Raw genomic sequence first — 112,430 nt, 5'->3', positions numbered from 1 at the left:
TCACAAAGGCGATCAGCCGGCCGTTGCCGACGTCCTGGGCGTCCTGCAACAGCTCCGCGCCCGCCGCGACCAGCGCCGCGAGCCGCTCGCGCAGGTCCGTGACGTGCCAGTACGGAACCGGCCCGGTCATGCCCTTGGCGTGGCCGTTCGGGTCGAGGCCGACGTCCTGCCCGGCAGCCCTGAAGCCGACGTAGTAGGGCTCGTCGGCGTACGGCTCGACCTCCAGCAGCGCGCTGAACAGGGCCTTCGCCCGATCGAGGTCCTTGACGGGGTAGATGATCGTCTGCAGGCCGGCGGTGGTCATGGCGTCCTCCTGGGTGACATGCGATGCGCGGAACGCGTCCGTGTTCCCGCACTTCTCACGCTAGGCCGACGGGCCGCGAGACGGCTTCTCCGATCCTGACCGGTTCCCGGATCCCGGACCAGGACCACCGTCCCCGCTCCCCTCTACGTCGACTGCCGCTCCACCAGTTCCGTGGGCAGGATCACCGCCGCCGGATCCTCGCCGCCGATCTGCGCGAGCAGCACCCGGACCATCTCGGCGCTGATCCGGTCGTACGGCTGCCGGATGGTCGTCAGCTGGGGGCGGGCGGCCAGGGCGGCCGAGGAGTCGTCGAAGCCGCCGACGGACACGTCCTGGGGGACGCTTCGCCCCGCTCGCTCCAGTGCGGTCAGCACACCCTGTGCCATCAGGTCGGACGCGACGAACACGGCGTCCAGGTCCGGGCGCCGGTCCAGCAGCCGCTCCGCGCCCGCCTCGCCGCTGGCCCGGCTGTAGTCGCCGGAGACGACGAGGCGCTCGTCGTACTCGATGCCCGCCTCGGTGAGGATCTCGCGGTAGCCCGCCAGACGCTCCACACCGCCCGGGGTGTCGAGCGGGCCGGTGACCATGCCGATACGGCGGCGGCCCAGCGACAGGAGATGGCGGACCATGTCCCGGGCGCCGTCGCGGTCGGCCGCCGCCACATAGCTCACCTTGGAGCCGAGGCCGATCGGCTTGCCGCACGCGACGAGCGGGACGCCCGCCTCGCACAGCTCCTGCGCGACCGGGTCCCCGGAGTGACTGGAGACCAGCAGCACCCCGTCCACGTGCCCCGCGGTGATGTACCGCGTGATGCGGCGCCGCTCGTCCTCCGTGCCGGCCAGCATCAGCAGCAGCGGGATGTCGTGCGCGGCCAGCGCCTGGGTGCAACCGCGCAGCAGGACGTTGAAGTTGGGGTCCTCGAAGAACCGCTCCTGAGGCTCCGTGAGCAGGAAGCCCACCGAGTCGGAACGGCCGGTGATCAGCGAGCGGGCGTGCCGGTTGACGACGTAACCCGTCCTGCGGATGGCGGCGTTGACCGCCTCCGCCGCGGCCGGGCTGACGTAGTGCCCCCCGTTGAGCACGCGCGAGACGGTGCCCCGTGAGACTCCCGCCTCCCGCGCCACGTCGTGGATGGTCGGTGGTTTGCGTCGGCCACCCGCACCATTGTTCATGGTCATGACTTTACGGCTCCGGACAGCAGGTCCAGGCTCCAGAACCGCTGAACGACCAGGAACAGCGCCACGAGCGGGATCACCGCGAGGAACGCGCCGGTGATCACCAGCGTGTACAGGGCCGGCTGGTTGGAGCCCTGCTCCAGCAAGGTGAACAGACCCAGGGTGATCGGGAACTTCTCGTCGTCGCTGAGCATGATGTACGGCAGCAGGAAGTTGTTCCAGACCGCCACGAACTGGAACAGGAACACCGTGACCAGCCCGGGGATCATCATCGGCAGCGCGATCCGGGTGAAGATCCGCCACTCGCTCGCCCCGTCCATCCGGCCGGCCTCCACCACGTCGGCGGGCACGGCCGCGGCCGCGTAGATGCGCGCGAGGTAGACGCCGTACGGGGAGAGGATCTGCGGCAGCAGCACGGACCAGTAGGAGTCCGTGAGGTCGGCGTTCGCCATCAGCAGGTACTGCGGGACGGCGAGGATGATCGGCGGCATCAGTACGCCCGCGAGCAGGATGTTGAACATCGTCTCGCGGCCGCGGAAGCGGTAGATCGCCAGCGCGTACCCGCTGACCGCGGACACGCACGTCGACAGCAGCGCCCCGAGACCGGCGTAGAGGGCGGAGTTGCCCATCCACGTCCAGTACACGCCGTCGCGGTAGGCGTTGAGATCCTTGAGGTTGTCGGCGAAGCCCGTGCCGGGCAGGAACGTGAACGTCGAGAACAGCTCACGCCCGGACTTGGTGGACGCGATCACCACCCACGCCACCGGGAGGAGACAGTAGAGGGCCCCCAGCAGCAGCGTGATCGTGGGGACCAGCGAGATCCTGCTGCGCAGCGGCGGGCGGCTACGGGCCGCGCCCGAGGTGCCGGCCGCCGACGGCGCCTTCTGTACGGCAAGAGAACTCATTGCGCTGCCTCCTGCTTGTTACGACGGTTCGCGGCCCGCAGGAAGCCGAACGACAGCACCAGCGTGGCGAGCGCGATGATCACGGCCTCGGCGGCCGCCTGGTAGATGTCACCGGTGCCGAACGCGTCCCGGTACACCTTCATCAGCGGACTCCAGGTGGTGGACACGGAGTTGGTGAGCGGCTTCAGGGTGGTCGGCTCGTTGAACACCTGGAGCGTGGCGATGATCGAGAAGAAGAAGGTCAGCACCAGCGAGGGCGCCACCATCGGGATCTTGATCCTCAGCGCGATCTGCAGCGGGGTGGCGCCGTCCAGCTTCGCCGCCTCGTACACCTCGGCCGGGATGGCCTGCAACGAGGTGTAGATGACGATCATGTTGAAGCCGGTGCCGCCCCAGATCGCGATGTTGGAGAGGGCGAGATAGAGGGGACCGCCGTCCAGCAGGTCCGGCTGCGGCAGGCCCAGCTTCTCCAGCACGAAGTAGAAGGGGCTGACGTCCGGCAGATACAGGAAGCCCCACAGCAGCGCCGCCACCACGCCGGGGATGGCGTACGGCAGGAAGATCGCGAGCCGGGTGAACGGGGCGAGCCGCACCTTCTCGGAGTCGAGCATCAGCGCGAACAGCAGCGCCAGGCCCAGCATCAGCGGGACGACGATGCAGCCGTACCCGAGGACGCGCAGCGCGCCGTCGACCAGCTCGCTGTCGGTGAGGGCGTCGGTGTAGTTCTCGACGCCGGCCCAGACCTCGCTGCGGGCTCCGGCGCCCAGGCCGAGTCCGGAGACCTTCACCTTGTGGAAGCTGAGCCAGACCGCGTACCCGATGGGCAGCGCGAAGAACAGGGCGAAGAGTATCGTCGCGGGGATGAGGAAGGCGTACGGGGCCCCCTTGACCCCGTACGACTTCCGGCGTGCGGTGGTCACTCGGAGACCTCGAAGCCCTGCTTCTTCATGTCGGCGACGGTGGCCGACTGCATCTTGGCCAGGGCGGCGGAGAAGTCCGACTTGTCCTTGGCGGCGGCGCCGAACGCGTCCTTGAAGGTCGTGTAGGCGACGTTCACGTTCGGGCCCCAGGCCGAGGGCGCCGTGGTCTTCGCGATCTTGGCGGCCAGGGTGTAGAAGTCCGCCTGCGTCGAGAAGTAGTCCGGCGGGGTGGTGAAGGCGCCGCTGAGCTGGGCGGAGGTGGACGCCGGGTAGATGCCGCCCTCCTTGGCCAGCGCGGTGAGCGCGTCGCCGTCGGTGTTCAGCCAGGCGGCGAACTTCGCGGCGGCCTCCTTGTGCTTGGAGTCCGTCGTCACGGCCGTGGAGGATCCGCCCCAACTGCCGGTGACGTTCTCGCTGTTCGACCACTGGGGGAGCGGGGCCATGGCCCACTTGCCCTTGGTGTCGGGCGCGGCGGTGGTCAGGGTGCCCGGGGCCCAGACGGCGGAGACCCAGGCGATCTGCTTGCCGGTGTTGAGCGCCTTGTTCCAGGCCGGGGTGTACATCGGCTGGTTGTCGATGGCGCCCTCCTTGACGAGGCCGCCCCAGAAGTCGGCGACCTTCTTGGTGGCCGCGTCGTCGATGCCGACCTTCCACTTGTCGCCGGAGGTGGTCCACCACTTGGCGCCGGCCTGCTGGGCGAGGCCCGCGAAGAGACCGGAGTCGTTGGCGGAGAACGTGGTGAGGTCGGTGTCCGGGGCCTTCTTCTTCAGCGCGCGGGCGGTCTCGGCGAACTGCTCCCAGGTGGTGGGGACCGTCAGGCCGTACTGCTTGAAGAGGTCGGCGCGGTAGTAGAACATCATCGGGCCGATGTCCTGCGGCACCGCGTAGACGGCGTCCGTGCCCAGCGTGGTCTGCTGCCAGACGCCGTCGGCGAACTTGGCCTTGGCGTCGCCGACGTTCTTCGCTATGTCCGCCAGCGCGTCATTGCTGACCAGCGTCGGCAGCGCCTGGTACTCGGCCTGGACCAGGTCCGGGGCCTTGCCGGCGGTGTGCGCGGTGAGGATCTTGGTGACCAGCGTGTCGCCGGACGCCTGCTTCTTCACGGTGACCGTGATCTGGTCCTTCTTGCCCTGGCCCTTGTTCCACAGGTCCACGACCTTGTCCATGCCGGGCGTCCACGTCCAGTACGTGAGCGAGACCGGACCGGACTCGGCGCCGCCGTCGTCGTCGGACGAGCCGCAGGCTGCGAGGGCGGTGGCGCCGAGCGTGACGGCGATGGCGGATGCCGCGAATCTGCGGAGCCGGCGGCGCTTCGTGTTGGGCATGGATCTCTCCCCTGACCTGGGTCCTGGTGTCTGTGAGCGTTCACAGTAGAGAAACATCCCGGACACTTGTCAATGGTTGTTGCTGTGCGGTTATGTTGGGCCCGCACCGCCCGCAGCTGTGTGTGCACGTTCCCAAATGATCGATTAAACGGGAGAAATCCATGCCGGCGACCAACCCCAGGGGCCTCACCGGGCTCGCCTTCGGTGGGGACTACAACCCCGAGCAATGGCCGGAAAGCGTCTGGCAGGACGACGTCCGGCTGATGCGCGAGGCCGGCGTCACCATGGTGAGCGTCGGGATCTTCTCCTGGGCCCTGCTGGAGCCCGCTCCCGGGGAGTACGACTTCGGCTGGCTCGACCGCATCATCGGACTGCTGCACGAGAACGGCATCCGCGTCGACCTGGGCACGCCCACCGTGGCCCCGCCGGTCTGGTTCTACCGACGCCACCCCGAGGCGCTTCCGGTGACTCCCGAGGGCGTGCGCTACGAGTTCGGCTCCCGCGCCGCGATCTGCCACAGCAACGCGGACTACCGCGCCGCCGCGGCGAACATCACCACCCAGCTCGCGCAGCGCTACGGCGACCACCCGGCGCTGGCGATGTGGCACGTGCACAACGAGTACGGCGTCCCCGTCTCGGCCTGCTACTGCGACTCCTGCGCCGCCCACTTCCGCCGCTGGCTGGAGACGACGTACGGCACGATCGACGCGGTCAACGCGGCCTGGGGCACCGCCTTCTGGGGCCAGCGGTACGCGAGCTTCGAGGACGTCAACCCGCCGCGCGCCACCCCGACCGTCGGCAACCCGGGCCAGGCCCTCGACTACAAGCGGTTCGCCGACGCCACCATGCGCGAGAACTTCGTGGCGGAGCGGGACATCCTGCACCGCCTCGCGCCCGGCCTCCCGGTGACGACCAACTTCATGACCGCCCTCAGCCAGTGCGACTCGGTCGACTACTGGGCCTGGGGCCGCGAGGTCGACATCGTCACCAACGACCACTACCTGATCACCGACGGCCGGCGCACCCACGTCAACCTCGCGATGGCCGCCGACCTCACCCGCTCCGTCGGCGCCGGCGCCCCCTGGATCCTGCTGGAGCACTCCACCTCGGGCATCAACTGGCAGCCGCGCAACCCGGCCAAGGCCCCCGGCCAGATGGCCCGCAACTCCCTGGCGCACGTGGCCCGCGGCTCGGAGGGCGCCATGTTCTTCCAGTGGCGGCAGTCCCGGCGCGGCGCCGAGAAGTTCCACTCGGCGATGGTCCCGCACGGCGGCACCGACACCCGCGTGTGGCGCGAGGTCGTCGAGCTCGGCGCCTCGCTCGACTCCCTCGCCCCGATCCGCGGCACCCGCACCGAGGCCGATGCGGCGGTGCTCTGGGACTGGCACTCCTGGTGGGCGCAGAACCTCGCCTGGCGCCCCAGCGAGGACGCCGACCCGCGCGAGCGCGCCGACGCCTTCTACGAGGCCCTCTACGACCGCCACCTCACCGTCGACTTCGCCCACCCCGAGTCCGACCTCTCGACGTACCCGCTGGTCGTGGTGCCCGCCCTCTACCTGATGACGGAGGCGGCCGGGCACAACCTCAAGGAGTACGTCGAGAACGGCGGCACCCTCGTCGTGTCGTACTTCTCCGGCATCGTCGACGAGCACGACGCCGTCCACGAGGGCGCCTACCCGGGCGCGCTCCGGGACGTCCTGGGCCTCACCGTCGAGGAGTTCTCACCGCTGCTGCAGGGCGAGAACATCCGGCTCACCGGCCCGGACGGCTCCGAGCTGGCCGGCGACGTATGGACCGAGTTCGTCGTCCCGCGCGGCGCCGAGACCGTCTGGACCTACGCCGACGGCCTCACCGCGGGCCACCCCGCCGTCACCCGGCACCGCCTCGGCGAGGGCACCGCCTGGTACGTCTCCACCCGCCTCGGCCCCGACGGCCTGGACGCGCTGCTCGGCTGCGCAGCCGAGGACGCGAGCATCGCCCCGCGCGCCGATCTGCCCCACGACGTCGAGGTCGTGCGCCGCTCCGGAGAGACGGGCAGCTACCTCTTCGCCGTCAACCACACCGCCACCGACGCCAAGGTGCCGCTGGACACCACCGGCACCGAACTGCTGACGGGCGAACGCGCCGCCGGCCGCCTCGCGGTCCCGGCGGGAGCCGTCCGGGTCGTACGACTCGACGGCTGAGCCGACTCCCCCTTCGCCCGTGGAGCCGCGAGCCGCGGGCGGAGGGGGTCCCTCACCGCACCACCGGCACCACCGAGGGAACCCCATCCCCATCACGTCGAAGGGACGACGGACGACGATGTTCCATCCCAGACGCACCTTGAGAGCCCTGCTGCTGCCGCTCGCCGCGGGACTCTCCTTCATCGCCCTGCCTGCGCAGACCGCCCAGGCGGCCTCCACCCTCACCAACGCCGGCTTCGAGACGGACGGCGCCGGCACCGCGACGCCGACCGGCTGGTCCACGTACTCGGCGGCCGGCCAGAACTCCGCCTCCTTCGCCGAGGCCGGCGGACACAGCGGCGGCTACCGGCTGACCCACTGGGCGTCCACCGCCTACAAGGTGGAGACCTACCAGTACCTGTCGGGGCTGACCAACGGCGCCTACAAGCTCTCCGCCTGGGTCCGCTCCGGCGGCGGCCAGAACTCCGCCTACATAGCCCTGAAGAACTGCGGCAGTTCGGAACAGCGCACCGATCTCCCCGTCTCTTCGAGCGGGTGGATCCACATCGTCACGCCGATCAACGTGACCAACAACCAGTGCACCGTCAGCATCAACAGCGACGCCAACGCCGGCAACTGGATCAACGTCGACGACCTGACCTTCACCTCCGGCACGACCGGACTGTCGATCAAGGGCTCCGACATCTCCTCCCTCGCCAAGAGCGAGGCCAAGGGCGGTGTCTACAGGACGAGTTCGGGCACGGCCGGCGACGCGGTCACCATCCTGAAGAACGCCGGCATGAACTACGCGCGCCTGAAGGTCTGGGTCGACCCGGCCGACGGCTACAACAACAAGACGCGCGTCCTCGCCGTCGCCAAGCGCGTCAAGGCCGCCGGCATGAAGCTCCTGGTCGACTTCCACTACTCGGACACCTGGGCCGACCCGGGCACCCAGACCAAGCCCGCCGCGTGGTCCGGCCACTCGTACAGCCAGCTCAAGACGGACGTGTACAACCACACCTACGACGTGCTGAACGCGCTGAAGGCGCAGGGCACCACCGCCGACATGGTCCAGGTGGGCAACGAGATCAACGGCGGCATGATGTGGTCCGAGGGGTCCACCGACAACTGGGGTCAGCTGGCCGGTCTGCTCAACTCCGGCTACGACGCCGTCAAGGCCGTCAACTCGTCCACTGCCGTCGCCCTTCACCTCGCCAAGGGCGGTGACCTGAGCGGCACCCGCTGGTGGTTCGACAGCGCCGTCTCCAACGGCGTGAAGTTCGACGCCATCGGTCTGTCGTACTACGGGTACTGGCACGGCACGCTCGCCGACTTCCAGACCACCCTGGACGACGCCGCGTCCCGCTACGCCAAGCCGGTGTTCCTCGCCGAGACGGCCTACCCCTTCCGGCTCGACAGCGACGACTCGCTCACCAACCAGATCGACCTGTCCTCCGAACTGGTCACCGGCTACCCGGCGACCCCGGCCGGCCAGCTGGCGTGGATGAACGCCGTCGCGAACATCGTGGAGGCCGTCCCGAACGGCCGCGGCCTCGGCGTCTTCTACTGGGAGGCGACCTGGACGGCCGTCACCGGCAACGGCTGGGACCCGGCCGACGCCGCCTCCGGCAACGGCTGGGAGAACCAGGCCCTGTTCGGCTACGACGACAAGGCCCTGTCCTCCATGTCGTGGTTCAGCCACCGCTGATCCCCACAAGCCCGTGCAGCAGGGGCCCGGCCGCACCGCGCGGCCCGGGCCCCTGCCCGTTTCCCGGCGATGTTCCGAACACCCTTGTGAGGCAAGGCTGTTCGATCCCAGCCAAGGCTCGCGGAGTACGGGACACGGCGGCCCCGACTGCGGAAGAGTGGGAAGACGCGGTACGAGGAGGCCCGGACGGAGGGGGACGACGATGCTGAGGACTCCCGTAAGTGAGAGGCGACGGGACATCCTGGAGTGGCTGAAGGACCCGGCCCGGCACTTCCCGCCACAACGGCACGGCGACCTCGTCGAGGACGGCGTCACCGCGGACCTCGTCGCGGCGAAACTGGGTGTGCCCCGCCAGGTGGCCGACACCCACCTCGCCCTGCTCGCGGGCATCGGCCTGCTGCGCGCCAAGCGGCTCAGGCGCCGTACGTACTACCGACGCGACGAGATGCGCATCGCCCAAGTGGCGCGCATGTTCGAGAAGGGGTGGTAGAGAACGTCGGGAAGGGGCCGTAGAGGACAGCGGGATCGCTTTCCGGAAAGGCCCGGCAAAGGACCATGGCGACGACCTGTCGGTGACATGCCCGCCTGCGAGGATGGCCGCCTCCTGAAGGAAGGGCGGACCCCCTATGGACCGTCGGACGCCACTCGTCCCCCTCCGGTACCTCACTCTCCCCGGGCGCGGCCCGGAGGACGTCGTCGCCGATCCGAGAGGGCGTGTGCTGACCGGGGTGTCGGACGGGCGGATCCTGCGCGTCGACGGTCTGGACGACCCGCCCACGGCCCGCGTCGAGCACGTCGGTGAGATCGGCGGCCGTCCGCTCGGCCTCGAACTCCTTCCGGACGGCGACCTGTTGGTGTGCTGCGCCGACGGCGCGCTGCTGCGCGTCGACCCCGACGGCGGCACCGGCAACGTCCGGGTGCTGACCGAGTCGGCGGCGGGGGAGCGGCTGCGCTTCTGCAGCAACGTCGTCGCCCTGCCCGACGGCACCGTCTACTTCACCGTCTCCAGCCGGGTCCACCCCTTGGCGGACTGGATGGGCGAGATCGTCGAACACACCGGCACCGGACGCCTGTTGCGACTCGCCCCGGGCGCCCGCGAGGCCGAAGTCGCCCTGGAGGGACTCCAGTTCGCCAACGGCCTCGCCCGCAGCGCCGACGACTCCTTCCTCATCGTCGCCGAGACCGGCGCCCGCCGCCTCACCCGCTATCAGCTCACCGGTCCCCGGGCCGGACAGGCCGAGCCCCTCGTCGAGGACCTGCCGGGCTTCCCCGACAACCTGTGGCGCGGCGCGCCCGACGGCCCCGTCTGGGTCGCGCTGGCCGGCCCGCCCGTCCCGCCGCTCGACCTCCTGCACCGCGCCGCCCCCGCTGTCCGCCGCCGCGCCGCCCGGCTCGCCGCGAGCACGCCCTACCGGCCCTCGGGCGGCGCCGGTGTGCTGGCGATCGACGACGACGGCCGGATCCTGCACCACCTCACCCGCCGCCGCTCCGGCTTCCGCATGGTCACCAGCGTCTGCGAGACCGGCGGCCGGTTGGTCCTGGGCAGCCTCTGGGAGCGGGGCATCGCGGTCTGTGAGGCGCCCGTGACCAAGTGAGACGGCGCTACCCTGGTGCCCTTCCGTGATCACCCCGGCCAGGGGGCAGTCCCGGACCGGGCAGGAGACGTACGACATGACAGCCCCGGAGGCCGAGAGCCTTCGCAGCAGCGCTCCACGGAGGACCACCGGGACGGGCCGGCTCCCGGTGGTCGCCGTCGTGGCCGTGGGCGGCGGCCTCGGCGCCGTCGCCCGGTACGCGGCCGCGCTGTGGTGGCCCACCGAGGCCGGCGGATTCCCCTGGACGACCTTCTGGGTGAACATCGTCGGCTGCGCGGTGATCGGCGTGTTCCTGGTGCTGATCACCGAGGCCGTGACGGCCCACCCGCTGGTGCGGCCGTTCTTCGGCACCGGCGTGCTCGGCGGCTTCACCACCTTCTCGACGTACGCCGTCGACATCCAGCGGCTCTTCGACCAGGGTCGTCCCGGCACGGCGCTGGCCTACCTCGCCGCGACCCTGCTCGCGGCGCTCTCGGCGGTGTGGCTCGCGGCCACCGCGACCCGCCGTGTTCTGCGGTGGAGGCAGTCATGACCAGGCTGACCGGCAGCGCCCTGCGGCTGACCGTGTTCGTCGGCGAGAGCGACACCTGGCGCCGCAAGCCGCTCTACGCGGAGATCGTGCACCGCGCGCACGCGGCCGGTCTGGCCGGCGCCAGCGTCTTCCGCGGCATCGAGGGCTTCGGCGCGTCCTCGATCGTGCACACCTCCCGGCTGCTCTCGCTCAGCGAGGACCTGCCGGTGGCCGTCGTCGTCGTGGACACCGAGGAGCGGGTGCGGGCCTTTCTGCCCGAGCTCGACGAGCTGGTCACGGAGGGGATGGTGACCCTCGACCCGTGCGAGGTGATCAGGTATGTCGGCCGCGGAGAGAACCAGGGCGATTCGGACACGAAGGGTAAGAACTCGTTGTGAACTGGCTGGTGGTCGTCGCCGGCGGCATGATCGGCGCCCCGCTGCGCTATCTGACCGACCGGGCGGTGCAGTTCCGGCACGACTCGGTCTTCCCCTGGGGCACCTTCGTCGTCAACATCGTCGGCTGTCTCGTCCTCGGCACGCTGACCGGCGCTGCCGCCGGGCCTGACCTGCGACTTTTCCTGGGCACGGGGTTCTGTGGAGCGCTGACGACGTACTCGACCTTCGGGTACGAGACCCTGCGGCTGACCGAGACGGGCGCGGGGCTGTATGCCGTCGCCAATGTCATGGGGAGTGTGGTGGCGGGCCTCGGGGCCGCGTTCGCCGGGGTGGCGATAGGCCAGGCGGTGTGGCCGTAGCCGGCCGGTCGCACCCGCGCCTGGTAGGACTGGCCCCCGCACTGTCGACCACCGACCACCGACCTCCTCAGAACTGGATTCCATGAGCGCCATCTCCGTCGGCCAAGCCGTCGTCCTCGGAGCCGTCGAGGGAGTGACCGAGTTCCTCCCCGTCTCCTCCACCGGCCATCTGAAGATCGCCGAAGGCCTGATGAGCATCCCGGTCGACGACGACGCCGTCGTCGGGTTCTCCGCCGTCATCCAGGTCGGGGCGATCGCCGCCGTGCTCGTGTACTTCCGCAAGGACATCGTGCGGATCGTGTCCGCCTGGTTCCGGGGTCTCAGGAGCCGCGAGGAGCGTCACCACCACGACTACAAGTTCGCCTGGTGGGTGATCTACGCGACGATCCCCATCGTCGTCGTGGGGCTCGCCGCCAAGCCGCTCATCGAAGGGCCGCTGGCCTCGCTGTGGGTGGTCGCCGGCTCGCTGATCGCCGGCAGCGGCGTGATGTGGGCGGCCGACCAGATGGGCCGGCACAAGCGCGGCGAGGACGACACCTCGTTCAAGGACGCGATGCTGGTCGGCAGCTCCCAGATCCTCGCGCTGCTCTTCCCCGGCTTCTCCCGTTCGGGCGCCACCATGTCCACCGCGCTCATGCTCGACCTGGACCGGGTCGCCGCCACCCGACTGTCGTTCTTCCTCGGCATCCCCGCCCTGACCGGCGCCGGGATCTACGAGCTGAAGGACGCGCTCGGCACCGGCGCGGGCGCGGCGCCCCTGGTCGTCGGCACGGCCGTGTCCTTCGTGGTCGCCTACGCCTCCATCGCCTGGCTGCTGAAATTCGTCGCCAAGCACTCGTTCAACGCGTTCGTGATCTACCGGATCGTCATCGGCCTGACACTGTTCGGACTGCTGGCCACCGGGGTCCTGGACAGCTGACCGACGGACGACGAGCGAAGTCCCCGCAGGGGGCGGGAAGTTGCCATTCAGGCCGCCCGCCCCCTGAATTTTTGTTTTCGGGCGTCTTGACAGCGACCTTCGGCCACCGGAGTATCACTCCCGTGAACCTGTCAGACAGCCAGACAGGTGGCGGGGTACCGCGGCGCGTCAGCGCGATGGAAGCGGTACTCACCCACCTCCGTGGCGCCATCGAGCGCGGCGAGTACGCCATCGGCGACAAGCTCCCTTCCGAGGCCGAGCTCTGCCGCACCCTCGAGGTGTCCCGGCCCGTGCTGCGCGAGGCCCTGCGCGCCCTGCAGACCATGGGCCTGACGGTCGCCAAGACCGGCAAGGGCACCTTCGTGATCGCGAACACCGTCGAGGACCCCACCTTCGGCGACTACGCGGCCAGCGACCTGCTCGAGGTCCGCCGGCACGTCGAGATCCCGGTCGCCGGGTACGCGGCCCTGCGCCGCACCCCGGAGAACCTGGACCACCTCGCCCATCTGCTCGACCGCATGGAACGGGAGACGGACACCACCGCCTGGGTCGCGATGGACACCCTCTTCCACCTGGCCGTCGCCGAAGCCGCCCAGAACCCGGTCTTCCGCCGGGTCATCGAGGAGATCCGGGACGCGCTGGCGCGTCAGTCGGCCTTCCTCAACGAACTGGGCGGCCGGCGCGAGCAGTCCAACCGCGAGCACCGGGCGATCGTCGAGGCCCTGATCGACGGTTCCGAACCCGACGCGGTGGAGGCCATGAGCCATCACCTCGACCGCGTCGAGACGACCCTCACCGACATCGTGCGTGCCCCGCGCACCAACCCTCACCTGGAAGGCGGACCCGCGGCGTGAGCGACCAGCACCTCAAAGACGAGACGCAGACCTCCCCCCGTCACGTCGACGCCGGAGACGAGGGCTACAGCAAGTCGCTGAAGTCCCGGCACGTCAACATGATCGCCATCGGCGGAGCCATCGGCACCGGCCTCTTCCTCGGCGCGGGCGGCCGTCTCGCCGACGCCGGCCCGTCCCTGTTCGTCGCGTACGCCGTCTGCGGCCTCTTCGCGTTCCTGGTCGTGCGCGCCCTGGGCGAGCTCGTCCTGTACCGGCCCTCGTCCGGCGCCTTCGTGTCGTACGCCCGCGAGTTCCTCGGCGAGAAGGGCGCGTACGTCGCGGGCTGGATGTACTTCCTGAACTGGGCCACCACCGGCATCGCCGACATCACCGCGGTGGCCGTCTACACCCACTACTGGGGCATGTTCTCCGACATCCCGCAGTGGGTGATCGCCCTGATCGCCCTGGCCGTGGTCCTCACCGTGAACCTGATCTCGGTGAAGCTGTTCGGCGAACTGGAGTTCTGGTTCGCGATCATCAAGGTCAGCGCCCTCGTCGTCTTCATGCTCATCGGCATCTTCCTGCTGGTCACCCAGCACCCCGTCGACGGCAGCACGCCCGGCCCCTCCCTGATCACCGACAACGGCGGCGTCTTCCCCAACGGCCTGCTGCCCATGCTGCTGATCATCCAGGGCGTCGTCTTCGCCTACGCGTCGGTCGAACTGGTCGGCGTCGCCGCGGGCGAGACCGAGAACCCCGAGAAGATCATGCCCAAGGCGATCAACTCGATCATGTGGCGGGTGGGCCTGTTCTACGTCGGCTCGGTCGTCCTGCTGTCGATGCTGCTGCCGTGGAACAAGTACACGTCCGGCGAGAGCCCCTTCGTGACGGTCCTGTCCAACATCGGCATCCCGGCGGCCGGCGGCGTGATGAACCTCGTCGTCCTCACCGCGGCCATGTCCTCGCTCAACTCCGGCCTGTACTCCACCGGCCGCATCCTGCGCTCCATGGCGATGTCCGGCTCCGCGCCGAAGTTCACCGGCGTGATGAGCCGCAGCCAGGTCCCGTACGGCGGCATTCTGCTCACCAGCGGTATCTGTGTCCTGGGCGTCGGTCTGAACTTCGTGGTCCCGGCGGACGCCTTCGAGATCGTCCTGAACTTCGCGGCGATCGGCATCCTCTCCACCTGGGGCATGATCATGATCTGTCACCTCCTCTTCTGGCAGAAGACCCAGAAGGGCGAGCTGACCCGCCCGAGCTACCGGCTCCCGGGCTCCCCCTGGACCGAACTCGTGACGCTGTTCTTCCTCGCCTCGGTCCTGGTCCTCATGTACGCCGACGGCGGCGCCGGACGCACCACCGTGCTGTGCCTGCCGCTGATCGTCGCAGCGCTCGTGGCCGGCTGGTACGCCATCCGCCGCAACCTCGCGCGCACCGCGGCCAAGGCCGACAAGGCCGGCGCATGACCCCGGCGCCGCCCCACGACAACCCACGAGCGATCCAGGCAGTGATGTACAGCAGTTCCCTCGCCGACGCCCCCGCGATCCGCGAACCCCTGCACGCACCCGTCGCCCACCTCGTCCGCGGCGGGGTGACCGAGGGCGTCCACTACGGCTCCGTCGTCGTCCTCTGCGCCGACGGTGAGGTCGAGCTCCAGCTCGGCGACATCGAGGCAGCCTTCTACCCGCGCTCGGCGCTCAAGCCCGTCCAGGCCGTCGCCATGGTCCGGGCCGGGCTGCCGCTCGACGGCGAGCTGCTCTCGCTCGCCGCCGCCAGCCACTCCGGCGAGGAACGGCATCTCGCCGGGACCCGCCGGATCCTGGAGCTGGCCGGTCTCACCGAGGACGACCTGCGCAACGTCACGGACCTGCCGTATGACCCGGCGGTCCGCGACGCGTGGATCCGGGACGGCCGCGAGCCCTCCCGGCTCGCGCAGAACTGCTCCGGCAAGCACGCGGCGATGCTGTACACCTGCAAGCTCAACGGCTGGTCCCTCGACGACCACCTCGCCCCGGAGCACCCGCTCCAGCAGGCGATCGCCGAGATCGTCGAGGACCTCACCGGCCAGCGGATCGCCCGGGTCACCGTCGACGGGTGCGGCGCCCCCCTCTTCTCCGTCTCCCTGCACGGCCTCGCCCGGTCCGCCGCCCGCATCACCACGGCGGCCCCGGGCACCCCCGAGGCCCGGGTCGCGGACGCCATGCGCGACCACGCCGAGATGGCCTCCGGCGCCGGCCGGGACGTGGCCGCCCTGATGCGGGCCGTCCCCGGCCTGCTCGCCAAGGACGGCTTCGAGGGCGTCGAGGTCGCCGCCCTCCCGGACGGCCGGGCCGTCGCCGTCAAGATCTCCGACGGCGCGAACCGGGCACGCGTCCCGGTCACCGCGGCCGCGCTCGCCCGGGCCGGCGTCGACCCCGCGCTCCTCACCGAATTCGCGGGCGAGCCGCTCCTCGGCGGCGGCCGACCGGTCGGCTCCGTCCGCCCGGTCCGTGCCCTGGACCCGGTCACGGTACGGGCCTGCGCGTAGCGCTCCGCGGGCCGGGCCGTTGTTCGTCCGCGGCCCGGCCGTGGCCGGTCGCGCCCCGCGGCGCAGCCGGATATGTCACAGCCCCGCGCCCCTGGCAGGGGTCCCGGTCGGGCCCTCGTGCCCGGCCCCTGAACCGCCGGTCCGGTCACCACCGGGCCGGGGCCCGACCGGCTCGGGCGGGCGTCATCCCGTACCGCCCGAGCCGGCCGCCACCACGCCAGATGTCACCCGCACGCCTCACCCTCCCCCTCAGAAAGAGGCCGCACCCTCATGACCGCCGCCGTCACCCGCAGCGAACACGATCTGCTCGGAGACCGGGACGTCCCGGCCGACGCGTACTGGGGCGTCCACACCCTGCGCGCCACGGAGAACTTCCCCATCACCGGCACGCCGATCTCCGCCTACCCGCACCTCATCGACGCCCTCGCCGCCGTCAAGGAGGCCGCCGCCCTGGCCAACGAGGAGCTCGGCCTGCTGGCGCCGGACAAGGCGGCCGCCATCGTCGCCGCCTGCCGGGAGATCCGCGCGGGCAAGCTGCACGACCAGTTCGTGGTGGACGTCATCCAGGGCGGCGCCGGCACCTCGACCAACATGAACGCCAACGAGGTCGTCGCCAACCGGGCCCTCGAGCTGCTGGGGCACGAGAAGGGGCAGTACGGGTACCTGCACCCCAACGAGGACGTCAACCTGGGGCAGTCCACCAACGACGTCTACCCGACCGCCGTCAAGATAGCGACGGTCCTCGCGGTGCGTGGACTGCTCAAGGCGATGGCCGTCCTGCAGGACGCGTTCGCCCGTAAGGCCGTCGAGTTCCGCAACGTGCTCAAGATGGGCCGTACACAGTTGCAGGACGCGGTGCCCATGACGCTCGGTCAGGAGTTCTCCGCCTATGCCGTCATGATCGACGAGGACCGCAACCGTCTCGACGAGGCCGTCCAGTTGATCCATGAGATCAACCTCGGCGCCACGGCGATCGGGACCGCGCTCAACGCGCCCGCCGGATACGCCGAGTCGGCCCGCCGCCACCTCGCCGAGATCACCGGGCTGCCGCTCGTCACCGCCGCCAACCTCGTCGAAGCCACCCAGGACTGCGGTGCGTTCGTCCAGATGTCCGGGGTGCTCAAGCGCGTCGCCGTCAAGCTCAGCAAGAGCTGCAACGACCTGCGGCTGCTGTCGTCCGGTCCGCGGGCCGGCCTCGGCGAGATCAACCTGCCGCCCGTGCAGGCCGGTTCGTCCATCATGCCCGGCAAGGTCAACCCGGTGATCCCCGAGGTCGTCAACCAGGTCGCCTTCGAGGTGATCGGCAACGACGTCACCATCACCATGGCCGCCGAGGCCGGACAGCTCCAGCTCAACGCCTTCGAGCCGATCATCCTGCACTCCCTCTCGGAGAGCATCACCCATCTGCGCGCCGCCTGTCTGACCCTCGCCGAGCGCTGTGTGGACGGCATCACCGCCAACACCGAGGCGCTGCGCGCGACGGTCGAGAACTCCATCGGCCTGGTCACCGCCCTCAACCCGCACATCGGGTACACGGCGGCCACCGACATCGCCAAGGAGGCCCTCGCCACCGGGCGCGGCGTCGCCGAACTCGTCCTGGAGAAGGGCCTGTTGCCCGCCGAGCGACTCGCCGACCTGCTGCGTCCCGAGGTCCTCGCGGGCAGCGGATCCGGCATCGCCTGAGCCACGGCCGCGCACCAGGACCGGCCCGGAGGCAGAATGGTGATCATGACAACGACGTCGTCCCTCGCCTTCCAGCCGGTCCTGGAACGCATCGCCGAGGAGATCGAGCGCACCCCCGGCCGCGGCCGTGCCGCCGACTACATCCCGGCGCTCGCCGCCTGCGACCCGCGTCGCTTCGGCATGGCCGTCGCGGAACTGGACGGCACGGTGTACGGCGTGGGGGACTGGCGGGAGCCGTTCTCCACGCAGTCCCTCACCAAGGTGTTCACCCTCGCCCTCGACCTGGCCCGCGAGGGCGACGTCCTCTGGGAGCACGTGGGCCGCGAGCCCTCCGGCAACCCCTTCAACTCCCTGGTCCAGCTGGAGTACGAGGCGGGCATCCCGCGCAACCCCTTCATCAACGCGGGCGCCCTCGTCGTCACCGACCGCCTCCATACCCGTACCGGAGACGCGGCCGGCGAGCTGCTCGCCTTCCTGCGCACCGAGAGCGGCAACCCCGGGCTCGACTTCGACGAGGAGGTCGCCGCCTCCGAGTCCGCGCACGGCGACCGCAACGCCGCACTCGCCCATTTCATGGCGTCCTACGGCAACATCGACAACGAGGTGCCGGTCCTTCTCGACCAGTACTTCCGGCAGTGCTCCCTCACCGCCTCCTGCGCCGACCTCGCCCTGGCCACCGGCTTCCTGGCCCGGCCCGGCATCCGCGCCGACGGCAGCCGGCTGCTCACCGGCAGCCAGGCCAAGCAGGTCAACGCGGTGATGCTGACCTGCGGCACCTACGACGCGGCCGGCGAGTTCGCCTACCGGGTCGGGCTGCCCGGCAAGAGCGGGGTCGGCGGCGGCATCATCGCCGTCGTACCGGGCCGCTGCACGCTGTGCGTATGGAGCCCGGGGCTGGACGAGCGCGGCAACTCGGTGGCGGGAGTGGCCGCGCTGGAACGGTTCACCACGCTCACGGGGCTCTCGGTGTTCTGAGCCCGCCCGGCACCCGGCCGGGCGCTCACGCGGCGGTCACACACAGGCTGCCGCCCGGAGGCCGGGACGTCGCTCTGCGGCCACACTGCGTTGACACCCTGTCGGAGTGTTGGCCAAGGCGTTTCCCATCGATCTCCGTCGCTGTCAGGTACTGGGCCTGGCCGGCACGGCCGCTCTCGCGCTCGGCGGCGAGACGGCCGGTGCGCTGCCCGCCCGTGAGCTCCTGGCCCCGTCCTCGGTGCATGCCGTGCTCGGCCTGGTCGGCGTGTACTTCGGGCTGGTGCTGCTGACCGTCGCCTGGATCCTCCTGGGCCGTCTGGTGCGCAGTCTGGATCCGCCGACCCCGCGCGCCCTCGTCCTGGTCCTCGTCGTCTGGGCGGCGCCGCTGCTGATCGCGCCGCCCCTGTTCAGCCGGGACGTGTACAGCTACCTGGCCCAGGGCGCCATGGTCGACGCGCACCTCGACGTGTACGCGCACGGCCCGGCCATGCTCGGCGGTCCGCTCGCCGCCGAGGTCGCCCCGCTGTGGCAGCACACCGGAGCCCCCTACGGCCCGGTCTTCCTCGCCCTGGCCGCCGCGCTGTCCGCGCTGACCCGGGGCGCGCTCTCCGCCGGGCTCGTCGGCATGCGGTGCGTGGCGCTGATCGGGGTGGCGCTGATGACCGCGGCGCTGCCCCGGCTGGCCCGGCACAGCGGGGCCGACCCGGGCGCCGCGCTCTGGCTCGGCGTCCTCAATCCCCTGGTGCTGCTGCACCTGGTGGCCGGCGCCCACAACGACGCGATCATGCTGGGCCTGCTCGGCGTCGGCCTGGTAGCGGCGCTCGGCCGCCGTCCGCTGCTGGGGGCCGTGCTGGTCACCCTCGCCGCCCTGGTCAAGGCGCCGGCCGCGCTGGGTCTCGTCGCGATCGTGGTGCTGCAACTGCGCGCGGGCCGACGGCCGCTGCCCGCCCTGCTGAGGACCGGGGGCGCGTCCGCCGTGACCACGGTCGCCGCGACCGCCGTCGCGGGCACCGGGTACGGCTGGATAGCGGCCCTGGACACCCCGGTCTCCGCGCACAACTGGGCGCTGACCAGCCTGCTCGGCCGCGCCACCCGCGCCCTCCTGGAGGAGCTCGGCAGCGATCTGGCGCCGCTGGCGGTCCCCGTCTGGCACATCCTGGGGCTCGTGGTCACGGCCGTCGCCCTGGTCGCCATATGGTGGCGGCTGCGCCCCCGCCCGGTGTACGCGCTGGGTCTGAGTCTCGCCGCGGTGGCGGCGTTCGGCCCGGCGATCCGCCCCTGGTACGCGCTGTGGGGTCTGTTCCTGATAGCCGCGGCGGCCCCCGACACCTTGATACGGCACCGGACGGCGGCCGTGGCGGGTGTCCTCGCCCTGGCCGTCCTGCCCGACGGGGGCCCGGTGGACGGAGGCCGGCTGCTGCTGGCCGTCTCCGGCGGGGCCCTCGCCGTGGTCGTCCTGTGGCAGGCCCACCTCGCGGCACAGACGCCGACAGCTCTGGGGCGTACCGCATGAGATCCATGGTCCTCCGGGGCGTGCGGCCGCCCCGCACCGATCGCGGCCGCCTGCTGCTGGTGGTCGCGCTGGCCGTCGTCGTCACGGTCTTCACCGCGACCGTGCCCCTGCTCCGCGACTGGTTCGATCTGCGCGTCTACTACGGCACCGTCAACAGCTGGACGCACGACGGCGGCCGGGTCTACGACTACCGGGTGCCGGGCACGCAGTACGGCTTCACCTACCCCCCGTTCGCGGCCGTCGTCATGCTGCCGATGGCGCTCGTCGGCCTGCGCACCGCGATCGTGACCGCCCTGCTGCTCAACCTGGCGGCGCTGGCCGCCGTCGTGCGGGTGGTGGTCGGTCCGCGGTGGCGGCGGTACGGCTGGTACGGCGTCGGCCTCGCCGCCTGCGCGCTCGCGCTGTTCGAACCGCTGCGCGACACCTTCAGCTTCGGCCAGGTCAACGTGCTGCTGCTGGCCCTCGTGCTGACCGACGCCTGGCTGCTGGCGACCGGCCGGACCCGCTGGGCCGGGATCGGCATCGGCCTGGCGGCGGCGATCAAGCTCACGCCCGCACTCTTCATCGGCCTGCTGCTGGTCACCCGCCGTCGGCGAGCGGCCGCCGTGGCCACGGTCGTGGCGGGCGCCGCCACCGGGCTCGCGGCCGTGGTCGCCCCGGACGCCTCCCGCTTCTACTGGACGCAGGCCATGTGGGACACCACCCGCGTGGGCCGGCTCGACTACGTCTCGAACCAGTCGCTCCAGGGCGTCCTGGCCCGGCTGGGCGTCGAGAGCCGGGCCGTCTGGGCGGTGCTGGTCCTGGTGGTGCTGGGCTGGTGGGCGTGGCGGGCCCGGCGGGCGGTGGCCGCGGGGGAGTGGCTCACCGCCTTCGCCCTCACCGGCCTCACCGCCTGCCTGGTCAGCCCGGTCACCTGGGTGCACCACCTGGTCTGGCTGCTGCCGGCCTTCGGCGTGCTGATCCGCGCGGGGCGCCCACGGGTCGCGGGCGCCCTGTACGCGCTGCTGTGCACCAGCGTGGTGTGGCTGTGGTTCGACGACTCGTCGGGCGTCGACGGCTTCCTCGGCAGCAACATCTACACCTGGGTCACGCTGGGCCTGCTGGTGTGGCTGCCGGTCGGTCAGCTTTCCGAGGGCCGGCGGACCACGAGCCTCAGCACCAGCGCCACGGCTGCCCCGCCCAGTGCTGCGGCGCCCACGACGAGCGCCGCCTCCGACCAGCCGGGAGCGTCGCCGACGGCGACCGCGGCGGCCTTGGCGGGCACCGGTGCGGAGCCCGTACCCGGCTCCGCACCGGTGCCCGCCGCCGCACCTGTCTCCGGTCCCGGCTGGGGACGAGGGCGCGGGCGGGCCCGCAGCGCGTCCAGCGAGCCCACCGGATCGACCCGCCCGGCGGCCGCGAACCCCCAGTCCAGCAGCTCGCGCGCCTCCTCGTAGACGGCGTGGCCGCCGCCCGCCTGAGGGTTCATCACCGTCACGACGAGGGTGCGCCCGTCCTGGCGGGCGGCGGCGACCAGGGTGTTGCCGGCGTTGCTGGTGTAGCCGTTCTTGATCCCGATCAGCCCCGGATACGGCTCGACGCCGTCCGCCCCGGTCAACAGCCGGTTGGTGTTCGCGATCTCGTACGACCCGCGCCCGTCGCCCGGGAACCAGGACTCCACGGTGGCGCAGTAGTGCGCGAAGTCCGCGTTGCGCAGTCCGGCCCGCCCGAACACCGCGAGGTCGTAGGCCGAGGACACCTGGCCCGGGGTGTCGTAGCCGTCCGGCGACAGCACATGGGTGTCGAGGGCGCCCAGCGACCGGGCCTTGGCCTGCATCCGGCCGGCCGCGGCGTCCCAGCCGCCGCTGAGCGCGGCCAGGACGTGCACGGCGTCGTTGCCGGAGTTGAGGAACACACCGCGCCACAGGTCGGCGACCTCGTACGTGCGGCCCTCGGCGACCCCGACGAGGCTGCTGCCGGGACCGATGCCCATCAGCTCCTCCTCGCTCACCGTGTGCCGGATCCCGCCCGGCAGGATCGGCAGCACCGTCAGGGCGAACAGGGTCTTGAGCGTGCTGGCCGGGGGCAGTCTGCGGTGCGCGTTGGACGCGGCGAGCACCTCGCCGGTGTGCGCGTCGGCCACCAGCCAGGACAGTGCGGAGACGTCCGGGACCTCGGGCGCGTCCCGGTGGGACCGGACCAGGGTGCCGGAGCGGTACAGCAGGGACGGCCGCGGCACGGTCACCTGTGGCTGCGCGGTCTGCCGCCCGCCGGTTCCGCCGGTTCCGCCCGGCGCTCCGGGGTCCGCGCCGGCCGGGGCCACGGCAGCGGCCGGACCGAGGGCGAGGGCCCCCGCCACACAGAACGCGCAGGCCGTCACAGCGACCCGGGAAGAGAATCCGATCGTCATACGATCAACGTAGGAATGAACCGGGTGTTCCCCCCGCTGCCCGTGCCGGACGCGCTCCACCGAGCACCCGGATGCCGCACGTTCCGGACCCGCTCCGGACCCGCTGCGGACCCGCTCCGGACTAGGCCGTCGGCAGCGTCGGCTGGATGCGGCGCAGGAAGGTCGCGTTGTCCGGGGTCTCGCGCATCCGCTGCAGGAGCGTGTCCAGGTTCGCCTGGCCGTCCCGGGTCTGCAGCGCCCGGCGCAGTCCGTGCACGGGCGTCAACTCGCCGGGAGAGAGCAGGAGTTCCTCGCGGCGGGTGCCGGAGCCGTTGATGTCGACGGCCGGGAAGACCCGACGGGAGGCCGTTTCGCGGTCGAGGCGGAGCTCCATGTTGCCGGTGCTCTTCAGCTCCTCGAAGTAGAAGTCGTCGGCTCGGGAGCCCGTTTCGACCAGGGCGGTGGCGAGGACGGTGAGCGAGCCGCCCTCCTCGGCCGCACGCGCCGCGCCGAAGAACCGCTTGGGGCCGATCAGCGCGGTCGCGTCGACACCGCCGCTCAGGGTGCGGCCCCCGGCGGCGGCCGCGTTGTTGTGGGCCCGGCACAGCCGGGTCAGTGAATCGAGGAGGATCACGACGTCCTCCCCCGCCTCGACGAGCCGCTTGGCCCGCTCGATGACGAGTTCGGCGAGGGCGATGTGCTGCTTGGGCGCCTGGTCGAACGTCGAGGCGTACACCTCGCCGCGCACCGAGCGCCGCATGTCGGTGACCTCCTCGGGCCGCTCGTCGAGCAGCACGACCATCAGCCGTGCCTCGGGATGGTTGCCGGCGACGGCGGCGGCGATCTGCTGGAGCAGCACGGTCTTGCCGGTCTTGGGCGGGGCGACGATCAGCCCGCGCTGGCCCTTGCCGACGGGGGAGATCAGGTCGGCGACCCGACCGGTCAGTCCGGCCGCCGGGTGCTCCAGCCGCAGCCGCTCGTGCGGGTACACGGGTGTCAGGTCACGGAAGTCCCGGCGGCCCCGCAGGGCTTCGGGCGTACGGCCGTTGACGCGTGCGACCTCGGTCAGGGCGCGCTGGGTACCGCGCACCCCTTCCACGAGGTCGCCCTTGCGCAGGCCGTGACGGCGGATCAGCGCGGCCGGGACCTGGAGGTCGGCGGGCGTGGGCAGACAGTCCGCGGAGCGCAGCTGCCCCTTCCCGCTCGTGTCGATGTCGAGGACACCGGCGGCGACCCGGGCCGGAGGCTGCTGCTGTACATGGGGGTGTTCGAGAGTGGTGGTCATGATGGCCGGTCCTTTCACGGACGGAAGGCATGAGGCATGCGAAGAGGGGGAGAGCAGCCGCGAAGGGAGGGCGCACGGCGCGCCTCGGGCGGCGGGAACAGCACCTCGGCCACGGCAGAAACGAACGCCGGTCGAGATGGTGCGGGAAAGCCGCTGCACCGGCCGGAGACGGCGGGTGACACGGCGGAAGGAGAATGAACTGGCACCGGAGCCCGGAACGGGGCGTACACAAGTGCTGATCGCACTGTAGCACAACCTCGGTACTCCGGTCGGTCTCACCACGTTCAACACGACCGGGACGCCGCTTGTTCCCGGCCGCGGCTCCGTCGCCGCCGCATACCAGCCATACGAACCCCCGATGCCCCCGGAGCGACGCATTTCTTGTTCCGGCGAAAGGCCCTCCCTACGCTGCCACCACCGCACTTGGGCGGCATGAACAAGGGACTTGGGCAATCATGGGTCGACTGGCGGGGAAAATCGCCTTCATCAGCGGCACGGGAGCCGGAATAGGACGTGCGGCGGCACTGGTATTCGCGGCGGAAGGGGCGAGTGTATTCGGCTGCGACATCGACGTCGACGGTGACGCGGAAACCGTCGAACTCGTGGCGAAGGCCGGGGGAGTCATGCGCTCCCACGCCCCCGTCGACCTGTCCGCCGAGGCGGGTGCCAAGGAGTGGATCGAGGCCGGCATATCGGCCTACGGCGGAATCGACATCCTCTACAACAACGCCTCGGCGCTGCGGAACGGGCCGTTCGACACCCAGCCCGTCGAGGACTGGTACTTCACTCTCCGCAACGAACTCGACATCCCGTACTTCTGCACCCGCGTCGCCTGGCCGCACCTGATCGCGCGCGGCGGCGGGGCCGTGCTCAACGTCGCGTCGGTGGCCGCCGTGCGCGGCGCACCGTTCCTGCCGATGGTGCCGCACGGCGCCGCGAAGGGCGGGGTGCTGGCCATGAGCAAGCACCTGTGCGCGGCCGGCGCCCCGCACCGCATCCGGGTCAACACCGTCGCCCCCGGCATGACCCGCACCTCGGCCACGGCCCCCTTCCTGGACGATCCCGAGGGCCCGAGGGGCCGGCTGGAGGCCCGGATCCCCGTCGGCCGGATCGCCGAGCCGGAGGACATCGCCCGGGTCGCCGCCTTCCTCTGCAGCGACGAGGCCGCCTTCGTCAACGGCGCCAACCTCATGGTGGACGGCGGCGACAGCGCCATGGCGGGCTGAGCGCACATGGCCACCCGACTCGACCACGTGGGCGTCAACGTGCGTGATCTGGACGCCCAGACCACCTGGTACAAGGCCGCGTTCGGCCTGAAGACCGTCTTCGAGTTCCGACTCGAAGGGCCCGGCCTCAGCGGCGTCGTCCTTGAACACCCGTACGGCTGGCGCATCGAACTGCTCGCCCGCACCGGCTCCGCCCCCGGTCTGCGGGCACCGGATCCGCTGACCGCGGCCCTCACCGAAGGCTATGGGCACTTCGCGGTCACCACCCCCGAACTCGAGCCCGTCCACGCGGCCCTGCTGGCCCACGGAGCGGGCGAGGCCCTCGCACCCGGACCGTCCCCCGAACCCGGAGTGCGCATGGCCTGGGTCACCGACCCAGAGGGAAATCTCATCGAACTCATAGAGCGACTAGAGCGACGGAGTACGGAATGACGAGCGTGCTGAAAAGACTCGACAGGGGAACACTCATAGCCTGCTGTCTGGCCGTTGCCGCCGCGCAGCTGTGCATTACTGTCCCCTCGCCCATCAACGGAGAAATACAGGCGGCATTCGGGGCCTCCGGTTCCCAGGTCGCCTGGGTCACCTCCGCCTTCATTCTGCCCACCGCCATTCTCGAGCTGAATTTCGGTGTGGTCGGCGATCTCTTCGGCCGCAAACGCCTGCTGGTGCTCGGCGGGCTGGTGCTGGCGCTCGGCGAACTCCTCAACGCCACCGCGCAGAGCATCACCATGCTCTGGGTCGGCCAGGCCCTCGCGGGCATCGGCGCGGCCGCGCTCTTCCCCAGCTCCCTCGCGGTGATCGCGGCCGCCACCCCCGACGAGAAGGACCGGGCCAAGGCCGTCTCCACCTGGGCGCTCAGCATTTCCCTCGCCTCGGCCGCGGGCCCGCTGTCCTCCGGGGTGCTCGCCACGGTCGCCGACTTCCGGTGGGCGTTCGTGCCCCCGGTGCTCCTCGGCCTCGTCGTCGCCGTCACCAGCCACCTCATGGTCACCGACTCCAAGGCGCCCGAGGGCCGCGCCCTGGACTGGCCCGGCCAGATCACCGTCGCCGTCGGCCTCACCGCGCTGCTCTGGGGCATCATCGAGGGCGGTGAACGAGGCTGGAGCAGTCCGGCCATCGTCGGCTCCCTCACCCTGGCCGCGGTGTCGCTCGTCGCGTTCGTCGTCGCGGAGAAGCGGGCCGCCTCGCCGATGTTCAACCTCGACCTGTTGAAGATCCCGTCGTTCGCGGCCGCCGCCGTGGTCGCGCTGGCCGGCATGTTCGGCTTCATCGGCACCGCCTACTGCGTCTCCATCCGCCTCGGCGCCGTCATGCACCTCAGCGCGCTGCGGGCCGGCCTGCCGTTCGTGATCCTCCAACTCGTCCCGCTGCTCCTCGCGCCCGTCCTGAGCCGGATGCTCACCCGCGTCGAACCCCGCTGGCTCCTCATGGGCGGTCTGCTGCCGATGGCCGCCGGCCAGTTCTGGATCGCCGCCCTGCCCATCACCACCACCTCCCTGGCCGCCTTCATCGGCCCGGTGCTGCTGCTGGGCGTCGGCTTCATCTGCGTGGTCTCCTCGCTCACCTCCGCCGCCGTGAACGCCGTACCGCTCAACATGACCGGCATGGCCAGCGGCGCGACCAGCCTGGTTCGCGAGTTCGGGCAGGGTCTCGGCCCCGCCGTCATCAGCACCGTCGCCATGAGCGCCGCGTCCGCCGCGCTGGTGGGCAAGTTGAGCGGCGCCGACGCCGGGATGGAGGCGGCCGCGGGACCCCTCGCGGTCGTCAACGCCGGCAGCGACAGCGCCCGCGCGGCCGCTCAGACCGCTCTCGGTCACGGCATGGCCGTCGGTGTGGTGATCTGCGGCTGCGCCTCCCTGCTGGGCGCGTTGGTCACCCTGTTGCTGGTCCGCAAGAGCACCGCACGCTCGACGGTGGCGGCGCCCGCGCAGGCGGCGTCCGTCTAGGACCTTGCGCGCAGCGCAGGCACAGGGGAGAGGCCGGGCGGAAGTCCCGGCCTCTTTCAGGTTTGCCACAGATGTCCCCAGAGGGTAACGATCCGTGACGGTCGGGGACTTGACAGCTATTACTGCACTATCTTCACGTCATGTCCACGCCGCCTCAGCCTCCGCAGCAGCCGGAGCAGCCGTCCGGGGCGCCGGCCCAGCCGAGCGCGTACCCCTATCCGAATCCGCAGTCGCCGGCCCCCGGCGGGCCGTTGGGTTTCCCGCCGGCGGCGCCCGCGACCCAAGCCGGTCAGCAGAGCGTCTATGCCCAGCCGACCCTGGTCGGGCAGCCCGCCCAGCCCCAGCCGGGCAATCCGTACGCCCAGCCGGGCCAGTACCCCGTCGTCGGCCCGCCGCCCAGCGGGGGCGGCGGCGCCGGAAAGGCGGTCCTGTGGGCCGTCGTCGGCGCGGTCGTGGCGTCGGCCGCCTGGGCGGCCGGTGTCTTCCTGGTCAAAGCCGGGAACGACCCGGACCTGCGCGGCTACTCGGCCCCGTCCAACCTCTGCAACTCCGCCGACTACTCGTCGTTCCAGGACGAGTACCCGGACAACGACGGCACCCCGACGCACAACACCCTCGAGGACACCGCCCTCGACCAGGGGTACTGCAGCATCAGCCTGAAGAAGACCGGGTCCAGCTACGCGGACGCATACCTCTCCGTCCAACTGGACCTGCACAAGAAGACCGACCCCGGGCCGGAGTTCACGGCCACCTGGAAGAACTACGACGACAGCCACTCGGGTTACGACGTGGAGGAGGTCACCAACATCGGTGACGAGGCCTACATCGTCAGCGAGGACACCACCAGCGGCACCACCACCGGCTCCCGCTACGCCACGCTCGCGGTCCGCGACGGCTGGGTCACGTACACCATGGGCTACAGCGCCTATCTCTCCTCGTACGACGACGACAAGGACCCGCCGGAGCTCGACGAGGTCATCGACTGGCTGAAGACGGACACGAGGGCCACCCTGGAATCCCTCAGCGACTGACGTCCGCACCCGGCTCGTGTGCGGTGGCCGACCCGCGGTCGGCCACCGGTGCGTCGAGCGCGTTCGTGATCGCCTTCACCCCGCCGTGCGCCGCGTACCCGCCGTCCACGGTGATCTCCGCGCCGTTGACGTACGACGCCTCGTCGGACAGCAGATAGACGACGAGCGGCGCCACCTCGTCGACCGACCCGGCCCGTCCCTGGGGCGTCATCGCCAGATGCGCCTCGACGAACACCGGGTTCGCGGACGTCATCAGCGGGGTCTCGATGTACCCGGGATGCACCAGGTTCGTGCGGATCCCACGCGGCGCCAGCTCCAGCGCGGCCACCTTCGACAGACCCCGCAACGCCCACTTGCTGGCCGTGTACGCGACCGCGTGATGAGCGGTCAGGGCGGCGACTGAGCCCACGTTGACGATGGCGGAGCCGGGCGGCATCAGCGGAGCGAGCGCCTGGATGCCGAGCAGCGCACCGGTCGTGTTCACCGCGAACGCCCGCTCCCAGTCGGCGAGTTCGACCTGCCCGAGCCGGGCCCGCACCGCGATGCCGGCATTGTTGACGAGACCGTGCACGATCTCCAGCTCGTCCGCGAGGGCGGCCCAGTCGTCCGGCGACGACACGTCCAGGCGCCGGTAGCGCACGTCGAGGCCGTCGGCGCGCAGGGCCGCGGCCAGCTTCTCGCCGGGCTCGTCCAGGACGTCGGTCGCGATCACCCGCGCGCCCTCGCGGGCGGCCGCCGTGGCCTCCGCGGCTCCCTGGCCCTGCGCTGCTCCGGTGACGACGACGGTACGGCCCGCCAGACGCGTACGGCTCACGGCTCCTCCATGGGGTGCGGGACTGCTGCCCGTCCACGCTAGGGAGCCGCGGTCAGCTCCACCAACGCGTGTTCGCCATGGCTGGCATCGACGGCGGCGATCACCGGCTCGTCCAGCGACGCGCCCACTCTGCGCACGGTCTCCCGCAGCCAGCTGTGCGCCGGATCCGCGTGCCGGTTGTGATGCCAGTACATGGCCTCCACCAGCGGCACGTCCGGGAACGGCGTCGGGATCACGGCACAGCGCGCGAAGCCCTCGTAGCGCAGCGCCAGCCGCTCGGGCACCAGGGCCACCAGCTCCGTGCCGGCCACCAGGAACGGCAGGACGCTGAAACCCGGGGTGCTGACCTGCACCCTCGGCACGATGCCGAGCGTCTCCAGCTGACGGTCGGTGGGCGTGAGGCTCTTGCCGATCGCGGACGCCGCGTGCGGCATCTCCGCCAGGTCGGCCAGCGACAGCCGCCCGTCGACCAGCCGCCGGTTGTCGGGGTCGACGATGCACACGAACCGGTCGTGCATCACGGCCTCGCTCACGCCGGGCAGCTGGTAGCCGAGCGGCACCACCATCAGGTCGTGGCAGCGCAGGTGCGTCTCCGTCTCCAGCTGACCGTCGACGATCGGGTGCACGTCGATCCGCACGCCGGGCGCCTCCTGTGCGATGACCCGCAGCAGCGGCTCCACCATCACCGTCATCACATAGTCGGACATGACCACGGAGAACCGCTGCCTGCTGCGCGACGGGTCGAAGTGCCGGGTCAGCGACAGCGCCTCCTCGGCCTTGTACAGCGAGGCCTGGACGACGGGCAGGAGCCGCTCCGCGAGCGGCGTCAGCTCGTACTCGCGGCCCATCCGGATCAGCAGCTCGTCGTTGAAGTGGCGGCGCAGCCGGGCCAGCGAGCCGCTCATCGCGGACTGGCTGGTGGAGAGCCGCACACCGGCATGGGTGACGTTCCGCTCCTCCAGGAGAGCTTCCAGCGCCACCAGAAGATTCAGGTCGATCGCTCCGAGACCCACGTATGTCCCCTTCCGGCCGCGCCGCGTCCTTGAAGCTCGGTGGACCGGAGCGTAACCACCGTCGGCGCGGCGAGGAAGACCGCGGGACACAACTCACAGCGATCCGATAGCAGCCATCGAATCCAGGGATACCCGCAGGTCACACTGTTTACGGCCGAGGCGTCCTGCCGCGCTTGCGGGCGCGCGGAAGATACGCGTCCGCACGGCCCGCCACGATCCGGTTGCGCAGCGTGCCCAGCCGCTCCACGGTCAGCTCCACCTCGTCGCCGGGCGTGAGCGGCGCCGGGGTGCGCTCCCCGAGCCGCCCCCAGTGCTCGGCCAGCGCGCCCCACCCGCAGGTGCCCGAGCCGAGGACGTCGCCGGGGCGCACCCACGCGTCCCGGGAGGCGTAGGCGACCATCTCCTCGAAGGTCCAGGAGACGTTGGCCAGGGTGTCCCGGCCGATCAGCTTCCCGTTGAGGGCGACCGTCATCTCCAGGTCCAGGAATCCGTCCGGGTCGCGCCGGTCCGCCACCTCGTCGGCGGTGACCAGGAACGGGCCCAGCGTGTTGGCGAAGTCCTTGCCCTTGGAGAAGCCGAGCCCCAGGTTCTTCTCCGGTTTCTGCAGGTCCCGGGCCGACCAGTCGTTGAAGACCAGGTAGCCGACGATTGTCTCGCGCGCCTGCTCGGGAGTGAGGTCGCGCCCGCTGCGTCCGACGACCGCCCCGACCTCCAGCTCGAAGTCCAGCACCGAGCAGCCGGCCGGCACCGGCACGTCGTCCTGCGCGCCGTAGCCCGCGTGAGGGTTGGTGAAGTAGAAGTTGGGCGCCCGGTACCACTCGTCCGGCACGTGCTCCAGGCCGTCGAGCGCCTTCGACACACCCTCGATGTGCGCCTCGAACCCGACGAAGTCCCGGATCGACGGCGGCTTCAGCGGCGGCAGCAGCCGCACCTGATCCACCCTCAACTCACTGTGCCGCTCCAGCGCTTCGGCACCCGCATCGTGCAGGGAACCCTGTTCGAGGAGCGCCAGGACGGTGCCGCCCTCGGGCAGCGGATGGACGACGCCGTCCCGCACCGCGCCGGCGCGCTCCACGCCCTCGTGCTCGTATGTCGCGAACCGCATCGCTCAACTCTCCCAGTGGTTGGTGTTGGTGACGGCCCCGGCGCTGAGGTAGCCCGCGAACAGGCCCTCGGGGTCCCGGTCGGCCCGTATCTCCTGCAGCCGCCGCCACTGCGCGTCCCCCATGAACCTCAACTGCCGCACGGTGAAGTCGGAGTCGCCGAGGTACTGGCCGACGGTCACCGGCTGCATGGCCGCCATCGCCGAGTCCAGCCAGGCCCGCAGCTCCTTGTCCCGGGCCGGGTCGTCGTGGACGACGTACGTGGCGCAGTAGATCTCCGACTGCAACGAGAAGGCCATGTCCGGGAGTTCTCGCAGGGGAGCCATCGAGAACCAGATGGTGAAGGTCCCCGGCGTCGGGTGCCCGGTGAACGCCTCGCGGATCGCCGGGACCACCCGCTCCGCCGGGCCGGTCAGCCAGGCGTTGTCGACCAGGTACCGGTGGCCCTCCGGGTTGGCGGTGCGCTGGTTCGCCAACTGCTCGGCAAGGGTGGTGGGTCGGGCCTCGATACGCAGCAGCGCCTGCTCGGCGTACGGATTGGCGTGCAGCGGGGCCAGCGCCTGCGCCGCCTGTTCGGGGGTGTCGGTCATCGACACGCCCGTCACCAGCAGCACGGGCGCGTCGGCGCCGGGCGGGGTCTGGGTCAGCGCGACGATCTCCACCAGCTCCGACACCGTGTGGTGCATGCCGTGCAGCCAGGTCATCACCTCGTCGAACAGCTCCACCGGGTAGGCGTGGACCGTGTGCGCGAGATGCCCCGGCAGCGGGCGGGTGCGCAGATGGAAGCGGGTGACGACGCCGAAGAAGCCGGGGCCCGCCCCGCGCGCCGCCCAGAACAGGTCGCTGTTGCGCTCCTCGTCCGCCCGTACCAGCTCACCGTCGGCGGTGACGACGTCGACGGCGACGATGTTCTCCGCCGCCCAGCCCCAGCCGCGCGCGTTCCAGCCCTGCCCGCCCTGCAGCAGGAAGCCGCCGATGCCGACGGAGGGACAGTGTCCGCCGTTGAAGAAGCGGCCGAACCCGCCCAGATACGGGTTGAGTTCATCGCCGCCCTTGACGCTGGGCGTGGCCGTCACGAGCTCGGTGGTGGGATCGTAGGCCAGCTCCCGGAAGCCCCCGAGGTCGATCAGCAGCGCGTCCGCGCGCACCGACCAGGCGGCCCAGCTGTGCCCGCCCGAGCGGACGGCGACCTGCCAGCCGCGCTCCAGGGCGAGCCGGACGCCCTCGACGACGTCGTCCTCAGTCCGCGCCTCCAGCACGGCGGCGGGCAGCCGGTCCGACGGGCGGCGCGCGTTGAAGACCCGCCCGAGGCACGCCTCCTCGAAGCCGTCGTCGCCGGCGAGATGGAGGGTGCCGGAGAACCTGTTCACGGGCGCCCTCACTTCATCGCGATCGGGTTGACGGGCGCGCCCACCGCGCCGGTGACCGGCAGCGGGGCCGCGACCAGCAGGAACTCATGGACGCCGTCCGCCGCGCAGTCCTCGGCGAGAGCCTCCAGGTCCCACATCTCGCCCAGCGGCAGGCCCATGTTGGGGATGGCGATCTGGTGCAGCGGGGACATCGCCGGCTCGGCGAACTCGTGCGGCCGTACCTCCAGACCCCAGGTGTCGGTGGCGATCGCCGCGATCTCCGTACGGTGCAGCCAGCCCAGGGTGGTGAAGGACAGCCCGGGCGCGTCCCCTGCCGCGTAGGCGCCCCAGGAGCCGAGCCGCCGCACCCGGCCGAGCTGGCCGGTCCGCACCAGCACCAGGTCGCCGCGCCGCACGGTGGAGGTGGCGCCCTGCGCCTCGACGGTGGCGCGCAGATGCTCCTCCAGGACGGCGAAGCCGTCGGGGAGCTCGCCGTGTTCGTCGCCGAGGACGCGGCCCACGTCCAGCAGGACGCCACGGCCGGTGAACGCGTCCGCCATGTGCTCGATGCCGGTGACCGAGTCCCCGTCGCCGTTCACGATGGTGCAGGAACGGCCGTTCCACGCCTGCTTGTTGTCGAAGATATGGCCCAGCCCGTCCCACTGCGTGGACGCCTGGAGAGGCATCACCACATGGTCGTCCGCGCCACCGAAGCCGTGCGGGAAGCCCTGGGTGCCCGCGGCCGCGTCGGACCCGGTGTCCTTCATGTAGTGCACGGGGTTGATCCGGCCGCGGAACCCGCGCTGCGGCCCCGCCTCGTTGAACTCCAGGGCGAGGGAGAAGGAACGCCCCCGGCGCACCAGCCCCGCCGCGTGGGCCCGGATCGCGTCGTCGAGGAAGTTCAGCGTGCCGAGCACGTCGTCCTCGCCCCAGCGACCCCAGTTGCGGTACGCGGAACGGGCCTTGGCCAGTTCCTCCTCGATGGGACCGAGGGTCATCGCGGGTGTCCTTTCAGCAGCAGGTCGGTTGCGTTGCCGCCGGCGACGGCCGCCCGGTCGGCCGGGGCGAGGCCGGCGGCGTCCAGGCGGGCCAGCGGGTCGTCGACGCCCATGTCGAAGGGATGGTCCGTGCCGAGCACGACCCGGTCCGCGCCCACCTCCTCCACCAGAGCGCGCAGGGCGCGCGGGGTGTAGACGAGCGCGTCGAACCACATGCGCCGCAGATACGCGCTCGGCGGCTCCGCACAGCCGCGCGCGTCCGCCCGGACCCGCCAGGCGTGGTCCGAGCGCCCGATGTACGTCGGCAGATAGCCGCCCCCGTGCGCGGCCACCAGCTTCAGCCGCGGGAAGCGGTCCAGGACCCCGGTGAAGATCAGGTGCGACAGGGCCACCGCCGTCTCCACCGGCTGGCCGACGGTGTTGCCCAGGTAGTGCGTGGCGAGCCGGTCGCCCAGCGAGCAGCCCCACGGATGGACGAACACCACCGCCCCCAGCTCCTCCGCCGCCCGCCACACCGGGTCGTGCGCCCGGTCCGCGAGTTCCCTGCCGTTCACGGTCGTGGAGACGCTGATGCCGTGCAGCCCGTGCTCGCCGACCGCCGTCTCCAGCAGGGTCACGGCCAGGTCGGGGTGCTGGAGCGGTACCGTGCCGAGCCCGTGCAGCCGCTGCGGCGCCAGGGCGCAGTGCGCGGCGACGGCCTCGTTGACGGTGTGGGCCAGCCGGGCGGCCGTCGCCCGGCCCGTCCAGTAGTGGTGCATCGGCATCGGACCGACCACCTGCGCGTCGACGCCCATCGCGTCCAGGTCGGCCAGCCGCGCCGCCACATCCGTCAACCTGACCCGCAGCCGCTCCAGTTGGGCGCGGTTGACGGCCAGCGAGGCGGACGAGTGGGCGCGCTGTTCGGCGGCCAGCTCGGCGGCGAAGCCGGGCGTGCCCGCGACGATCGCATCGGCGGCCGGGACGGCGAGATGGCCGTGGAAGTCGACGACGGGGTATGCGCTCACACCGCCGCCGCTCACGCCGCCGCCGCTCACGCCGCCGCCGCTCACGCCGCCGCCGTCAGGGAGTGCAGCGTCTCCGACATGATCCGGGCCGGGTCCGCGCCGGGTGTGTCGGGGTGGATCTCCCAGTCGGCCAGCCGCAGCGAGTTCTCCAGCACCATCCGCACCCGCGGCAGCCGCCGGGCCATGAACCGGTCGAGGGCCTGCGCCGGCGGCTCGTCCCCGGTGACCAGCTCGGCCAGCAGCACCGCGTCCTCCATGCACATGGCCGCGCCCTGCGCGATGAGCGGCGGACAGGCGTGCGCGGCGTCGCCGATCACCATCGTCCGGCCCCGGTGCCAGGGCTCGTCCACCAGCACTGCCTCGACCCAGCGATAGTCGACCGCCGTGTCGTCCGGCAGCGCGGCGATGATCTTCCCCCACATGCCGCCGTACCCGGCGCCGCGCTCCCGCAGCAGCGCCAGCGGGGCCCGGGGGCCGATGAGGGAGGCGTCCAGGTTCTCGTCCAGGAGGTAGGCGTAGCAGCGGTCGGCGGAGATCGGGCTGTACCCGGCCTTGAAGCGCGGGCCGCCGTAGTACACCTCGTGGCACACCATCTCCGGCGGCCGTCGCGCGATCACCCGGAAGATCGACATGCCGACCGGGGACGGCTTGGCGCCGATGCCGATCAGCTCGCGCATCCGGGAGTTGATCCCGTCGGCCCCGACCATCAGGTCGTAACGGCCGGTGGAGCCGTCGGTGAACGTGACGTCCACCCGGTCGGCGGACTGGTCGAGGCGGTCCACGCTGAGGCCGAGCCGCACGGTGACGCCGTGCGCGTGCACGGCGTCACACAGTGCGTCCTGCAGATCCGACCGCAGCGCACCCGCGGTCGAGGGCAGGTCCGGCCCCCCGGTGTGCGGAGTGGGCAGCTCCGCGATCAGCGTGCCGTCGGCGCGCAGCAGCCGCAGCACGTCGAACGGCACGGCCCGCTCCAGGACCCGGTCCAGGACGCCGACGGTCCGCAGCGCCTTGAGCGCGTTGCCCTGAAGAGTGATGCCGTGGCCCACGCCGAACCACTGGGGGGAGATCTCGACGAGCTCGACGTCGGCGCCGCGCTGGGCGAGCGCGACGGACAGCACGCTTCCGGTGATGCCGCCGCCGACGACGAGCACCTTCTGTACGGGCATGGGCGATCCTTGCGGACGTAGGAACAGATGCGGGGGATCGGGTTCAGCGCGGTACGGGTGCGTCGTAGTGCTCGACGGCCGGCGGCGCGGCGAAGAACGGCCCGACCAGCGCACGCCAGCGCCCGAAGCGCTCGGACTCCCGGAAGCCCACCGTGTGCGACTCGACGGACTCCCAGCCGACCAGCAGCAGAAACCCCTGCGGCCGCTCGACGCAGCGCAACAGCCGCGCCCACCGGAAGCCGTCGGCCTCCGCGAGCACCTCCCGCGCCGTGCCGAAGACCTCCTGGAACTCCTCCTCCCGGCCGGCCTCGACGGTGAGTTGGGCATGCTCGACGATCACGGCGGACTCCGTTGACTTCCTCGGGACGGGGATGCTCCGAGCCTGGTCGGCGGCCGTGCCGCGGTCAACGGATCGAGGCATCGCCAAGGGGCACGTCATCCATCCCGCACGGCGATGGAGCCCCGGGCGAACGGACGGGCCAGGGGGCCGGCGCGCCGGTGATGGCAGGCATCGCCAACGGCCATTTCCCGACCGGGCGCGCAACTCCTAGCGTCGGGGGAAATCCGATCGGACCGTACGAGGAGAGCCGCCCGTGCCAGACGATTCCCTTCCCACCCACGCCGGGCCCTTCGCGCTCGGCACGTTCCGCGCCGACTCCGCGGTCTTCCCGGGACTGGTCACCGGAACGCGCGTGCGCGACCTGTCCGACCTGGTGGCGTCCGTCCGCGCCCTGGTCGAGGAGTGGGACGCCTGGCTGCCCCGCCTGCACGACCTGGCGGGCTCCGCGAAAGGCCCCTGGCACGACCTGGCCGACCTGCGGGTCCTCGCCCCGATCGCACCGGGGCAGATCCTGCAGAGCGGCGCCAACTACCGCAAGCACGTGGTCGACCTGGTCGCCGCCGAGAAGGAGAGCGTCCACGGCGCCACCCCCGAGGAGGCCCGCGCCGACGCCGAGCAGATGATGGACGAACGGATCCGCAGCGGAGTCCCGTACGTCTTCCTCGGCTCACCGCGCGCGATGTGCGGGCCCTACGACGACATCGTGCTCCCCGCGCTCGGCGAGCAGCACGACTGGGAGCTCGAACTCGCTCTCGTCATAGGGAAGTCGGGCCGCAACATCGCGGCCGAGGACGCCTACGACCACGTCGCCGCCTACACCGTCTGCAACGACCTCACCACCCGCGACCGCCTCTACCGGCCCGACCTGAAGGCCATCGGCACGGACTGGTTCACCGCCAAGAACGCCGACACCTTCCTGCCCACCGGCCCCTTCCTGGTGCCCGCCGCCTTCGTCGGCGACCCGGACGACCTGCGGATCACCCTGCGCCACAACGGAGTCGTCCGACAGGACGAGTCGACCAAGGACATGATCTTCGACATCCCGCGGCTCATCGCATACGTCTCGACGACCACCACCCTGCACCCCGGCGACCTGCTGCTCACCGGCTCCCCGGCGGGCAACGGCGCGCACTGGGGCGTGTTCCTGAAGCCCGGGGACGTGCTGGAGGCGGAGATCACCGGCCTGGGCCGGCAGCGCAACACAGTCAGGAGCGCACCGTGACGACCCTCATCACCCACCTCCGCCATGTCGACCTGGCCGTACCGGACTTCGCCCGGCAACGCGCCTTCTACCGTGACACCTGGGGCCTCACCGAGGTCGCGAACGACGACGGACTCGCCTTCTTCGCCGCCGAGGGAAGCCCCGAGCAGTACGTCGTACGGATCCGCGAGGACGAGCGCAAGCGGATGGACCTCGTGGCCTTCGGGGCGGTGTCGGCGGCGGCCGTCGACGAACTCGCGGTCCGCCTCGGCCGGGCCGGCATCCGACTCATCGGCGAACCCAAGGTGTTGGACACCCCCGGCGGCGGCTACGGCCTGCGCTTCTTCGACCCCGACGGGCGGGTCGTCGAGGTCTCCGCCGACGTCGCCACCCGCGCCCACCGCAGGATCGAGGAGCGCGAGGCGATCCCGGTGCGGCTCTCCCACTGCGTGGTCAACTCCCGGAACCCCGAGGGGCTGCGGGACTTCTATGTCGAGCACCTCGGCTTCCGGCTCACCGACACCCTCTACTCCACGCACATGGGCGACCTCATGTACTTCCTGCGGTGCAGCCCCCTGCACCACTCCTTCGCCATCGCGCGCGGCCCCCATGTCTCCCTGCACCACGCCTCGTTCGAGATGCGGGGCGTCGAGGAGTACATGCGCGGCACCGGCCGGGCGCTGCGCGCCGGGACCCGGCTCACCTGGGGTCCGGGCCGCCATCTCGCCGGCGACAACACCTTCTCCTACTTCCACGACCCGCACGGCAACACGGTGGAGTACACGACCGAACTCGCCGTCCTGGAAGAGGACCTGTGGCATCCGGGCCGCCATGACGTCGACGACCCGATCACCCAGGACCAGTGGGGCACCGCCGACCCGATGAGCGAGTCGGTCGCCAAGGAGCAGTTCAACGACCCGGACGTGCTCTTCACCGCCCCGCCCGTCTGACCTCCCGAGAAAGGCCGCCGTTGTGGCAGAGATCCTGAAGCACGCCGTTCCCAGGGCCGAAGTGGCCGCCTCCCTCGACCAGGTCCGCGCGACCGTCGCCGCAGTCGTCGCGGACGTCCGCGAACGCGGTGACGCGGCCGTGCGCGCGTACTCCGAGAAGTTCGACGCCTGGAGCCCGGACTCCTTCCGGCTCTCCGCCGAGGAGGTCGAGAAGATCGTCGCGTCGGTGCCCGAGCAGGTCATCGACGACATCCGGTTCGTCCAGGACCAGGTCCGCGCCTTCGCGCGCCACCAGCTGGACTCCCTGCGGGAGTTCGAGGTGGAGACCCTGCCGGGCGTGCGGCTCGGGCAGAAGCACATCCCCGTGCAGGCCGCCGGCGCCTACATCCCCGGCGGCCGCTACCCGCTCACCGCCTCCGCCCACATGACCGTCGTCACCGCCAAGGTGGCGGGCGTACCGCGGGTGGTGGCCTGCACCCCGCCCATCCACGGCGAGATCCCGGCCGCCACCGTCGCCGCCATGCACCTCGCGGGCGCGGACGAGATCTGGCTGCTCGGCGGGGTGCAGGCGGTCGCCGCGATGGCCGTCGGCACGGACGCCATGCGGCCCGTGAACCTGATCGCCGGGCCCGGCAACGCCTATGTCGCCGAGGCGAAGCGGCAGTTGTTCGGCGAGATCGGCATCGACCTGTTCGCCGGGCCGACCGAGATCCTCGTCCTGGCCGACGAGCACGCCGACCCGTTCGTCTGCGCCGTCGACCTGCTGTCCCAGGCCGAGCACGGCCCCGACTCGCCGGCCGTGCTGATCACCACCTCGCGCGAGGTCGCCGAGCGGACCCTCGCCGAGGTCGAACGGCTGCTGCCCTCCATGCCCACCCGGGACTTCGCCGGGCCCGCCTGGCGCGACCACGGCCAGGTGCATGTCGTCGACACCCTCGACGAACTGTACGAACTGGCCGACGCATTCGCCTTCGAGCACGTGGAGGTGCTGACGGCCGAGCCGAGGCTCGCGCTGGAGCGGATGACCCAGTACGGCGCCCTGTTCCTCGGCGAGGGCACCTGTGTCTCCTTCGGCGACAAGGTCATCGGCACCAACCATGTGCTGCCCACCCGGGGCGCCGCCCGCTACACCGGCGGCCTGTGGGTCGGGAAGTACCTCAAGACCGTCACCTACCAGGAGGTGACCGACCCCGAGTCCCAGGCCCTGCTCGGCCGGCTGTGCGGGCGGGCCTCCCGGGTGGAGCTGTTCGAGGGCCACGCACGCTCCGGCGACGTACGGGCCGCGAAGGCGGCCAGCGACGAGCTGCCGTGGAACACCGAGTGAGCCTGCGCGGGCGCACCGCCCTCGTCACGGGCGGGGGAGGGCCGCTGGGGCGGGCGTTCGCGCTGGCCCTGGCGCACTCCGGGGCCCGGGTCGTCCTCGTCGGGCGCAACGAACAGGCCCTCGCCGAGACGGCCGACCGGGTCGGCGAAGAGGCGCGCACGGCGGTCTGTGACGTCTCCGACCCCGACTCCGTGAGCGCACTGGCCGTCCAACTCGCCGACGAGGACGTGTCGTTGCTCGTCAACAACGCGGGCGTCGCGGGCCCGGTGAAGCCGCTCACCGACATCGAGCCGGACGAGTGGGACGCCGTGTTCGCCGCCAACGTCCGCGGGGTCTACCTGATGTGCCGGGCCTTTCTGCCGCCGATGATCGCGGCAGGCCGCGGCGATGTCGTCAACGTCGCCTCGGTCAGCGGGAAACGGCCCCTGCTCCACCGCACCCCGTACACCGCCTCCAAGATGGCGCTGCTCGGTCTGACCCGGACCCTGGCCGGCGAGGTCGGACCGCTGGGCGTCGCGGTCAACTCCCTTTCCCCGGGCCCGGTCAGGGGCCCGCGGATGGACCGCAACTTCCGGCTCACGGCCGAACTCACCGGCTGCACCGTGGAGGAGGCCGAACGCGACTTCGCCTCCCGCGCCGCGCTGGGCCGGCTGGTGGAGGAACACGAAGTCGCCCGTGCGCTGGTGGCGATGCTGGCCATGCCCGGTCTGTGCGGAGCCGACATCGACCTGTCGGCGGGGATGGTCGCGCCTGCCTGAGCGCTCCGCTGGAAGTGCCGCGATGTGCCGTCGTTCAGCTGCGGCGCGATCGTGGCTGGTCGCGCAGTTCCCCGCGCCCCTTCAGGGCGCTGCCGAACCGCAGCCGACTTCGCCCGAGCCGTCGTGCCCCCTTTCCGACGGCGGGCCGATCACACTGCGCGACGGCGCACTCGAACCCCTCGGAAGGCAAGCAATGACGCTGATCACCCGACGCTCACGGCCGGCGCGGTCCTGCTCCCGACCACGACTGCCACCGCCACCGCCACCGCCACCGCCACCGCGACCGCAACCGCGACCGCAACCGCGACCGCCACTGCGACCGCCGGTGCGGCGAAGACCTCCGGCGGAACGCTCACGGTCGGCTCCGGCGAGACCTACGAGGTCGCCGCGACCACCCGGCTCAGCAGGCTGACCGAGCTCGGCATCGTCACCAACACCGTGCGGCCCACCGTCAACAACGGCGCGATCGTCCGGCTGGAGAGCGGCTCCGTCTGGACGGTCACCGGCACCTCGTACCTGACCGCGCTGACCCCGGCCGCCGACGCCGCCGTGCGGGCGCCACGCGGCAAGGCGGTCACCCTGACCGTCGACGGCACGCCGACGACCCTCACCCCGGGCACGACCTGCACGGGCGCCCTCACCCTCACCGTCGCCTGACCCCAGGAGGCGGAGCCCGACCTCAGCTCCGCCTCCCGCCGAGCCCTCGTGCTCCCGAAGCGGCGGGCCGTCGTAAGGTGGCACGGATGTTCAGCCCCGAAGGCCCCACCCTGCGTGAGCTCGCCGTCCAGGCCCTGTCGTCCGTCGAGCACGGCTACGACCTTCTCGCGCCGAAGTTCGACCACACGCCGTTCCGCACCCCGGACTCCGTCCTGGACGCGGTCACCTCCGCGCTGAAGGAGTCCGGCCCGTACGCGGACGGCCTCGACCTGTGCTGCGGCACGGGCGCCGGGGTCGACGTCCTGGCCACGGTGTGCCGGAGCAGCGTGACCGGGGTCGACTTCAGCGCGGGCATGCTCGACGAGGCCCGCCGCCGGGCCCGTCCGACCGGGCCGCGGGTGTCCTGGGTGCGGGCGGACGCCCGCGCCCTTCCCTTCGCGGCCCGCTTCGACCTCGTCGTCAGCTTCGGCGCGTTCGGGCACTTCCTGCCGCGCGAGCTGCCGGGCCTGTTCGCCCAGGTGCACGGCGTGCTGCGGCCGGGCGGATCCTTCGCGTTCCCGGTCCTCGCACCGCCGCGGCCGTCCTCCCCGGCCTTCTGGATGCTCCTGGGCTTCGACGCCGTGATGCGGGTGCGCAACGCCGTGTGGCGGCCGCCGTTCGTGATGTACTACCGGGCCTTCCGGCTCGGTGAGGTCCGGCGCGCACTGGAGCGCGCCGGATTCCGCGTGGACCTCCGCGCCCTGCCCGAGTTCGGCACGCGGAGCGACGGAAGTCCACGGGTCCGGTTGGTCGAGGCGCGACGGGCGGACTGAGCGGCCCCCGGCCCCCCGGCCCCCCGACCCCTCCGGAGTCCCGCCCCCCCCCGCCGCGCCCGCGCTCACAGCGCGCTGTACAGGGCGTCCACCAGCGCCTTCTTCCGCGGGTCGTCGGAGATGTGCGGCCCCATCCGGTTCATCACATACCCGAGCGACACCCCCGCCTCCGGATCGGCGAGCCCGCAGGAGCCCCCGAAGCCGTCGTGTCCGAACGCGCGCGGATTGGGTCCGTACGATTGCGCAGGGCCGCTCAGCCACAGCCCGAGCCCGATCTCCGTCTCGTGCCCGAGCCCGGCGCCCAGGACGAGGTCCCGGCAGCCGCCCTGCCCCTCGCGCACCCGCTCGGCCGCTTCAGGGGAGAGGATCCGCCGACCGTCGTACGTGCCCCGGCCGGCGAAGATCCCGTAGAGCGCGGCGACGGCCCGTGCGGTGCCGTGGCCGTTGGCGGCCGGGATCTCCGCCGCCCGCCACTGCGGTGAGTTGGCCTCGGTCGCACCGACCACGGGGTTGGCCAGTGCCGCGATGGCGGCGGGGGCCAACTGACTGAAGATCGCCGCCTGTTCACTGGCGGAGGCGGCCGGCGGATGCACCAGCTCGGCGGCCCGCCCGGCCTCCTTCTCCGGCAGCCCGATCGTGAAGTCGACGCCCAGCGGACCGGTCACCTCCCGCTCCAGGAAGGCCCCCGGCAGCAGCCCGGACACCCGCCGAACGACCTCCCCGACCAGGAAGCCGTAGGTGAAGGCGTGATAGCCGGACCGGGTGCCCGGCTCCCACCAGGGCTCCGTGGCCGCGAGGCGCGCGGTGGTCAGCTCCCAGTCGTAGAACTCTTCCAGCGAGTGCGGCTCGCGCAGACCGGACAGACCCGCGCGGTGGGACAGCAGATGCCGCACGAGCACCCGTTCCTTGCCCGCCGCGGCGAACTCCGGCCAGTACGCGGCCACCGGCGCGTCGAGGTCGAGCAGCCCGCGGTCGGCGAGGATGTGCGCGCACAGCGCCGTCGGGCCCTTCGACGTGGACCACACGTTGACCAGCGTGTCGCGCTCCCACGCGCGCGTGCGCGCCGCGTCGGCCCAGCCGCCCCACAGATCGACCACCGGCACGCCGTCGACCGTGACGCCGACCGCGGCGCCCAGCTCGCCGCGGCCCTGGAAGTTCTCCTCGAAGGCCGTCCGCACCGCGGCGAACCGCGGGTCGCAGTGGCCGTGAACCTGTGGCACGTGCTCGGACATGGGGCCTCCGTGGTCCGCCGGGACCCCGGACCGCGACGCTGCGACCCGGGCACCCTGAACATACCGACTGGTCGGACCGGGGGGAAGTCGCCCGACGTCGCCCGAGGTCGCCCGACGTCGCGCGCCGCTCAGGCGTACGAGCGCAGCCAGCGCAGCTTGACCGCCTCCTGGTAGGGGCCGCCGCCCTCGTGGTCGTTGAAGTCGTAGACCTCGATCGCCTTGTCCTCGTGCGCCCAGGCGTTGAAGGCGGCGAACACGGTCGACGGCGGGCAGGTCTGGTCCTCCAGGGCCGCCGAGAACAGCGCCGGGGCCGAGCCGCGCGAGGCGAAGTGCACGGCGTCGAAGTAGGAGAGCGTGCGCAGGGCGTCCTGGGTGCGGCCGCGGTGCGTCTTGAGGAACAGGCCGATCTCGCGGTACGGGTGACGGTCCGTCAGCGTCGCCGCGCGCGGGAAGTCGCACAGGAACGGCACGTCCGGGGCGATCGCCGCCAGGCCCGGCACCAGACCGCCCACCGCGAGCGTGATGCCGCCGCCCTGACTCCCGCCGAGGGCCACGGTCCGCGACGCGTCCGTCAGCGGGTGGGAGCGGGCCGCCTCGACCGCGCGCACCGCGTCCGTGAACACCCGGCGGTAGTAGTAGTTCTCGGGGGCGTCGATGCCCCGGGTCATGAACCCGGGGTACGAGGGCGCGCCGCCCACCGGATCCGCGGTGCCGCCCCCGCCGCCCCATGCGCTGCCCTGGCCGCGGGTGTCCATGATGAAGTGCGCGCGGCCCGTCGACGCCCAGAGCAGGTGCTCGTGCGGCAGACCGCGGCCGCCGCCGTAGCCGACGAACTCCACGACCAGCGGCAGCGGTTCGGCGGCCCCGGTCGGCAGGGTCAGCCAGCCCTTCACCGGGTGTCCGCCGAACCCGGCGAAGGTCACGTCGTAGACCTGCACCGTGGCCAGGCCCGTGTCGACCGGCTCGAAGCGGGCGTCCAGCTCGTGCTCGCGGGCTTCCTGGAGGGTCTTGGACCAGAAGGCGTCGAAGTCCTCGGGCTCGGTGGACGCGCTGCGGTACTCGTGGAGCTCTTCGAGGGACAGGTCGAACAGGGGCATGAAGGACCGCCTTTTGTTAAGTGCCCGTACGAATGATCACACCGTACGTGGGCGGCGGGAGCCCTCGCCAGACCCTCATCAAGGGCTTCAGAGCCTGATCAGGAGCCTCAAGCGGGCCTGCGCCGGGTCCACTGCGGCTCCGTGCGGGCCCACTCCCGCTCCCATTCGCCCAGCCGGTGCCGCATCGCCGTCCGCCGGACGACGGTGTGCCCGAGCAGCACCACGGCGGTCGCACCGCCGGCCGCGCAGGTCGCCATGGTGAGCGTGTGCTGCCACACCATCGTGTCGCTCGGCGGCGCCGCGACGCTCCGGCCCCGGTCGTCGAACCACACGTCCACCCGGTCGCCCTGCCGCGTCCCCTCCGGAACCCGCGCGGTGGCCGTCCGCGCCTTCTCGCCGGGCGGCGTCCAGCGCACGCTCACGCGGTACGTCTGTCCCCGGACGCCTTCCGCCGTGGGCAGGGTGTCGGGAACCTTGCCGACGACCTCGGCCCGCACCCGGTGGCGCTCGGCGCGCTGCCGCTCCGCGACCGTCTGCGCGTCGGCATGGGCCCACAGGCCGACGAGCGCCCCGGCCAGGGGGACGGCGACCAGCAGCAGCAGGGCGACGACGAGCGTCGTCCACGCCTCCAAGACGTCGGACCGGCGCCGCAGCGGATTGTCCCGCCAGCGCCGGTCGCGCACCCGGATTCGCATGTCGACCTCCTCGCCGTCACGCGTACGAGTGCCCTCATGAGGGTCGTACCCCGTTCGGAGTACATCGTTTCACGCATCGTGCACGACGGCCCCTCGACGGCTCTCCGGGGCGGCGCGGGCGGCCGGGGACGGTCAGCCGAAGCGTTCGATCCGGATGCGGTCCACCGGCTGTCCCGCCTCGACCAGCAGCCGCGAGGCGTGCTCGGCGAAGGCGTTCGAGCCGCACACGTACGCCTCCCAGCCGCCCGCGGGCCGCTCGGCGAGCAGCGGGGCCACGTGCTCGGCGGCGAGCCGTCCCACGGGCACGCCCGCCGGGGCGCTCCGGGTGAACACGGGCGTCGTCTCCGCGTCGTACTCCCGCCCGTAGATCAGCTCCTCGGGAGCGCGCGCGGACACCAGCAGCCGCAGCGGCACGTCGAGGCCGCGCGCCCGGTGGTGACGGACCATCGACATCAGCGGGACGACCCCGGAGCCGGCGCCGATCAGCAGCGCGGGCCGGTCGCCGGGCCAGGCGAAGAAGCCGCTGAGCGGGCCGCGCAGCTCGACCTCGTCACCGGGCTTCGCGACGGTGTGGAACCAGCCGGAGACCTCGCCGCCGGCCACATGGTCCAGGGTGAGTTCGAGGTGGCCGTCGGCGTCGGGCGCGGAGGCGATCGAGTAGTGCCGCTGGGCGGTGTAGCCGTCGGCGGCGGTCAGCCGCAGCATCAGGTGCTGGCCGGGCAGATGGCCCGCCCAGGCGGGCGCCGCGAACCGGAAGGTGGCCGCGTGCGGGGTCTCGCGGCGGATCTCGGTGAGCGTCGCCGTCTGCCACACGGCGGCGGCGCGGTTGCTCACGGCGATCCGGCCCGGCACGGCGAACCGGGTCAGGGGCGTGAAGGCCCCGGCGGAAGGGGCGGAGGCGGCGAAGGTCTCAGTCACCGGAGTACCTCTGCTCCTCCCAGGGGTTGCCCCGCGCGTGGTAGCCGTTCTGCTCCCAGAAGCCCGGCTCGTCGTGGTCCAGGAGACGCAGGCCCGCGATCCACTTGGCGCTCTTCCAGAAGTACAGATGCGGCACCAGCAGCCGCGCCGGGCCGCCGTGCTCGGCCGCGAGGGGCTTGCCGTCGTACTCCCAGGCGATCCAGGCCCGCCCGCCGGTCAGGTCGGCGAGGGGCAGGTTGGTCGTGTACCCGGTGTGCGAGTACGCGACGGCGTGGGTCGCGGACGGCAGCGGCCGGACGGCCGCCAGGAACGCGTCCAGGGACACGCCCCCGAACCGCACCCCGAACTTCGACCAGCTGGTCACGCAGTGGATGTCGCCCTCGTACGCGGACTCCGGCAGCGTGTGCGCCTCGTCCCAGTCCCAGGAGCGGGGCGCCTCGACCAGCCCGTCGACGCGGAAGGTCCAGTCGGCGGGCGTGAGGTCGGGGGTGACCTCGGCGGACAGCACGGGCCAGTCGTCGCCCGCGTCGTACTGGCCGGGGGGCAGCCCCGGATCGAGGACGCGCGGGCGGCCGGTGAAGCCTCGGGTGACGTTCATGCGGTTCCAGCGTGAGGGGGGCGGTCGGGTTACGCAGTCAACCGTACGTGCCGGTCGGCCGTGCTCCGCACCGGGGCCGTCCGACGATCATTAAGGCCGTATGAACACTCCCGCCGGCCGGGAATAGCCATCGGCCCTCCCGCCCTTGCACGTGTCGTTCCGGATCGGCGAACCAGCGGTCCGGCACCGGCGAAGGAGAGTGGGAGCAATGCCGAAGGCGTACGTGTTCACCCGGTACGGCGGCCCCGAGACGGAGGCGCTCGTCGAGCTGGAGCGGCCCCGGCCCGGGCCCGGCGAGGTGCTCGTCGCGGTGCGCGCGGCGGGAGTGAACCCCGTCGACTGGAAGCAGCGCACGGGCTTCCGGCGGCCGGGCGAGACCGCCGAACGCGTGTTCCCCTCGGTCCTGGGCAACGAGGTGGCCGGCGTCGTGGCGGAGACCGGCGAGGGCGTCACCGGGTTCGCGCCCGGCGACGAGGTGTTCGGCACCGCGGTCGCGGGCGGCTACGCCGAGTACGCGCTGCTGGCCGCCGGCATCACCGCGCACAAGCCCGCCGCACTGTCCTTCGCCGATGCCGCGACCCTCCCGGTGGCCGCCGCGACCGCCTACGACGGCGTTCATCAGCTCGACCTGCCGGCCGGGTCGACGCTGCTGGTCACCGGCGCGGGCGGCGGAGTCGGCGTCGCCGTCGTGCAGATCGCCCACGCCCTCGGACTGCGCGTCCTGGGCGTCGCGAGCGAGGGCAAGAAGGACTTCCTCGAGTCGCTGGGCGCCGTGCACGTGCCGTCCGGCCCGGACTGGGCGCAGACCGCGCGGCTGGCGGCCCCGGACGGTGTCGACGGCGTCTACGACCTCGTCGGCGGCGAGGTGCTGCACGCGGCGGCGGCCCTGGTGCGCGACCCCTCCCGCCTGATCACCGCGGGGGCCCCGGCCGAGGAGGTCGAGCGGCTGGGCGGCGCCCGGGTGGCCCGCGCCCGTGACGCGGCCGTCCTGCGGGCGGTGGCGGAACTGGTCGTCCACGGCGACCTGAACCCGCACGTCACGCGCACCTTCCCGCTGGAACGGGCGGGCGAGGCCCTTCGCGAGGTCGAGAGCGGCCACACCCGCGGCAAGGTCGTACTGGAGATAGGAACAGGCATATGAGCACCGCCGAGTCGCCCTTCGTCGAGACCCCGCACGTGCTCGACAACCCCGCCCGCGCCGCCCTCACCGGGCCGCACGCCCGCTTCGCCGAGCGGCGGGGGCGGGTTCTGCGGTATCCCGTCGACGTGTCGCCCTGGCTGGCGTTGCCGGATGATCCGGACGGGGAGGACTGGGCGGACCTCGCCGCGCTCGCCGGGGCCGGTGCGGAGGTCGCGTTGCCCGGGTTCCCGGGGGAGATCCCGGACGGCTGGGAGGTCACCTTCCGGATGGAGGGCGTGCAGTTCGTCGACGACGGGCTGGCCGCCGCACCCGACCCGGAGGCGATCAGGCTCGGCCCCGCCGACGTACCCGAGATCCTCGATCTGATAGCCCGCACCCAGCCGGGGCCGTTCGAGGCCCGCACCATCGAGCTCGGCACCTACCTGGGCATCCGCCGGGGCGGCGCGCTCGTCGCCATGGCCGGCGAGCGGCTCCACCCGCCCGGCTGGACCGAGATCAGCGCGGTCTGCACCGACCCCGCCTTCCGCGGTGAGGGCCTGGCGACCCGTCTGATCCTCGCCGTCGCCCACGGCATCCGCGAACGCGGCGAGACGCCCTTCCTCCACACCTCCGCCGGCAACGTCAACGCCATCCGGCTCTACGAGTCGCTGGGCTTCCGGCTGCGCCGCCGGACGACGTTCCTGGCGGCACGGGTTCCGGAAGGGCCGGTGCGTCGGATTCAGTCGGCCTCGGAGGCGGGGCCGGTCCACGCGTTGTAGCGCACCAGACACTGCGCGAACCGCTCCAGGTCCTCCGCCGGCCACTCGGCCAGCCGTTCCCGGAAGGCCGTGCGGCGGCTCTCGGTGACCTGGGCGAGGAGGCGGCGTCCGGCCTCGGTGAGGTGGAGGAGCTGGACGCGGTGGTCCTCGGGGTCCTGGCGCCGCTCGATCAGGGCGGCGCGCTCCAGGGCGGCGACCTGACGGCTGACCGTGGACTTGTCCAGGGCGTAGTGCGCGGCGAGGTCGGTGGCCCGGCAGCCGCCGCTCTCCTCCAGGTGGCCGAGGAGCGTGTACGACACCAGCGACAGTTCGGGGTGCAGTCGGCCCGCCGAGGCGCGGGCCCGCCGCGCGAAGGCCGTCATCTCCCGCTGGATGGTCTCCACGGCCTCGGCTGCGTCCACCGGCACTCCCTCGCTGCTTCCCCGCCCACCTGGTTGCATAGTACAACTTGGCGTGCGGGGAGCGGGAAACCACGAAGAGCATCTGATCGTTGGGGTAATGTGGCCGTCCGGCTGCGGAGGTCCCCAGTCGTGCGAGGCCGAGGAGGTGAGACCCATTACCGCAGTGTCAGGTCGGGTGCTCTCCTCCCGGGACGGCGTGGGCCGCCGCCCGTAGGAGACCGCGAGAGCGCCCTTCGGCATCCGAAAGGCTTCTCGGCTTCATGCCTCCACTTTCCAGTTCCTCCCCCTCTTCGTCCGACTCGTTCTCCTCCGGGTCCCTTTCGTTCGACGCCCACGTCGCCGCCCTGCGCGCCGCCGGATGCGTCTTCGCCGAGGACGAGGCGGAGTTGATCCGCACCGCCGCCCGCACTCCCGACGAGGCCGCCGTCATGGTGGAACGCCGTGCGTCGGGCCTGCCCCTCGAACACGTCGTCGGCTGGGCCGAGTTCCTCGGTCTGCGCATCACCGTCGAGCCGGGCGTCTTCGTGCCCCGCCGCCGCACCGAGTTCCTCGTCGAGCAGGCCCTCGCCGCCGCGCCGCACGCCCGTGTGGTCGTCGACCTGTGCTGCGGCTCGGGCGCGGTCGGCGCCGCCCTCGCCGCGTCCCTCGGGCAGGTCGAGCTGCACGCCGCGGACATCGACCCGGTCGCGGTGCGCTGCGCCGGGCGCAACGTCGCCGACTACGCGGGACACGCCTACCGGGGCGACCTGTTCGAGGCGCTGCCCGGCCGACTGCGGGGCCGGATCGACATCCTGGCCGCCAACGTCCCGTACGTCCCCACCGACGAGGTGCCCCTGCTGCCGGCCGAGGCCCGCGAGCACGAGCCGCTCACCGCCCTCGACGGCGGCGGCGACGGACTGGACGTGCTGCGCCGGGTCGCCGCCGAGGCCCCGCACTGGCTCGCCCCCGGCGGCTGTCTCCTCGTCGAGACCAGTGAGCGTCAGACCCCGGCCGCCGTCGAGGCGTTCACCCGGGCCGGTCTCGCGGTGCGGGTGGCCGAGGACGAGGAGCGATACGCCCACGTGCTCGTCGGGACCGGGGCCGGGGCCGCGACCGGCGTCAGGTAGCGGCGCCGCTGCCCGTGGGGTCGGGGGAGCGTTCGTCGTCGCCCCGGTTCCACGGGCCGTGCTCCGGGAAGCCACCGCGCCGGTGCTCCTTGCCCCGGTCGTCGAAGGCGCCGGACAGCACCCGGTCGGCCGTGTTCCGGTCGCCGGACCGGGAGCCGACGACGTACACCGTGTCGCCCTTCTTCAGCGTGTCGGCGCCGGAGCCGGAGGCGTCCTTGCCGGAGACGGAGGCGTCCGAACCCACCGTCCACGTCCACGAGGCGCCGTCCTCGCTCTTGACGGTGACCTGGTCGTCGGCCACCTTCTCGACGGTGCCGCGCTGCCAGACGCGGACCACCCAGTCCCCGGTGTCGGGGTCCTTGACGGTGGCCTCGCCGTGCGCCGCGTCCCCGCCGAGCCCGAACCACGGGCCGCCGTGTCCGTGCCGCCCGCCGGGGCCGTCGGAGGAGGACGCGGACGGCGCGGCCGACGGTGAGCCGCCGTCGGAGCCGTTCGACGTCGCCGCGTACGCCACCGTGCCGCCGAGTGCCAGGACGGCGACGGTCGTGGCCGCGATCACCGCACGCCCGCGCGCCGACCGGCGATGCCACAGCGTGCGCAGATCGGCGCGCTCCCGACCCTCGTCCCCCTCGCCGACCGATCCCGAGAGCAGTTCGACCTCGTGAGGCCTTTCCGGTCCTTCCGGTCCTTCCGGCCCCTGCGGCCTTTCCGGCTCCTGCATCACGGCTCACTCTCCTCGCCCACTACGGCGCCGCCGCTGCCACGCCTCACTGTGATTGTCCGAGGCACGCGGTAAGGAAGCAGTAACAAAAGCCTGTGAATCGGGGCGCGGGGGGCGCGCCCGGCTCACTCCCGGGTCAGCGCCCGTGCCACCAGCAGGGCCACGTCGTCGTGGTTGGCGGGGTGGTGCAACGCCTCCAGCAGCAGGTCGCACAGCTCCTCCAGCGGCCGCGCCGGATCGTCCAGCAGCGCCAGCAGCGCGTCCAGGCGGTCGTCGAGGGAGTCCGTGCGGGTCTCGACGAGCCCGTCCGTGTACAGCAGGAGCTGGTCGCCGGGGGCGAAGTCCACCTCGGTCGTGGCGAACGCCACCCCGCCCACGCCCAGCGGCGCGCCGGTGGGCAGGTCGAGCAGCTCCGGCGGACGGCCCGGGCGCACCCGGGCGGGCGGCAGATGCCCGGCGTTGGCGATCCGGCAGCTCCCCAGCCGTGGGTCGTGCACGGCGTACACGCAGGTGGCGATGGAGTGGTCGAGGCCCTGGGTGATCCGGTCGAGATGCTCCAGCAGGACCGCCGGGTCCAGGCCGAGGGAGGCCAGCGTGGTCGTCGCGGTGCGCAGCCGGCCCATCGTGGCGGCGGCGTCGATGCCGCTGCCCATCACATCGCCGACGACGAGCGCGGTCTTGCCGTCCTCGAGCGGGATGACGTCGAACCAGTCGCCGCCGACCTCGGTGGTGGCGCCCGCGGGCTGGTAGCGGGAGGCGACCTCGAGCCCGCCGGTGACGGGCGGATGGCTCGGCAGCAGGCTGCGCTGGAGGGTGAGCGCGGTGGTGCGGGCGTTCTGGTACCAGCGCGCGTTGTCGATCTGGACGGCCGCGCGGGCCGCCAGCTCGCGGGCGAGCAGCAGGTCGTCGCGGTCGAACGGCAGGGGGTTGCGGGTCCGTTTGAGGTCGAGGGCGCCCAGCACCTCGCCACGCGCGATGAGCGGCACGGCCAGATAGGAGTGCACACCGGCCCGGGCCAGCAGGCGGGCCGCCTCCGGGGAGTGGGCGATGTGTCCGAGGTCCTCGTCCTTGACCTGCGCCACCATGACCGGCCGGCCCGAGCGCACGCACTCGGTGACGAGCCGGTCGGGTGCGTAGCGGGCCACCTGCCCGGGCTGGTCGGCCGCCGCCAGCGCGTCCGGCTCGTCGTCGGCCCGCACCGCCAGGGCGCGGATCACGGCCGATTCGGCGGGCCCGAGGCTCGTCCGCCGGCCCGCCACCACCGCGTCGAGCAGATCCACCGCGGCCACGTCGGCCAGCTCCGGCACCGCCACGTCGGCCAGTTCGCAGGCCGTGCGTTCCAGGTCCAGGGTGGTGCCGATGCGGGCCGAGGCGTCGGCGATCAGCGTCAGCCGGCGGCGCGCCGCCTCCGCCTCGACGGCCGCCCGGTGCTGGTCGGTGATGTCCGCGACCGACGCGGCCACGCCCAGGACCGTGCCCCGGCCGTCCTCCAGGCGGTACATGGACACCGACCAGGCGTGGTCGTCGTCCGGGGACGCGGCGGTGCGTCCGACCGTGTGCCAGGCGACGAGCGGCACCCCGGTCCGCAGTACTTCCAGGGCTGCCGCGTCCAAGGTCTCGGTGTCCAGTTGCGGCAGCAGCTCGCGGACCCGCCGGCCGAGGTGCTCCTCGGCCGGCAGTCCGTTGATCCGGGCCAGCGCGGGGTTGACCGAGACGAACCGCAGCTCGGTGTCCAGCACGGCGAGACCGATGGGGGACTGCTCGACCATCCGCGTGGACAGGGCGACGTCCCGCTCCAGCCGGTGCACCGTCGTCTGGTCGGCGGCGAGACCGAGGGCGTAGATCCCGCCCTGGTCGTCCAGGAGCCGCATGTTGCGGAACTCCACCAGCCGGGTGGTGCCGTCCTTGCGCCGGACGGGGAACGCCCCGGCCCAGCTCTGGCCGGTGGCCATGACGTCCGCGAAGAGCTTCACGACGAGGTCGACGTGCCGCTCGTGGACCATCACCCGGGCCGCGTACCGCCCCAGCGCCTCCTGCGCCGAGTAGCCGAACAACTCCTCGGCCTGGGGGCTCCACAGCACGATATGGCCGTCGGTGTCGAGCACCACCGAGGCCACGTTCAGTACGTCCAGCAGCCAGCTCGGCCCTGTGGGGCCACCGCCCTCGGCCGCGGACGATCCGGCTGCACTCATGCCACGCACCGCCTCCGCATGTCGATGCGGCACGCCGTCCCCCGTGCCGACTCCCCCTGTTCTACCGTGCTCAACCCTTTTCTCCCACGCCTTGGGCGTCCTTCTTCACGCTCCTCCGGTACGGAGTCGCACGCCGTTCCCCTCAGGGTCCACATCTGTTGATCCGAATTGGTCTGTACATGACTATCACGGAGCGTCAGACTGTCCGCCGAGCGCGCCCCCACCCCCCTCGACGAGGAGTCCCATGCCCCTGCGCCCTGCCCGCAGCCGTCGCCCCGTGGCCCCCACCGCCCGTACCGTCCGTGCCGCCTTCCTCGCGCTGGCCGTCGCCACGGTCACCGCGCTCTCGGCGGCACCGCCCGCCGCGGCCGCCGACACCTGGACCGAGGTCGGCTCCGACCGCGCCGACCCGCTGACCGAGAGCCAGGGGCTGACGTCGGTCGAGGTCCCGGCGAACAGCGCCAACCGCTACACCGGCATCGGCACCATCCCGATCTCCGTGTCCAGCCGGGGGTGGAACCACGTCGGCGACCCGGACGCCTCCTACGACGGCTACTACGTGGAGCCCTACCAGAGCGACTCGGGCACCTCGAAGATGTACCGAGTACAGGCGCCCGGCGGGGCCTGGTCGGAGTACGTCCACGCGCTCGGCTCGGGCGAGGCCCTCAACAACTCCTGGTCGGCGATCACCCCGGACAGCAAGTGGATGCTGTCGGGCGAGTGGGGCACCATGACCCGCTTCCTCGTCTTCCCGACCCCCGGCGCCAACCCGAGCACCTCGCCCTCGGCGAACCTGCCCCAGGTGTCGACCGTCCGCCTCGACCACGCCGTACGGGACGTCCAGGGCTGCGACTTCACCGGTCCGACCACCCTGTTGTGCTCCTCCGACGACCCGGCGGGCACCCTCTTCGGCATCACCAAGCCGCTCCTGCAGATCGATCTGTCCGCCGCCCCGAACGGCACCTCCGACGTCACCGGTCATGTCACGGCCCTGCGCCAGCTGCCGCTGCGCAGCTCCTGCTCGGGCACGTTCGAGACCGAGGGCATCGACTACGACCGCCGCACCGGCACCCTGCGGGTGATCGTCGTCTCGCCCGGCTTCTGTGTGCTGACGGACAGCAAGACGTACCGGTTCACCAAGAGCTGATCCCTCGCTGGTCCCCTGCGGCCAGTAGTGCTTTTCTTGGGTTGTGGCGCGGTTCGCGGGGCCGTATCACCGTGCGGCTCCGCTGCGTGCGCGCAGCCGCGCCACCGCCACGAGAGGAGCGATCACGATGGATCGTGAGCGTCTGCACGAGGAGCCCGTCTCCCTCGAGATCAGTGGATGCAGCAAGGAGGACGCCCGGATCGTGTTCGATGTGCTGAACACGTGCTTCGAGTCCGACCGGGGCCCCGACGAGGCGCCGCAGCAGCTCCATGAGACCCGGCCGATGGTGTGGCTCGGCACCTTCGAGGTCACCGACGCCCGTGCGTGCCCGCCGCCCGCCCGGCTCTCGTCCTCCGTGGAGGCCGACGCGCAGGGCGGTTACTGGGCGATCGAGCGGCTGCGCTCCACGCTGGACTCCCTGTTCGCGGTGCGCGACCTCGCCTCCGCCTCCGGGGACCAGGAGCGCGAGCTGCACGTTCTGCTCGAAAGCCGGTGACCTGCGGCACAGTCCGGGATCTGATTGTGCAACTAGTTGCATAACCCGTGCGCGGTCCTCTAGAACTGGAGGGACTACCGCCGCGCACGGAGGCCTGTCATGAGCCGTTACCCACACCTGCTGAGCCCGCTCGACCTGGGCTTCACCACGCTGCCCAACCGCGTCCTGATGGGCTCGATGCACGTCGGCCTGGAGGAGGCCGAGCGCGGCTTCGAGCGCATGGCCGCGTTCTACGCCGCCCGGGCCCGCGGCGGAGTGGGACTCATCGTCACCGGCGGCATCGCCCCCAACGACGAGGGCCGGCCGTACGAGGGCGGCGCCAAGCTCACCACCGACGCGGAGGCCGAGCAGCACCGGACGATCACCGACGCGGTGCACCGCGAGGGCGGCCGGATCGCGATGCAGATCCTGCACTTCGGCCGCTACGCCTACCACGCGGACCTGGTCGCCCCCAGCCCCCTCCAGGCCCCCATCAGCCCCTTCCCGCCCCGCGAGCTGACCGCCGCCGACGTCGAGCGCACCATCGACGACTACGCCCGGACCGCCCGCCTGGCGCGGCAGGCCGGCTACGACGGCGTCGAGATCATGGGCTCCGAGGGCTACCTCATCAACGAGTTCATCGCCCGGCAGACCAACCACCGCACCGACCGCTGGGGCGGCTCCTACGAGAACCGGATGCGCTTCCCGGTCGAGATCGTCCGGCGGGTGCGCGAGGCGGTCGGCGCGGACTTCATCGTCGTCTACCGGCTGTCCATGCTGGACCTCGTGCCCGGCGGCTCCACGCTCGACGAGGTCGTCACCCTCGCCAAGGCCGTCGAAGCGGCCGGCGCGACCCTCATCAACACCGGCATCGGCTGGCACGAGGCCCGCATCCCCACCATCGCCACCTCGGTGCCGCGCGGCGCCTACACCTGGGTGACGAAGAAGCTCATGGGCGCGGTCTCCGTGCCGCTGGTCACCACCAACCGCATCAACACCCCCGAACTCGCCGAGCAGTTGCTCGCCGAGGGCTGCGCGGACATGGTGTCGATGGCCCGCCCGATGCTCGCCGACCCCGAGTTCGTGGCCAAGGCCGCGGCGGGCCGGCCCGAGGCCATCAACACCTGCATCGGCTGCAACCAGGCCTGCCTCGACCACACCTTCAGCGGGAAGATCACCTCCTGCCTGGTCAACCCGCGCGCCTGCCACGAGACCGAGCTGGTCCTCGCCCCGACCCGGCTGCGCAAACGCGTCGCGGTGGTGGGCGCGGGACCGGCCGGACTCGCCTGCGCGGTGTCGGCGGCCGAGCGCGGCCACGAGGTGACGCTGTACGACGCGGCGAGCGAGGTCGGCGGCCAGCTCAACGTCGCCCGCCAGGTCCCCGGCAAGCAGGAGTTCGACGAGACCCTGCGCTACTTCCGCCACCAGCTCGACGCCCACGGCGTGGACGTCCGCCTCGACACGCCCGTGGCGGCAGGCGACCTGGTCGACTACGACGAGGTCGTGGTCGCCACCGGCGTCGTCCCGCGCACCCCCGACATCCCCGGCGTCGACCACCCGAGCGTCGTCGGCTACCTCGACGTCCTGCGCGACAAGGTCCCCGTCGGCGACCGGGTCGCGATCCTCGGCGCGGGCGGCATCGGCTTCGACGTCGCCGAGTTCCTCACCGACGGCGGCGACAAGGCGCACGAGGACCCGGCGACCTACTTCCGCCAGTGGGGCGTCGACCTGGACTACCAGGCCCCGGGCGGTCTCGCGGCCCCCGAGCGCCCCGCCCCGCCGCGCACGGTCCACCTCCTGCAGCGCAAGACCACCAAGGTCGGTTCGGGCCTCGGCAAGACCACCGGCTGGATCCACCGCGCCGAGCTCAAGCACCGCGGCGTCACCATGGTCCCGGGTGTGCGCTACGACCGGATCGACGACGCCGGACTGCATGTCACCGTCGGCGGGCAGAGCACCGTCCTGGAGGTCGACACGGTCGTGCTGTGCACCGGCCAGGACCCGCGCCGGGACCTGTACGACGCGCTGGTCGCCGCGGGCGGCAACGTGCACCTCATCGGCGGCGCCGACATCGCGGCCGAACTGGACGCCAAGCGCGCCATCCAGCAGGGCACGGAGCTGGCGGCGGCGCTGTAGGGCCGTCCGGGGGCGTCCCTAGGATGGCTGGCATGTCACTCCCGCACGCGATCCTCACCGCCCTGCTCGAGAGGCCCTCGTCGGGGCTGGATCTGACCCGCCGGTTCGACAGGTCGATCGGCTACTTCTGGTCGGCGACGCACCAGCAGATCTATCGCGAGCTGGGAAAACTGGAGGCCGAGGGCCAGATCCGGGCCCTGCCGACGCAGGCGCCGGCCCGCGGGCAGAAGAAGGCCTACGAGGTGCTGCCCGCGGGCCGCGCCGAACTCGCCCGCTGGACGGCGGCCGCCCAGGACCCGAAGCCGCACCGCGACGCCATGCTGCTGCGGCTGCGCGCCGCGGCCGTCGTCGGCACCGCGGGCCTGGAGGCCGACCTGCGCCGCCATCTCGAGCTGCACCGACGGCAGTTGACCGAGTACGAGGAGATCGAGAAGCGCGACTTCCCGCCGGGCGAGGAGAGCGCGCAGGCCAGACTGCAACACCTGGTCCTGCGCGCGGGCATCGAGCTGGAGACCTTCTGGACCCAGTGGCTCACCGAGGCCCTGGCCGGCCTGCCCGCGGTGGCGGACGCGGGGGACTAGGGCCTTTCCGGCCGATCAAGTCACAGGAATCCGGCGGGGCCTTGGACCCCGCGTCTGGGGCATGATCGGCCGGACAGGCCCTAGAGCCGGTACGGCTTCGAGCGGCGGCGCAGGAACCAGGCCGCCGCGATGACGCCCGCCCCCACCAGCGCCCCGCCCACCCCCATGGTGATGGGGCCGACGTCACGGGCCGCGCCGCCGAGACCGCCCATGACCCCGCGTGAGGGCGAGGCCGTCGCCGAGATCGTCGGTGTGGACGGGGTCGAGACGATCACGGACTGGGTGCCCGCGGTGCTGCCGTTGGAGCACATGACGACGACGGTGTACGTGCCCGGGGAGACGCCCGACCAGGCCGCGGACTGGCCGGCGGTCGTCCCGGACAGGGCCACCTGACGCCCCTGGGAGAAGCTGCCCTGGCCGCTGCCCAACAGCGCCGCCGTGCCCCAGCTGCCGTTGATCAGCGTGCAGGCGCTGGTCACCACCGACACCGTGGAGCCGGTCGTGCTCACCGAGATGCCCGAGACCCGGGCGGCGGCAGGCCCGGGGGCCAGCGCGAGGGGCAGCGCGGCGGCGGCTGCCACGGTCAGTCCTGAGCGGACGAGAAAACGAGGAATGCGCATCTGACGTCCTCCGGCGGCGGCACGGTCAGCGGTACATCCCTTGCGCCGCCGAGGGGTCGGGTACGCCCGTGCTGCCTCAGTGGCAGCCAACGTGCCCCGGCCCCGGTCCGCATGCGGACCGCGACCGGGCAGGTGACGGATTCCATCGGACGGCCCATGCGGCGCCGTCACCGGCCGGCGCCGGTGGTCACCGTCCGCTCCGCCGAGAAGGCGCCCCACGTCCCGTCCGGCAGCCGGGCCCGCAGCCGCACGCGATGCCGGGTCTCTTCCTCGTCCTCCCGCCCCGCGTAGAAGCTGTAGTTCGCCCTTCCCTCGGGCGGGTTCCCGCCCCACACCAGCGAGGTGGCCGGCTGTCCGTCGAGCTGGATCTGGTACTCGGCGACCACGCCGTCCACCCGGGGCGGCACCCAGGACAGGTCGATGTAGTAGGCGCCGTCGGCGAGGTGGGCACCGGCCCGGAAGTCGGACGGCGCGGTGTCCGCCCCCTCGTCGGCGCCCGGCTCGGTGGTGACGCGCACGGGTGGGCCGGCGGGCGAGACATTGTCGGCCGCGTCCCGGGCCAGGACGGTGAACGAGTAGCGGGTGCCCGGTCGCAGCCCCGTGACGACGGTCGCCGTCTGGCCCCCGCCGACGCTGTGGATCTTCACACCGCCCTGCTGGACGTCGTACGACACGACCTTCCGGTCGTCCGTCGACGCCGACCAGGACAGCTGGACGGCCCGGCTCCCGGCGGCCCGGCCGGTCACCCCGCCCGGTGCGGTCGGGGCCGAGCGGTCCGCCGCCCCGGCCGCCGGCGTCGTGGCCCGCACCTCCCGGCTGCGCGGCCCGAGCCGCCCCTCGGCGTCTCGGGCCCGCACGGTGAAGACGTAACTCGTGGCGGGCGAGAGGCGGACGACGTCCAGCATGTGCGCGGAGCCCGGCACGTCCCCGACCTTGGTGCGGCCGCGGTACACCTCGTACGCGTCGACGGGCGGGTTCGCGGTGACCGCGTTCCACATCACGTGCACGCTCGTCGCGCTGCCGGCCTCCGCGGTGACCCCCGTCGGAGCGCCGGGCGCACCTGCGTGGTCGTCGGCGCCGGCGGCGCACCCGCACGACAGGGCCGTCACCAGCCCCCACACCACAACCCACAGCGCAACGCGTCGCACGGCTTCGCCTCGCCTCCCGGCCCGGCACAGCGGCAATGGTCCGGACCAATATGACGTGGTGGCGCGAGCACATCAAGAGGGCGAGCGGCTCCGGGGGCTGCCGTCCAAGACCACTCCCGGAAGTTACGTATGCTGAAGGTCCTCGCGGCTGAACTCAACCTGCGTGCTCATGAGTTCATGCCGGTGGCGCGGGCCGCTGTCGTCGCTGTTCCCGCGCCGGCGGAGTGGCCCGGGGTCCGGAGGCCGAGACGGCGCCGGGCCCCGGCCCCCTGTCCGCCCGCTCGCCTCGCGCGTAGCCGGGCCTCGTGCACCGTACGGCCCCCTCGGAGTGGCCGCGTGGAGGCAGTGACACCAGATTGTTCCGGGTGTCCGTCAATGTCCCCACGAGAGGGTCCGTATCGTGCGCGCCAAGTCGCTGACACTGGCTGCGGCCGGCCTTGCCCTGCTGGCCTCGACCGCCCCGTCCGCCGCCGCTCGTCCGTCCCTGGGCGCCCCCGGGTCGCCGGCGCTCCGGCAGGAGGGCTCGGTCCTCGCCGCCGACCTGCTGTCCCGGGTCCGGGACTGCACCCCCGTCTCCAACGGCCGCTACCGCACCGACGCGGGCGCACCGGCCACGATCCCGGTCTGCGGCACCGACGAGGCGGTGTTCTGGACGGCCGACATGGACATCGACTGCGACGGCCGCCCGAGCCCGCAGTGCAACAGCAGCACCGACCCGCTGTTCTCCGACGCCACGGCGTACACACAGTCCGACGGCCGCTATCTGAACGCCGCGACCCTGCCCTACATCGTGGTGCCGGGGGTGAGCGGCATCTGGGACCACCGGGCGCACGGGGTGCGCGGGGGAGCGGTCGCGGCCGTCGTCTACCAGGACCGGGTGCAGTACGCGGTCGTCGGCGACACCGGACCCACCGGGATCATCGGCGAGGCGTCGTACGCCACCGCCGAGGCGCTCGGCATCCGCCCCGACCCACGCGGCGGCGGCACGCCTTCCGGCGTCACGTACATCGTCTTCAAGGACTCCCGCGCGACCCCGATCGAGAGCCATGCGTCCGCGGTGGAGGTGGGCGATCGATTGGCCCGGCTGTTCGTCCAGCGCGCGGGAGCGAGCGGGGCGCCGGCCCAGCCGTCGGCGCCGCCTGAGGCCGGGGACGACACCGGGACGGCCGCCGAAGTCCCGGACGCCCAGGAGGTCCTGGACGCCGAGATCGGCGAAGGGGGCGAGGGGGACTAGGCGAGCGCGCCGGCAGGCGTTCGTGCGGTGGCCGCCGTGATCGGGGCGTGGTGCCCGGGATCCGGCGGCCACCGTCGGTCGGACGGCCGAGGTGGGTGGCCGAGCTGCCGTCCGACGTAGGGGGTGTCCGACGACCCGCGGGTCGTCAGACCGCCGACCAGCCGTCGTCGACCGGCAGGATCACGCCGTTGACGTTGCTCGCCGCGTCCGAGGCGAGGAAGACGATCGCGGCGGCCTGCTCCTCCGCCTCGGCCAGCCGGCCGACGTTGACGAAGTGCGGGCCGAGCGCCGTCGGACCGTGGGCGCCCTGCTCGGCCTCCACCACGATCGAGGTCTTCGTGCCGCCCGGCGCGATCGCGTTCGCGCGGATGCCCTTGCCCCGGTACATCACCGCGAGGGACTTGGTCAGTCCCACCACGCCGTGCTTCGACGCGGTGTACGCCGCGCCGGCCGCGCTGCCCCGCAGACCGGCCTCGGAGGCGGTGTTGACGATCGCGCCCTTGCCGGCCGCCAGCATGTGCGGCAGCACCGCCCGGGTGAGCAGGAACGGGGCGGTGAGGTTGACCCGGATGACCCGCTCCCACTCCGCGTCGCTCACGTCGGCCAGTGCCGACATACGGTCCATGATCCCGGCGTTGTTCACCAGCACGTCCACCCCGCCGAACCGCTCCACCGCGGTGGCGGCCACCTCGTCCACGACGCTCTGCTCGCTGAGGTCGCCGGTGACGGCGACGGCGGTGCCGCCCGCCTCCTCGATCTCCTTGACGACGGCCTGCGCGCCCTCGGCGTTGAGGTCGGCCACCAGGACCCGCGCCCCCTCCGCGGCGAAGGCCAGGGCCGTGGCGCGCCCGATGCCCGAACCCGCTCCGGTGACGACGACGCTGCGGCCTTCCAGTCCAGTGGCCATGAGGTGCTCCTAGCTTGCTGCGATGTGCGGGGTGGGGGGCGTCCCCGGGGAGTGCTTGTCGGGTAACCCTACGACTTAATGTCTGCGAGTGACATAAAGTCGTGGTGAAGAATTCGAGGCGCACGGAGTTCGGCGCACGAAGTTCGTGAAAGGTGACCGAGACCGGAGGACTGGATGACCGCATCCCGCGGACGCACGGGCCGACCGCCCCTGACGGAGGAGCGCAAGGCGGAGATCCGGCTGGAGATCGCCCGCGCCGCGGTGGACCTGTTCGTCGACCAGGGCGTCGCGGCCACCACCGGCGAGCAGATCGGCCAGGCGGTCGGGGTCTCCGCACGGACGGTCTGGCGGTACTTCCCGAGCAAGGAGAGCTGTGTGGGCCCGCTCCTCACGGCCGGCATCGACGCGATCGCCGCCTGCCTGCGCGAGTGGGAGCCGGGCCGCCCCCTGGGAGAGGCCTTCGCCCGGCGGCTCGAGAGCGACCAGCGTCTCGTCGGCGGCCCCGACCCGGCCACCGTCGGGGCCCTGGTACGGCTGGCCCGCACCGAACCGGCCCTGCGCGCGGTCTGGCTCCAGACCTACGACGAGGCCGAGCCGGCCTTCGCCCGCGCCCTCGCCGACCGCGCCGGAGTGCCGGCCGGGGACTTCCGGCCCGCCATCCAGGCGGCGATGTTCAACGCGGCCCTGCGCGCCGCCGTGGAGCACCACGCGTGGCGCGCCGCCGACACCGCGGCGGACCCGGCGACGGTACGGGCCGAACTGGCGGAGGCCATCCGCGCGGCCCTCGTGGTGGCGTCGGAGGGAGTGAGCTGAGCCCGCGTCACACCTTGCGGTAGGCGTACGCCTCCGCGGCCGCCGCCTCGACCGTGTCGAGGTCGGCGCCCGTCGCCGCCGTGACGACCGCGGCCACCGCGCCCTCGACGAACGGGGCGTCCACCAGGCGGGCGGTGTCGGGCAGTTCGTCGCCCTCCGCGAGCAGCGCCTTGACCGTCAGGACGGCGCTGCCCAGATCCGCGAGCACCGCGACCCCGGCGCCCCGGTCCACCGAGGCGGCCGCGGCGCAGATCAGCTCGGCGCTGGTGCCCAGCCCGCCGCCCTCCGTACCGCCCGCCGCGGCGACCGGCACGGCCGGGCCGCCGCCCGTCAGTCCCCGCGCCAGCTCGGCGACGGCCGTGGCCACCGCCGCACTGTGCGAGACCAGCACGATCCCGACCAGCTTCTCGTCGCTCACCGGCACCTGACTCACTTCCCGTCGGCTTCGCCGAGCGCGGCGATCAGCAGCGCCGCCGAGGTCGCGCCCGGGTCCTGGTGACCGATGCTGCGCTCGCCGAGATAGCTGGCCCGGCCCTTGCGGGCCTGCAGTGGCGTCGTCGCCTCGGCGCCCTGCTCGGCGGCGACCCGGGCGGCGTCGAAGCCGTCGGCGAGGGCGTCGACGGCCGGCACCAGCGCATCGATCATGGTCTTGTCGCCCGGCGCGGCGCCGCCGAGCTGCATCACCGCGTCCACGCCCGTGCGCAGCGCCTCGGCGAACTGCGCCTCGTCCACCGCGTCGGCGTCCCCGAGAGCCTTCCCCGTGCGGCGCAGCAGCGTGCCGTACAGCGGTCCCGAGGCCCCGCCGACCGTCGAGATCAGCGTGCGGCCCGTGAGCACCAGAACGGCGCCCGGCGTCCCGGGCGCCTCCTTCTCCAGCGCCGCCGACACGGCGACGAAGCCACGCCGGAGGTTGCTGCCGTGGTCGGCGTCCCCGATGGGCGAGTCGAGGGCGGTGAGCCGGTCCGCCTCACGGTCGACGGATGCTGCGGTCGCCGTCATCCAACGGCGGAAGAAGTCGGCGTCGAGCACTGGATCTCCTTGCCTTGCCTGGTCGGGTCCGTCCGAGCGCCTGTCCCTGCGCCTGCCCTGCCTCCTGCCTCACACGCCCCAGCGGAGCCCGGCGGTCTTCACCGGCGCGTCCCACAGCCGCAGCAGCTCCTCGTCGATCTGGCACAGGGTCACCGAGGCGCCGGCCATGTCGAGGGACGTCACGTAGTTGCCGACGAGCGTACGGGCGACGGTCACCCCGCGCTGCGTCAGCACCCGCTGCACCTCGGCGTTGAAGCCGTACAGCTCCAGCAGCGGTGTCGCGCCCATGCCGTTGACCAGCAGGAGGACGGGGTTGCGAGGCGTGAGGTCGTCCAGGATCGCCTGGACCGCGAAGTCGGCGATCTCCCCGGACGTCATCATCGCCCGCCGCTCCCGCCCCGGCTCCCCGTGGATGCCGACGCCCAGCTCCAGCTCCCCGGGCGGCAGGTCGAAGGTCGGGCTGCCCTTGGCCGGCGTCGTACAGGCGCTGAGCGCCACGCCGAAGCTGCGGGAGCTCTCGTTGACCTGCCGGGCGAGCGCCTCGACCCGCTCCAGCGGCTGCCCCTCCTCGGCCGCGGCCCCCGCGATCTTCTCCACGAACAGCGTGCCGCCCGTACCGCGCCGTCCGGCCGTGTAGAGGCTGTCGGTGACGGCGACGTCGTCGTCGACCAGGACCTTCGCGATCTGGATGCCCTCGTCCTCGGCCAGCTCGGCCGCCATGTCGAAGTTGAGCACGTCGCCCGTGTAGTTCTTCACGACGAACAGCACACCGGCCCCGCTGTCCACGGCCGCCGCGGCACGCAGCATCTGGTCGGGCACGGGCGAGGTGAACACCTCACCGGGACAGGCCGCGGAGAGCATCCCGGGCCCGACGAACCCCCCGTGCAACGGCTCGTGCCCGGACCCGCCGCCCGACACCAGCGCCACCTTCCCGGCCACCGGAGCGTCCCGCCGCACGATCACCCGGTTCTCGACGTCCACGATCAGCTCGGGATGCGCGGCCGCCATGCCACGCAGCGCGTCGGCGACGACGGTCTCCGGAACGTTGATCAACATCCTCATCGGATACCTCCTGTGAGGCTAACATATGGGCCCCTGACCTCTATTTTTGCAGGTCAGGCTGGGTAGAGCCAGTTAACGATCTTGGCGGTTCATGGCGGCAGGAAGCGGGTTCTGCCGGTACTGATGCTGACCAGATGCTGACTTTTGTGACGGAGCGTCAGGTGGGTGTGGCGCGGGCATGGATCGGCCTTCGGCTCCCGCGTCCGGGTCGGGGATGCAATGATCATCTGCGCGAATGCGAACGGTGACGCCAGTGGTGGTCCTGCCGGAGGGGCGAGCGTGGAGACGCTGCCTGTGGGACGGTTCACCGGAAGCGTGGAGGCGTTCATGGTGACCGTCGTAAACACTTCGCGTCTCAATCCCAGGCTCGGGCACGGTTCGCTTGCATGCGGGTTCGGGAGTGGAGGCTCCTGTTGCGGCCCGCTGGACAGAGCATCCCCGAAATCCTGGCCGGCCACCAGATGTGGGCGCGGAGAGTCGGCCCGTTGGGCAGCTGCCGCCAAGTCAGGGAACGTCCAGAGGATGGATTGCCGCGTGGCGAAGTGGTGTCAGGGAAGTCATGAGGTGGCATGTGGGCCTGCGATGAGTGGATGGGCATGCTGGGCGGAACCCGGGTTTGAGGGCGATCGAGGGTCGGGGTTCGCGCTTCTGAGCTCCGATGTGCCTGCTATAGGGATCACCTTCACCTGCTGGGCCATGGCGACAGCGATGGCCTGATCTGCCCTGACTGCGAAGCCGAGGCACTGATCACCGCCGTGACCGCAGCTGCTCCGGACACCCAGGCATCCTGTGTTTCCCCTGCGCAACCGACTTCACCGACCCAGCCTTCACCCTGCGCGGTGGCCGCTGCGCGCGGCCCTTGCCGACCGACTCCGAAGAACTACTGTGCCCCGGCTGCACCGCCTCGGCCTTCGAGAGGATCTGAAGTGGTGACCGGTGACCTCCTCGGCCTGGGGCGGACGTGACGGTGCTGCTTCGCCCCTGGGGCTGGCGCGAAGAGCTCGATGGCCGGGTGCTGGACAATACTGCTGATTTCTGCGCCAAGCGGTTAGCGGCGAAGGGCTGAGCTACCGGATCTTCCGGTACGTCACGCTGACGCTGCTGTCGGTGTTCGTCCTCGCCCCGCTGTGCGTCATGCTGGCCTCGTCGCTGAGGACGCTCCCCGACGTGCAGGGCGAGTTCACCTGGATCCCGTTGTTGCCGACGATCCAGTCCTTCATCGACATCTGGCACACCGTGCCGCTGGCCCAGTACTTCGTCAACTCACTGGTCGCGGCCGTGTCCGCCACGGTGCTGTCGGTGCTGGTGGCGATCTTCGCCTCGTACGTGTTGAGCCGCTGGAAGTTCCCCGGTAGCGGAAGTTTTCAAGTCGGCGGTGCTCGCCACCCAGATGTTTCCCGGCATCCTCTTCCTGCTGCCGCTGTACCTGCTGTTCGTCTACGCCGACCAGAACCTCGGCACCGACCTCGTGGGCACCCGCACCGGGCTCATCGTCACGTACTTGACCTTCTCCCTGCCGTTCGCGGTGTGGATGCTGGTCGGATACTTCGACACGGTGCCGCGCGACCTCGACGAAGCGGCGAAGATGGACGGCGCCGGGCTTCGGCCTTGTCCGGCTGATGGTCGCCGATGGAGTCAAGCACCCGCTTGTGTGCGGGGCAGGGTGCGCCTGTGCCGGGTCTTCGATCTGGTGTGTATGCGGCGCTGGGCGTGAAGGGCGATGGCCGGCATGGAGTTGAGGTGGACCAGGCCTCTAGAAGAAGCCAAGCTTCTTCGGTGAGCAGGTCACCAACAGATTCTTCGTCTGCTGGTGGTACAGCACAGGCGGGACTGTGACCTGCGTAAACGTTGGATCGGAAGGGAAGTACTCGGGTTCTGGCCCGCGTATGGTCCGGATCTTGGTCTGAGGTCAGCTCCGCAGCGGTCGGCAACGCAGGTCGCGAGCTGCCGTGCATTGTCGCGACGAGCCGGTGTTGATACTGGCGCTGCCGATGGGAAGCCCTCTGTAACTGTTGGGCGAGGGGATGTGCTCGGTGCTTGCGTATAGGGGAGGCAAACCCTCTGTCAGGGGGCGAGGACGATCCGGATCGTCGGTCAGGGGGCGCGCACGCTGCGTACGAACCAGCCCGGCAGTTGCGGGACGTGAGTAGTTGGCGCGCAAGACCGTCGTCGAGTTGGGCTCACGCGGGTGCTGGCGTGCGCCGCGCAGCTGCGACCTGCTGCTGCCCCGCAGCGCCCCGAGGGCGCCGGTAGCCACACACGCTTCGCGGAGCTCCGTCTGGTCACGAACCGTACGCGCGGTTGTGGGGCGAGCCCTTGGCGCTCGACGGTGGCTGCGAAGTCCTGGAAATCATCGCCATGATCGGCGCTGGCGTGATCGACCTGTCGTTTCTGGAGCGCCGCCGTTTCGCCTTCGCCCTGTCCGAGGTCAACGAAGCCTTCGAACTGGTCGGGTCGCGACCGGGCGGCTTTGTCAACGCGGTCGTGCTGCCCTCGGAGAACAGCCTCGTGACCGCCTGAGCTGAGAGGAGGGCGTCTGACAGGTATCCACCCTGTTCAGGTGGCCTTTTCTCGGTGACTGAACCCGGTTGCCACGCGGGATCTGCCGGGCCGTTTTCCCCCGATCTGTGCAGGCTCAGTCATTCCGTTCGTCGGCGGAGCCCAGGACGTATCGAAGCGTGGAGACCGTGTGCGCACGGTGCTGGTCGAGTGGCCATACAGCCTTCTCGACGAGCACCGTCGCGCAGCGCGTCGATCACCGCCGGCGTTCCTGGACGACGCGTTCACGGTTGGGGGCTTCGACGTAATATCGGGATTGGCGCGCGGTGACCGATACCGCCAGGGCTACCGACTTCCCGCGCTGCCAACTCCCGCGCTGCCAAGACTCGGAAGAGCCTCGGTAGCGTACGGGTGACGGACGTCCGTCGGAGTTGGTCATTGGCACTGCAGCGGGAGACCGCTGACCGCCTTGGAAGTCACGTTCGAGTGGTCAGTAGCACCAGGTCTGTCTCAACCAGGTCAAGCTGCTTGGTGCCAAGGCCGGTGACGCGGGTTTGTTCACGGACGCGTGGGTGTGGTGGAAAGCGTTGCCGAAGCGTCAGACGGTTGATGCGGCCGAGGGTGTTGCTGCCCTGCGGATCTACATGTAGTAGGCGTAGCGGGTGGCGATTCGGGACGCGGTCGGCACGTGTTTGAGGATGGAACCGACTCGGTAGGCGGTCCGAAGGGTGAGTGGGTCGCGTTCATCCAGCTGGGCGTTGTTCCAGTTCATCTTGGACAGGGCCAGGATGTCGGTGCCGGCGGTCAACAGATCGGTACTGCGGGTTGCGGGCCGGATCAGGAGCGGCTGGGGAATGTACATCCCGGGGTAGGTGCGGAAGTACGGTACGGAGCCGCGGGTGTAGAGCAACAGCGAGTGGGGATCGAGCCGGACGGTGGTTCCGCGCAGCGGGGGGAGTTGCCCGGTGCGGTACAGGTGAGGGGCTCCGCGTCGCTGGATCCACAACATCTCGACATGGTCGATGTCACGTGCATCAGCGGCCTCGTGGAAGCCGTCGCTCTCACCTGTGGTGAAGTTCGAGGACTTGTGCACGACGATGCGCGCGGGTGGGTGGCCGTGGGTGGTGCGGTACGCGGCCAGCGCGTCCAGCAGCAGTTGCCTGGCATCGGAAAGTGTCAGGTGCGGTTGGCGGTCGGTCTTGGAGATCTGCGCGGTACCGCCGCGTACGACGACGCCGTCACCGCGCTCGTTGAAGATCTGGGCGACGGCGGTGTGCAGTTCCTCCCCGTCGGCGGTGCGGTAGAAGCTGACGCCGACGTAACAGGTGGCCAGGTCGGAGCTGTGGCGCGGCATGCGCCAGGGGGTCCCGCCGGCCTTGTAGTACAGGGCGGTGTGCAGGTTCCAGGCCCTGGTGGCCTCGTCCTGCAGGGGCCGGGCCGTCTGAGTCCCGGTCTTGGCAGGGACTCCGGTCCAAGTCTCCTTGCGCATCAACTGCAGGGGAGTCGACAGCGTGAGTGCAGATGCCTTGAGCAGGTTGTGGAAGTCGCCTCCACCCTTGCGCTCATCCTGCTCCTCCTCGTGTTCGGCCGAACTCTCCGCCGACGGCGTGTGGCCTTCACGGTCGTTCAACTCGTCGGGGCGGGCGCAGATCACGACTCGGCAGCGCCCGGTCTCGGCCAGCGATCGGGCGGCTTCGGAGTAGATTTCGACGGCCTCGTTCGTGGCGGAGGCGGTGTTGGCACGCGCCAGGCGACGCAGCTGGCGTTCGGGAATCTCTCGGACAAGGGCGTCGTCGAAGACGAGTTCGCTACCGAAAGGGGAGCCGGCGCTGAAACCGGGGAAAGGTTGGTGCAGGTTCTCCTGCCCGGCTTTCGTGTCCTTGGCCTCGATCCGATCCTGGCAGCGCTGCAGCCAGGATCGGATGCCATCGGCTGCCTGGGCCGGGCCTACCAGGGCGACGGGGATTCGGTGCGGTGCGGTCGGGGAGTCGGCGTCGGCCGGCCCGAACACCCCGATGCCGTACCGAGGGTCGACATGCCGGTTGCCGGCGCGGAACTCCAACTCCGGCTCGTGCAGCACGTGTGCTTTCATCGCGGCAGCTCCCACAGTCCTTCGGCCAGCCCGTTCACGCCCGGCTTCGGGGCGGGTTCCTGCGGAATCCAGACGGTCTCGTCGATCGCGGCATCGCAGTCGAGCTCCAGGAGCTGGCCGAACCGGATGCGATCGTCCCGGCTGCTGAACAGGGTGTCCTCACCTCGGAGAAAGTCGGCCCAGGCACGCACGAGCTGATAGACGGCGTTGTTGCGCTCGATGCGCTTGATCTTCTTGACGTACTCGGCGTCGTACAGCGAGTCGCGTTGGCCGTCGATGGTGAAGTGGTACGTCGGGTTGATCTCCAGGAACCACTGGTCCGCCCAGCGGCGAAAGTAGAGGCTGGCGGCATAGTGACGACAGAAAGTGATCTTGGTGGCGTCGTCCTTGCCGAAGTACGGAGTGAAGAAGGTACGTCCGCGGCTGCCCCGATAGCGGCCCTTGATTCTCCGGCGGGAGCGGTCCGGCGGGGCCTGCATATACACGACCTTCTTCTTGGCATGCCAGACCAAGTCGCGATGGTGTGCCGCCCGCAGAGTGAAGTTCAACAAGGACACAAAACGTCGTTGGAGATCGGGATCCCCGGTGGTCGACCAGGTATCGGTCGGGAAGGAGGTCACCGGACCGTTGCAGAGGACGGCAAGTGGGCCCTCGTCCAGTGGGCTCATGGAAAAGATCCGCCCGGTTGCCAGGAGGAAGCCGCTCTCGAACTTGCTGTCGTTCGAGCGCATCCGCTCCCAGGCGTCGCCGCGATCACGGCACGGCGTTGACGCTTCGTAGAGGAGAGGAGCGAAGTCCTCGACGACGAGGAGATTCGAAACCAGCTGTTCGCTTGCTTCGAGCCGCGGCAGTGGTTCCCCGACCGGCACGCCGAGGGTCGACAGCCGACCGAAGGCATCGGGATCGAAGCGGTCGGCGGTCTTGTTGAATTCGACGACGCCCCGGGCCTTGCGTTCGGGGTCGGTAAACCAGGTGTCGACCCGTTTCCACCATGCCTGCTGGAGACGCAGGTTTACGCAGATGAGCACGACCGGCCGGCCCAGCCGGAGCCAGTAAGCGACGTGGTCAGGTTTGCAGGTGAATCTGAACCCGGTCACGGTCTCGCCCTGAAACCCGACTTCCGTGGCTTTCACCTGGGCTACGACGGCGACTCCGGTGACTTCCCGGTCCGTGTCCACGAACTCGATCTGGCCGTCGACCGCGAAGTCGCGCTTGGTGTCGTTCCACACATGGCCGGCGTCGGAGACGGCCTTCTCAACAAATGCCTCGCCCCGGTATCCAGCCCGCTGCTGGTTACTGCGCTTTGGCATGCGGTCACTGCTCCGAGGACGGCTCAGGCACGAACGCCACCGCCTGGTCGAGCCGGCCCATTCGACATGGGCTTCCGCTATCCCCCGGCATCTGTCGATCCTTTGCTGTCGGTCCGCGATCCGATGCGCCCCAGGATAGGAGGGCCCACTGACAACGCCGACCGAGTACGGGCAAGGCATGTCCGATGGGGGACTGACAGTAGTCGTGCCGGGAGCGCGACGGCCCAAGTCCCTGGCCTTGACGCCCTTGAGTCTGCTTACCATGAGAAGCCGATCGGGGTGTCCACGGCGACTTTCCTCGATGTACGCGGCCGACGTACTACACGCTGACCCTCACGGCTCCAGGTATCTGCACAAGAACAATGCCCGTGCCTGGCAGTCGGCAGAAGCGCGCTGGGACGGCACCTGGACGCTGGTCACCTATTCCATTCCTGACGGGCAGCGGGCCACGCGGCTTCAGCTGCGCTCGCGACTGGCCAGGAGTGCCTTCGGCATGCTCCGCAGACACCTGGATCGCGCCGGGGCTCATCAACGTCAAGGACGTTCTGGAAGGGCTGGCGGTGGAGAAGAGTACGCACGTCTTCGTGGGTACGCCGGTGTCGGTGGTCGATACCCCGGCACTCATCGACGAGGCGTACGACGCGACGTGACGGAGATCGCCGACCGCTACGTACGGTTCCCTCGCCGCGCTGGAGCAGAGAGCCGGAGGACGGCTGTCCGGACCGGCTCTGCGGGTTCCTCGTGCTGGGCAGTGAGTAGCAGCAACTCGTGCAGGCCGATCCCCACCTTCCCGCCGAGCACCTGCCCTCGGACTGGCCGGCTGGCGGCGCCCAGCGTGTGTTCCGGACACTCTGTCGGAGCTGGGAGGCCCCGGCGACCGGGTTCGCGTTGAAGGCGGCGAACCTGGTGGACATTCGACGGCTCAGGGGTTGACCTGAACGCCTTCACCAGGTCGACGGGCGCCCCTGCTCCCGCAGTTGCAGGTCGAGCCGTATCAGGTTGATGCTGGCGCCGTAACTCCAGATCACGGAGCGGGCGTCGTCCACGGCCACTCCGTGAGCCTCGGTGCTGATGGCCACGACGAGTTCGATTTTGTGCTGGAGGCCGGTCGTCAACGGCGGCTACGGGATCACGGGTCGAACTGGCCGAAACGGAATGAGGGATATCAGCGACCGCTCTTCACCCCGCACCAGTGGCTTGGACGTGGCCTCTCACACCATCTTCACGCGCTCGAAGGTGATCGCGGAAACAATCGCACCCCTCCCCGGTGTTCTCGATCTTCGAGCTGAGGAGGGGAAGGTGTCGGGCCTGAAGCTGTTCCACACGACGAATGGCGGCGCGACGGAGGTCGCGTCGCGTCTTGCTGAGGCCGAGGCGGATGTGCAGGCCCTTATCGAGGCGCACATGGATACGATGCTGGGGGTGCGGTTCCTGGCGAGCGAGTACAGCACCGGCCCCGTGTACGGGGGCCGGATCGACTCGCTCGGCCTCGACGAGAACGGTGCCCCTGTGATCGTCGAGTACAAGCGCGGCACCGACGCGGGCGTCATCAACCAGGGACTGTTCTATCTGTCCTGGCTGATGGATCACCGCGCCGAGTTCGGCCACCTCGTCCGCGACCGGCTCGGGGCGACGGCCGCAGACCAGGTGCTGTGGAGCGCGCCCCGACTGATCTGCGTGGCCGGCGACTTCACCCGCTACGACGTGCACGCCGTACGGGAGCACCGGCGCAGCATCGACCTGGTCCGCTACCGCTACTACGGCACCGAGCACCTCGGTCTTGAGACGGTGGCTTCGGTCACCGGCCTGGCAGCAGTGTCCGGGACAGCCCGCCGCCGCACGTCCGAGGGGGCGCGGGTGCCAAAGGCGGACGGGGCGATGGCCGAGCTGGCTGCGGCCGTCGACGAGGTCCTGCTCGGCCTCGGGGACGGAATCACCAGGGTGCAGCGCAAGCAGTACTGGGCCTATCAGCGGCTGCGGAACTTCGCCTGTGTCTGCCCGCCGCAGCAGACCAAGCTGCTTGTCTACCTCAAGGCCGATCCGAAACAGGTCAGCCTCGTTCCCGGGTTCACCCGGGATGTCACGGGGCTTGGCCACCATGGCACGGGTGACTTGGAGCTGCAGCTGCGTACGGAGCGGGACCTGGAGCGTGCCAAGGACCTGCTCCGCCTCAGCTACGCCGCGGCATAGACGGCGCATCCTGGTGTGCGGGCTGGGTCGGCGTGGTGGTGCGGGGTGTGCAGTTCGCCGGTCAGGGCTCGTAGCGCTGTCTCTTCGACGCGGCGTTCAGGGCTGGCGGTGGATTTCAAAGGGAGTCTGTCGCTGGCCGCTGGCCGCTGACAGCGGCAGACGGCTTACCCACCCACCTCCTGTACCCAATCTGCTGGCCTGTCGCGGAGCACGGCGATCCGCCCACCGCGTGCGAAGGCGTCTTTGCGTCGGAGGCGTGGTGTGCAGAGTTGGAGCATGCCTTCGCGATCACCACCTGCGTCGTCGGAGTGGCACATCAGATGAAGTGTTCCGCACGGATTCGCGGGGCCGCCCTGAGCCCTCGGACGACAGGTGGTCTGCGATCTGCTGGACGAAGCGGTGATCTGGGTGAGGAGCTGGATTCCGGCGACTTCCACGACCTTGAGACGCTTCACGGCTTCCCGGAGGTTCGTGGAGCGTGACGCGGGCGGTTGGCGTGCCCGCCCGCTCGCCGTTCCACCAGTGCCAGCAGCGCGGGCCGCAGACCTGGATCAAGTTCCACGGCCTTCTTCCGACCACCACCGGTCCCTCGTACCCGCCCCTAAGGCTCCTCGCCGGCCTCCAACGCGTCCATGCCCTTGCGGACCGTCGTCTCGCTGACCTGGGCCGCCCGCGCGACCGCCCGGATACCACCGTGACCCAGGATCCGGGCCTCGGCTCCCATGATCAGCCGTCGCTGTGGCTCGTCCAGATGCTGGAACGACACCCCGAACTTCACAGTGAGTGAACCACGAACCTCATCGGAGATACCCATAGCGGACCAAACGAGCCGGATCGCGCGAAGCGCCACGTTGATTCTCTGCGAGCCCTTGGTCTGTCACCGTGCCCAGCTGACCGGACTGGCACGCACGATCTTCGACGACCCCGGCGCGGATCCCTTCGACGACCAGATCGCCTAGTTCGCCAATGGACAGAAACACCGCCCCGTAATGGCTCTGGAAGCCAATGCCGGCGGTCACATCAACTGCGTTGCTCGAACTGCAGGAAGACCGCAACCCCGTCGGAGTTGTTCTGGCACAGTTCCGACCGCTATCGACTGTGGGTGGTGGTTCTCGGTCCCAGGCCCTGACTTGCTCAACACTGCGTCGTCCTACCCCGGGGCACGGGGCAGGACGACGACTCACGTCGGACTGTTGGCAGACGACCCGGTCAGTCGCGAGGAGTTCCGCGTACGTCAGAGTGTGGCCCGCAGGTGGCTGACCGTCACGAAGGGGTAGCCACGGGCGGTCAGCGTCTTCAGGATCTCGGGGACGGCGGCCACCGAGGTGGCGTGGATGTCGTGCATCAGGACGACGTCGTTGCGCGAGGCCTTGTCGATGACGGTCCGGGCGACCTTGGCGGCGTCGCGGTACTTCCAGTCCTCGGTGTCCACGTCCCACAGCACCGGCGAGAGCGTGGTGGGCGCCTTGCTGGTGGCCGCCTTGATCGCGGCGCTGGTGCGCTCCAGCTGCTGCTGTACCTGGGCGGTAGTCAGCCGGGTGAGGTCGGGGTGGCTCCAGGAGTGGTTGCCGACCTCGTGACCGGCCTTCGCCTCGGCGCGTACGAGTTCGGGGTGGGCGGCGACGTTCTGGCCCACGGTGAAGAAGGTGACCCGCGCCTTGTACGGGGCGAGGTCCTTCAGCAGTTCCGCGGTGTACGTCGCGGCCGGGCCGTCGTCGAAGGTCAGCGCGATGCGCTTGACCTGAGCGCAGTCGGTGGTGTCGTCCCCCGACGCGGTCTCGGTGGGGACGGCCGGGGCACGCGTACTGGCCGCGCCCAGGGCGAGTGTGGTGCTGGGGTTCATGGTCTGGTCCTGGACCCGTTTGCCGAAGTCCGACAGCCACGGGGCGACGGTCGCCCTCGGGAGGATGTCGCGGTCATGCGCCCGGCCGCAGGGACACCCGCGGTGCCGCGGCCGAAGCTCACCTTCAGGGCGCCGTCGGAGGCGAAGGACACGTCGTCGATGTCGGTGTCCTTGAGCTGGGCGAGCCGGGAGGGGGCGCTGCCCTCGCGCTGCTTCAGCTGCTCGCGCACGGCCGCCAGGAAGGCGGGGCGCGAGCCATCGGCGATGAGCCCGGCCGCGGAGGGAGCGGTGTGGGCGGCACCGTCGTTCCAGTACGTCTTCGTCGACAGGCCGTCCCCGGTTTCGGTGTGGTCCTGGGTCATGAGCCGTACGCCGAGGACGTCGCCGGAGGCGACCAGGAAGGCGAAGCTGATGTCCAGCTCGGGCACCTCCGAGGCGTCCTCCGCGCCGCAGCCGGCCGTCTGTTCGCCGCCCGTGTCCTGGTAGCTCGCGAGGTAGCCCTCGACGTCCTTCTTCATCGAGACCGTGGCCGCCTCCGCGCCGGGCACGGCCGGGTAGCTCGTCGCCCAGGGGCAGGAGCGGTCGTTGCTGCTGTTGTCGACGATCGTCGGGCCCTTGATCTTCTTCGGGTCGACGGTCGGCACCGGTGAAGGTGCCGCCGCCGACACGCTGCCCTGAGCGGCGGCCGTGGTGGAGTCGGCCGAGCCGCTCGCACCGGACGTACTCGTGGAGCAGGCCGTCGTCAGGGACAGCGAACCGACGAGGAGGAGGGACGGGAGCAGGGACGGATGTGCGCATGCGAGCAGACCTCTCGGATGGAGCGATCGGGCGACGGAGAGGCCGTCGCGGGTCGGTTGCCGATCATTTCCGCGCGCGGATTTGATTGGCGAGGGTCCCGGTTCGTCTGATTGATTTGAGTGCCGAGCTGTTGCCCCGAGGCGTCCGTGGGCAGGCCACGAGCAAAGAATCTCTTTCACGAATGCACGTAAACGGCCGCCAGCCAGGCAGTCGGACATCCGCTAGCCGCACACCGAGCGGTCCGGCACGTACGCCTTCCAGTCGGCCCGGGACAGGTCGAGGCCGCCGGAGCCCATGCGCTTGCAGAGGCTCTTCACGACCTGGTCCGGGGGCAGCTCGTCAGTGGGACGTGCGGGCCGGAGACGTACACCGTGCCGCCGTCCCGGCTGAATGAGACGGAACGCAGCTCGCAACGCGGATCGAGGTTCCGTCGACCCGCGCGAACCGCCCCCGGCTGTCGCCCATCACGAGTCGGCTGCTCCGGCGCAGGACCTGCGACCTGCCTGCTGAGCCGCTTCATTCACGGAGCGCCTTGAGCTGCAGGGCCAGCACGAGTCGTACGTCCGCGTCGGCGAGGTTGATGTCCGCCGCCTCCTCGATCTTGCCGAGGCGGTAGCGGAGGGTGTTGGTGTGGACGTGCAGCTGCTCCGCGGCGCTGCGGACGTTGCCCTGGTGCTCCAGCCAGGTGTGCAGTGTCTGGACGTACTCCGTACCGTGAGCGGCGTCCTGTTCCTGGAGGCGCCGCAGGGGCGTGACGCTTTCCAGGTCGGCCACGACCGCCGGTTCCAGGACGCGGATGAGGGCGGCGCGGGCCCAGCAGTCGTCGAAGGCGAGCGGGTCGCGGGGCTCGGGGGAGAGACGGGCGACGGCCAGGGCGCGTTCGGCCTCTTTGCGGGAGCGAGGCAGGTCGCACTGGTCGTGGGCCGCTGAGCCGACACCGGCGTACACCGGTACAGGGTCACGTCCGGCGGCGCCGCCGAGCAGCTCCCGCAGCCATGTGTGGATGAGGTCGGCGGAGGACTCGCGGGGCCGGGCGACCGTGAGGACGAGATACCAGAGGTTGGACAACTGGCCCGCGTGGACCGTGAGTTCGGGCCCCCGCTGAGTCAGGGCCAGTCCCTGTTCCAGACGAGAGCGGGCGACGGCGCGTTTGGACGGTTCGTGCGGAGCCAGGGCCAGCGCGACGACCCAGTGGGTGCCGGGCGGCAGCTCGACCGCGTCCGAGGAACCGGTCACCGCAGGACTTCCGTGGAGCAGGACGGCCAGCTGCTCCATCTCGACGCGGTGGCTGCGGTAGTCCTCGGTACGGCGGCGCATGAGCTGCACGGCGACGCGGTGCCCCACCTGGGCGAAGGCGGCGGTCCGCGGCGCGTCCGGCCGGTCGACCACGGCCCACATCGTGCCCAGCCCGAAGCTGCCGGCGCGCAGTCCCACCGCGAGCCGGTCCGCGGCCTCCTCGCCGACACCGCGCACCGGGACGGGTGTATCGCTGCGGGCGACCTCGTGAGGGATTCCGCGAGCGGCGAGCGCCCGGCTGAAGCCGGCCGGGGCACGGCGGTTCATGAGTGTCTCGGTCCGTACAGAGTCGCCGCCCCGCTGGTCGCTGGAGTAGGCGAGGAGCCAGCCGCGCGGGTCCTCGATGGTGACCGGGCCGCCGATGGCGGTGGCCGCGAGGTCCGCGAGCGCGAAGAGGTCGCCGGTCCGGTCCTCGCCGGACTCGGAAGGTTCCGCGTGTTCGGCGATCGTGCCTTGGATGAGGGCCGCGGCCTGAAGCCAGTCGATCCCGTCGTCCAGGACCAGCACCGCGCAGCCGTGCTCGGCGGCGGCACCGAGCACTGCGGTGTCGTCCTCCACACGGCACTTGACGGCCAGCGCGGCGAAGGTCTTGCCGAGCGTGCGCAGCAGTGCGGCCACCGCCGCCGGCTCATGCGCGCCGACGGCCAGCAGGACCTCCCCGCGTTCCGAGGCCTGCGCAGCGCCGGGCTCGTGGATGCGGACACCGCCAACCGTGAGTGACGGCTCGGGCAGCAGCACGGCTCGCAGGACGTCGCTGCCGAGGGCGGTGGCCAGGGAGTCGAGGGTGCCGCTCATCGGAGGGCTCCTGCCGGATGTGTCATCGGGACGGCCTCGCTCACGTTTCAGATCGCCGTCATGCCGCCGTCCGCGACCACGGCGGACCCGGTCATGAACGTGGACAGGTCGGAGGCCAGGAACAGGGCGACCGAGGCGATCTCGTCGGGCCGGCCCTCCCGTCCGATCGGCTGCCAGCCCGGCAGCCCCTCCCGTACGGCCTCGATGCCACCCATCCGCTCCGCGTGCGCCAGATTGATGGGGGTGTCGACCCAGCCGGGGCAGATGCAGTTGCACCGTACGCCCAGGGTGGCGAAGTCCCGGGCGACGGCCTTGGTCAGCATCAGCACACCCCCCTTGCTCGCGGTGTAGCCGGCCAGGACGGGCTCGGCGACCAGGCTGTTGACCGATCCCATGTTGATGATCGAGCCGCCGCCGGCGCGCAGCAGCGCGGGCACGGCGTACTTGCAGCCGAGGAAGACGCCGCGCAGGTTGACCGCCAGCATGCGGTCGAAGTCCTCGACCGAGGTCTCCAGGACGTTTCCGGGGATGGAGACGGCCGCGTTGTTGACCATGGTCGTGAGGCGTCCCCAGGTGCGCTCGGCCGTCTCCACCGCAGCGGCCACATCGGCCGGATCGGAGACGTCCGCACGCAGTGGCACGACCGCCCCGGGATCCGTGCACAACTCGGCTGTACGGGCGGCCCCCGCCTCGTCGATGTCCGCCGCGACCACCCGCGCCCCGGCCGCCACGAGGCCACGTGTGATCGCCCGCCCGATGCCGCTCGCGGCACCGGTCACGACCGCGACCTTCCCCTCCAGGTCGATCACACCGGACCACCGACCCCTTCGGAAGATTCCACGGCGCGGACAGGGAAGCGTTGGCCGATTGTCCAATGACACGATGCGAGGCTCACCGCAGCATTGTTGCATCCCCGGGCGTATGCCGGGAAATGTGGGCGTACGCGATTGGTGGATCGACCAACACGCACCACGGAAAGAGACCCATGACCACTCCTACGATCACGGGCCGCGTCGCCGACAAGGTCTGCATCGTGACCGGCGCCGGGTCCGGCATCGGCAAGGCGATCGCCCACCGGCTGGCCGAGGAGGGCGGACGCGTGCTGTGCGCGGATCTGTCGGCCGACGCCGCCGCGAGCACCGCGGCCGAGATCGCCGAGGCCGGCGGGATCGCCGAGGCCCACACGGTCGATGTCTCCTCCAGCGCCGAGGTGGACGCGATGGTCGAGGCGGCGAAGGTCCGCTGGGGACGGGTGGACGTTCTGGTCAACAACGCCGGGGTCAACCTGCCGGGCCTGCTGCACGAGGTCCCTGACGAGATCATCGACCGGACCCTGGACGTCAACGTCAAGGGCCAGCTGTACGGCTGCCGGGCGGTGATTCCGCACATGCTGGCGCAGGGCGGCGGTTCGATCGTCAACATCTCCAGCGTGAACGGTCTTGTCAGCGAGCCCTTCCTCACGGTCTACTCAGCGTCCAAAGGCGCGAGCGTGATGCTGACCAAGGGCGTCGCGCTCGACTACGCCAAGCAGGGCATTCGCTGCAACGTCATCTGCCCGGGCTGGGTCGACACCCCGATCAACCACGCCCATGCCGAACTCCTCGGCGGCCTTGAGCAGGTGTACGACACGATCGACTCCTTCCAGCCGATCGGCCGGCCCGGCGAGCCCCGCGAGATAGCCAACGTGGCCCTCTTCCTCGCCTCCGACGAGGCGAGCTTCATGACCGGCAGCGTCGTCGCCGTCGACGGCGGTATGACCTCCCAGTAACCCTCGACCCACCCGCAGCCGTACCTCCATACCCCCCGTCCCCATTCAGCACGTCAGTCAAAGGGGTTTCCCATGGCTTCAGACAAGGTCGAGCAGGTCGAACCGACCGGCAAGAGACCGGCCGCGGTCAGCGACGACGAGGCCCGGCTCCACGAGCTCGGCTACGCGCAGGAGCTGGAGCGGAGCATGTCGCCGTTCTCCAACTTCGCCGTCTCGTTCACGATCATCTGCATCCTCTCCGGCTGTATGACCCTGTACGGCTTCGGCATGAACACCGGGGGACCGGCCGTCATGGTGTGGGGCTGGCCGATCGTCGGCCTGCTCACCCTCACCGTGGGCCTGGGCATGGCCGAGGTCTGCTCCAGTTACCCGACCGCCGGCGGCCTCTACTACTGGGCCGCCAAGCTCGCCAAGAGCAACGGGCCGGCCTGGGCCTGGTTCACCGGCTGGTTCAACTTCCTCGGCCAGGTCGCCGTGACCGCGGGCATCGACTTCGGCCTCGCGCAGTTCCTCAACGCCTTCTTGGACCTCCAGTTCGGCTTCGCCGCCACCCCCGGACACACGGTCCTGCTGTTCGGGATCGTCCTCCTCGCTCACGCCCTGCTGAACGTGCGCGGCGTCAAGGTCGTCGCCCTGCTCAACAACATCAGCGTGTGGTGGCAGGTCATCGGCGTCGCCATCGTCGTCCTCGCGCTGGTGTTCCTCCCCGACCACCACCAGTCGGCGGGCTTCGTCTTCGGCCACTTCGTCAACAACAGCGGCTGGGGCTCCGGCCTGTACGTCTCCCTGCTCGGCCTGCTCCTCGCCCAGTACACCCTGACCGGCTTCGACGCCTCCGCCCACATGACCGAGGAGACCCACGACGCCGCCCGCTCCGGCCCGCGCGGCATCGTCAACTCCATCCTCGTCTCCCTGGTCGCGGGGTGGATCCTCCTCATCGGCGTCACCTTCGCGATCCAGAGCTACGACGGCGCGCTCGGCAGCAGCACGGGCGTCCCCCCGGTCCAGATCTTCCTCGACGCGCTCGGCGAGACCGGCGGCAAGCTGCTGCTCCTGATCGTCATCGGCGCCCAGTTCTTCTGCGGCATGTCCTCGGTGACCGCCAACTCCCGCATGATCTACGCCTTCTCGCGGGACGGCGCGCTCCCCGGCTCGAAGATCTGGCACAAGATCAGCGATCGCACCCGCACCCCGGCCAACGCGGTCTGGCTGGCCTCGGGCGGCGCCTTCCTCCTCGGCCTGCCCTACCTGATCAACCCCACCGCGTACGCCGCCGTCACCTCGATCGCGGTCATCGGCCTGTTCATCGCGTACGTCATCCCGATCTATCTGCGCCTGCGTCAGGGTGACGACTTCACGGCCGGTCCCTGGACCCTGGGCCGCTGGGGCAAGCCGATCGCGGTGATCGCCGTCGGCTGGGTCGCCTTCGTCACCGTACTGTTCATGCTTCCGCAGGTCAGCCCGGTCACGGCCAAGACCTTCAACTACGCGCCCGTGGCGGTCGCCGCCGTGCTCGGCTTCGCCGGCGCCTGGTGGCTGATCTCAGCCCGCACCTGGTTCACCGGACCGAAGGTACAGGGCAGCGCGGACGAACTCGCCGCCATCGAACGGGATCTCACGGGTGCCTGAGCCAACCGGTGTGGCAGTGGACGCACGCCAGGCCGTCCACGGTGAGCCAACACGGCTTGGTGCCTTGTAAGGAGCGTGGAACGCGGGCCCGAAGGCTGTTCCTCGTGGATGAAGACAGCCGTGGTGTCGCTCCCGGCTGGCGGACACGGGGCATGTGACGTGGCAGCGTCGCATGCCCCGTGTGACACGACGGGATCACAGATCTCGTGTCTCCCCGTCTCCCACGCCAGGTTCGCCTCCGCACGCGTCGCTTTCTCGGTGCCCGACTACAAGCTCCATGGGCCTGGGCGGGCGGTGAGACAGAGGTGAATCGGCGCCGGTGCGGTCACGGCGGCCTCTCGGCACAAGGCTCGTTGGCCGCAAGAGCGAATGTGGGGAGGGCTCTGGAGGAATCTTTCGGAGTGCAGGGCCCTCATGTTCCGTGCGTTGAATGGCCCGTGCAGTAGGCGGCTCGGGTCAGGAGTTCACCGTCCTCGACATCAGCGGCCCGTCGGCCTCGTCGCGTTCGACGTCACCTCACGCTGTAACCCCGAGACCGATCGGAAGTGGTCCGTGATCGCGTCGGTCGTCGTGACCCAGACGTCAGGGTGTGACGCCACCGCGCGTAGGACCTGCGCGAAATACTTGAACCTGAACGGTACGCCGACCACGTACGGATGCACCGGAAGGGCAAAGACCCCACCGCCTTCGTCGAGAAGGACCTCCAACTGGTCCATGACGATCTCCTCGTACTCCCGAGGTGTCGTCGAGTGGGTGAAGAACAGGGGCATGTCGTTGATGTCCATGGTGTACGGCACCGCGACGAAGCCTGGTTCGTCCACGGCGAAGGGCCGATCGTCGCTCACCCAGTCGAGGGTGTAGTCGAAACCGCGCTCGCGCAGCAGCCGGTGGGTCTCGAACGTCTCGCTCAACCCGGGCCCCATCCAGCCGCGCGGCCTGATTCCCGTTTTCCCGAAGGTCGCGACGATGTCGTCCAGGACATGTGCTTCCTCCCCGGGGGCGAAGCCGTTGTGCATCACCGAGTTGGTCTGCCCGTGCGCCACCCAGGCCCAGTCCCGTGCCAGACCTGCTTCGATGATCTGCGGATGGTGCTCGACGACCTCCGAGTTGGTGATGGCCGTCGCCGGCACTCCGCACTCGTCGAGCAGGTCGATCATCCGCCAGATGCCGACGCGGGAACCGTAGTCGAACCAGCCGTGCTCCTTCGGGGCCGGGTGCGCGGACACCGCCTGACGGTTCGCGTAGTTGTGAGCACCCATGCCGATCAGGTCGGCGTGCATGTACTCGATGTTGACCCCGAGATAGAACGCCACCCGCTTGCCGTCGGGCCAGGGGATCGGCTCCCGCTCATTGATGGGTGAGTAGCTGTAGACGCGCTCGGCCATCGTTCGACCTTTCAACAGGACTGGCTCATACGGACCGCAGGTAGTCGAGGGTCTCCGCCGAGCTCACCACGTCGGCGTACTTCATGTGCAGATCGAACAATGTGACGTCATGGGAGATCCGGCTGCGATCCGCGACACAGTCGAACGGGACCACCACGTGGAAGTTGTACTGGAAGGCGTCGAGCGCCGTTGCCCGCACGCAGCCGCTGGTGGAGATTCCCGTGACCACGACAGTGTCCGCACCCGTCTGGATCAGGTACGAGGCCAATGCGGTTCCGAAGAAACCGCTCGGCTTCACGCCCTTGTGCACGACCACGGACGGCCCCAGTTCGAGCAGTTGCGGGACGATGGCCCCACCCGTGGACTCGATGTGCCCCGAATCAGGAGCCCGTCGGGCGGGAGTCTTCCAGCGACCCCACTCGACCGGACTCATCGGGTGGTCGGGGTCACTCCACATGGCGGTGAAGAAGACCGGGAGCCGACGGGCATGGGCCTCCAGGAGGAGCTTCCGGTTCGCCTCGATGGCGTGGGTGCCACGCCCGGCGCCGTCACCGTCGGCACCGGCGACGAACCGTTCGGTCATGTCTACGACCACGATCGCCGGACGTGTTCCCGCACTCAGCCCCCGGTCCACGTGCTCGGCGCCGCCGGGAAAGGCCGCCACGTCCGACTCGGACACGACACCGGACCAGGGTTTCGGATCCACGCGATCATCCTTCCATCGGTGAACTCACGGTGCCTGCCATGCCCAACAGCCAGTAGCCGCCCACCAGCAGCGGATACCTGGAAGTACTCACTCGCCCACTCGCTGGCTCAGGCGGACCGGGACCGGTCCGGGACCGCCCTGGGCCGGGAGGCGGTGACCGAGCTGGTGGAGTTTCTCGCGTCGGCTGCTGCGGACCTCAGCCAGCCGGCGTGCGTACTCGGGCGAGAGATCGGCCTCGGACCACTCGACATCCGGATCGAGAGTCACATCAACGCGTGCGACGCCGTCGAGGCCGAGCAACTGCTCGTACGCGGTCGCTTGGAAGGGCAACCCCATCAGACAGCCGGGCTCGGTGATCGCGAGCGCGACGCGGACACGGACACCGTCCGGTCCGGGCTCGATGTCGACGGCGCGGACCAGACCCATGTCGTCGAGCCCGGCCGGCGCGCCCGCCGCCGCGCTGCACGGGTCGATCACATTGTTGAGCAGCTCACGCACTTGGCGTTCGGTCACCTCGGCGGCCATCAGCTCACCGGAACGGTGCCATCGGTCTGACCGGGCACCACGGGGATCGACGCGTAGCCCTTGACCGCTGCGGCCCGGTAGGCACTGAGGTCGAAGGCACGGTTGCCTTCCCACATCGGCGCGAGCTCCTGACGGGCGGAGAACTCGTCACCGGCCATGCCTCGCTTCATCTCCTCGATGTCGAGGCCGATGATGTCGGCGGCGTTCAACCCGAGGATCTTGCGCTTGATCTCCTTGGTGAGCGGCGGGTAGCCGTACCCCTCGACCAGGTCCTCGGGCATCTCCAGGTTCCAGAAGGCGTCCAGCATGGGCTGTGGGTGCCCCGCCATACAGCCGCTTGCCCACATGATCCGGTCCTCGCCGCCACTGGCCAGCAGCGACCCGATGATCTCCGCGAACCGCCGTGGTGCCTTCGGCAGGAACAGGGTGGTGCCCTCAAGGTTGATGACGATGTTCGGGAAACAGCTGACCTGCAGGGCGGTCTCCTCCAGGAAGGCGAATCCGCCGTGCACGATCTCGAACACGAGGTCCGGGAAGGCGAGGGCCGCGCCGTCCATGTCGTCCACCCGCAGAGGCTTGATCGGTGTCGGCCCCACCGGGATGGCCTTGTGGATGGCAATGATCTTGACACCTCTCTCCCGGGCCCGCTCGTAGACGGGGAAACACACTTCGGGATCGGCCATGTCGATCGGGACGACCCGGCCGTCGACAAGGTCGACGGGATACATCTTGATGCCCTTGACCCCGTACTCGTCCACGAGCATGTCGACCCGGTCGAGCGCGTCCGGGCGATACGGACTGACGCCCCCGTAGAGCTCGACCCGACTGGGCCACCGTTCCCGCATCTGCGCACCGCACCAGATCGGCGATGTACCGTCCTCGTAGAACATGCGATCGAGCGGAACCTCGTGGTAGATCGTCGCGTCGGTGTAGCTCTCCGCGAACAGCGCGTGCGCGATCAACTCCGGGTCCGCGCCGCGCATCCAGCGCTGGAAGTCCAGCACGGATCCCTCCGGCAAGGTGTTCCGGAAGACCGCGTAGCCTGCGGCGACCCAGCTCTCCGGGTTCCACGCGGGTCCCATCCCGGAAGGAACCGCGACTTCTGGTGCCAGATGGTAGCCGTGACTCACGGCGTCGATTACGAAGACATCGTCGAGCATGCCTCGTCTCCTCTTCGGTGTTTACGGGCAGTGGGGCCGGACGATCGGTTCCGGCCCCACTGCCCGTAGCGGTGTCGCGGGAATGGGCGTGATGACTGTGCCGGGCAGCCGTCTGCCAGGGTGAACAGACGGGTCGAGGCAACGCAGTTGGGGATCGCGAGCCGGGCTGTCCCGGTCGCTCGGGCATCAGGCAGGCGCGCCGAACCAGTTGGTGAGTGCCTGCGCCAGGTCTTCGCCGGGGGCGGTCCAGCACACGTGGCCATCCGGCCGGAGCAGTACCGCTGTCACGTCCTCGCCCGGCACGGGCAGCTTCGACACCTCGACGATATCGACACGATCGGCCCACGGGCTCGCGATCGCCGGAAACGCCGAGTCCGTGCTGAGGAGAACGCCATGGCCGGCGTGCAGGAACTCGCTCACCCAGCGCCGCCGGTCGCCGTCCCCCGCGATGCTCAGCTCGATGTCCGGCATCCGCAGACCGAGCAGCTCGTGGAAGGCACCGTCCTGGTCGCTCATCGGATAGCGGATGTCCAGGCCGGAGAGCTCCCCGGCGATACGCCGGTTCACCTCGGGAAGGGTGAAGAGATCCGACAACAGCTGAACCACCGAGTCCGTGCCCGGGTTCGTTCCCGCCATGGTCAGGTGTCCCTGAACCTGGGTGCTGGCCAGAATCTTGGCTGTCACCGGGTGACGCTCCGAGTGATAGGTGTCCAGGATCCCGGCAGGAAGATGCCCGTTGACATGAGCGGCGAGCTTCCACCCGAGATTCATGGCGTCCTGGATACCCAGCCCCATGCCCTGGCTGCTCGCCGGGAGGTGGATGTGCGCGGCGTCGCCTGCCAGCAGCACGCGTCCGGTCCGGTAGTTCTCGACCTGGCGGCACGCGTCGGTGAACCGGGAGGCCCAGAGCACCTCGGCGACCTCGATGTCATCGCCGAAGCGCTCCGCGAGTGCCTCCTCCATCTCCTCCTTGGTCACCGGCGCGGCCGGGTCCGCAGGGCGCCTCGTCAGGTCCGGGTCGACGTACCCTGCCCGGAAATGCTGAGGCTTTCCCGTCGGAATGAGGATGACGAAACGAGTGGTCTGCTTTCCCCGGCCGAAGATCTCGACCGCGGAGTGGTCGCGCGAGTTCATGACCGCGGGCACCCGGCTGAGGATCACATCGCCGGCCACCCCGTGGGAGGAGGCATCGGTGCCGGGGAACCGGACTCCGGACAGCTTGCGGACGACGCTGCCGGCCCCGTCGCAGCCGACCAGGTAGTCCGCGCGCAACGAGTAGTCACCATCCGGCCCGTGAACCTCGGCCGTCACCCCGTCGGCGTCCTGCGTCAAGCCGACGAGCGCGTGCTGGTAACGCACCTGAACCCCCAGGACAGCCAGGTGTTCCTCAAGGTGCTCCTCGACCCTCGGCTGCGGTACCCGCACAAGGGCCGGGTACCGGGTCGAGGCGATGTGGTAGTCCAACGCCACCGGAACGCCCGCGAAGTAGCCCTCGGAGAGGTGCGCGATCACGTTCTGCTGCAATCCCCCCAACAGCCCGCGCAGGTCGAGGATCTCAGCAGTGCGCGGCTGCATGTGCATCGCCCGAGTCTGACCCGTCCGTCCCGGGTTCCTCTCCAGGACGACGACACCGACCCCGGCACGCGCCAGCTCAGCGGCCAGCATCAGACCGCTGGGCCCGCTGCCGACTACTACTACCTGAGACGTTTCCATGAAATGCGTTCTCCCTCTGCTGCCCCGAAATGCTGTGGACCCAGTAATTGCAGCGGCTCAAGGTGGACTGGGCCAATAGCCTGCAACAGCACACCGACCAGAGCGAGACGCGGTCTCGTGAGATGAGACCTGCAGAACAAAAGCGCAGGTGGTAACAGTAGAGTCCGTACGTGAACTGTTGACGGACCGTCTGTGAACTGGTTAGCGTCGTCGAATAACAAGGCGGTGTCACCGGTCATTAGCGGCCGCTGAGAACCAAGTAGTGCTCAGGCCGGGGAAGACCCGACCGCATTGTTCCCATCCCCAAAACGCTGCGGCACAGGCTTGTCCATTGCCGGCCGCTACCACCCGCGCTTGGGCCTGACGGGGTTACTCCCGTGCGCCACGAACACATGGGCCCAGGCCGGTCATTCGTCGATCGTCAACCGCAATCCCCGAGGGAGATGGCCAGATGAGCGACAACCCTGAGGGCTGCTCGCCGCCCCCGGTCCGCCCGACCGCTGTCCCGTTGTGCGCTTGCCCAGGCTCGCCGGGCAGCGGGGACAGACGGGCACGCGAGGGGACCGGCCAGAGCAAGTACTCATGGCATGGGGTTGGGTCCAACCGGAGCCGGGGCTGACATGCGGGCGCCCATCGGCGTCACCGCGCCCGCCCGGTTCCGCGGGGCTCTCCTTACGCCCGCCGACCCCGGTTACGACATCGCACGCACGGTCCACAACGAGCGCGCGGCTGCCGCGCCGGCGCTCATCGCCCGATGCGCGGGCGTCGCCGACGTGCGAGCTGCCCTGCAACTGGCCCGCCGGGAGGGTCTGGAGATCGCCGTACGCGGCGGCGGTCACAGCGTCGGTGGCTATTCGAGCGTCGGCGGCGGCCTGGTCATCGACGTGTCCGGCCTCGACTGGGTACGCGTCGACCCGGCGACCTGTACCGCCTGGGTAGGGGGCGGCACGCGCGCGATCGACCTGCTGATCGAGGCAGGCGAGTTCGGGCTCGTCGCGGTGACGGGCACCATCGGCACGATCGGCGTCGGCGGCCTGTTACTCGGGCTCGGCGAAGGGTATTTGACGGGGCGGCACGGCTTCGGCATCGACAACGTGCTCGAACTCGAAGTCGTCACGGCGGACGAGCGCGTGCTCCGCGTCAGCGCGGACGACAACCCCGACCTGTTCTGGGCGATGCGCGGAGCAGGCGCGAACTTCGGCGTCGTCACCGCGATGCGCCTACGCCTGCACCCAGCCCCCGAGCGACCGATGGGCGGCCGGCTGGCCTTCGCCGGCGACGACCTCGCACCTGTGACAGCGCATCTCTGGCAGGCCATGCGACACGCGTCACCGTCGTTCGCCCCCCTCGCCACCTACATGACTGGTGAGACGGGAGAGCCCGTGGTCCTGGTCATACCTGCCCACGTGGGCTCCGCGGACGCCGCCGAGCAGGAGGCCGCAGCGCTACGGCACTGCGGTACGCCGATCATCGACGACGCGCGCTTCGAGTCCTACCTCGACCTGATCGGTGAGGTGAGCAACGGCGCACCCCAGGCGGAACCGGGCGCGGCTCCCCGCACCGCCTGGGAGATCCTCCGGTTCCCGTTCGACGAGAACAGCGAGCTGCAACAGCAGGCGTTTCTCGACCAGGTCCGCGCCTTGCGCGGCAAGGGCCAGTGGCTCTCGCTCGTCCTGTGGCGAACCGCCGCTCCACCGGCACCGGTGCCGAGTGCCGCTCCCCGGCATCCGGGGATCACCGTGTTCATCGCGAGCTACTGGCGCGATCCGTCCGAGGACGAGGCGCGAGTCCAAGAAGTCCGGGGCATCGCCCAAGCGCTGTTCGGCACCGGTCTGGTCGCGCAGGCCGCCAACGGGGTCAACCACCTGGCAGACCCCGACGAGACTCGGCTGAGCGCTGTCTACGGTGCCGAGAGCTACAAACGCCTGACCCAGGTGAAGGCGGCCCACGACCCCGGGAATCGCTTTCGCCACAACGCCAACATCCCACCGGCGATGTCACCGGGAGTCGCCCGTGGCACCGCTGGAGACAGAGGGCCCACGTCATGAACTGGCCCTCGGAGGCTATGACATGAGGAGAAAACATATGCGGGTCGTGATCGTCGGCGGTGGTATCGGCGGTTTGGCGCTGGCCCACGGCCTGCTCCGACAGGACATAGAAGTCGAGGTCCACGAGCGCGACGCGTTCGCCGGTGCCCGGTGGGAGGGGTACCGGCTGGACATCGAGGAGATGGGGATGCGGGCGTTGAGCTACTGTCTGCCCTCGCGGTCCTGGGACCAGTTTCTGAAGATCTCGCACACCGATGACGGCATGACCTGGACCACCGAGCAGCTCAACCCACTGTTGCACGTCGGCAGCCAGGTGATGTTCGCGCCCATGGGCCACCTCGGGGCCGACCGCCCCTCTGTGCGGCGTCTGTTGCAGTTCGGGCTCGACCACGTGCTCTCGTTCGGACGGGAGTTCGTGCATTACGAGACGGAGCCGGACGGCCAGGTCACGGCGGTCTTCGCCGATGGCCACCGAGCAACGGGTGACGTCCTGGTCGGTGCCGACGGCGCCGGCTCGCGGGTCGGAGCGCAGTATCTCCCCGGCGGTGAACCGGAGTCGACCGGTGTGGTGACCACAGTGTTCAAGGTCGTGCTCGACGAGGACTCCCGTCAGTGGATCCCGCCGCTGCTGACCCGGGGCATGTGCATCGTCACCAGCGACACCCCGGCTTTCGGGTTCACGGCAGCGTTCGATCCCCCGGCGCTCGACCCTGACCTGGATATCACGCCGTACGTACTCATCGCCCCCGCATGGCCGGTCACCGGACCCCGAGACGACCCGGCAGGGCTTTCCGGGAAGGACCTCATCAAGATGGTCGGAGGTGTCATCGAGACCTGGCATCCGGCCCTGCGCCGTATGGTGTCCGACTCCGAACCCGACTCCAACTCCGCCGTGTTGCTGCGTGCTTCCCCCGCGCGACCGCCGTGGAATCCCTCGCCCGTGGTCCTGCTGGGCGACGCGCTGCACACCATGCCGCCGACCGCCGGCCGCGGTGCCAACACCGCGCTGCGCGACGCTCATCTCCTCGCCCGCAGGCTGGGCGACGCCGCGAACGGCCGACGGAACCTGCTCAGCGCGGTGGGCGAGTACGAAGCGGAGGTGCGCGACTACGGCGCCGGCATCGTCGAGGGTTCGGTACGGCGTATGGCCGGCTTCACCTCCTCCGGTCGGATACGCGTGGGCTTGAATCGTGCCTTCCTGCGGACCTGTGCCGCCCTTCCGCCGCTGCGCGACAAGCTCTTCGCCGGTCCCAGCGGCCACGGAGCGGTCCGGGAGTGGGAACGCCTGGCCGACCTCGAACCTCTGAGTGGGAAAGGAACTTCATGACACAGGCAGGACCGGAATCCGCGGTGACGAGGACGACTGTCGCCATCATCGGCGCCGGGCCGTCGGGGCTCACGATCGCCAACCTCCTGAAGCAGGCAGGCATCGACTGCGTGGTGCTCGAGTGCCGCAGTCGCAGCTACGTCGAGAAGCGGCAGCGCTCCGGAACGGTCGATCCGCGCTCTGTGCAGATGTTCGAGCGTTGGAAACTCGCCGAGAAGGTACTTGAGGGGCCTTCGTACCCCGGCATCATCGAGGTCCGGATGGACGGCCAGACCCATCAGCTCAAGGAGTCGCTCGACGATCCGATCGGCGCGACCTCGCTCATCTGTCCGCAGCAGGTCCTCGTCACCAACCTCATCGCCGCTTTCCTCAGTGACAGCGGCGACTTGAGGTTCGAGGTGCAGAACGTCGTCCTGCACGACCTGGACAGTGACCAGCCCTCGGTCACCTACCGAGACGCGGCCGGCGAAGAGCACAGGATCGTCTGCGACCTCATCGCGGGTTGCGACGCCGAACACGGGGTGAGCCGGGCATCCGTACCCGAAGGCGTGCTGACCAGGCATCACTGCGACTACGGCATCTCCTGGCTGGCGGTGCTCGCCGACGTACCCCTGTGGGGCAGCCCACGATTGGGCATCAGCGGCGCCGGATTCGTGGCGCAGTACCCGCGAGGCTCGGCCGCCAGCCGGTTCTACCTGGAGTGCGATCCGTCGGACACCACCAGCGACTGGTCGGACGAACGCATCTGGGATCAGATTCAGACCCGGCTGGAGGACCCGGACACCACCGGAACGGTGTTGTCCAAGGAGGTCCTCGCACTCGAGAGCACGGTGTACGAGCCGATGAGTCACGGCCGCCTCCACCTCGTGGGGGACGCCGCGCACCTGATGTCTCCGATCACCGGCAAGGGCATGAATCTCGCCCTCGCCGACGCCGATGTGTTCGCCCAGGCGGTGCGCACCTACGTCGAGAACGGCGACACCTCGGGCCTGGAGGGCTACTCCGACACCTGCCTGCGACTGGTCTGGCGCCACCAGGAGTTCTCGACCTGGTTCACCGAGATGCTGCACGACTCGGGGAGTGCCACACGGGCCGGGACGTTCCGTCGCGGGGTCGCCCGGGCGAGGCTGGACCGGGTGACCACCTCGCCGGCCGCCGCACGCGTCTATGGCGACGCCATGTGGGGCGCCCCGTAACCTGCGCGCCTGACTGCGAGGGCCAGCCCGTCGGTCCTCGCAGTCAGAGACGGGACGGCATCCGGGAGTCGCTCACCAGTTGCCGCGGACCAGCCGCCCCTGGGCACTCTCCAGGTACCGCTGCTTCGACTCGTGCATGGCCCGCCCAAAGGCGAATCCGACCGCGCGCAGCGCCGGACCGATATTCGGCGCGACGAGCCGCTCGGTCGCCATGGTCAGCGACAGCGCCGCACGCGCCGTCCCTTCCACGAAGATCGGAACGGCGATACAGCTCACACCCGACGCCGTCTCCTCGCTGTCGAAGGCCAGCCCGGTCCGACGTATCTCCGCCAGTTGCTGGTTCAGCTCGGCCGGGTGAGTCAGCGAGCGGTCGGTGAGCTTGCGCAGTGGCCGGGACAACGCCTTCTCCACCGTCTCCCGATCAGCGTGGGCCAGGAGTGCCTTTCCCCCGGCGGTGCAGGACATCGGCAGCCTCCCCCCGACACGGGACGGCACTTCGGCGCTGTTGTGCCCGCAGAGCTTCTCCGCGTAGACCACGTCCGTCCCGTCGGGAACGGCAAGGTGAACCGTCTCACGGCTGATCTCGTAGAGATCGCCCATGAACGGAAGGGCCACCGCCCGGAGGTTGCTCTTGGTGTGGACCAGCTCGCCGAGCTCGAACAGTCCGATTCCCAGCCGGTAACCGACCCGCCGCCGTTCCAACAGCCCGAGCTCGACGAGTTCGTCGGCAAGGCGGTGCACGGTGGCCTTCGCCAAGCCGGTGCGCTCGACGAGCGCCGCAAGGGTGAGTGTCTGACCGTACGGCCGAAAAGCCTGCAGCACGCCGATGCCGCGTTCCAGCATGCTTCCGCGTCCCTCTGACATGGTTGCCGAGTATCACCCCGAATTCCCCTGGCGTCCAGATCTCTCCTGCGTTCAGTACAGCCGTCTTGAGCTGGTTCAAGGTCGGTAGTCGTGGGACCCGCCTCCCCGCGGCGGCCGGTCCGCCGGATCGTCATGACCGGAGCGTCGACAACACGGAGAACGCCTTCTCCCAGCGGGGAAGCCATCTGCGGAAAGCAGCGACGCCGCACGTCAGGCCCACTCGTGATCGGCCCCAGAGCCTGCGCAGAGCCGGACATCGCCATCCCGCGGAATTCCTGTCCTGGAGCGGCATCGCGCCGAGTCCCGAAGCCGAACTGGTCCCGTGACACGAGACCACCCCTCGGACAACAGCCCGCCGGATCGCAAGCTGGGAAGCACAGGCCGACCAGTCAGCCGGATTAGTGGGAGACATGACCGATCACATCCAGCACCTCGCGAGGTTCGACACCCCCACGGTCTCCGATGCGCTCGACGCGCTCGGCCTCCCCGGAGCGGTCACGGGCATCACGCCGATGTGGGACTGTCAGCGGATCGTCGGCCGGGTCCAAACCCTGCAACTCGGCCCCGCCCCAGAAGGGCCGGTGGCTTCCAAACGACACCTCGGTGCCAGCTCGCTGGCGAACTCCCGCCCTCGTGACGTGATCGTCGTCGACAACCGGGCCGGTCAGGGCGTCTCCGCCGGGTGGGGCGGTCTGCTCGCACTCGCCGCAACCCTGAAGCAGGTCGCGGGAGTTGTGGTCTATGGGGCCTGCCGGGACATCGACGACGTGGCAGCAGTCGGCCTGCCGCTCTTCGCGCATGGCGCTACCCCCGTGACGGCACGCTCACGCACCGTCGAAGTGTCGACGAACACGCCCCTTGTATTCGGCGAACTGACGGTCTCGGCCGGTGACCTCGTCATCGCCGACCGCTCGGGGGTCGTGTTCGTGCCCCAGGCACGGGCCGCGGACGTGATCACCACCGCGCGGGCGATTTTCGCGAAGGAGGAGGAGATGGCAACACAGTTGCGCCGCGGCGCAGACGTCACGGACGTCCTCACGGGCGCTTACGAAACGATGCTCACCGCAGCCGGGAAGTCCGGCCGCGGTGCCGGCCGGAGCAGGACCGCCCGGTCATGACAGTCGACGAGAGCCTCATCAGAACCCTGCGATCGCTCTCCACGCCGACGATCTCCGACGCCGCCGACCGCCTGGCCATCGTGGTCCAAGCCAGCGCGATACTGCGGATCACCGGTACCGGGACCGTGGCCGGCCCGGCCTTCACCGTCCAGTACGTGCCCGTCGGCACCGAGGGCGGCACTGTCGGCGACTACCTCGACGAGGTCGATACCGGCGCGTTCGTCGTGCTCTCCAATCATGGCCGACTGGACGCCACGGTCTGGGGTGGGCTTCTCTCCGAACTCGCGGCCCGGCGAGAAATCGCCGGCACTGCTGTCGACGGCATCTGCCGGGACACTCCACGGGCGGCGGCGCTGGACTACCCGCTCTTCGCACGGGCCCGCTGGATGCGCACCGGCAAGGACCGGGTCCGCGCGCAGGCCACACAGGTTCCAGTGGTCCTTGGCGACCTGCTGGTCAGGCCCGGGGACATCGTCGTCGGGGACGACGACGGCGTGGTGGTCCTCCCCAAGGAACGCGTACCGGAGATCACCGAGGCAGCGATCGCCATCGAGGACGCCGAGCGCGCGATCCGCGAGGACACCATCAGCGGCGGCATGCGCCTCGACGAAGCCCGCGCGAAGCACGGCTATCACTCCCTGCAGACCAAGCGCTGAGCAGCGCCACCACCACCCAGTCGCCGAATTCGGCCCGACCACACGCCGGGGACCCCCGACCGTTCGCCGCCGACCCCCGATCCCGAGGAGCCCGCGCCGCATGTACCGAGGTGCCACCGTCATCGACACGCACGGACACATGTCCACCCCACCCGAGTTCCGTGCCTACGCCTACAACATCCTGGCCCTGCGCACCGCGTCCGGATTCGGGGCGCTCTCCATCCCGGACGCACGGCTGGAGCAGGCGATGGAGTCGCACCTGCGCGCGCTCGACGAGCGCGACATCGACGTCCAACTCCTCTCCCCGCGACCGGTGGCGATGATGCACTGGGAACGCCCCTACCTGGTCGAGGCGTGGACCCGGACGACGAACGACGTCATCGCTCAGCAGTGCCGGATCGCACGTGGACGCTTCGTCGGTGTGGCCCAGCTTCCGCAGAACACCGAACACGACTCGGCGTACCTCCTGAGCGAACTCACCCGGTGTGTCGACGAACTCGGTTTCGTGGCCGCGCTCGTCAACCCCGACCCCGGCGGCGACCGCCGCACACCGGGAATGAACGACCCGTACTGGTTCCCCCTCTACGAATTCGCCGAGGACCGGCAGATCACGCTGATCGTGCATCCGTCGAGCAGCAGGGACCCACGCCTCGACCCCATCCCGCACAGCTACCAGTACAACAGCCTCACCGAAGAGACACTCGCCATGCTGCTGTTCCGTCACAGCGACGTGTTCGACCGGTTCCCGAGCCTTCGGGTCGTGGTGTGCCACTGCGGAGGTGCCTTGCGGCGCATGCTGGAGCACGGCCCGTCGAGCGGGCAGCGGATGGGCGGATCAGCTCAGATGCCCGTCACCGAGACCGGCCACGGCGCTGCCAGAGACCTCTCCCGCAATCTGTTCGTCGACACGTGCGCGTACGACCCGGTCTTCCTCCGGGCCGCGATCCGGCAGTACGGAGTCGAGCGGATGGTGTTCGGGACCGAGGTCCCGGGATCGGGAAGCGCCGTGCTCAACGTCGGTACGAACCGCCCGAGCGACGATCTCGTCGCCGTCCTGCGGAGTTACGACTTCCTCAGCGACAACGACCGCGTCCGCATCCTGCACGACAACCCGCTGACGGTGTTCCCACTCCTCGCGGCATCAGCCCCGTTCGCCACGGACCAGGCCACGGCCTGACAGCGGCGCCGCCACGCAGCCGGCGTTCGTCCGCACCGACCCACGAACGACCGATCGACGAGTGAGGACACTCATGGGCATCAACAACCACCGGAGCAACGGGTTCGCGCACACACCGGCCATTCCTTACAACCCAGCCGTCAATAGCTACAGCACCCGCGGAGGAATCCCGGGAGTCATGCTGCCCTACCAGGTCACGGGCTGGCAGAACGAGAGCCTCTCCTGGAAAGAGGACTGCTACCTGCACACGATGCTCTCCGGCACCGGCAAGAACGTCCATCTGCGCGGTCCAGGAGCCGAAAGCCTGCTGAGCCACGCCTTCGTCAACAACTTCAGCCTCGCGAAGTTCCCGGTCGGCACGGCCAAGCACGTCGTCACGTGCGCGTCCAACGGGAACATCTCCGCCGACGGGATGTGCCTCAGGCTCGCCGAGGACGTCTTCGAGATGAACGTCCGCGAGCCGTTCGTCTCGATGTACGCGGCCTCGGGGAAATTCGACGTGGAACCGTTCGAACCGCGGGCGACACAGGGCCTGATCTTCCAGCTCGGTGGGCCACGGGCGCTGGAAGTGCTGGAGAACGTCGTTCGCGAGGACCTGCACGATCTGCGGTTCATGCGGTTCCGAGCCGCCCGAATCCTGGGTCACGAAGTCCGCGTGGTCCGCATGGGAATGGCAGGCACCCTGGCGTACGAAGTCCACGCGGACGGCATCGACCACCTCACGGAACTCTACGAGGAGGTCCTGCGGGTCGGTCAGGCCTTCGGACTCCGAGTCCTGGGTCGGCTCGCCTACATGAGCAACCACACCGAGAACGGCTACCCGCAACAAGGCCTGCACTTCATGAGCGACTGGAGCGATCCGGCTGTGCAGGACTTCCTCGGCACCCGCGCAGTCGGCATCGACGGCGGCGATGTACGCACCGTGCCCTTGCGAGGCAGCCTCCAGGACCAGGGCCGTGAGGCCTACCGGCTGAACCTGTTCGAGGCGGGCTGGGGTCGTTCTGTCTTCTGGGGCCACGACTTCGTCGGCAGAGACGCCCTGTTGGCCATCAAGGACGACCCCAGGACCCGTCGGGTCGTGACACTCGAATGGAACCACCAGGACGTCCTGAAGGTGTACGGAACCTACTTCGACGACACCCCGGGCGTCGCCCGGGAGATGCAGTTCCCACAGAACCTCCTGGACGGTCCGTCCGGGAACCTCCAGGACAAAGTCGTGGACAGCCTGGGCCGGATGATCGGGAAGTCTGCCGGGCGCCTCTACACGCTGCACTACAAGAAGATGATCTCGTTGGCGTTCCTGGATCCGGACTTCACCGACCTCGGGCAAGAAGTCGTCGTGCTCTGGGGAGAACCCGGCACACGTCAGATACCCATCCGTGCCCGGGTGGCTCGGTTCCCCTATCTCGACCTCCCGTCGAACGCGTCCTACGACCTGGATCGCATCCCCCGCTACCAGGAACGCCCCCGCCAACGAACCCGCAGCCGGCGGGAGGCTCCGAACCAACTCCCAGGAGGCCGGAAACCGTGAACTCTCCTGCCCGGCGCAGATCCATCGAGGTGCCCGGAACTCCGCACAAGGCGCCGATCCCGACCGGCTGCCGCATCGGCGACGTCGTGTTCTCGTCCGCGATCAACGGTTCCGATCCGGCGACCGGTGAAATCCCGGACGACGGCGAGGCCCAAGTCCGTTTCGCCTTCGTGAACCTGGAACGGTTCCTGGTCGAGGCAGGAGTCACGGCCGAGGACGTGATCCGGATGACCGTACATCTGAGCGACCGGAGCCTTCGCGCCGCACTCGACACGGAATGGCTCAGGTTGTTCCCGGACGCCGACAGCAGACCGGCACGGCATGCGATGAACCTGCAGCTCAACCGGAACATGCTGATCCAGCTGGAGATCGTCGCAGTTGGCGGCCACTGACCCACGACGGAAAAGGCTGATCACTGATGGCCACTCTCAAGGGTGTTCTGTTCACCTCCCACAGCGGCTACACCACGCTCCCACCGGAGCTTTGGGCCGCCCGACGCAGCAGCCGGTCCTACCAGGAAGGGGTCCCTGTCGAGTCGCAGGAGGAGATGGACGCGAAATGGGAACGAACGCAGGACGCGATCCGCGCGCTGCGGCAGAAGCTGGAGGAGTGGAGTCCCGACGTCCTCGTGGTCATCGGCGACGACCAGGAGGAGTGCTTCGACTTCAGCAACCACCCCTCGCTGGCGGTATACGTCGGAGAGGAGTTCTCGGGGTTCCCGCCGGGAGTGCGCCGCTCCACTGCTCCTGTGTCCGACTCCGGAGTTCCGCCGGAATTCGTCAGTGTGCCGGGAGCGCCCCGGCTCGCCCGAGCGCTGGTGAACGGGTTGCTGCAGCGGGATTTCGACCCGGCGTTCATGATGAGCCTGCCGAAGCCCGAACTCGGAATGTCGCACGCGGTGATGAAGGTCGTCGGCTTCTTCACCGACTACGACATTCCTACGGTCCCGATACTGATCAACGCGTTCTACGCACCGCAGCTCAGCGGACGCCGAGTACGTCGACTCGGCCAGGCCCTGCGATCGATATTCGAGGAATATCCGCAGGACACGACGGTCGCGGTGGTCGCTTCGGGTGGACTCTGGCACACACCCGGTCGGCCGGGATCGTGGCTCAACGAGGACTTCGACCGCGCCGGCCTGAAGCACCTCAGGTCCGGGGACATGGCGGGCTGGGCAGCCATGTTCGACGCCTATCTACCCGGCGACGACCCGAGCCAGGACGTGAGCACGCCGGGTCCGGGGACCAGCGGTCTCGAGAGTCTTGGCGGCCCCCAGTACGGGACACGGGAGTCGCTGTGCTGGATCGCCGGAGGGTCGGTCGTCGAGGGGCGGCCCGCCACCATCGTCGACTACGTCCCGATCTACGCATCCCCCATCGGCCATGGCTTCGCGTTCTGCGAGGCCCGATGAACGGGGAGGCGCAACTGCGAGCCGCTGACGAGTCCGTCGTGAACTCCATGAGTCCCACAGCCCTGCCGGGGTCGGCATCAGTACACGAGGCCTCCGGCCGCCGCGGTGCACTGCCCAGCCGGATCAAGCCCGTCGCGCCGGGCATGCGTCTGCACGGCCCGGCCTATCCGCTGCGCTGCCCGGCCGGCGACAATCTCTGGCTGCACCGAGCTGTGGCAGAGGCCCCTGAGGGGGCGGTCCTCGTCGCCGCGGTGGTCGGCGACGGGGAGTACGGCTACTGGGGCGAGGTGCTCAGCCACGCCGCGTCCGCCCGCGGTCTCGCCGGACTGGTCATCGACGGCGGAGTCCGCGATGTGGAGGCCCTGGCAGCGGTGGGCTTCCCGGTTTTCAGCCGCGGGATCTGTATCCAGGGCACTCGCAAGGAGCCCAGCGGCGATGGGGCACTCGCCGCACCCGTCTGGATCGGCCGCACGGTGGTGAGCGTCGGCGACCTCGTCATCGGGGACGCCGACGGAGTCGTCGTCGTCTCGGCCGCGACCGCCTCGGATGTCCTGGCGGAGGCGCGTCTGAGGGAGAAGGAGGAGGCCACGATCATCGCCCGCCTCGCGGCGGGCGAGACCACCCTCGACATCTACGGGCTGCCCCCCGGCTGACGCTGACCTCACCGTGTCGTTGGTGCCTGACCGGCGCTCTTTCGTCTTCAGAGGAAGGATCCCGCGTGAACCATTCGATATCCGACCGGCACGCAGTCCTCACGCTGTCCTGCGCGGACGCGCCGGGCATCGTGCACGCGGTGTCCGAGTTGCTCGTCCGGCACAGCACGACCATCGTGGAGAGCCAACAATTCGGCGACCCGATCAGTGGCCGCTTCTTCATGCGCACCGAGTTCGCACACGTCGTGGACGACAGCCCGCTGGACTACGCCCGGATCAACAGCGACATGGAGCAGATCGCCGGCCGGTTCGGCATGGTCTGGCGGATGGTGAACCCGTCCACCCGCCAGCGTGTGGTGCTCATGGTGAGCAAACTCGGGCACTGCCTGAACGATCTGTTGTTCCGCAACTCCGTCGGCGAGCTGCACCTCGACATAGTCGCGGTGGTTTCCAACCACTTGGACCTGCTGCCGCTGGCACACAGCCACGGTGTGCAGTTCATGCACATTCCGGTCACCCCGGAGACCAAGCCCGCCGCCGAGGAGGCGCTGCTGGCCCTCGTGCAGGAGCAGCAAGTCGACCTTGTGGTGCTGGCCCGGTACATGCAGATCCTCTCCGACGACTTCTGTAAACGCTTGGAGGGACGGGCCATCAACATCCACCACTCCATGCTGCCCAGTTTCAAGGGCGCTCGGCCGTACCACCAGGCCCACGCCCGTGGCGTGAAGTTCGTCGGTGCCACCGCCCACTACGTGACAGCCGACCTCGACGAGGGCCCCATCATCGAGCAACAGCTCGTGCGGGTCGACCATTCGCTGAGTCCGGCACAGCTCACCGCACGAGGCAGGGACGCGGAAACTCAGGCCCTCGCGAGAGCGGTGCGGTGGCACACGGAGAACCGAATCGCGCTGAACGACGGCCGGACCGTCGTCCTGAGGTGAGGCCACCGGGGGCGGCTGGCCGGCGCCGAACTCTCCGCGTGTCCGAACGTCCGATCGTCCAACAGGCCGCGCAGCGGGCCATCTGCGGTGCAGAGAAACGAAATTGAAGGTGCTCCGATGGCAGACGATCTCGCCGAGATGCGAGTGAAGGTGGCTACGGCGTGCCGGATCCTGGCCCGGCAGGGGCTGATCGACGGGATCCTGGGGCACGTCAGCGTCCGGGTCGGCAGGGACCGGCTCCTGGTGAGATGCCGCGGCTCGGACGAACGCGGTCTGCTGTTCACGACGCCGGACGAGATCCGGCTGCTGGACTTCGACGGCGAGGGCGACCTGGGGGAGTACACCGCCCCGAACGAGCTTCCGTTGCATGTGGAGACACTTCGGGCGCGACCCGAGGTGATGGCGGTCGTCCATGCCCATCCGCCGGCGGTGGTGGCGGCCGGGCTGGCCGGTGTGGAGCTGCGGCCGATCGTCGGGGCGTTCAACATCCCGGCGACGCGGCTCGCGGCGGAAGGGCTGCCGATGTACCCGAGGTCGGTGCTCATCCGGCGGCGTGATCTGGCCGAGGAGATGGTCGCGGTCATGGGCGGGCACGCGGTGTGCCTGTTGCGCGGGCACGGACTGACAGCGGTCGGGCAGACCGTCGAGCAGGCGGTGTTGCGGGCGATCAACGTGGACGAACTCGCCCGCCTGTCACTGGAGACGGTGCGGTGCGGCGGCACGCTGCAGGACATTCCGCCGGAAGATCTCGCGGAACTCCCGGACCTGGGGCCGGGCTTCAACGATCGCTTCCTCTGGCGGTTTCACGAGGAACGGCTGCGGCACGAGGGCCTGGGCCTGGAGACGCAGCCGACAACAACGAAGGGGTGAGCCCCAACTATGGTAGATATACAGGCGATTGCGGCCGAAGTGCGGCAGGGGATGATACCCGCGCACGTGTACAACGACGCCGAGATCTTCGAGCTCGAACGGGACCGCATCTTCGCCAGGTCCTGGGTCTTCCTGGCCCATGAATCGGAGATCCCGAGCCCGGGCGACTACGTGGTCCGCCGCATCGTGGACGACTCGTTCATCGTCTCGCGCGGCGAGGACGGCCAGGTGCGGGTCATGTTCAACATGTGCCTGCACCGCGGAATGCAGGTGTGCCGGGCGGAGATCGGGAACGCCTCACACTTCCGGTGCCCCTATCACGGCTGGTCGTACAAGAACGACGGCAGTCTGATCGGCCTGCCCTTCCACGCCGATGCCTATGGCGGTGAGAAGGGATTCCCCAAGAAGGGGAAGACGCTGCTGCCCGCCCCGTCGGTCGACAGCTATCGCGGCCTCGTCTTCGCCAGCCTCGACGAGAACGCGCCGCCGCTGCGCGACTACCTCGGCGACTTCGCGTACTACCTGGACTTCTACGCGAACCAGAGCCCGGCCGGCATCGAACTGCGCGGACCTCAACGGTGGCGGATCAAGGCCAACTGGAAGATCGGCGCCGAGAACTTCTGCGGGGACAGCTACCACACCCCGCAGACCCACACCAGCGTCGTCGAGGTCGGCCTGTTCGGGGAACCGAAGGCGAGCAAACGCAAAGAGGGCGCCCTGTACTTCGCCGGACGGGGTGGCGGCACGACGTACAAGCTGCCGCGCGACCTGTCCTTCGAGGAGGGGATGCGTTACGTCGGCTACCCCGACGAGATGATCGAGACCACGAGGACGACGTGGAGCAGTGAACACCGCGATCTGATCGGCAAGGACGGCTTCATGGTCTCCGCGGCCACCCTCTTCCCCAATCTCAGCTTCGTGCACAACTGGCCGCAGATCAACGGCGACGGCCTGGTCCGCCCGTTCATCTCGCTGCGGCAGTGGCAGCCGGTGAGCGAGTCCGAGACCGAGGTGCTGTCGTGGTTCGCCGTCGACGCGGGCGCACCGGAGTCGTACAAGGAGGAGTCCTACAAGGCGTATCTGATGTGCTTCGGCTCGTCGGGCATGTTCGAACAGGACGACGTGGAGAACTGGGTGTCGATCACGTCGACGGCCAAGGGAACGATGGGGCACCGCCTGCGGCTGAACAGCCGGATGGGGCTCACGCTCGACGGCGATCTGGTGTCGCAGGAGCCGGCGAGTTTCTCCGGACCGGGCACGGCGTACGTCGGCTACGGCGAACACAACCAGCGCCAGTGGCTGTCGATCTGGTCGGACTATCTGGAGCACGGCGGCCATGCCCTGCACGGTGAGCCGACCGGCACGGCCGCCAGGGGAGGCCACTGATGACCACCGCACATGAACTCGCGGTCCCCGTCCCGTATCAGGACCCACTGCATCAGGAAGCGGCCCAGTGGCTGACCGAGGAGGCATACCTCCTGGACAAGCAGCGCTACGACGAGTGGCTGACCCGGATGACCGAGGACATCCGGTACCTCATGCCCGTGCGGGTGACCACGGCCAAGGCCGCGGGATTCGACACCTTGCCCGGGATGAGCCATTTCGACGAGGACATGTACGCGCTACGCAAGAGGGTGCAGCGGTTCGCCACCGAACACGCCTGGACCGAGGACCCGCCGTCGCGGCTGCGCCACTTCGTCACCAACGTACGGACGCTTCGTACCGGCAACGACGACGAGGTTGGGGTCGAGTCGTACGTACTCGTTTTCCGCAGCCGTGGTGACGTGCGGGAATCGGCGTTTCTCTCGGCGGGGCGCACCGATCTGCTGCGGCGCGTCGACGGATCGCTGAAACTCGCCCGGCGGCACATCGAGGTCGACGAATCCGTCCTCCGCATGCAGAACCTGGGCATCTTTCTGTGAAGGGAGACCTCGCCATGCAGGGAAATCCGGCGACCGACGAGCCCATCGTCATCGGCAACGAGTTCTCCGAAGTGCACGTCACCAAGGTGCGCACCCGCAACGGAATGCGGCTGCGCATCAGGGATGCCAAGTCCGATCGCGAAATCCTGCTCTGCCCGCTCGCCTTGGAGAGCCTGACCTGGCAGAACCCCGACTTGTTCACGGAGTTGCTCTCGACTCCCTATGGACCGGAAGACGAGTGAGATGCCGCAACTCGACGGCAAGCGTGCGCTGATCGTCGGCGCAGGGTCGGGGATCGGGCGTGCCGTGGCGGAGCGTTATCTCGAAGAGGGCGCCCGGGTGGCGGCACTGGAGCTGAGCGAGGAGAAGTGCGCCCGACTTCGGGCCGAGCGGCCGGATGTGGTGACGATGCGGGGCGACGCCACGTCGTTGGCGCGCAGTCACCAGGTCGTCGCCCAGGCGGTCGACGCGTTCGGCGGACTGGACGTGCTGGTCAACTGTGTCGGCCTGTTCGACTACTACACCGGAATCCGGGACCTGGACGACACCGTGTTCGAGGCCGCCTTCGAGGAGGCGTTCCGGGTGAACGTCCTCAGCCAGCTGGCGTCGGTGAAGGCCGCCGTGCCGGCGCTGACCCGGTCCCGCGGCACGGTCATCCTGACCACCTCGACGTCGAGCTTCTACCCCGGCCGCGGCGGAATCCTGTACGTGGCGTCGAAGTTCGCGGTACGCGGTGCGGTGATCGCCCTCGCACACGAACTCGCCCCCGACATCACCGTCAACTCCGTCGCCCCGGGCGGGACGTTGGACACGGATCTGCGAGGACTCGCCGCGCTCGGGCTGGGTGAGCGAAGCCTTGGCGGGACACCGGGGCGTGCGGACGACCTGAAGTCCCGCAACCCGCTCGGCGTCGCGCTCACGCCGAATGATCACGCGGCAAGCTACGTATTCCTCGCGTCCGCTGGGGCACGGGGAATGACCGGACGGTTTCTGCACCCCGACGGCGGAATGGAAGTCAACCGCTGACGACCGCGTCAGCCCGGGAGGAACAATGATCAAGATCGCAGCGGACATCGGGAAGTGCGAGGGATACGCCAACTGTGTGGTGGCCGCCGCAGACGTCTACGACATCGACGACGACGGCCATGTCGTCGTCCTGCGGTCCACCGTGGACGACAGCGAGCGCAGCCGTGTCGCCGAGGCGGTGCGCAGCTGTCCCGCCGCGGCCATCTGGCTCGAGGAGGAATGATGGACCGCGTCGTGATCGTCGGCGGTTCGGTCGGCGGGGTGCGGACCGTCTCGGAGCTGCGAGACGCAGGATTCTCCGGCGACATCACACTCGTCGACCCGGAAGCCACCGCGCCGTACGACCGGCCACCGCTGTCGAAGCAGGTACTGCTGGGGGAGTGGAAGCCCGAGAAAGCCTTCTTCGGTAATCCGGCCGAGCTGTGGAACGCCCGGTGCGTCGAGGACCGGGCCTCGCGGTTCGACCCTGTAGCTCATGAGGTCACGCTGGAGTCCGGCACTCGCCTGCGCTACGACAAGCTGGTCATCGCCACGGGGGCCAGGCCGCGAACATTACTGGGCGCGGACGTCGAGGGCGTGCACGTCCTGCGCACGATGGCCGACTGTCTTGCCCTGCGACGCAGCCTCTCCCGCGGCGGCCCCCTCGTGGTGGTCGGCGGTGGGTTCATCGGCGCCGAGGTGGCCTCATCGGCGCGAGCACTCGGCGTCGCCGCGACCATCGTGGAAGCCCTGCCGACACCGATGCACCGGGTGCTCGGCGACGAGGTCGGGGAGCTCATGGCGGCACTGCACCGGCGTAATGGTGTGGACGTGCGCTGCGGAGTCGGAGTCGCCGAACTGGAGAGCGAGGGCCGGGTGGGTGCGGTCCGGCTCACCGACGGCAGCCTCATACCCGCGGACACGGTGGTGGTCGGTATCGGCGTCACACCGAACACGGAGTGGCTGGAAGAAAGCGGAATCGAACTCGACAACGGCGTGGTGTGCGACGAGTACTGCGCTGCGGCCGGCGTCGACGACGTGTACGCCCTCGGGGACGTGGCCCGGCGGTTCGACGTCCAGACGGGTCGGTACGTCCGGGTGGAACACTGGGCCAACGCCACCGAGCAGGCCAACACCGTGGCACACAATCTCGTGCACCCACGTGAACGTCGTACACACCGCGCGACGCCCTACTTCTGGTCCGACCAGCACGGGGCGAAGCTGCAGTTGGTCGGCCGTGCGGAGGCGGACGCCAAGGCCACGGTGATCGAGCGGCGTGGCCCCAAGGAGAGGCTCGCCGCGATCTACCACGATGGCGACAGACTCCTCGGGGCCTTCACCGTCAACTGGCCACGCGCGCTGGCCACTGCCCGTGGCTCGATCGACGACGGAGCCACTGCGGCGGAGCTGATCGACCAGTTGGCTGCGCAGACCTGAGCAATTTTGGGGAAGCCGGCGGACACGTTGGCGACGAAGTCAAAGCCGCCCTTCGCGAGGTAGCCGGTGTGCTGGTGGATGACGTTGGCGCCGAACTGCCGCCGCAACAGGCTGCGCAGCGCAGGACGGTGACCGGCCGCAGCCTCCTCTTGACGAGCCCGGGGAACCACCCCGCGATCAGCCCGGACCAGGCGGCCCCGCTCATCGGCGGACCGCCCCGGGTGACCCCTGACGCCTTCGCCAGGTACTTCCGAATCGTCTTACGGTCAGCCCGCCTGAACTGGGGAAAATCTTGGGCGTCGACACCACCTGGCATCTCGCTCCGGCCGCCGCAGGGCGAAAAGGCGATTCTCGGCAGATTCCCAGGGGCCCATCCGACACCCGGGAAGGGGCCAGGCAGCCACAAGAAGCGCAAGAAAGCTGGCTACAGCCACCTCTACACCACCGTCGACGACCACTCCTGTGTCTTGTCCCCGGCGAGATCCACACAGGCGAGAAGAAGGAAACCGTCACCGGGTTCTGGCCCCGCGCCCAGGCCTTCTTCGCTCAGGCCGGATTCACTGCTGAGCGGGTCCTGATTCGCTTGTCGCAGGGTGGGAGAGGTCTATGTCCTTGTTGCGCGGAAGCTCGAGGTAGGGGAACCGCTCGACCGTCGCGCGGATCGGCTTGATGCGTCCGCCGTGGTCGCCCCAGTGGACCACGACCTCGTTGCCGATCGTGGCCTGGTCGATGTCGATCGTGGTCTGCGAGATCATCTCCCGGTAGAAGTAGCTGTACACGGCGGCCGAGGAGATTCCCACGGGCGTGCCGTCCTTCGTGACGAGGTCCGCGTGACCGCCGGCGGGCGACTGCGGCGCGCAGGGAAACTCGATGTACTTGTACTCTTCGCCCTTCCGGAAGTGCGAGGCGAAGGTATCGAGGACGTCCTCGGCGTTCCAGCGCAGGATCACCGTCTTGCGCTTCCGCGCCGCCTTCTCGGCCTCCACCGCGGCCCGGCCGACGAAGTCGTGGTCGAACTTCGCCATCCATGACCAGTTCACTTCACTGGGGGTGCGAAAACGAGCCCGCATATTTGTCGGGTCGATGCTCCCCGACAACCGGTGCGTCAGGCTCAGCGCGAACGGACTCGCAAGGTATACCTCGTCGGCGAAGACGGACGAGAGGAAGTGGAACGACATCTGGGGGAACCCGCCCTCGGTGTGGTTCACCGCGTAGGTTCGCCATCCGAGCCGCGTGATGTCGAACTCCTGCCCGATCCGGTGGATGGCGTCGTAGACCGCCGGTCCGTCTTCGTAGGCGCCGCGGATCTCGTAGGCGAGGCTCCCGGTCATGCCGATCCGTGAAAGCTCGACGTCGAGCTCTGCTTCCACGCCGGCTATCTTCACCTGCCGGATACCGAGGAACGGCAGGTCGCGGACGCTCGCACCCAGCGCCTTCTCGATGACGTCGACAGACCTGGGCCCGGCGATCTGCAGAATGAAGATGTCGCGCCATGACACCTTGACCTCAAGACCGTCCGTGCCGTGTTGGCTCGCGTAGTAGGCCGGCCAGGGCAGAGCGGCGAGCATCCGGAACGAGTCCTCGCTGTCGCGGACGGCCAGACCGTGACTCACGATCAGGCCGCTCTCACCTGTCATCACGAGGTGTTTCGAGGTGCTGACGGGCCAGTTGTGGACATCGTTGATCACGAGCTTGGAAAGGAATGCCTGCGCACCGCGTCCGCTGTACGTGAACTCCATCGGCCCGCTCAGGTTGATGGCCATGTAACAGCCGGTCTTCCATGACATCGACTCCTCTTTCCACCCGTCCCCTTCCCAGACGTTGAGGTAGCCGAGGTCGTTGACGTAGGTACGCACGTCCGGGTATCCGGGTACGGCTCCGATCGGGGGCGGCACAGAGTTGTCCGTCATCTTCGATTGCCTTTCGTCAGTTGGTCAGCGTAGGTGCGGATTCCCCATCCTGATCGCGAGCCGCCTTCGCTTCGTCGAGATGGCAGGAACGGGAAAGGTATTCGACCGCGACGGTCAACTGGGCCAGCGCGACAGCGTCGTCACGAGGCGGATTCGCTCTTCACCCGCGTCGCGTCGCGCAGCTGCTTGGCCGAGGTGCCGTGGGCGCGACGGAACGCCCGCGCGAAATGTGAGGGCGAGGTGAACCCGGCCATTCGTGCGATCTGCGCGATCGCGAGGTCCTGTTGACGCGGATCGGCGAGGAGGTCCCGAGCGACGCGCAGCCGTTCCTCGGCGATGACACGCCCCACTGTCGTACGGCGATCGGCGAACACCCGCGCCAAGTGCCGTTCGCTGAGTCCGACGGCGGCGGCAACGTCGAACACCGCGAGCTTCGGGTCGGCCAGGTTCTGGCGGATGTACTCCCGCGCCGCGGACCAGTGCGCGAACGCCGGCCCGCCGCCGACCAGGAGATCGAGCAGGTTGTCCACGGTCGCGGAGAACGACGCCGCCCAGGCGGTGGTGTCCGCCGGGACCGTGAGTGAGATGCGCAGCAAGCGGTCCGTCTGCGCCGCGATCGCCCTCCGGTCGGACGCGCGTATCACGCGAGGCTCGGAGAATCCGTTCATCCCGCTGCGCTCCGCGAATGCCTGCCGGGGGACGTTGACAACCACTTCGGCGAAGCCGTCCGAACGGCCGTAGGCACACAGCGATCCCGGGTCGTAGACAAGAGCATCGCCCGCGTTCAGCACCTCGATCCGGTTGGGTTGGTACACGAAGGCGCTGCCCCGGACCAGGATCCCGACACTGATGGTGTGCCACGGAGCGGACTTGATCAGCTCCGGTGTGCGTTCCATCAGGTTCGAGTCACCGGACACCTCCGCCACCTCGAACCGGGGGAACCGCGTCCGGCGCACGCTGATCCGTACGTCCTCGGACCCCAACGGGCCGCAGCGGAATATGGGTATGTGGCGTCGGCAGTAGTCCTGCCACAGCACGACCCGCTGCTCGGGGGGCGCCGTGAGCGTGGTGAAGGTCGTCCGAGCTGTCACAGTCATTGTCTCGCCTGCCTCCGCTGCTCGAAATCAGGCGCTGGCGCTGAGCACGGGCTGGGAGTCGGCGGCGAAGTCGTGCACCCACTCAGCGGTGGCCCGAAGTCCGCCGAACGCGTAGAAATGCAGTTTGACGGTGCCATGCACGGCGGGATCGATGCGGTCGGCGAGGGCGCCGACGAATCGGTCGGGGCCTGCGGTGGAGAGCAGGTTCGTCAGGGAGAAGCCGTACTTCTTGGCGATGCCGGCGCTGGAGCCGACCCCGAAGCGACGTGCGTAGGACAGCAGCCGCTTCACCCCGGCCGGGCCTGGTACACCGACGCGGATCGGCAGATCGACACCGCGGGCGCGGACCTCTTCGATCCAGGTGACCGCCGCGTCGATGTCGAACCCGAACTGGGTGATCACGTCTCCTGTCCTGCCCAGATCGGCAAGCGCCGAGGCCTTGGCGGTCAAGGCCTGCCACAGCACATCCTGGGGAATGTCGGGATGACCTTCCGGGTATCCGGTGATACCGATGGTCTGCGGGCCGAAGTCTGTGAGAGGAACGCTGGTGATCAGATCGAGTGCCTCCGCATAGGGGCCCTCTGGCTCGTGCGGGTCGCCGGCGACGACGAAGATGTGTTCGCCTGCTCCGACCGACTCCAACCCCCGCAAGAAGTCCTCCAGTTCCCCTGCGGAACTCAGGCGGCGGGCGGAGATGTGCGGGACCGGTACGAAACGATTTTCCTTGATCGCCCGGACCGCCGCCAATCGAGCTTCGGGGCTCTCGCTGCCGAGGAAGGTCACGTTCACACGTGTGCCCACCGGGAGGTAGGGCCGCGCGGTGTGGAGCGCGTCGATGTCCTTGGCGGTCATCTCGACGGAGAAGTCCTTGAGGATGCTGTTTATGGATTCAGCCATGTCGGATCTCAGTTCGTCTCTCCGGCCGCGCCGATCTCGGCCGCGGTGATGGTGTTGCGCAGGAGGGTGGCGATGGTCATCGGTCCGACACCGCCAGGCACCGGGGTGATCCGGCCGGCGACGTGTACGACCTCTTCGAAGCGGACGTCTCCGCGAAGACCGCTTTCCGTGCGGTGGATGCCGACATCGATGACCACCGCGCCCGGCTTGACATGGGCGGCAGTGATCAGACCGGGCACGCCTGCCGCGGCGACGAGGATGTCGGCACCGGCGGTGGCCGATTTCAGGTCGCGAGTTCGGGAGTGGGCAATCGTCACCGTCGCGCCGCGATGCAGGAGCAGTTCCGCAACCGGGTGCCCGACCAGTTCGGAGCGGCCCACCACAACCGCGTCGGCTCCCTCGATCTGGACCCCGGCCGAATCCAGCAGTTCGATGATCCCGGCGGGAGTACACGGACGAAGGCCCGGCACACCGCGCGCCAGACGTCCCTGGCTGAGCGTGGTCAGACCGTCGATGTCCTTGGCGGCGGGTATCCGCTCGATCAGTGCCGACCGGTCCAGCCCCTCGGGCAGGGGCAACTGCAGGAGGATCCCCGCGACCTGTTGATCCGCGGCCAACTCATCGAGCAGAGCCGCCACGGTCTCCTCGCCGACCTCGGCGGGCAGGTGTCGGTGAAAGTCGACGAACCCCGCCTCGGATGCCGCTCGGCGCTTGTTTCGGACGTACACCTCGCTGGCCGGATCGTCACCGACCAGTACGGTGGCCAGCCCCGGCGCATACCCGTGGGCGGCGATGAACTTGGTCACCTGGTCCTTCGTCTGTGCCCTGCTGGCCTTCGCGAGCTGCTTGCCATCGATGATCGTCGCGGTCATGAGGCGAACACGATCGTCGAATTGCCGCTGCGCAGCACGCGGTCCTCCGCATGCCACGCCACCGCCCTGGACAGCACTTGACGCTCGACATCAGCGCCCCGTCGGACGAGATCGCCCGTGGTGTCGGCATGACTGACCCGCACCACCTGCTGCTCGATGATCGGTCCTTCGTCGAGGTCCTCGGTGACGTAGTGCGCTGTCGCGCCGACCAGCTTGACGCCGCGCTCCTTCGCCTTTCGATAGGGTCCCGCGCCGATGAAGGCCGGCAGGAACGAATGATGGATGTTGATCACCGGTACGCCTACCTGGCTGAGGAAGCCGGGCGACAGGATCTGCATGTAACGCGCCAGGACGACGAAGTCGACGTTCCCGTCCAGCAGCTTCAGGATCTCCCTCTCCGCCTCGGCCTTGTCCACTCCTTGCGACGGCACGTGGAAGAAGGGGACACCGAACGACCGAACGTCCTCCGCCGTCTTCGTGTGATTCGAGATGACCATCGGCAGGGTGACCGGCAACTCGCCACTGCGATGGCGCCACAGCAGGTCCAGCAGGCAGTGATCGCTGGCCGAGGCGAGAATCGCCATGCGCTTCGGCACGGATTGATCGGCAAGGGTCCAGGTGAGTTCGAAATCCTTGAGAGTGTCCGTCAGATCGGCCTCGATACGAGGAATGGCGGCGCTGAGATCCTCGCAGTGGAAAACAACCCGCTGGAAGAACGTGCTGCCGACCGAATTGTCGGAGTACTGGTCGAGGCTGAGGATGTTTCCGTGATGACGCGCGATCAGTGTGGTGATCGCCGCGACGATTCCCGGCTTGTCCGGACCTTGGACGATCAGGCACGCATGATCGAGGTGAGTTTCGTTGTGCACAGGCATGATGTGTCCTTCTCGAAACGCGGCTGGGGTGGAATCAGCCGGCGAAACCGGCTGTCCATGCCGTAGAGGAAAGCCGGCTGCGGCGAGTACGCCGCAAACGGCCTCGACACCCACTCGGGAGACACTTCGGGCTGGAAACCGGAGACCCCGTGGCGTCAGCTGGCGGGCGGCTTCGTGGAGATCGTCGCCCGTATACGCGTCTGCTGGTGCGACGCCACGAAGGGGTTTCCGACTCCGCCGTCAGGGTCGCCCCAGACGATCTCCACCTCGGCGCCGTCCACGGCATCGTCCACGTTGACACGTGCGATCGAAGCCCACCCGCCCACGTTCACCGTGTGCCCGTGCATGGTGGCCAGCCCCACGAGCCGCTCACCGGCCATCACCCGGTCCCAGGTGATCATGGTGGTCGGAATGTCCAGCGCCTTCGCACGGTTGTCGCCGTCCACGAAGGAACTGCCGATCACCCGGGCCGCGTCGTCACTGTCCCAGTTCAGCCAGACCTTCCGGCGCTTCGGGCGCTTCGCCATCTCCTCCAACGCCTCGCGCCCGATGAAGTCGTGGTCGAACTTCACCATGTGCCCGTACCCGATGTCCCACGGGGTCGTGTAGTAGTCCTCGATGTTCTCCGAGCGGAAGCTGCCTGTGATGGGAAGCCAGTTCTCCGTCGTGAAGGCGCTCAGCCACTGCCGGTACGGCTTCATGCCGTCGCCGAAGATCGCGGGGATCGGCAGTGGGGTCCAGCCCGACTCGATCGTTGCGGAAAGGTAGGCTGCCGCACCGCCGCGTAGCAGGCCGAACTCCTCGCCGGCTTCGAGGATTGCCGCCAGGAACTCCGGGCCCTCGGCCGCCGGCCCGAAGAGCTCCAGCCCGGTGGCGTCGTCGCCGGGAACGCCACCCATCGTGTGGTTCAGTGCCCGGACCTTCAGATCGCCGATCGTGAACTCGCCCATGGCGAAGAACTTGATGTGATCAAGCTTTCCACCGTGCGCCTTCTCGAGGATCTTCCAGGCGTTCGGACCCTCCAGTTCGTACCGGTAGTAGCGCTTGGGGACCGGGCCTTCGCCGCTGCGGTCATCGAAGTGGAACGAGACGTCGTACCCCCTGATCTCCGCCTGGTAGCGGAGCCAGTTCGGGGCGATCTCCGATCCCGTGATCACCACTTCGTCGTCGGAGAGGCCGAAGAGGACTCCGTCGCCGATGACGTAGCCGTCCTCATTGACGGCCAGGTACTGCTTGGCCTTGTCGGTTCCGAACGTCGCGAAGCTGTTGACCGCGGTCTCGCTGAGCAGCCGAGTGGTGTCCGGACCGGTGATGTAGAGGTCCGCCATGTGATACGACTGGTCGAAGAGCACCGCCGTCGTCTTCCATGCTCTCTGCTCGTCCTGCAAGTTTGTGTGGACCAGCGGATAGGGGAAGGCACGCAGAGGTGGACAGGGCGTGCTCAGCATCCGAGTCGGGGACCCGGACTGCTCCAGTCGTTCCTGGAGTGTGGTCAACTGCATGTCGTTCTCCCTTGGAAGAGTGCTCTGCTGGTGAGACGCGCTGTCTTTGGTCCGACGGCTGTCACTGCGCTTCGGACCTCGCCGAGGCGCTGCGGAACGAGCCGTAGGCGCCGCGGAAGAACACGAGGGGCTCGTCGGCTTCCGAGGGGGCCTCGATACCGACGACCCGCGCGACGACGATGGTGTGATCGCCCGCGTCGCGTTCGTCCTCGATGCGGCACTCGATCCATGCCATCGCCTCGGCGAGTGCGGGGCCGGTGGGGCGATGCTCGTAGGCGACGCCCGCGAAGCGCGCGGCGTCCCGGGCGGCGAACCTGCTGGTGAGTTCCTGATGGTGCCCGGCCATCACGTTGACGCAGAACGAGCCGGTCTCGCGGATCTTCGGCCACGTCGACGACGTCTTGGCGGGACAGAACAGCACCAGCGGAGGGTCCAGGGAGACCGAGGTGACCGAGTTGGCGGCCATGCCGGTCGGTCCCTCGTCGCTGTGGGCGGTGATCACGGTGACGCCGGTGGGCAGGTTGCCGAACACGCGGCGGAAATGGGTCGGGTCGATCTGAAGCACGTCGGGCATCGTCAGGTCCCCTCTCGCGTTCATTCGGCTTGTTCGGACGACCCGGCGCGGGGTCGGTAACTCGCAGGCGGCATCGTCGCCGCCGTATGCAGTCCTGCGGGGGCGTCGATGAGGTCTCGCACCCGTGCGATCGGGACGACGTCCGTGACCCGGTCGCCGGGGAACGGGCTGATCACCAGGCGCACCACGGGATCACCGTGCAGTTCGACCCGGTCGTAGGCGACCTCGTCGGGGCCGAGGAGTGCGGTGCGGATGGTTCCCGTGAATTCGACCCCCTCCAGGGTCGACAGCTCGGTCGTCTCGACGTAGCCGGCCAACTGACCTGGCTCCACAACGGTCTTGCCGGTGGCCCACGGCATCGGCCGGGAGGCGACCACAGGTTCGACCGTGTGCCGGGATCCCCCGGGGGTCAGGTGCAGGCGGCGCGCGAGCACGCGCAGTGCCCCGCCGAGAACCGGTGACTTGGCCAGCAGTACCTCGTCGCGGATCTGCGGGAACTCCTCGGCCGGCCGGCCGAGCCCGATCATGCCCCCGAGTCCGGCCCATAGTTCGCCGACGTCGACCAGGTCGTCCACCCGCACCTTCCGCAGCGCCCGGACGGACCCGGCGGCCACGGCCGGCAGATGAACCCACCAGACGTCCTGAACCCCGGTCGCGAGGAAGCTCACCCCCCGGGCACGGGCTCGCGCGTCGACTTCCTCGCCCCACTCCTTGGGCGGGTCGAAGGCGTCGGGCTGGATCGTCAGCACGTTCATACCGGCGTCGAAGAGCGCGAACGCGATCTCTCGCAACCCGCCCAGGCCGACCGGCGCCGTCACGATCGCGACCTGGGCGTCGACGGCGTCGGCCAGAGAAGCCGCGTCCGGCACGATGACGAGATCTCCGCACGCTGTGCCGATCACCTCGTCGAGCCGCCGGCCCGCCAACGACGGGTCGGCAGCGCCGACGAGCGTGAAGCCGTCCTCGACAAGGGCGGCCGCGATACGGCTGCCGTGGCGGCCGACACCGACGACGGCGACGCGGGGAGCCATCAGCCCAGCCTCAGCGACGCGACACGGTTCTCGTGCAGCACCGCCTGTGCGAGATCGGCGTCGAAGTGCTTCTGGATGAACTCCTGGTGCTCCTCATGGGTGTGCCAGGGGTAGTCGTCTCCGTAGAGGATGCGATCGGCGCCGTATGTATGGACGGCCAGCGGAATGGCCGCCGGTGTGTTTGTCATAGAGTCGACGTAGAAGCGCGTCTTGAGGTAGTGCTCCACGGAATGTTCGAGCTCGACGGGGAAGTGGTGAGGGTAGCGGGACACGCGGCCCACGACGTACGGCAGCACGCCGCCGAGGTGGTAGTGCACGATCTCGAGGTTGCGACAGCGGTCGAGCAGCCCGCTGAGGATCAGCGACAGCGCGGCGGCACTGCTCTCCCACATCCATCCGGCGGTGGAGTCCAGGATGGGGATGAGACCACGGTCGAACAGCATCGAGTTGCTGGCCGGGTGGAGGAAGATCGGCAGGCCCAGCTCGTCGATCCGCTCGTATATGGGCCATGTCTCCGGGTCGCCCAGCGGCTTTCCCGCGAGGTTCGACAGCATCAGTACCCCGCGCAGGTCGAGCTCGGCCGCCCGGTTCAGCTCCTCGATGGCCGCCGCGGTGTCCTGCATCGGCAGGACGGCCAGG

At 70.0% G+C, this 112,430-nt stretch carries 110 protein-coding genes and 4 pseudogenes (2 of these 114 cut by a window edge); 61 read left to right on the top strand and 53 right to left on the bottom strand.

Annotation, left to right across the window (positions count from 1 at the left end; translation table 11 throughout):
- The 5 genes from ABZ725_RS38195 to ABZ725_RS38175 all read right to left on the bottom strand — a co-directional run.
- On the bottom strand, positions 1–304 hold the 5' portion of the coding sequence (locus tag ABZ725_RS38195; protein ID WP_358806993.1) for a VOC family protein. It extends 47 nt beyond the left edge of the window; only the first 304 of its 351 coding nucleotides appear in the window; it begins with the start codon at positions 302–304; the stop codon falls past the left edge of the window.
- A 143-nt stretch (positions 305–447) separates the two neighbouring features.
- Complete coding sequence (locus ABZ725_RS38190) at positions 448–1,482, bottom strand: LacI family DNA-binding transcriptional regulator (protein WP_358806992.1); 1,035 nt, start codon at positions 1,480–1,482, stop codon at positions 448–450.
- Positions 1,479–2,384: a carbohydrate ABC transporter permease gene (locus ABZ725_RS38185; protein ID WP_351911925.1), complete on the bottom strand. Its 906-nt coding sequence runs from the start codon at positions 2,382–2,384 to the stop codon at positions 1,479–1,481. Before ABZ725_RS38185 ends, ABZ725_RS38190 begins: the two co-directional genes overlap by 4 nt.
- Complete coding sequence (locus ABZ725_RS38180) at positions 2,381–3,304, bottom strand: sugar ABC transporter permease (RefSeq protein WP_358806991.1); 924 nt, start codon at positions 3,302–3,304, stop codon at positions 2,381–2,383. Before ABZ725_RS38180 ends, ABZ725_RS38185 begins: the two co-directional genes overlap by 4 nt.
- A complete protein-coding gene (locus ABZ725_RS38175) occupies positions 3,301–4,629 on the bottom strand; it encodes an extracellular solute-binding protein (protein WP_358806990.1) in 1,329 nt (442 codons plus the stop codon). Before ABZ725_RS38175 ends, ABZ725_RS38180 begins: the two co-directional genes overlap by 4 nt.
- Positions 4,630–4,790: 161 nt before the next feature.
- Between ABZ725_RS38175 and ABZ725_RS38170 the strand changes: the two genes are divergently transcribed.
- The 15 genes from ABZ725_RS38170 to ABZ725_RS38100 all read left to right on the top strand — a co-directional run bounded on the left by ABZ725_RS38170 (position 4,791) and on the right by ABZ725_RS38100 (position 21,248).
- Positions 4,791–6,812, top strand: a complete 2,022-nt coding sequence (locus ABZ725_RS38170) for a beta-galactosidase (protein WP_358806989.1) — start codon at positions 4,791–4,793, stop codon at positions 6,810–6,812.
- 118 nt (positions 6,813–6,930) lie between these two features.
- Positions 6,931–8,499, top strand: coding sequence for an arabinogalactan endo-1,4-beta-galactosidase (locus ABZ725_RS38165; RefSeq protein WP_358806988.1), 1,569 nt, complete (start codon positions 6,931–6,933; stop codon positions 8,497–8,499).
- A gap of 202 nt (positions 8,500–8,701) precedes the next feature.
- Entirely contained in the window at positions 8,702–8,989 is a 288-nt protein-coding gene (locus ABZ725_RS38160) for an ArsR family transcriptional regulator (protein ID WP_358806987.1), read from the top strand.
- A gap of 136 nt (positions 8,990–9,125) precedes the next feature.
- Complete coding sequence (locus tag ABZ725_RS38155) at positions 9,126–10,094, top strand: SMP-30/gluconolactonase/LRE family protein (RefSeq protein WP_358806986.1); 969 nt, start codon at positions 9,126–9,128, stop codon at positions 10,092–10,094.
- 76 nt (positions 10,095–10,170) lie between these two features.
- Positions 10,171–10,626 carry a fluoride efflux transporter CrcB gene (gene crcB / locus ABZ725_RS38150; RefSeq protein WP_358806985.1) on the top strand — a complete coding sequence of 152 codons (456 nt, stop codon included), beginning with the start codon at positions 10,171–10,173 and terminating at the stop codon, positions 10,624–10,626.
- The gene (locus tag ABZ725_RS38145; RefSeq protein WP_358806984.1) at positions 10,623–11,003 is read left to right on the top strand and encodes a DUF190 domain-containing protein; all 381 of its coding nucleotides are present in this window, start codon (positions 10,623–10,625) and stop codon (positions 11,001–11,003) included. The genes crcB (ABZ725_RS38150) and ABZ725_RS38145 overlap by 4 nt, the downstream gene beginning before the upstream one ends.
- Positions 11,000–11,362: a fluoride efflux transporter CrcB gene (crcB, locus tag ABZ725_RS38140; RefSeq protein ID WP_358806983.1), complete on the top strand. Its 363-nt coding sequence runs from the start codon at positions 11,000–11,002 to the stop codon at positions 11,360–11,362. The genes ABZ725_RS38145 and crcB (ABZ725_RS38140) overlap by 4 nt, the downstream gene beginning before the upstream one ends.
- Before the next feature lie 82 nt (positions 11,363–11,444).
- Positions 11,445–12,281 carry an undecaprenyl-diphosphate phosphatase gene (locus ABZ725_RS38135; RefSeq protein WP_358806982.1) on the top strand — a complete coding sequence of 279 codons (837 nt, stop codon included), beginning with the start codon at positions 11,445–11,447 and terminating at the stop codon, positions 12,279–12,281.
- Between the two features lie 176 nt (positions 12,282–12,457).
- The gene (locus ABZ725_RS38130; RefSeq protein WP_079664390.1) at positions 12,458–13,135 is read left to right on the top strand and encodes a FadR/GntR family transcriptional regulator; all 678 of its coding nucleotides are present in this window, start codon (positions 12,458–12,460) and stop codon (positions 13,133–13,135) included.
- The gene (locus ABZ725_RS38125; protein WP_351911946.1) at positions 13,132–14,580 is read left to right on the top strand and encodes an amino acid permease; all 1,449 of its coding nucleotides are present in this window, start codon (positions 13,132–13,134) and stop codon (positions 14,578–14,580) included. Before ABZ725_RS38130 ends, ABZ725_RS38125 begins: the two co-directional genes overlap by 4 nt.
- 44 nt (positions 14,581–14,624) lie before the next feature.
- Positions 14,625–15,641: an asparaginase gene (locus ABZ725_RS38120; protein WP_358806981.1), complete on the top strand. Its 1,017-nt coding sequence runs from the start codon at positions 14,625–14,627 to the stop codon at positions 15,639–15,641.
- A gap of 270 nt (positions 15,642–15,911) precedes the next feature.
- Positions 15,912–17,324 (top strand): aspartate ammonia-lyase, encoded by a 1,413-nt coding sequence (aspA, locus tag ABZ725_RS38115; protein ID WP_351911950.1) that lies wholly within the window; start codon positions 15,912–15,914, stop codon positions 17,322–17,324.
- A 36-nt stretch (positions 17,325–17,360) separates the two neighbouring features.
- Entirely contained in the window at positions 17,361–18,299 is a 939-nt protein-coding gene (locus ABZ725_RS38110) for a glutaminase (protein WP_358806980.1), read from the top strand.
- 106 nt (positions 18,300–18,405) lie between these two features.
- Positions 18,406–19,812, top strand: coding sequence for a polyprenol phosphomannose-dependent alpha 1,6 mannosyltransferase MptB (mptB, locus tag ABZ725_RS38105; RefSeq protein ID WP_358806979.1), 1,407 nt, complete (start codon positions 18,406–18,408; stop codon positions 19,810–19,812).
- A 20-nt stretch (positions 19,813–19,832) separates the two neighbouring features.
- Complete coding sequence (locus ABZ725_RS38100) at positions 19,833–21,248, top strand: glycosyltransferase 87 family protein (protein ID WP_358807043.1); 1,416 nt, start codon at positions 19,833–19,835, stop codon at positions 21,246–21,248.
- Between the two features lie 35 nt (positions 21,249–21,283).
- Here the strand turns inward: ABZ725_RS38100 and ABZ725_RS38095 are convergent.
- Together ABZ725_RS38095 and rho are read right to left on the bottom strand one after the other, a co-directional pair.
- Positions 21,284–22,201: pseudogene (locus ABZ725_RS38095) on the bottom strand (D-alanyl-D-alanine carboxypeptidase); the annotation flags it as partial.
- A 121-nt stretch (positions 22,202–22,322) separates the two neighbouring features.
- On the bottom strand, positions 22,323–23,465 hold the full coding sequence (gene rho, locus ABZ725_RS38090) for a transcription termination factor Rho (protein WP_358806978.1): 1,143 nt from the start codon (positions 23,463–23,465) through the stop codon (positions 22,323–22,325).
- A 455-nt stretch (positions 23,466–23,920) separates the two neighbouring features.
- Here rho and ABZ725_RS38085 point away from each other — a divergent pair, with 455 nt between their 5' ends.
- The 4 genes from ABZ725_RS38085 to ABZ725_RS38070 all read left to right on the top strand — a co-directional run bounded on the left by ABZ725_RS38085 (position 23,921) and on the right by ABZ725_RS38070 (position 27,668).
- Positions 23,921–24,691 (top strand): SDR family oxidoreductase, encoded by a 771-nt coding sequence (locus ABZ725_RS38085; RefSeq protein WP_358806977.1) that lies wholly within the window; start codon positions 23,921–23,923, stop codon positions 24,689–24,691.
- Positions 24,692–24,697: 6 nt separating this feature from the next.
- Positions 24,698–25,123 (top strand): VOC family protein, encoded by a 426-nt coding sequence (locus ABZ725_RS38080; RefSeq protein WP_358806976.1) that lies wholly within the window; start codon positions 24,698–24,700, stop codon positions 25,121–25,123.
- Positions 25,120–26,637, top strand: a complete 1,518-nt coding sequence (locus tag ABZ725_RS38075; protein WP_358806975.1) for an MFS transporter — start codon at positions 25,120–25,122, stop codon at positions 26,635–26,637. The genes ABZ725_RS38080 and ABZ725_RS38075 overlap by 4 nt, the downstream gene beginning before the upstream one ends.
- A gap of 140 nt (positions 26,638–26,777) precedes the next feature.
- Positions 26,778–27,668 carry a hypothetical protein gene (locus ABZ725_RS38070; protein WP_358806974.1) on the top strand — a complete coding sequence of 297 codons (891 nt, stop codon included), beginning with the start codon at positions 26,778–26,780 and terminating at the stop codon, positions 27,666–27,668.
- On the opposite strand, the gene ABZ725_RS38065 is transcribed toward ABZ725_RS38070, so the two are convergent.
- From ABZ725_RS38065 to ABZ725_RS38030, 8 genes are all read right to left on the bottom strand, one after another.
- Positions 27,658–28,482, bottom strand: a complete 825-nt coding sequence (locus ABZ725_RS38065; protein ID WP_358806973.1) for an SDR family oxidoreductase — start codon at positions 28,480–28,482, stop codon at positions 27,658–27,660. The genes ABZ725_RS38070 and ABZ725_RS38065 overlap by 11 nt on opposite strands.
- Before the next feature lie 38 nt (positions 28,483–28,520).
- On the bottom strand, positions 28,521–29,495 hold the full coding sequence (locus ABZ725_RS38060; protein ID WP_351911965.1) for a LysR family transcriptional regulator: 975 nt from the start codon (positions 29,493–29,495) through the stop codon (positions 28,521–28,523).
- A 148-nt stretch (positions 29,496–29,643) separates the two neighbouring features.
- A complete protein-coding gene (locus tag ABZ725_RS38055; RefSeq protein WP_358806972.1) occupies positions 29,644–30,600 on the bottom strand; it encodes a fumarylacetoacetate hydrolase family protein in 957 nt (318 codons plus the stop codon).
- A gap of 3 nt (positions 30,601–30,603) precedes the next feature.
- Complete coding sequence (locus ABZ725_RS38050; protein ID WP_358806971.1) at positions 30,604–31,968, bottom strand: FAD-binding protein; 1,365 nt, start codon at positions 31,966–31,968, stop codon at positions 30,604–30,606.
- 8 nt (positions 31,969–31,976) lie between these two features.
- Positions 31,977–32,945 carry a cyclase family protein gene (locus tag ABZ725_RS38045; RefSeq protein ID WP_358806970.1) on the bottom strand — a complete coding sequence of 323 codons (969 nt, stop codon included), beginning with the start codon at positions 32,943–32,945 and terminating at the stop codon, positions 31,977–31,979.
- On the bottom strand, positions 32,942–33,949 hold the full coding sequence (locus ABZ725_RS38040) for an amidohydrolase family protein (RefSeq protein ID WP_358807042.1): 1,008 nt from the start codon (positions 33,947–33,949) through the stop codon (positions 32,942–32,944). Before ABZ725_RS38040 ends, ABZ725_RS38045 begins: the two co-directional genes overlap by 4 nt.
- A 41-nt stretch (positions 33,950–33,990) precedes the next feature.
- The gene (locus ABZ725_RS38035; protein WP_358806969.1) at positions 33,991–35,115 is read right to left on the bottom strand and encodes an FAD-dependent monooxygenase; all 1,125 of its coding nucleotides are present in this window, start codon (positions 35,113–35,115) and stop codon (positions 33,991–33,993) included.
- Between the two features lie 43 nt (positions 35,116–35,158).
- The gene (locus ABZ725_RS38030) at positions 35,159–35,455 is read right to left on the bottom strand and encodes an antibiotic biosynthesis monooxygenase (RefSeq protein ID WP_358806968.1); all 297 of its coding nucleotides are present in this window, start codon (positions 35,453–35,455) and stop codon (positions 35,159–35,161) included.
- Between the two features lie 253 nt (positions 35,456–35,708).
- Between ABZ725_RS38030 and ABZ725_RS38025 the strand changes: the two genes are divergently transcribed.
- The 6 genes from ABZ725_RS38025 to ABZ725_RS38000 all read left to right on the top strand — a co-directional run bounded on the left by ABZ725_RS38025 (position 35,709) and on the right by ABZ725_RS38000 (position 41,157).
- A complete protein-coding gene (locus ABZ725_RS38025; protein WP_358806967.1) occupies positions 35,709–36,677 on the top strand; it encodes a fumarylacetoacetate hydrolase family protein in 969 nt (322 codons plus the stop codon).
- Complete coding sequence (locus ABZ725_RS38020) at positions 36,674–37,606, top strand: VOC family protein (protein ID WP_358806966.1); 933 nt, start codon at positions 36,674–36,676, stop codon at positions 37,604–37,606. The genes ABZ725_RS38025 and ABZ725_RS38020 overlap by 4 nt, the downstream gene beginning before the upstream one ends.
- A 22-nt stretch (positions 37,607–37,628) precedes the next feature.
- On the top strand, positions 37,629–38,930 hold the full coding sequence (gene hisD, locus ABZ725_RS38015) for a histidinol dehydrogenase (protein WP_358806965.1): 1,302 nt from the start codon (positions 37,629–37,631) through the stop codon (positions 38,928–38,930).
- Complete coding sequence (locus tag ABZ725_RS38010; RefSeq protein ID WP_358806964.1) at positions 38,915–39,688, top strand: SDR family oxidoreductase; 774 nt, start codon at positions 38,915–38,917, stop codon at positions 39,686–39,688. The genes hisD and ABZ725_RS38010 overlap by 16 nt, the downstream gene beginning before the upstream one ends.
- A 123-nt stretch (positions 39,689–39,811) precedes the next feature.
- Positions 39,812–40,345, top strand: a complete 534-nt coding sequence (locus ABZ725_RS38005; RefSeq protein WP_358806963.1) for a hypothetical protein — start codon at positions 39,812–39,814, stop codon at positions 40,343–40,345.
- 86 nt (positions 40,346–40,431) lie between these two features.
- Entirely contained in the window at positions 40,432–41,157 is a 726-nt protein-coding gene (locus tag ABZ725_RS38000) for a class I SAM-dependent methyltransferase (RefSeq protein WP_358806962.1), read from the top strand.
- A gap of 65 nt (positions 41,158–41,222) precedes the next feature.
- Here the strand turns inward: ABZ725_RS38000 and ABZ725_RS37995 are convergent, their stop codons facing one another.
- From ABZ725_RS37995 to ABZ725_RS37975, 5 genes are all read right to left on the bottom strand, one after another.
- Positions 41,223–42,389, bottom strand: coding sequence for a serine hydrolase domain-containing protein (locus tag ABZ725_RS37995; RefSeq protein ID WP_358806961.1), 1,167 nt, complete (start codon positions 42,387–42,389; stop codon positions 41,223–41,225).
- A gap of 128 nt (positions 42,390–42,517) precedes the next feature.
- Positions 42,518–43,486 (bottom strand): acetylxylan esterase, encoded by a 969-nt coding sequence (locus ABZ725_RS37990; protein WP_358806960.1) that lies wholly within the window; start codon positions 43,484–43,486, stop codon positions 42,518–42,520.
- A 107-nt stretch (positions 43,487–43,593) separates the two neighbouring features.
- Positions 43,594–44,181, bottom strand: coding sequence for a DUF3592 domain-containing protein (locus ABZ725_RS37985; RefSeq protein WP_358806959.1), 588 nt, complete (start codon positions 44,179–44,181; stop codon positions 43,594–43,596).
- Positions 44,182–44,313: 132 nt separating this feature from the next.
- Positions 44,314–45,099: a ferredoxin reductase gene (locus ABZ725_RS37980; RefSeq protein ID WP_358806958.1), complete on the bottom strand. Its 786-nt coding sequence runs from the start codon at positions 45,097–45,099 to the stop codon at positions 44,314–44,316.
- Positions 45,092–45,697 carry a sulfite oxidase-like oxidoreductase gene (locus ABZ725_RS37975; RefSeq protein WP_351911991.1) on the bottom strand — a complete coding sequence of 202 codons (606 nt, stop codon included), beginning with the start codon at positions 45,695–45,697 and terminating at the stop codon, positions 45,092–45,094. Before ABZ725_RS37975 ends, ABZ725_RS37980 begins: the two co-directional genes overlap by 8 nt.
- Before the next feature lie 208 nt (positions 45,698–45,905).
- On the opposite strand from ABZ725_RS37975, the gene ABZ725_RS37970 reads away from it, so the two are divergent.
- Together ABZ725_RS37970 and ABZ725_RS37965 are read left to right on the top strand one after the other, a co-directional pair.
- Entirely contained in the window at positions 45,906–46,838 is a 933-nt protein-coding gene (locus ABZ725_RS37970) for an NADP-dependent oxidoreductase (RefSeq protein WP_358806957.1), read from the top strand.
- Positions 46,835–47,596 carry a GNAT family N-acetyltransferase gene (locus ABZ725_RS37965; protein ID WP_358806956.1) on the top strand — a complete coding sequence of 254 codons (762 nt, stop codon included), beginning with the start codon at positions 46,835–46,837 and terminating at the stop codon, positions 47,594–47,596. The genes ABZ725_RS37970 and ABZ725_RS37965 overlap by 4 nt, the downstream gene beginning before the upstream one ends.
- Here the strand turns inward: ABZ725_RS37965 and ABZ725_RS37960 are convergent.
- A complete protein-coding gene (locus ABZ725_RS37960; protein ID WP_358806955.1) occupies positions 47,557–47,997 on the bottom strand; it encodes a MarR family transcriptional regulator in 441 nt (146 codons plus the stop codon). The two genes, ABZ725_RS37965 and ABZ725_RS37960, sit on opposite strands and share 40 nt — an antisense overlap.
- 260 nt (positions 47,998–48,257) lie before the next feature.
- Between ABZ725_RS37960 and ABZ725_RS37955 the strand changes: the two genes are divergently transcribed.
- Positions 48,258–49,103, top strand: a complete 846-nt coding sequence (locus ABZ725_RS37955; protein ID WP_358806954.1) for a putative protein N(5)-glutamine methyltransferase — start codon at positions 48,258–48,260, stop codon at positions 49,101–49,103.
- Here ABZ725_RS37955 and ABZ725_RS37950 read toward each other — a convergent pair.
- Both ABZ725_RS37950 and ABZ725_RS37945 read right to left on the bottom strand, forming a co-directional pair.
- Complete coding sequence (locus ABZ725_RS37950) at positions 49,096–49,824, bottom strand: hypothetical protein (protein ID WP_358806953.1); 729 nt, start codon at positions 49,822–49,824, stop codon at positions 49,096–49,098. The genes ABZ725_RS37955 and ABZ725_RS37950 overlap by 8 nt on opposite strands.
- Before the next feature lie 125 nt (positions 49,825–49,949).
- Positions 49,950–52,016, bottom strand: coding sequence for a SpoIIE family protein phosphatase (locus ABZ725_RS37945; protein WP_358806952.1), 2,067 nt, complete (start codon positions 52,014–52,016; stop codon positions 49,950–49,952).
- Between the two features lie 244 nt (positions 52,017–52,260).
- Between ABZ725_RS37945 and ABZ725_RS37940 the strand changes: the two genes are divergently transcribed.
- The 4 genes from ABZ725_RS37940 (at position 52,261) to ABZ725_RS37925 (ending at position 56,355) form a co-directional block, all read left to right on the top strand.
- A complete protein-coding gene (locus ABZ725_RS37940) occupies positions 52,261–53,163 on the top strand; it encodes a hypothetical protein (protein ID WP_358806951.1) in 903 nt (300 codons plus the stop codon).
- A gap of 127 nt (positions 53,164–53,290) precedes the next feature.
- On the top strand, positions 53,291–53,659 hold the full coding sequence (locus ABZ725_RS37935; protein WP_351912005.1) for a hypothetical protein: 369 nt from the start codon (positions 53,291–53,293) through the stop codon (positions 53,657–53,659).
- Positions 53,660–53,758: 99 nt separating this feature from the next.
- The gene (locus ABZ725_RS37930; protein ID WP_358806950.1) at positions 53,759–55,774 is read left to right on the top strand and encodes an NADPH-dependent 2,4-dienoyl-CoA reductase; all 2,016 of its coding nucleotides are present in this window, start codon (positions 53,759–53,761) and stop codon (positions 55,772–55,774) included.
- A 32-nt stretch (positions 55,775–55,806) separates the two neighbouring features.
- The gene (locus tag ABZ725_RS37925; RefSeq protein ID WP_358806949.1) at positions 55,807–56,355 is read left to right on the top strand and encodes a PadR family transcriptional regulator; all 549 of its coding nucleotides are present in this window, start codon (positions 55,807–55,809) and stop codon (positions 56,353–56,355) included.
- Between the two features lie 80 nt (positions 56,356–56,435).
- Here the strand turns inward: ABZ725_RS37925 and ABZ725_RS37920 are convergent, their stop codons facing one another.
- Positions 56,436–56,975 carry a hypothetical protein gene (locus tag ABZ725_RS37920; RefSeq protein WP_358806948.1) on the bottom strand — a complete coding sequence of 180 codons (540 nt, stop codon included), beginning with the start codon at positions 56,973–56,975 and terminating at the stop codon, positions 56,436–56,438.
- A gap of 167 nt (positions 56,976–57,142) precedes the next feature.
- Entirely contained in the window at positions 57,143–58,087 is a 945-nt protein-coding gene (locus ABZ725_RS37915) for a fibronectin type III domain-containing protein (protein WP_358807041.1), read from the bottom strand.
- Between the two features lie 436 nt (positions 58,088–58,523).
- Here ABZ725_RS37915 and ABZ725_RS37910 point away from each other — a divergent pair, with 436 nt between their 5' ends.
- Positions 58,524–59,357 (top strand): glycoside hydrolase family 75 protein, encoded by an 834-nt coding sequence (locus tag ABZ725_RS37910; protein ID WP_358806947.1) that lies wholly within the window; start codon positions 58,524–58,526, stop codon positions 59,355–59,357.
- 145 nt (positions 59,358–59,502) lie between these two features.
- On the opposite strand, the gene ABZ725_RS37905 is transcribed toward ABZ725_RS37910, so the two are convergent.
- Complete coding sequence (locus tag ABZ725_RS37905; protein ID WP_358806946.1) at positions 59,503–60,264, bottom strand: glucose 1-dehydrogenase; 762 nt, start codon at positions 60,262–60,264, stop codon at positions 59,503–59,505.
- A gap of 174 nt (positions 60,265–60,438) precedes the next feature.
- Between ABZ725_RS37905 and ABZ725_RS37900 the strand changes: the two genes are divergently transcribed.
- The gene (locus ABZ725_RS37900) at positions 60,439–61,077 is read left to right on the top strand and encodes a TetR/AcrR family transcriptional regulator (RefSeq protein WP_358806945.1); all 639 of its coding nucleotides are present in this window, start codon (positions 60,439–60,441) and stop codon (positions 61,075–61,077) included.
- 7 nt (positions 61,078–61,084) lie between these two features.
- Here the strand turns inward: ABZ725_RS37900 and ABZ725_RS37895 are convergent, their stop codons facing one another.
- From ABZ725_RS37895 to ABZ725_RS37880, 4 genes are all read right to left on the bottom strand, one after another.
- The gene (locus ABZ725_RS37895; RefSeq protein ID WP_351915197.1) at positions 61,085–61,495 is read right to left on the bottom strand and encodes a PTS fructose transporter subunit IIA; all 411 of its coding nucleotides are present in this window, start codon (positions 61,493–61,495) and stop codon (positions 61,085–61,087) included.
- Positions 61,496–61,506: 11 nt separating this feature from the next.
- On the bottom strand, positions 61,507–62,106 hold the full coding sequence (dhaL, locus tag ABZ725_RS37890) for a dihydroxyacetone kinase subunit DhaL (RefSeq protein ID WP_351915195.1): 600 nt from the start codon (positions 62,104–62,106) through the stop codon (positions 61,507–61,509).
- A 69-nt stretch (positions 62,107–62,175) separates the two neighbouring features.
- Complete coding sequence (gene dhaK / locus ABZ725_RS37885) at positions 62,176–63,168, bottom strand: dihydroxyacetone kinase subunit DhaK (protein ID WP_358806944.1); 993 nt, start codon at positions 63,166–63,168, stop codon at positions 62,176–62,178.
- A gap of 1,067 nt (positions 63,169–64,235) precedes the next feature.
- On the bottom strand, positions 64,236–64,457 hold the full coding sequence (locus ABZ725_RS37880; protein WP_358806943.1) for a hypothetical protein: 222 nt from the start codon (positions 64,455–64,457) through the stop codon (positions 64,236–64,238).
- A gap of 86 nt (positions 64,458–64,543) precedes the next feature.
- Here ABZ725_RS37880 and ABZ725_RS37875 point away from each other — a divergent pair, with 86 nt between their 5' ends.
- Complete coding sequence (locus ABZ725_RS37875; protein WP_358806942.1) at positions 64,544–64,882, top strand: ABC transporter permease subunit; 339 nt, start codon at positions 64,544–64,546, stop codon at positions 64,880–64,882.
- 602 nt (positions 64,883–65,484) lie between these two features.
- A complete protein-coding gene (locus ABZ725_RS37870; protein WP_358806941.1) occupies positions 65,485–65,688 on the top strand; it encodes a hypothetical protein in 204 nt (67 codons plus the stop codon).
- Between the two features lie 619 nt (positions 65,689–66,307).
- Here ABZ725_RS37870 and ABZ725_RS37865 read toward each other — a convergent pair.
- Positions 66,308–67,759 (bottom strand): hypothetical protein, encoded by a 1,452-nt coding sequence (locus ABZ725_RS37865; protein ID WP_358806940.1) that lies wholly within the window; start codon positions 67,757–67,759, stop codon positions 66,308–66,310.
- Positions 67,756–69,069 (bottom strand): DUF4365 domain-containing protein, encoded by a 1,314-nt coding sequence (locus ABZ725_RS37860; RefSeq protein WP_358806939.1) that lies wholly within the window; start codon positions 69,067–69,069, stop codon positions 67,756–67,758. The genes ABZ725_RS37865 and ABZ725_RS37860 overlap by 4 nt, the downstream gene beginning before the upstream one ends.
- Positions 69,070–69,247: 178 nt before the next feature.
- Between ABZ725_RS37860 and ABZ725_RS37855 the strand changes: the two are divergent.
- The 3 genes and pseudogenes from ABZ725_RS37855 to ABZ725_RS37845 all read left to right on the top strand — a co-directional run.
- Positions 69,248–69,517 (top strand): annotated as a pseudogene (locus tag ABZ725_RS37855) (hypothetical protein); the annotation flags it as partial.
- Between the two features lie 34 nt (positions 69,518–69,551).
- A complete protein-coding gene (locus ABZ725_RS37850) occupies positions 69,552–69,719 on the top strand; it encodes a hypothetical protein (RefSeq protein WP_358806938.1) in 168 nt (55 codons plus the stop codon).
- Positions 69,720–69,837: 118 nt separating this feature from the next.
- Complete coding sequence (locus ABZ725_RS37845; RefSeq protein WP_358806937.1) at positions 69,838–70,002, top strand: PaaX family transcriptional regulator C-terminal domain-containing protein; 165 nt, start codon at positions 69,838–69,840, stop codon at positions 70,000–70,002.
- Positions 70,003–70,013: 11 nt separating this feature from the next.
- Here the strand turns inward: ABZ725_RS37845 and ABZ725_RS37840 are convergent, their stop codons facing one another.
- Complete coding sequence (locus ABZ725_RS37840; RefSeq protein ID WP_358806936.1) at positions 70,014–70,148, bottom strand: hypothetical protein; 135 nt, start codon at positions 70,146–70,148, stop codon at positions 70,014–70,016.
- Between the two features lie 220 nt (positions 70,149–70,368).
- On the opposite strand from ABZ725_RS37840, the gene ABZ725_RS37835 reads away from it, so the two are divergent.
- A complete protein-coding gene (locus ABZ725_RS37835; RefSeq protein ID WP_358807040.1) occupies positions 70,369–71,259 on the top strand; it encodes a DUF5655 domain-containing protein in 891 nt (296 codons plus the stop codon).
- A gap of 514 nt (positions 71,260–71,773) precedes the next feature.
- On the opposite strand, the pseudogene ABZ725_RS37830 reads toward ABZ725_RS37835, so the two are convergent.
- From ABZ725_RS37830 to ABZ725_RS37810, 5 genes and pseudogenes are all read right to left on the bottom strand, one after another.
- A pseudogene (locus tag ABZ725_RS37830) lies at positions 71,774–72,073 on the bottom strand (ISAzo13 family transposase); the annotation flags it as partial.
- A 420-nt stretch (positions 72,074–72,493) separates the two neighbouring features.
- The gene (locus ABZ725_RS37825; RefSeq protein WP_358806935.1) at positions 72,494–73,102 is read right to left on the bottom strand and encodes a polysaccharide deacetylase family protein; all 609 of its coding nucleotides are present in this window, start codon (positions 73,100–73,102) and stop codon (positions 72,494–72,496) included.
- Positions 73,099–73,746, bottom strand: coding sequence for a hypothetical protein (locus ABZ725_RS37820; protein ID WP_358806934.1), 648 nt, complete (start codon positions 73,744–73,746; stop codon positions 73,099–73,101). Before ABZ725_RS37820 ends, ABZ725_RS37825 begins: the two co-directional genes overlap by 4 nt.
- 670 nt (positions 73,747–74,416) lie before the next feature.
- Positions 74,417–75,991, bottom strand: a complete 1,575-nt coding sequence (locus ABZ725_RS37815) for a helix-turn-helix domain-containing protein (protein WP_358806933.1) — start codon at positions 75,989–75,991, stop codon at positions 74,417–74,419.
- A gap of 47 nt (positions 75,992–76,038) precedes the next feature.
- Positions 76,039–76,800, bottom strand: coding sequence for an SDR family oxidoreductase (locus ABZ725_RS37810; protein WP_358806932.1), 762 nt, complete (start codon positions 76,798–76,800; stop codon positions 76,039–76,041).
- Between the two features lie 176 nt (positions 76,801–76,976).
- Here ABZ725_RS37810 and ABZ725_RS37805 point away from each other — a divergent pair, with 176 nt between their 5' ends.
- Complete coding sequence (locus ABZ725_RS37805; protein WP_358806931.1) at positions 76,977–77,759, top strand: SDR family oxidoreductase; 783 nt, start codon at positions 76,977–76,979, stop codon at positions 77,757–77,759.
- A 72-nt stretch (positions 77,760–77,831) separates the two neighbouring features.
- A complete protein-coding gene (locus ABZ725_RS37800) occupies positions 77,832–79,388 on the top strand; it encodes an amino acid permease (RefSeq protein ID WP_358806930.1) in 1,557 nt (518 codons plus the stop codon).
- Positions 79,389–79,867: 479 nt separating this feature from the next.
- Here the strand turns inward: ABZ725_RS37800 and ABZ725_RS37795 are convergent, their stop codons facing one another.
- The 5 genes from ABZ725_RS37795 to ABZ725_RS37775 all read right to left on the bottom strand — a co-directional run bounded on the left by ABZ725_RS37795 (position 79,868) and on the right by ABZ725_RS37775 (position 84,877).
- A complete protein-coding gene (locus tag ABZ725_RS37795) occupies positions 79,868–80,773 on the bottom strand; it encodes a polysaccharide deacetylase (protein WP_358806929.1) in 906 nt (301 codons plus the stop codon).
- Positions 80,774–80,798: 25 nt separating this feature from the next.
- The gene (locus ABZ725_RS37790; protein ID WP_358806928.1) at positions 80,799–81,479 is read right to left on the bottom strand and encodes an isochorismatase family protein; all 681 of its coding nucleotides are present in this window, start codon (positions 81,477–81,479) and stop codon (positions 80,799–80,801) included.
- An 87-nt stretch (positions 81,480–81,566) separates the two neighbouring features.
- The gene (locus ABZ725_RS37785; protein ID WP_358806927.1) at positions 81,567–82,004 is read right to left on the bottom strand and encodes an iron-sulfur cluster assembly protein; all 438 of its coding nucleotides are present in this window, start codon (positions 82,002–82,004) and stop codon (positions 81,567–81,569) included.
- Positions 82,004–83,164: an amidohydrolase family protein gene (locus ABZ725_RS37780; protein ID WP_358806926.1), complete on the bottom strand. Its 1,161-nt coding sequence runs from the start codon at positions 83,162–83,164 to the stop codon at positions 82,004–82,006. Before ABZ725_RS37780 ends, ABZ725_RS37785 begins: the two co-directional genes overlap by 1 nt.
- A 186-nt stretch (positions 83,165–83,350) precedes the next feature.
- Positions 83,351–84,877 carry an FAD-dependent monooxygenase gene (locus ABZ725_RS37775; RefSeq protein WP_358806925.1) on the bottom strand — a complete coding sequence of 509 codons (1,527 nt, stop codon included), beginning with the start codon at positions 84,875–84,877 and terminating at the stop codon, positions 83,351–83,353.
- Positions 84,878–85,497: 620 nt separating this feature from the next.
- On the opposite strand from ABZ725_RS37775, the gene ABZ725_RS37770 reads away from it, so the two are divergent.
- From ABZ725_RS37770 to ABZ725_RS37760, 3 genes are read left to right on the top strand one after another with little or no spacing between them, the layout of a single operon-like run.
- Entirely contained in the window at positions 85,498–86,925 is a 1,428-nt protein-coding gene (locus tag ABZ725_RS37770) for an FAD-binding protein (protein ID WP_358806924.1), read from the top strand.
- A 37-nt stretch (positions 86,926–86,962) separates the two neighbouring features.
- The gene (locus ABZ725_RS37765) at positions 86,963–88,252 is read left to right on the top strand and encodes an FAD-dependent monooxygenase (protein ID WP_358806923.1); all 1,290 of its coding nucleotides are present in this window, start codon (positions 86,963–86,965) and stop codon (positions 88,250–88,252) included.
- A gap of 23 nt (positions 88,253–88,275) precedes the next feature.
- Positions 88,276–89,448 (top strand): 4-hydroxybenzoate 3-monooxygenase, encoded by a 1,173-nt coding sequence (locus ABZ725_RS37760; protein WP_358806922.1) that lies wholly within the window; start codon positions 88,276–88,278, stop codon positions 89,446–89,448.
- A 72-nt stretch (positions 89,449–89,520) separates the two neighbouring features.
- On the opposite strand, the gene ABZ725_RS37755 is transcribed toward ABZ725_RS37760, so the two are convergent.
- Entirely contained in the window at positions 89,521–90,312 is a 792-nt protein-coding gene (locus tag ABZ725_RS37755; RefSeq protein ID WP_358806921.1) for an IclR family transcriptional regulator, read from the bottom strand.
- A 410-nt stretch (positions 90,313–90,722) separates the two neighbouring features.
- Here ABZ725_RS37755 and ABZ725_RS37750 point away from each other — a divergent pair, with 410 nt between their 5' ends.
- The 16 genes and pseudogenes from ABZ725_RS37750 to ABZ725_RS37675 all read left to right on the top strand — a co-directional run.
- The gene (locus ABZ725_RS37750; protein ID WP_358806920.1) at positions 90,723–91,430 is read left to right on the top strand and encodes a 4-carboxy-4-hydroxy-2-oxoadipate aldolase/oxaloacetate decarboxylase; all 708 of its coding nucleotides are present in this window, start codon (positions 90,723–90,725) and stop codon (positions 91,428–91,430) included.
- Complete coding sequence (locus ABZ725_RS37745) at positions 91,427–92,086, top strand: RraA family protein (protein ID WP_358806919.1); 660 nt, start codon at positions 91,427–91,429, stop codon at positions 92,084–92,086. Before ABZ725_RS37750 ends, ABZ725_RS37745 begins: the two co-directional genes overlap by 4 nt.
- Before the next feature lie 100 nt (positions 92,087–92,186).
- Complete coding sequence (locus ABZ725_RS37740; protein ID WP_358806918.1) at positions 92,187–93,263, top strand: amidohydrolase family protein; 1,077 nt, start codon at positions 92,187–92,189, stop codon at positions 93,261–93,263.
- Between the two features lie 178 nt (positions 93,264–93,441).
- Positions 93,442–94,794, top strand: a complete 1,353-nt coding sequence (locus tag ABZ725_RS37735) for a hypothetical protein (RefSeq protein WP_358806917.1) — start codon at positions 93,442–93,444, stop codon at positions 94,792–94,794.
- Entirely contained in the window at positions 94,791–95,186 is a 396-nt protein-coding gene (locus ABZ725_RS37730) for a RidA family protein (RefSeq protein WP_358806916.1), read from the top strand. Before ABZ725_RS37735 ends, ABZ725_RS37730 begins: the two co-directional genes overlap by 4 nt.
- Before the next feature lie 26 nt (positions 95,187–95,212).
- A complete protein-coding gene (locus ABZ725_RS37725; protein WP_358806915.1) occupies positions 95,213–96,205 on the top strand; it encodes a hypothetical protein in 993 nt (330 codons plus the stop codon).
- A 47-nt stretch (positions 96,206–96,252) separates the two neighbouring features.
- Entirely contained in the window at positions 96,253–96,858 is a 606-nt protein-coding gene (locus ABZ725_RS37720; RefSeq protein ID WP_358806914.1) for a 4-carboxy-4-hydroxy-2-oxoadipate aldolase/oxaloacetate decarboxylase, read from the top strand.
- Positions 96,859–96,935: 77 nt separating this feature from the next.
- Positions 96,936–97,799: a formyltetrahydrofolate deformylase gene (gene purU / locus ABZ725_RS37715; protein WP_358807039.1), complete on the top strand. Its 864-nt coding sequence runs from the start codon at positions 96,936–96,938 to the stop codon at positions 97,797–97,799.
- A 117-nt stretch (positions 97,800–97,916) separates the two neighbouring features.
- Positions 97,917–98,669 (top strand): class II aldolase/adducin family protein, encoded by a 753-nt coding sequence (locus tag ABZ725_RS37710; protein WP_358806913.1) that lies wholly within the window; start codon positions 97,917–97,919, stop codon positions 98,667–98,669.
- 66 nt (positions 98,670–98,735) lie between these two features.
- Complete coding sequence (locus tag ABZ725_RS37705; protein ID WP_358806912.1) at positions 98,736–100,055, top strand: Rieske 2Fe-2S domain-containing protein; 1,320 nt, start codon at positions 98,736–98,738, stop codon at positions 100,053–100,055.
- Positions 100,055–100,591, top strand: coding sequence for a 3-phenylpropionate/cinnamic acid dioxygenase subunit beta (locus ABZ725_RS37700; protein WP_358806911.1), 537 nt, complete (start codon positions 100,055–100,057; stop codon positions 100,589–100,591). Before ABZ725_RS37705 ends, ABZ725_RS37700 begins: the two co-directional genes overlap by 1 nt.
- Before the next feature lie 14 nt (positions 100,592–100,605).
- On the top strand, positions 100,606–100,833 hold the full coding sequence (locus ABZ725_RS37695; protein WP_358806910.1) for a dihydrodiol dehydrogenase: 228 nt from the start codon (positions 100,606–100,608) through the stop codon (positions 100,831–100,833).
- A 1-nt stretch (position 100,834) separates the two neighbouring features.
- Positions 100,835–101,617 (top strand): 3-(cis-5,6-dihydroxycyclohexa-1,3-dien-1-yl)propanoate dehydrogenase, encoded by a 783-nt coding sequence (gene hcaB / locus ABZ725_RS37690; RefSeq protein WP_358806909.1) that lies wholly within the window; start codon positions 100,835–100,837, stop codon positions 101,615–101,617.
- Positions 101,618–101,642: 25 nt separating this feature from the next.
- Positions 101,643–101,840, top strand: coding sequence for a ferredoxin (locus tag ABZ725_RS37685; RefSeq protein ID WP_358806908.1), 198 nt, complete (start codon positions 101,643–101,645; stop codon positions 101,838–101,840).
- Positions 101,840–103,033, top strand: a complete 1,194-nt coding sequence (locus ABZ725_RS37680; RefSeq protein WP_358806907.1) for an FAD/NAD(P)-binding oxidoreductase — start codon at positions 101,840–101,842, stop codon at positions 103,031–103,033. The genes ABZ725_RS37685 and ABZ725_RS37680 overlap by 1 nt, the downstream gene beginning before the upstream one ends.
- Before the next feature lie 422 nt (positions 103,034–103,455).
- Positions 103,456–103,580, top strand: a pseudogene (locus ABZ725_RS37675) (IS481 family transposase); the annotation flags it as partial.
- 10 nt (positions 103,581–103,590) lie between these two features.
- Here ABZ725_RS37675 and ABZ725_RS37670 read toward each other — a convergent pair.
- From ABZ725_RS37670 to ABZ725_RS37630, 9 genes are all read right to left on the bottom strand, one after another.
- Positions 103,591–104,943, bottom strand: coding sequence for an aminomethyl transferase family protein (locus tag ABZ725_RS37670; protein WP_358806906.1), 1,353 nt, complete (start codon positions 104,941–104,943; stop codon positions 103,591–103,593).
- A 140-nt stretch (positions 104,944–105,083) separates the two neighbouring features.
- A complete protein-coding gene (locus ABZ725_RS37665; RefSeq protein WP_358806905.1) occupies positions 105,084–106,040 on the bottom strand; it encodes an AraC family transcriptional regulator in 957 nt (318 codons plus the stop codon).
- Between the two features lie 27 nt (positions 106,041–106,067).
- A complete protein-coding gene (locus ABZ725_RS37660) occupies positions 106,068–106,937 on the bottom strand; it encodes a methylenetetrahydrofolate reductase (protein WP_358806904.1) in 870 nt (289 codons plus the stop codon).
- Between the two features lie 8 nt (positions 106,938–106,945).
- Positions 106,946–107,809: a bifunctional methylenetetrahydrofolate dehydrogenase/methenyltetrahydrofolate cyclohydrolase FolD gene (folD, locus tag ABZ725_RS37655; RefSeq protein WP_358806903.1), complete on the bottom strand. Its 864-nt coding sequence runs from the start codon at positions 107,807–107,809 to the stop codon at positions 106,946–106,948.
- Positions 107,806–108,684: a formyltetrahydrofolate deformylase gene (gene purU, locus ABZ725_RS37650; RefSeq protein ID WP_358806902.1), complete on the bottom strand. Its 879-nt coding sequence runs from the start codon at positions 108,682–108,684 to the stop codon at positions 107,806–107,808. Before purU (ABZ725_RS37650) ends, folD begins: the two co-directional genes overlap by 4 nt.
- Positions 108,685–108,839: 155 nt before the next feature.
- Positions 108,840–110,186 (bottom strand): aminomethyl transferase family protein, encoded by a 1,347-nt coding sequence (locus ABZ725_RS37645; protein WP_358806901.1) that lies wholly within the window; start codon positions 110,184–110,186, stop codon positions 108,840–108,842.
- A 61-nt stretch (positions 110,187–110,247) separates the two neighbouring features.
- Positions 110,248–110,760 carry a flavin reductase family protein gene (locus ABZ725_RS37640; RefSeq protein WP_358806900.1) on the bottom strand — a complete coding sequence of 171 codons (513 nt, stop codon included), beginning with the start codon at positions 110,758–110,760 and terminating at the stop codon, positions 110,248–110,250.
- 20 nt (positions 110,761–110,780) lie between these two features.
- Positions 110,781–111,791 carry a hypothetical protein gene (locus tag ABZ725_RS37635; RefSeq protein WP_358806899.1) on the bottom strand — a complete coding sequence of 337 codons (1,011 nt, stop codon included), beginning with the start codon at positions 111,789–111,791 and terminating at the stop codon, positions 110,781–110,783.
- Positions 111,791–112,430: the 3' portion of an amidohydrolase family protein gene (locus ABZ725_RS37630; RefSeq protein WP_358806898.1), read on the bottom strand. 347 nt of this gene lie beyond the right edge of the window; only the last 640 of its 987 coding nucleotides appear in the window; the start codon falls outside the window, past its right edge — the gene reads right to left on this strand; the stop codon is at positions 111,791–111,793. The genes ABZ725_RS37635 and ABZ725_RS37630 overlap by 1 nt, the downstream gene beginning before the upstream one ends.

The sequence above is a fragment of the Streptomyces sp. NPDC006872 genome, assembly GCF_040635845.1.
Lineage (GTDB): Bacteria > Actinomycetota > Actinomycetes > Streptomycetales > Streptomycetaceae > Streptomyces.
Note: the sequence above shows the minus strand (reverse complement) of the source record. Positions and strands in the feature narration are given on the sequence as shown.

Bases quoted from the DNA above. Each gene is read 5' to 3' on its own strand.
- ABZ725_RS38190 (WP_358806992.1), bottom strand. From the start codon at position 1,482: ATGACCATGAACAATGGTGCGGGTGGCCGACGCAAACCACCGACCATC.
- ABZ725_RS38185 (WP_351911925.1), bottom strand. From the start codon at position 2,384: ATGAGTTCTCTTGCCGTACAGAAGGCGCCGTCGGCGGCCGGCACCTCG.
- ABZ725_RS38175 (WP_358806990.1), bottom strand. From the start codon at position 4,629: ATGCCCAACACGAAGCGCCGCCGGCTCCGCAGATTCGCGGCATCCGCC.
- ABZ725_RS38170 (WP_358806989.1), top strand. From the start codon at position 4,791: ATGCCGGCGACCAACCCCAGGGGCCTCACCGGGCTCGCCTTCGGTGGG.
- ABZ725_RS38165 (WP_358806988.1), top strand. From the start codon at position 6,931: ATGTTCCATCCCAGACGCACCTTGAGAGCCCTGCTGCTGCCGCTCGCC.
- ABZ725_RS38160 (WP_358806987.1), top strand. From the start codon at position 8,702: ATGCTGAGGACTCCCGTAAGTGAGAGGCGACGGGACATCCTGGAGTGG.
- ABZ725_RS38155 (WP_358806986.1), top strand. From the start codon at position 9,126: ATGGACCGTCGGACGCCACTCGTCCCCCTCCGGTACCTCACTCTCCCC.
- crcB (WP_358806985.1), top strand. From the start codon at position 10,171: ATGACAGCCCCGGAGGCCGAGAGCCTTCGCAGCAGCGCTCCACGGAGG.
- ABZ725_RS38145 (WP_358806984.1), top strand. From the start codon at position 10,623: ATGACCAGGCTGACCGGCAGCGCCCTGCGGCTGACCGTGTTCGTCGGC.
- ABZ725_RS38135 (WP_358806982.1), top strand. From the start codon at position 11,445: ATGAGCGCCATCTCCGTCGGCCAAGCCGTCGTCCTCGGAGCCGTCGAG.
- ABZ725_RS38130 (WP_079664390.1), top strand. From the start codon at position 12,458: ATGGAAGCGGTACTCACCCACCTCCGTGGCGCCATCGAGCGCGGCGAG.
- ABZ725_RS38120 (WP_358806981.1), top strand. From the start codon at position 14,625: ATGTACAGCAGTTCCCTCGCCGACGCCCCCGCGATCCGCGAACCCCTG.
- aspA (WP_351911950.1), top strand. From the start codon at position 15,912: ATGACCGCCGCCGTCACCCGCAGCGAACACGATCTGCTCGGAGACCGG.
- ABZ725_RS38110 (WP_358806980.1), top strand. From the start codon at position 17,361: ATGGTGATCATGACAACGACGTCGTCCCTCGCCTTCCAGCCGGTCCTG.
- rho (WP_358806978.1), bottom strand. From the start codon at position 23,465: ATGACCACCACTCTCGAACACCCCCATGTACAGCAGCAGCCTCCGGCC.
- ABZ725_RS38085 (WP_358806977.1), top strand. From the start codon at position 23,921: ATGGGTCGACTGGCGGGGAAAATCGCCTTCATCAGCGGCACGGGAGCC.
- ABZ725_RS38080 (WP_358806976.1), top strand. From the start codon at position 24,698: ATGGCCACCCGACTCGACCACGTGGGCGTCAACGTGCGTGATCTGGAC.
- ABZ725_RS38075 (WP_358806975.1), top strand. From the start codon at position 25,120: ATGACGAGCGTGCTGAAAAGACTCGACAGGGGAACACTCATAGCCTGC.
- ABZ725_RS38070 (WP_358806974.1), top strand. From the start codon at position 26,778: ATGTCCACGCCGCCTCAGCCTCCGCAGCAGCCGGAGCAGCCGTCCGGG.
- ABZ725_RS38055 (WP_358806972.1), bottom strand. From the start codon at position 30,600: ATGCGGTTCGCGACATACGAGCACGAGGGCGTGGAGCGCGCCGGCGCG.
- ABZ725_RS38045 (WP_358806970.1), bottom strand. From the start codon at position 32,945: ATGACCCTCGGTCCCATCGAGGAGGAACTGGCCAAGGCCCGTTCCGCG.
- ABZ725_RS38035 (WP_358806969.1), bottom strand. From the start codon at position 35,115: ATGCCCGTACAGAAGGTGCTCGTCGTCGGCGGCGGCATCACCGGAAGC.
- ABZ725_RS38000 (WP_358806962.1), top strand. From the start codon at position 40,432: ATGTTCAGCCCCGAAGGCCCCACCCTGCGTGAGCTCGCCGTCCAGGCC.
- ABZ725_RS37995 (WP_358806961.1), bottom strand. From the start codon at position 42,389: ATGTCCGAGCACGTGCCACAGGTTCACGGCCACTGCGACCCGCGGTTC.
- ABZ725_RS37990 (WP_358806960.1), bottom strand. From the start codon at position 43,486: ATGCCCCTGTTCGACCTGTCCCTCGAAGAGCTCCACGAGTACCGCAGC.
- ABZ725_RS37985 (WP_358806959.1), bottom strand. From the start codon at position 44,181: ATGCGAATCCGGGTGCGCGACCGGCGCTGGCGGGACAATCCGCTGCGG.
- ABZ725_RS37975 (WP_351911991.1), bottom strand. From the start codon at position 45,697: ATGAACGTCACCCGAGGCTTCACCGGCCGCCCGCGCGTCCTCGATCCG.
- ABZ725_RS37970 (WP_358806957.1), top strand. From the start codon at position 45,906: ATGCCGAAGGCGTACGTGTTCACCCGGTACGGCGGCCCCGAGACGGAG.
- ABZ725_RS37965 (WP_358806956.1), top strand. From the start codon at position 46,835: ATGAGCACCGCCGAGTCGCCCTTCGTCGAGACCCCGCACGTGCTCGAC.
- ABZ725_RS37955 (WP_358806954.1), top strand. From the start codon at position 48,258: ATGCCTCCACTTTCCAGTTCCTCCCCCTCTTCGTCCGACTCGTTCTCC.
- ABZ725_RS37950 (WP_358806953.1), bottom strand. From the start codon at position 49,824: ATGCAGGAGCCGGAAAGGCCGCAGGGGCCGGAAGGACCGGAAGGACCG.
- ABZ725_RS37945 (WP_358806952.1), bottom strand. From the start codon at position 52,016: ATGAGTGCAGCCGGATCGTCCGCGGCCGAGGGCGGTGGCCCCACAGGG.
- ABZ725_RS37940 (WP_358806951.1), top strand. From the start codon at position 52,261: ATGCCCCTGCGCCCTGCCCGCAGCCGTCGCCCCGTGGCCCCCACCGCC.
- ABZ725_RS37935 (WP_351912005.1), top strand. From the start codon at position 53,291: ATGGATCGTGAGCGTCTGCACGAGGAGCCCGTCTCCCTCGAGATCAGT.
- ABZ725_RS37930 (WP_358806950.1), top strand. From the start codon at position 53,759: ATGAGCCGTTACCCACACCTGCTGAGCCCGCTCGACCTGGGCTTCACC.
- ABZ725_RS37925 (WP_358806949.1), top strand. From the start codon at position 55,807: ATGTCACTCCCGCACGCGATCCTCACCGCCCTGCTCGAGAGGCCCTCG.
- ABZ725_RS37920 (WP_358806948.1), bottom strand. From the start codon at position 56,975: ATGCGCATTCCTCGTTTTCTCGTCCGCTCAGGACTGACCGTGGCAGCC.
- ABZ725_RS37905 (WP_358806946.1), bottom strand. From the start codon at position 60,264: ATGGCCACTGGACTGGAAGGCCGCAGCGTCGTCGTCACCGGAGCGGGT.
- ABZ725_RS37900 (WP_358806945.1), top strand. From the start codon at position 60,439: ATGACCGCATCCCGCGGACGCACGGGCCGACCGCCCCTGACGGAGGAG.
- dhaK (WP_358806944.1), bottom strand. From the start codon at position 63,168: ATGAGGATGTTGATCAACGTTCCGGAGACCGTCGTCGCCGACGCGCTG.
- ABZ725_RS37865 (WP_358806940.1), bottom strand. From the start codon at position 67,759: ATGAAAGCACACGTGCTGCACGAGCCGGAGTTGGAGTTCCGCGCCGGC.
- ABZ725_RS37860 (WP_358806939.1), bottom strand. From the start codon at position 69,069: ATGCCAAAGCGCAGTAACCAGCAGCGGGCTGGATACCGGGGCGAGGCA.
- ABZ725_RS37825 (WP_358806935.1), bottom strand. From the start codon at position 73,102: ATGAACCCCAGCACCACACTCGCCCTGGGCGCGGCCAGTACGCGTGCC.
- ABZ725_RS37815 (WP_358806933.1), bottom strand. From the start codon at position 75,991: ATGAGCGGCACCCTCGACTCCCTGGCCACCGCCCTCGGCAGCGACGTC.
- ABZ725_RS37805 (WP_358806931.1), top strand. From the start codon at position 76,977: ATGACCACTCCTACGATCACGGGCCGCGTCGCCGACAAGGTCTGCATC.
- ABZ725_RS37800 (WP_358806930.1), top strand. From the start codon at position 77,832: ATGGCTTCAGACAAGGTCGAGCAGGTCGAACCGACCGGCAAGAGACCG.
- ABZ725_RS37795 (WP_358806929.1), bottom strand. From the start codon at position 80,773: ATGGCCGAGCGCGTCTACAGCTACTCACCCATCAATGAGCGGGAGCCG.
- ABZ725_RS37785 (WP_358806927.1), bottom strand. From the start codon at position 82,004: ATGGCCGCCGAGGTGACCGAACGCCAAGTGCGTGAGCTGCTCAACAAT.
- ABZ725_RS37780 (WP_358806926.1), bottom strand. From the start codon at position 83,164: ATGCTCGACGATGTCTTCGTAATCGACGCCGTGAGTCACGGCTACCAT.
- ABZ725_RS37775 (WP_358806925.1), bottom strand. From the start codon at position 84,877: ATGGAAACGTCTCAGGTAGTAGTAGTCGGCAGCGGGCCCAGCGGTCTG.
- ABZ725_RS37770 (WP_358806924.1), top strand. From the start codon at position 85,498: ATGCGGGCGCCCATCGGCGTCACCGCGCCCGCCCGGTTCCGCGGGGCT.
- ABZ725_RS37765 (WP_358806923.1), top strand. From the start codon at position 86,963: ATGCGGGTCGTGATCGTCGGCGGTGGTATCGGCGGTTTGGCGCTGGCC.
- ABZ725_RS37755 (WP_358806921.1), bottom strand. From the start codon at position 90,312: ATGTCAGAGGGACGCGGAAGCATGCTGGAACGCGGCATCGGCGTGCTG.
- ABZ725_RS37750 (WP_358806920.1), top strand. From the start codon at position 90,723: ATGACCGATCACATCCAGCACCTCGCGAGGTTCGACACCCCCACGGTC.
- ABZ725_RS37745 (WP_358806919.1), top strand. From the start codon at position 91,427: ATGACAGTCGACGAGAGCCTCATCAGAACCCTGCGATCGCTCTCCACG.
- ABZ725_RS37740 (WP_358806918.1), top strand. From the start codon at position 92,187: ATGTACCGAGGTGCCACCGTCATCGACACGCACGGACACATGTCCACC.
- ABZ725_RS37735 (WP_358806917.1), top strand. From the start codon at position 93,442: ATGCTGCCCTACCAGGTCACGGGCTGGCAGAACGAGAGCCTCTCCTGG.
- ABZ725_RS37725 (WP_358806915.1), top strand. From the start codon at position 95,213: ATGGCCACTCTCAAGGGTGTTCTGTTCACCTCCCACAGCGGCTACACC.
- ABZ725_RS37720 (WP_358806914.1), top strand. From the start codon at position 96,253: ATGAGTCCCACAGCCCTGCCGGGGTCGGCATCAGTACACGAGGCCTCC.
- ABZ725_RS37710 (WP_358806913.1), top strand. From the start codon at position 97,917: ATGGCAGACGATCTCGCCGAGATGCGAGTGAAGGTGGCTACGGCGTGC.
- ABZ725_RS37700 (WP_358806911.1), top strand. From the start codon at position 100,055: ATGACCACCGCACATGAACTCGCGGTCCCCGTCCCGTATCAGGACCCA.
- ABZ725_RS37695 (WP_358806910.1), top strand. From the start codon at position 100,606: ATGCAGGGAAATCCGGCGACCGACGAGCCCATCGTCATCGGCAACGAG.
- hcaB (WP_358806909.1), top strand. From the start codon at position 100,835: ATGCCGCAACTCGACGGCAAGCGTGCGCTGATCGTCGGCGCAGGGTCG.
- ABZ725_RS37685 (WP_358806908.1), top strand. From the start codon at position 101,643: ATGATCAAGATCGCAGCGGACATCGGGAAGTGCGAGGGATACGCCAAC.
- ABZ725_RS37680 (WP_358806907.1), top strand. From the start codon at position 101,840: ATGGACCGCGTCGTGATCGTCGGCGGTTCGGTCGGCGGGGTGCGGACC.
- ABZ725_RS37670 (WP_358806906.1), bottom strand. From the start codon at position 104,943: ATGACGGACAACTCTGTGCCGCCCCCGATCGGAGCCGTACCCGGATAC.
- ABZ725_RS37665 (WP_358806905.1), bottom strand. From the start codon at position 106,040: ATGACTGTGACAGCTCGGACGACCTTCACCACGCTCACGGCGCCCCCC.
- ABZ725_RS37660 (WP_358806904.1), bottom strand. From the start codon at position 106,937: ATGGCTGAATCCATAAACAGCATCCTCAAGGACTTCTCCGTCGAGATG.
- folD (WP_358806903.1), bottom strand. From the start codon at position 107,809: ATGACCGCGACGATCATCGATGGCAAGCAGCTCGCGAAGGCCAGCAGG.
- purU (WP_358806902.1), bottom strand. From the start codon at position 108,684: ATGCCTGTGCACAACGAAACTCACCTCGATCATGCGTGCCTGATCGTC.
- ABZ725_RS37645 (WP_358806901.1), bottom strand. From the start codon at position 110,186: ATGCAGTTGACCACACTCCAGGAACGACTGGAGCAGTCCGGGTCCCCG.
- ABZ725_RS37640 (WP_358806900.1), bottom strand. From the start codon at position 110,760: ATGCCCGACGTGCTTCAGATCGACCCGACCCATTTCCGCCGCGTGTTC.
- ABZ725_RS37635 (WP_358806899.1), bottom strand. From the start codon at position 111,791: ATGGCTCCCCGCGTCGCCGTCGTCGGTGTCGGCCGCCACGGCAGCCGT.